Origin of the sequence: Bacillus sp. FSL R10-2780, from assembly GCF_038006125.1 — a bacterium.
GTDB classification, from domain to species: domain Bacteria; phylum Bacillota; class Bacilli; order Bacillales; family Bacillaceae_G; genus Bacillus_A; species Bacillus_A cereus_U.
Map to the genome: position 1 here is coordinate 3536535 of NZ_JBBOUQ010000001.1, position 115343 is coordinate 3651877.

Genomic DNA, 115343 nt, shown 5'->3' on the forward strand with positions numbered 1-115343 from the left:
GTAGATCATCCATCATTTCGAGCAAATGGAAATTATTTCGATGAGGAACTTATTGAAGATGACGTAGCTTATAGTACTCTCCTTACGGAATCACAGAAATACGCTTTACCGAGAACAAAAATTAGGCGCTGGACACTAGGAGAAGTTATTTCAGCAATGGCAGAAACAAATTTCAAGGTTGAAAAATTGATTGAAGAACACGGACCTCATCAAAGGTGGGTCTTCCCTTCTACTTCACCCGAAGGAATTGAAGAACGCATACCCGGTCTATATACATTAATTGCGACAACATGCAAAAAAGGATCCCTTCACGGATAGGATCCTTTTTTTGCATGCTTACGCATATAAGTTGAGGTTGGAGATTACCATAATTCTGTAGAATAGGACACAAGATATTTCAACATTCGTCTCTGACTTACGTCGTCAAAAAGGGGTATGACCAACATAACGAAGAGTAATGTTTTAGTTGATAGTGATAATCGTTATCAACTAATTAGAAGTATACAGGATGTTATTTCGAATTACAATAGCATTTCTTATTTTTATTTAAGAATTTTTGATATATAAATATATCCATTTTAATTCTACTTATCTGCCTCTTTCCATTATCTTCTATAATCTTTTTAAACAAAATTCATAATAAAGAGAGATTACTTTTCAGCCCTCTTTTTTCACTTTAAAATATATCTTTCTCTCTCTTCCTCTGTCTGCTATAATGCCTAAAGGAAAGAAGAAAGCTTTGTTCCTTTAGGAGTAAGGTTTTCGTTTAATTTTTATATGAATTAATTCTAATACTAAGATTTTTAAAAAAAGGAGGCTTTTTTATCATATGAATTTTATGAGCATTAGAAAAAAACTTCTGTTCATGATGGGAACGATTTGCGCTTTATTTGGCATCGCATTAGCTTTTATTTTATTCTTTGCTGTTGACCAATCTCATAAAGCTGAAACACTACAAAAAGATATTTCCCCTCTTGCAACAGAATTAAAAGAACGTGGAGACGCGTATCAAGTACAACTTTCAGCTTTAAGGGGTTATTTACTGCAACATGATCAAGTCGAATTAGACAAGTTTCATGAAATGAGTAAGCTTCTTGAAGATAATAAAGCACAACTTCTTTCTAACCCTAACGTATCACAATCTGTAAAAGATACTATGGAACTAGGCTCTACTTGGAGAATATTTATTGAAGAAAAAGTTTTCTCTCTTGCAAAAGAACAAAAATGGGAAGAAGCATTACAACTTGCTTCTTCAGAAAATGGTACTGTTTATAAAGTTATTGGTGATTTTACAAACTATAGTAACGAACAAGCTAAGTTACGTGAACAATCCATTGAAAAAATTGATCAATCTTCACTGCTAATTGAATATATTGTTTTCTTATCACTTGTTATATGTATTATTGTTGCACTCATTCTTGCATGGTGGTTCTCTGGCAAGCTTGTTAAACCAATTGAACAAATTGATACGAAATTAAAAGAATTAGCTTCTCAAGAAGGTGATTTAACAGCACGTCTACAAGTAAATAGCAATGATGAGATCGGTGCTATTGCCACATCATTTAATAACATGTTAGAAAACTTGCAGCATATCATTAATCGTGTTCAAAAAACTTCTGTGGAAGTACAAAATGCTTCCGAAAACATGCTAGAAAAGACCAATACATCACGTGATGCGACAATAAAAGTTCAAAGCTCGATGTCCAATTTAAATGCCAGCATCCAATCACAAACTTCTAGTATGGAAGAAAGCTCGACTGCAATGGATGATATGGCAATGAGTGTTCAGCGCATTGCAGAATCTGCTTCTTCTGTAGCCGAACTAGCTGTAGCCACGTCAGAACACGCTAACGACGGAAGTACTGTTATTCAAAAATCCATTTCACAAATGACGACGATTCACGAAGCAGTAAATGCTACATCAGAAGTGGTCGAACGTCTAATCACTCATACGAAATATATTGATGCAGCTGTACAATCTATTTCCAATATCGCTGAACAAACAAATCTACTTGCTTTAAATGCTTCTATTGAAGCGGCTCGTGCCGGTGAACAAGGAAAAGGATTTGCTGTCGTAGCTGATGAAGTTCGTAAACTTGCTGAACAATCAAAAACAGCGGCAACAGATATTAACCAGTTGCTACATCAAATTCAAAATGATACAAAAACTGCTAGCTCTATGATGTCTCAAGGTCGCTCTGAAGCATTTGAAGGTATTAACGTCATTCGTGAGGCAGGCTCTTCTTTCACAACAATCGTCGGTCAAGTGAATACAGTGTCTACTCAAATCCAAGACATATCAGCAACTGCTGAAGAAATGGCCGCAAGTGCTGAAGAAATGAATGCTTCACTTAATAACATCGCTTCAATTTCTAATGAAGTTTCAAGTGAGACTGTCGCAACAGCACAATTCGCTGCACAAAAAGTCGTTGTTATGAATGAAATGACCCTAACTGCAAAACAAATGAAACAAACAGTTGAAGAATTAGATCAGCTTGTATCTCATTTTAAAACTGAATAGCTTTCCAAAAAAATATTCCTCCTTTCAAGGGAGGAATATTTTTTTGAGCTCATTTCCTGCACTTTATACGCATATCCATTATAATGAGAATCGATATCATTAATATTTAGGGGGTGCTACACATGTCACAACAAGTATTTGAAGAAAAGTTATATGCGAACTTAGAAGCTGTTATTGACCCTGAATTAGGTGTTGATATTATCAATCTCGGATTAGTTTATGACGTTACAGCAGATGACAATAATAATGCTGTCATTACAATGACAATGACTTCTATCGGTTGTCCAATGGCTGGCCAAATCGTATCAGACGTTAAAAAAATATTATCAACGAACGTACCCGAAGTAAATGAAATAGAAGTAAAAGTTGTATGGAATCCGCCATGGACAAAAGAACGTATGTCACGTATGGCGAAAATCGCATTAGGTATTCGTGACTAAATAAGGAAAAGACCTGACAATCCAGTCAGGTCTTTTTCTCTTATTATTTTACTCCTACAGCATCATAAGCTTTCGTTACAGCTTGTACAGCTTTAGAGTTTTTACCGTATAGATCCTCTGCTGATTGAAGTGCAGCTTGACGCATCATTTTGAAATCAGAGTTTGCAGTTAAATATTTTGTAAGAGCACGATAGTAAATTTTTTCTGTCGCTTCACGGCCCACTCCAGTTACTTTCACACTGTAATGCGTACCGCCCTCAGACACTAAATATGCTGCCTTATTGTTAATACTACTGTTAATATGAACGCCGCCATTATCAGCTGTACCAGTATAGCGTTTATTGTAATGATCTGGGTAACCTTCACCTGGTTTTAATGGATTTGGAATAGATGCTGGATCCTTCAGTGAACGAAGTGCATCACCTGGTTTACCAGGTGTATAAATATCTGCACCTAAATCCCAGCTCTTCTTCTCAACCATGACACCCATAATGTCAGATAACGATTCATTTAACGCTCCTGACTCATCTTTATAAACAAGATTTGCTGTATGTTCAGTTACAGCATGCGTTAATTCGTGGCCAATAACATCTAGCCCTGCTGATAATGGAATAAATGTCTTACCATCTCCATCACCATACATCATTTGCACACCGTTCCACGCTGCGTTATTCCAAGATTCACCTACGTGAACAGTAGAAATAAGTCTCGCACCTTTATCATCGAAAGAGTTACGGTTAAATGTCTTTTTATAATAATCATATACTTTTCCTGCATTCACATGCGCATCAACTGCCGCTTTATCTTCGAAGAACTTAGATTTACTTACAACTTCTTCTCCTGTATATCCAAGAATTTGTGAGAAGAAATTAAACCAGTTTTCATCCATATTCTCTGCATCAAATGTATGGACACCTTGACCTCGTGTACCATCAAATAAGTTGAACGCTCCTGTTTTCGTATCTTGAGCAATTTCAAATGATTGTCTAGCCCCTAATACTCCGTAACCAAATCCAGTAACGTGATCTACAGCATTATATTTCTCAATAACATTTCCATTTGTTGCATCAACAAAATAATGCCAATATCCTGGAGCTGGTTTCGAAACCGACGCTTTTACAAGATATGCAAGATAGTATTGACCATCTTTTTCATACACATATAAATCTTTTTTCACACCATCATAATTCTTTACTTTACCAATTTCTTTCTCAATATTAGCTTTTGCAATCGTTTCTGCTTGTTCCGCACTAATACTTGCAGATGCAGGAATATTTTTATTATCTAAATTTGGAATAACTTGTCCGAAAAATGCTTTTACATTATTCTCTTTATCAAGCGTAACCGTTTGATCTGAACCATACACAGGAATGTTATTATGCTTCTCAACTAACTTCACATGTGTTGTACCTGATTCATCGTCTTTTTCTTCACCAACGATATTGAAATGTTTATCAATATTTCCTGCTAGTTTAAACATATCCTTTTTACTCTCTAAATATTGAAAGACCGTCTCTTTTTTATCTAGTCCTTCTGGCGCTTTCCATTCTTCACCTATGTAAGCTGGTGTTTTGAACTCTTGGTGATACTGGATTTTTTGCTCTTCTGCTTTCGTCGTAGTTGCTCCAAATGCCCCAAACCCACTTGCGATAACAGTTAACGCTAATGCTGATGAAATTACTTGCTTTTTCAATCTAACACTCCCCATTCCCCTAAGAATTTTTGACACACTTATTACAATTCTAAATACTTATTCGTATACCTGTTTTTAAACATTGAGAAAGTTTTTTCTGATAATTCAACTCACCAAAAAGAGGACATCTTTTTTCGATGTCCTCTTTCCTATAACTTTTCATTCCGCTATTTATATACTGAACAACCCACTGATTAAAACTTCACTTTATTGCATTTTCATTTCAATTGCTACATAGTGAGACTTCTCTTTCGCTTGAATGTGAATATCTTCTTCTACAGCCTCCGCTGCATCACGCATTACAAGTGTTTCACCATTTACAACGCTGCTACCTTCAATTTGTACAAGGTACAATTGACGTCCTTCTTTAACAGGAAAATGAATTTCTTTACCCGCTTCTAATGATAAAGAATATAAATTTGCATCTTGGTGAATATGAATTGGTGCATCTCCATCAGAAGGAGATACCATATGGAACCACTCATTTTCACGTTTGCTCCAATCAAATTTAAACTCACCATAGTTCGGTTTATGACCATCGCGGTCTGGTAAAATCCAAATTTGCAATAGACGTAATGTTTCATTTCCTAAGTTATGCTCACTGTGAAATACACCAGTACCTGCACTCATATATTGAACATGCCCACGCTCAATTGTCCCGCGGTTCCCCATACTATCTTCATGTGTTAATTCACCATCTATAACGTAAGAGATAATCTCCATATCACGATGCGGATGCATATCAAAACCTGTTTGTGCCGCTATTAAATCATCATTCATAACACGTACTGCTCCAAAATTCATGTTGTTTGGATTATAATAATTTGCAAAAGAAAAATGAAAATGTGTATTTAACCAACCGTGATTTGCTCTTCCCATATTTTTATGATCAACTTTTCTAAACATACCCTTCACCTCATATTATCTCGAAATCGAGATATTTATTTTTAATTTTATTACTGCAACTTCTTCAGTAATTCTAATAATTGTTTTTGTTCTTCTCTATTTAACTTATCAAATTGCTCTGCTTGAAATGTTTCTTGCGGCGGGACTATTTCTTCATATAGAACCTTTCCCTTTTCTGTTAATGAAATATATTTCGTCGTACCTTCTTGTTCACGCTGAATCCAATCTAGTTGCTCCATCTTATTTAAAAGCTGAGTAACATTTCCTTTCGTAACAAACAACTTATTTCCAAGTTCTTGCTGCGTTAAACGATCGTGTCCTCCAATTTGAACTAATACATCAAACTGAGCGGCAGATACATTCCACTTTTTCAAATGCTGATTTGTCTCACGAATACTTCTATTATAAAAGCGTGATAAACGAAACCATAATAGTAATCCAAGTCTTTCCTCTGCTTTCATTCCATCACCTCGCTCATTTGATACTATTAGTTTAGAACTAAACTTAATAAAGGTCAACTACTTATTTTAAATTAGCAACAAATAAAAGCACAGTGATTTTTCTCCACTATGCTTCAGATTAAATTTCTATTTTTGTATTCATCTAGCTTCCTCTCCGCGAAATACCTCGCATCTTTCTCGATCCATCTTTCTTCGTATAGTTCATGTCCAACATATAGTACATCGTCCTTATGCTGCATCGCATGCCTGAATTCATGCAATAGCGTTTTGAGCACTTGCTCATACTCTTCCCACATACAAACGAAAATTAATTGTTTTTCTTTATGATAAAAACCACCTACCGGGAATAAAAACTCCTCTTCTTCTTCTCCTAATGATAAAAGTACATGATTCGCATCACACGTATCACAAAAAATAACTGGCGTTGCACTTACTTCAATAAGAGAAAACAAATCATTTCTTAACTTTTTGACATCCCAAGGAAGCTCCGAATCCAACACATACCAATTCTCAACTTGTTGATATACATTTTGAAACTGGAGTTCCATTTCTCAATAATCCCCTTTCCAAACTCCCTTTTCCTATATGTATGCCACAATATGGTAAATATTAAACATATCCTTCTCTAACAAGCAACAACCAGTTATTAATTTCCCATAAAAAAAAGAATCTATTTAACTATAGATTCCTTCACGATAATGCTTTATCCCGCTATTTGCGGGCAGTAAAACTCCCACCTCAAAATTCGGCTGGAGCAAAGAAGTTAGGTGGGAGTCGGGCTGCCCGTAAACGCCCGATTGGTGAAGGCTAATAATCAGTGGGGGATGAACCCCCCACTGATTATAGTTTCACTTTATATAAAATCTGACTTTACACGTCAATTGTTTAAAATTTAGCTATTCTTCGTATCCCACTTAAAGATTTTATTTAAAAATTTATATACATTCTTTGACTCTTTCGTAAGAAGAGGTCCTAAAATGGATAGTATAAGCACGTATAGCGCTGAGAATGGTTTCAATACTGACATTAAACCACCGGCGATACCGATATTGGCCATAATGATGGAGAACTCTCCCCTTGAAACGATTGTTAATCCAATATTTGTTGAAGCTTTATGAGATAATCCAGCTTGTCGTCCTGCAATCATCCCTGCTACAAAGTTTCCGATGATTGTAAGAAGGACAGCACCTAACGTTAACCATATTGCTCCGCCCAATGAGAACGGGTCTATACTTAATCCGAAACTGAAGAAGAAGATAGCTCCGAAAAAGTCTCTAAATGGAACAACAAGATGTTCAATTCGATCACTATGCTCTGTCTCTGAGAAAACTAACCCTAAAAGAAGTGCCCCGATTGCTTCTGCAACGTGAATTGTTTCTGAAAAACCAGCAATAAAGAATAGCGAAGCAAATACTACAATAATAAAGATTTCATCTGAACTAATATTGAGCAATCTATTTAATAACGGCGTAGCCTTTCTAGCTACTACGAAGAATAGAAGCATATATCCTAAAGCAATTCCAATTGAAGTGAGGGCACCTAAGAACGAAGCGTGATCCCCAAGGACTAAGCCAGAAACTACTGATAAATATACAGCAAGGAATATATCTTCAAACATAATAATTCCTAAAATTAATTCGGTCTCATTATTACCAGTTCTTCTCAAATCAACTAACACTTTTGCAACGATAGCACTAGAAGAAATCGTAATAATACCCGCAATAATTAAGATTTCGAGTAACGGGAATCCCATTATAAATCCGTATAATAATCCTAGTGAAAAGTTAATTAAAATATAAATCGTTCCGCCAATAGCAATCGAACGTCCAGATTTAATTAGTTTTTTCATCGAAAATTCTAATCCTAGATAGAAAAGAAGGAACAGAACGCCAATCCTTCCAAGGAAGGATATCACACTTGCACTTTCAATAAATTTGAGATCGATAACACCTATTGTCGGCGCGTGCGGCCCTACTAACATGCCAAGAACGATTAGAAAAGGAATTACTGAGAATTTAAACTTTCCAGCGATTACCGCCGCAATTGCTACTAAAACTAAAGCTGTACCAACTTCAAAAATTAAAGTATCCATCTAGTCAGTCCCCCTATTCGAAAGTAATTCATTGATAATCTTTTTAATTTCTTCTCTCTCACCGGAAACTACAAGCATATCTCCTTCTTCAATTACCGTTTCTGGTCCTGGATTAAATAGCTTTTTCATGTTCTTTTTCATAACTGCAATTATCGTTACGCTATATGTTTTTCTTATTTCAAGATCACCAATTGTTTTTCCAATTGCTGGAGCTGCATTCTCCACTTTGAACCACTCAATCGCTAAACCTTCAAAGACCATCTCAACATTTTCTAATGCCCGAGGTTTATATACCATCCCGCCTAATATTGCTGCAATTTGTCTTGCCTCTGAGTCACGCAATGAAATACTTGAGATGCTTTCTTCATGGTCTGTATCAAAATGATACATTTCTCTACGCCCATCATCATGAATGACAATCACCATTTTTTCGTTACCTTTCGTAACGATTTGAAACTTATAACCAATACCTGGAAGTTCACTTTCTCTTATATTCATACTAGTTCCTCCTCAACAATAAATAATTTTTTATTTGAATTTTCTGTTTTTCTGTCTTTTCTTCAACCAACTAATTTTAGAAATTCTAACCAGTCAGGATATCTGTGATTTGGAAATCTTTTATTGTAATAATAAGTGGCTCCTAAAAAGATACTTAAAGATGTAATGATGAAAAATAAATTACTTCTCATTTTCAAACTCTTAAGACTTACTTTCAATAAAGATTCTTCTTTCAAATTATCCCCTCTTTTTCGTTTTAAATTTAGTTTTTTAAAATGTAAATAATTCTAAAAATATTACGATGTAACTTAATCATAACATAAAACGCATTTAAGTAACATATTTTTTAGAAAATTTGATTCTGGTATATTTTTTGCATATAATTTTCTTATTATGAAAAAAGGAAGTGTATTATATGGTTGATATCTTTAGCAGATTCCTTGAAGTAACGAATAATATTTTATGGTCATATATTCTTATTGCAATGCTAATCGGCTTCGGTCTTTATTTCTCTTTCAAATTAAAATTTGTCCAAATTACTCATTTCGGTGAAATGGTCAGTTTAATTAGTAAAGGGTTCAATCGAAAAGAAAAGAAAAAAGATAGCGTCTCTCCATTCCAAGCATTTTGCTTAAGTGCAGCTGCACGTATTGGTATCGGGAACTTAGCTGGTGTAGCACTCGCAATTTCTATGGGTGGACCTGGTGCAATATTTTGGATGTGGTTTATCGCTATTCTCGGTGCAGCTACTAGTTTTGTAGAATGTACACTCGCGCAAATTTATAAAGTAAAAGATGGAAGCAGGTTCCGTGGTGGCCCAGCATATTACATGGAAAAAGGATTAAACAAACGCTGGATGGGCATCTGGTTTTCACTTCTCATTACAGTTGCATACGGATTAATCTTCAATTCAGTACAAGCAAATACAGTAACAATAGCGTTTGAAAATGCTTTTGGACTAGAACGAACTATCGTAGGAGCTGTATTAGCTTTATTAGTTGCTGTTATTATTTTTGGTGGTATTAAAAGCATTTCACGTATTACAGAAATGATTGTTCCTCCAATGGCAATCGTTTATATTGGTGTGGCTATTTTTGTCGTTATTAAAAACTTCAATATGTTACCAAGCATTTTTCTAGAAATATTTAACGGTGCATTTGGTTTAGACCAAGCCATCGCTGGTGGTATTGGAGCAGCAATCAAGTTCGGAATTCAGCGCGGTTTATTCGCGACAGAAGCAGGTATGGGTAGCTCTCCTAACGCAGCAGCAACATCAGATGTATCTCACCCTGTAAAACAAGGGCTTGTTCAAGCATTAGGTGTTTTCGTAGATACATTCTTAGTATGTACATCAACGGCGTTTATCGTATTATGTTCTGGACTTTACAAAGGATCAAATTTAGAAGGTATTGAATTAACACAACAAGCATTAAGTTCACAAATTGGACCGTGGGCAAGCACTTTCTTAGCGATTATTATTTTCCTATTCGCTTTCAGTTCTTTACTAGGAAACTACTATTATGGTGAAACAAATATCGCATTCATTAAAGAAAGCAAAACATGGTTACTGATTTATCGTGTTGCAGTTGTCGGAATGGTGTTCTTCGGATCAATCGCTGCCCTTCAAACAGTTTGGAGCTTAGCTGATTTCTTTATGGGACTAATGGTATTTACAAACCTAATTGCCATCTCATTCCTTAGCAAATTTGCCTACGCAGCATTAGTAGACTATATAAAGCAAAAGAAACAAGGAAAAGACCCTGTTTTCCTTGCAAGTTCTATTCCTGGCTTAAAGAATACAGAGTGCTGGGATGGACAGGATGTAGAAGAAAAGAAACAGGCTGTATAACAAATAAAAGCGGAGGCGGCTCGTTCAGAATCGCAGGGCATTGGAGCTCTCGACCTTGAAGCGCTTTTTGCTTCGAGCGAGAGAGCGAAATGACCGGAGATTCTAGCCGCTGGAGCTATATATCAAATAAAAACCCCCTATTACTTCACAGTAATAGGGGGTTTTTATTTACAACAGTTCATAATTTGTTCAAATTAATTCCAACAAAAGGGTTGATTTATACAAATTACTAGATTATAATAATTATAAATTAGTAATTTGTATAACATAATAACTCAAGAGGAGATTGATCATAATGAATACACAAGTAATCGAAGCATTAAACAAACAAGTAGCAAACTGGAGCGTTTTATTTACAAAACTACACAACTTCCATTGGTACGTAAAAGGACCTCAATTCTTCACACTACATGAAAAATTTGAAGAGCTTTACACAGAATCAGCTACTCACATCGATGAAATTGCAGAACGCATTTTAGCAATTGGCGGCAAACCAGTAGCAACAATGAAAGAATACTTAGAACTATCTTCTATTCAAGAAGCAGCTTACGGAGAAACTGCAGAAGCGATGGTCGAAGCAATCATGAAAGACTACGAAATGATGCTAACTGAACTGAAAAAAGGCATGGAAATCGCTCAAAACTCTGACGACGAAATGACATCTGACCTACTACTAGGCATCTACACAGAACTAGAAAAACACGCTTGGATGCTACGTGCATTCTTGAATCAATAATAGATTTAAAAGCGGAAGCGGCTCGTTCAGAGTCGCTTTTTTCTATGGGGTAATCGCGCAGAAATTATATCGGCGATTCCATCAAATTTATCAGCGATTTTTCCAATATATCGACTTACCGACAAATCACGACAATAATAGCACTCCCCTCCACTACTTTTATCAATATATTACAATCTCTTTTATGTTAAAATATAGGAAACACCCTTTAGTAATTAGATCCAAAAAGCTTGTCCAAGTTCATCATTTACTACTTAAATGACGGGAGTGGTTCAGTTGAAAGACTACTTAATTAGAGCATTTTTCGCGTTAATAACAGTTGGGATTCTCTTACTCATAGCTAATATTTTCAATATACGTGTCGAGGTTAAAGACTATGCTTTCCTCGTTGTTGTAGCAATTGGTGGCGGCTGGGGTGGCTGGTACCTGTATAAAAAACAAAATAAAAATAACAATAAAGGCATTCCGAAATAATATGGAATGCCTTTATTCTATATTACATAATTAAGCTTAAACCACTAATAAAAGCAGTCCCAAAAAACATCATAAAAACCCATATTCTATGGTAAATAAAAAGAATTCATTTTGAATATAGAAATAGTCCAAAATCTTGCATAACAGAGGTATGCCCCATTTGCCGCAACATTGTGGCTATATTCCCACGGTGATATGCTCCGTGGGTGACGACGTGTAGTATTGTTTCAGAAACCGTCGTATCCAGGTGCCCAGCATATGGATTATCAACCTCAAACACTTTTTCATAATCTTGTTGACTACTTAAAAGTTCTTTATATCGTTTAGATAATTCATAAAAACTAGTTTCCATTTCCTCAATATTTTTTGTTTCCAGCTGCTCTTTCAATTGGTCTGTGTGTGCCATTGCATCACTCATGCTTTTACCAGAAATAATCTCAAGCCAGGCTAAATCTGTGAGGTATATGTGAGACATTACTTTTGCCACCGAAGAAAAACCACTCTTAACTTCCTTATGGAAAATGTCTTGCGGTAGTTCTTTTAAGCGATTTAAAATAACCTCATTTGCCCATAAGTGGTAGTCATACATTTTTAATACAGAATGCCCCATGATTATTTCTCCTCCAATTTTCATTTTAATGATTAGATTATGATACATAACTGATTAAAAATTCCCAAAGGATTACATCTATAAAATTCATTCTGATTTCGATTAAAAAAACCTCTATTACCTTCATAAAAAACATTCCCTATCTTCCACAATCTGACCCTTTAACGGAACAATTCTATGTCACTCAATAATTCCTTATTCACCTTTTATTCAGATGTTCTTTTTTTAAGTCAGCAAAACATACCTCCATCTACTTCCCCTCTTCCAACGATTTCACATCTCACTATCAATATATTTAACCAAATTAAAAACACATGTCTTTTTAGAATGAATTTACATGTGTTTCCAAAAATCTATATAAAAAACAAAGTAATCAAAATGATAAAGGCATTCCAAAGTAATATGGAATGCCTTCCTTGTTATTTCCGTTTATAGTAAATAATGAAATTTAGACCACTTATCAAAACAATCCCAATAAACATATTAGAAGACTGCAAATCTCCGCCTAAACTATACTCATCGGCAATAAATCCTAACATAACAAGTGCTATCGCAGAAACACCAATACACAATACCGAAATAAACCAAAGCGAAAACTCATTAATCAGCTCTTTCTTCTGTCTGAAAACAATTAGCATTACAAGAATAGACGCTGCTAAAATACTTTTAAAAACAGGACGTAAATATACAAACTCCTCCATCTATTTTTCCCTTTCTAAAAAACATTATATTTCAACATTAACATATTTAACCAAATTAAAAACACATACCTTTTTACAATAAAAAAGACATGTGTTTCTATAAATCCCTATAAAATTGTACTATGATAATTGCTTCCACTTAGTCCCCAAAACAGGACGCTCGTAATTTTGGATTTTATGAATTAATTCGTCAGCCGTCTCAGCTGAAACGATTAACTCTTTATTCGATGGGTTCATAAAGCCTTCTTCAGCTACGCGTTCAACCATTTGCAGAATTGGTCCGTAAAAGTCTTTAATGTTCAATAAACCAACTGGCTTATCATGTATACCAATTTGTGACCAACATACAACTTCAAATAATTCCTCAAACGTTCCATATCCGCCTGGTAATGCAATGAAAGCATCCGCAAGCTCTGCCATTTTCGCCTTACGCTCATGCATCGTTTCTACTTCAATTAATTCTGTTAGTCCTGTATGAACAATTTCACCACGGAATAAACCACGCGGCATAACACCTGTTACACGTCCACCTAGGCGAAGAACTTCATTTGCCACTTCTCCCATTAATCCAACGCATGAACCGCCATATACAAGCTCATAATCGTTCTCAACAAACATTTTCCCTAACTCTATTGCCTGCTCTTTAAATTCTGGTCTCTCCCCTAAATTTGAACCTGCAAACACACAAATCTTTCTCATCCCTACACCTCGAAACTATATATTGTTATGATACAATGGGTATTGTACAACATATTGAAGGGATGAGAAAGAAATGGATATCGTCGCATTTCAAAGATGGGTGGAGGAATTTTATGAAAAACGAAGCTGGTCACAGTATAATTCCTTTATTCGCTTAAATTTCTTAACTGAGGAAGTTGGGGAAGTTTCACGCGTTGTTCGCGCAATTGAAATCGGTCGTGATCGCCCTGATGAACAAACGAAAACACAAGAAGAGCTAAAACAAGAACTAAAAGAAGAACTTGGTGATGTACTTTCTAATCTTATTGTTCTTTCACAAAAATATGATTTGGATTTACAAGACATTATGGAAACACACGTCACAAAGCTTTCAAAAAGGTTCGAAACATCTAAATGAGAACATTATCAATTGTGATATAATGTTCTTGTCAAAATAATAAGGGGGATTTTATGTTATCTAAAAAATTGCACGACGCACTAAATGAACAAATGAATTTTGAATTTTACTCTGCCCACGCTTATATGGCAATGGCTGCTTACTGTACAGCGGAAAGCTACGATGGATTCGCTAACTTTTTCCTTGTACAAGCTGAAGAAGAACGTTTCCACGCAATGAAGCTTTACAACTATATTAATAACCGCGGGGAGCGCGCTATTATTACTGGATTTGATAATCCTAACAACGAATACGAATCTGTATTAAACGCTTTTGAAGTTGCACTTGAGCACGAGCGTGAAGTAACGAAACGCATTTATCACTTATCTGATATCGCTTGGGATGAGCGTGAACACGCAACAATTACCTTCTTAAAATGGTTCGTTGACGAGCAAGTAGAAGAAGAAGCTTCATTTGATAGCATCATTCAAAAATTAAAACGTATTACAAGCGATTCAAACGCATTATTTATGCTAGATGCTGAACTAGAAAAACGTACATTTACGCCTCCGGCTGAATAATATTTTAATCACCTTAATGAATGTATTAAGGTGATTTTTTTATTTTCCCTCTAGCTTAAAATCACCTTAAATTTCCTTGTATTTGACATAGTACCAGTAAGAAAATGGTATTATTTTCAATATAAAGTGAAACTTTAATCAGTGGGGTTTTGTTCATCCCCCACTGATTATTAGCCCTCACCAATCGGGCGTTTACGGGCAGTTGATCTCCCACCTAACTTCTTTGCTCCAGCCGAATTTTGAGGTGTGAGTCTTACTGCTCGTTAATGCGGGATAAAATAATATACGAGGAGAGAAAAAATGCATCAGCGTGTAGAAGCTGTTGATGCAATCCGTGGTTTCGCTTTGTTTGGTATTTTACTTGTCAATATGACCTTAATTCAATTTGGATTCTTCGCCAGTGAAAAACCAACTTACATATTTGGAAAACTTGATGAAGGTGCTAATTGGTTTATTCAATTTTTCGGCACCCACAATTTCATGTCCCTATTCTCTTTTTTATTTGGTCTTAGCATTATTTTGCTACAAAAAAGTATTATTGTGAAAGGAAAGAAATTCTTCCCCACATACATAAGACGTATTATCATTCTTTTACTGCTAGGCTACATTCACGGCACCTTTGTTTGGGAGGGAGATATTTTATTTGCCTACGGGGTTATCGGGATTTTCTTAATGATGTTCATCAATCGAAAACCGAAAACATTGCTCATTTGGGCATCTATTTTACTAGGACTCATTATGCTCGCATCTTACCAATCGGAATCAACATCGAACCCCTACGATGATCTCGCACCTTATACCGAAAAGGAACATAAGGTCCATGAGACTGGAAGCTATATGGATCATGTCAACTTTAGATTGACTGAAAATCCTTTTGATTATATGGGGATTAACGGTGTTTTCGGATTAGTTTTCATATCAGTTTTCGCAATAATTTTTATGTCTCCACTTTTCTTACTCGGAATGTATGTGGGGAAAAAGGGCTGGCTATTTGAGGTCAATCAACATATACCTGCTGTCAAAAAAATTTGGCTTATCACTGGGATTTTCTCTTTTACAATTAAAATCTTAGCTATATTCGTGAAACATCCGATTTTAATTATGTTACAAGATAGTCTTACACCAGTAACCATGACCTTCTTTTACGGAAGCACGATTATTTTATTATTCCATTACAAAAAGGTAGCGCATTTACTAACATACATGGCGAACATGGGAAAAATGTCGGTTAGTAATTACTTAGCGCAATCTATTATCACAACAACTATTTTTTACGCATATGGATTTGGCTTATACGGTAAAATTGGCTATTTCTTCGGTATTCTTTTAACCATTGGAATTTATACGATTCAATTATTCGTTAGTACCTATTGGCTACAGAAATACCGAATGGGTCCTGTGGAATATGTGTGGAGACTGGGAACTTATTTAGAGAGACCACGGTTTAAAAAAGACTTGGATAAAGCAAGTTAAACAAAAAGTCGTTTATCCTCCCGAAGTGAGAGATAAACGACTTCTTTGTTATTTATTAAAGCATAACCCCAACGATAACCGCTGATAATATACTTACTAATGTTGCACCGTATACAAGTTTTAATCCGAATGAAGATACAACGTTTGATTGTTTTCCATCGATACTCTTCGTTGCACCTGCGATAATTCCGATAGATGAGAAGTTCGCAAATGATACAAGGAAGATTGATAAAATACCTACTGTACGAGCTGATAACTCACCAGCTACTTTTCCTAGATCAAGCATCGCAACAAATTCGTTCGTTACTAATTTCGTTGCCATAATTTGTCCTGCTGTTAGCATTTCTGATGTTGGAATGCCCATTACGAATGCTAATGGCGAGAAGATATATCCTAAAATGCTTTGGAATGTGATTCCGAAAATTGAATCGAACACACCGTTAATTGCTGTAATTAATGCTACGAAACCGATTAACATCGCCGCTACTGTTACAGCGATAGAGAAACCTAGCATAATATATTCGCCTAACATTTCAAAGAATGTTTGTTTCTTATCTTCTTGTAATTCTAAAATGTCATCTTCTTCGCTCACATCATATGGATTAATAATATGAATGATAATGAATCCACTAAATAAGTTTAGTACAAGTGCTGTTACTACATATTTTGGATCAATCATCTTCATATAAGAACCAACGATTGACATCGATACTGTTGACATTGAAGATGCACAAAGTGTGTATAAACGATTTTTTGGTAATTTACTTAATTGATCTTTTACCGTAATAAATACTTCACCTTGGCCGACAATTGCCGCTGCTACTGCGTTATATGATTCAAGTTTTCCTAAACCGTTAATTTTACTTAATACGAAACCGACTGCACGAATGATAATCGGTAAAACTTTTATATGTTGTAAGATCCCAATTAGTACTGCTAAGAAAATAATTGGTAATAATACTGTTAAGAAGAATGGTGCTTGTCCATCATTTGCTAGACCACCAAATACGAAATTAACCCCAGCTTCCGCAAATTTTAAAATAGCGCCAAATCCATCTGCAATCCCTTTTACTAATACAAATCCGACCTTTGTATTTAGTAAGAAATACGCAAGTACCAATTGAATTACAAGCATAACTGCAATTGGTTTATATTTAATTTTCTTACGATCTGAACTTATAAGGAACCCTAGTACAAATACTACAAGTAAACCGACTAGAAACATTACTAACTTCATATGTGAATCCTCCACTTCCATGAGTTATCAGTCGTATAACGAATGACGTCTGACCATTAATGTTAAAAAAATATGAACCCTTAAAATATTTTGAACTGTCTTCTAAAATCAGTAAGCGTTTACATAAATTGCAATTTATAACAGGTAGTCTCTTCTTCTCTACCGTATTTAACGTCTGAAATGGATACCACCTACAAATCAAATTGTAAGCGTTATCTAATCGAAATGCAATATAAATTTTAAAAGATTTTTATATGTTAATATATTCCTAACCGATTGGTTTTTTTATGTAAATTTACTATAAAAAATAGCCCTAGCTATGAGCTAGGGCCATCCTTTTTATAACATAACACCAACGATAATCGCCGATAAAAGACTTACTAATGTCGCACCGTATACAAGTCGTAATCCGAATGATGAAACAACGTTTGACTGGTTTTCATCAATCCCTTTCGTTGCACCTGCAATAATTCCGATAGATGAGAAGTTTGCAAATGATACAAGGAATACAGAAAGAATACCGACTGTACGAGCTGATAAATCACTAGCTACTTTTCCTAGATCAAGCATCGCTACAAATTCGTTCGATACTAATTTCGTTGCCATAATTTGTCCCGCCGTTACCATTTCTGATTGCGGGATTCCCATTACGAATGCTAATGGTGAGAAAATATATCCTAAAATAGCTTGGAATGTAATACCGAACACTGAATCAAACAAGCTATTGATTGCTGTAATTAATGCTACGAAACCAAGTAACATTGCTGCTACCGTAATCGCAATCGTGAAACCAAGCATAATATATTCGCTTAACATTTCAAAGAACGACTGTTTTTTCTTATTTTCTAACTTTAGTGTATCTTCTTCTTCCGTAATATCGTACGGATTAATAATATGAATAATAATGAAACCACTAAATAAATTTAATACAAGTGCTGTTACTACATATTTTGGCTCAATCATTTTCATATAAGAACCAACGATCGACATCGATACTGTCGACATGGAAGACGCACATAGTGTATATAAACGATGTTTGGGGATTTTACTTAATTGATCTTTTACTGTAATAAATACTTCTGCTTGCCCAACAATTGCAGCCGCTACTGCATTATATGATTCTAATTTTCCTAAACCATTTACTTTACTTAGCATAGTACCAATAGCACGAATAAATATCGGTAAAATTTTAAAGTGTTGCAGAATTCCGATTAACACTGCAAAGAATACGATTGGTAATAAAGCTGTTAAGAAGAATGAAACCTCTCCTTTATTAACAAGACCACCAAATACGAAAACGATTCCAGATTCCGCATATCCAAGAAGCGCTCCAAATCCATCTGAAATTCCTTTTACTAAAATATAACCAATTGGCGTATTTAATAAGAAATACGTTAAAGCTAGCTGAATAACAAGCATAATCGCGATTGGTTTATACTTAATCTTCTTACGATCAGAGCTTATAAGAAAACCGAGTACGAATACAACGAGTAATCCTACAAGAAACATAACAAACTTCATTAATAAAATCCTCCATTTAACTCTTCATTAACGTTGAACGTCTGACCATTAGAAATACGAAATAAACCGAACTTTCCATTTACCCCTAAAACCATAGAAATGATTATAAAAAGTCGTCTAATCTCTTATTCTAAAGCCATTAACCATTCTAACACAAATTACAACTCACATCTGCATTTTTCTTTAAAAAAATTACATTTTATTATAAAATGCTCATTAATGTTCGTCTTTTACCTCTCTCCTTATTTTATCACCATAAAAAAACGAGCATCAAATTTCTTTGATGCTCGTTCCTCTTTTATTATACAGCTTTTTCTTTATCTGCTACTGCTGGCTTGTCCCAGCACTCTGTGTTCGTTAAACCAGGGATAGAATCTGCACTGAAGACTGGATCTTTTCCTTGTTTCTTTTGTTTCACATAGTCCGCTAATGCTGCATACGCAAATCGTCCAAGAAGTGTAATCGCAATTAAGTTTGTGATTACCATTAGACCCATAAATAAATCTGCCATATTCCATACAACTTGAAGCGTCGCAACAGAACCGAATAATACCATTCCCACTACCGCAATACGGTAAATCGTTAACCAAGTTTTACTTTGTTTAATAAATTCAATATTCGTTTCACCATAATAATAGTTTCCTAGTAATGAACTGAAAGCAAATAAGAAAATGATAATCGCTAAGAAGCCGCTTGCCCACGAACCGATTTGTGAACTTAACGCCACTTGCGTTAATTCAATACCTTCTAAATTTGTTGCCTTATATGCACCAGAACATAGTACGATAAACGCTGTTGATGTACATACTAAGAATGTATCTACTAATACTCCAATTGTTTGAATAAATCCTTGTTTAGCTGGATGTGTTACATCCGCTGTTGCAGCCGCATTTGGCGCACTACCCATACCTGCTTCGTTCGCAAACAATCCGCGCTGAATACCAAACTTCATTGCAGCACCGATACCGCCACCTACAGCTGAATCCAAACCGAATGCACCTTTAAAGATTTCTGTAAACATATCCGGTATTAAATAATAGTTTTTAATAACAACGAAAATAGCTACTGCAATATAAATAAGTGCCATTGGCGGAACGATCAGCTCAGACATACGCGCGATACTTTTCACACCACCAAAAATAATAACCGCAACTAATACTGCTAATACGATTCCAACAACATAACGCTCAATACCAAATGCATTTTCAAATGCTAATGTCACTGTATTTGCTTGTACTGAGTTAAAAATTAAACCGTAACTAATTGTAATAAGGATAGAGAACCAAATTCCCATCCAACGTTTATTTAAACCTTTTTCCATATAATAAGCAGGACCACCACGGAAGCCACTGCCATCTTTTATTTTATAAATTTGCGCAAGCGTACTTTCTACGAAACTTGAAGACGCCCCAATAATCGCAATAACCCACATCCAAAATACAGCTCCAGGTCCTCCCATAGAAATAGCTAGCGCTACCCCCGCTAAGTTCCCGATACCAATACGAGCTGCTGAGCTCATACAGAAAGCTTGGAAAGAAGATACGCTACCCTTTTTACGTGTCTTTCCAGTTAAACCATCACCCATTAATCGAACCATTTCCCCTAAATGAGTAATTTGTACGAATTTCAATTTTATAGAAAAATAAAGCCCTAAACCGATTAACATTGCGATAAGAATATATGACCAAAGAATCGTATTCGTTGATGAAACGAATTGTTCTAAAATATTCATACTGTCAGTCCCCTCCCTTTTTTCTTCATAAATTGAATTATATTTAAAAAATATGTAAAAATCAACATTTTTCGACAAAATCTCACTTCCATATGTTAGGTTTTATAACATGATCATGTTATTTGTTATGTTTTATGACTTTATATTTATAAAATGTACATACTAAAACAATACATAATCCCATTGACAAAAACACCAACCTGTAACTATAATGATTACATCAAGTTGTAACAAACCTAATTACACTAAATTCATTCATTTTCACATATACACTTTAACAAAACACTTTGGAGGGATTCATTATGAAAATCGGAATTATAGGAGCAAGCGGAAAAGCTGGAAGTCGCATTTTAAAAGAAGCATTAGATCGCGGTCATGAAGTAACTGCATTCGTAAGAAACGCTTCAAAAATAACAGAAGACAACGTAAAAGTTTTAGAAAACGATGTATTCAACCTTACATCTAATGACCTACAAGCATTCGATGTTGTAGTAAACGCATTCGGTGCTCCAGCAGGTGAGGAACACCTTCACGTAGATGCAGGAAACGTACTGATCGAAGCTATGAAAGGTGCACCTAACACAAAATTACTTGTAGTTGGTGGTGCTGGTAGCTTATTTGTAGACGAAGAAAAAACGACTCGTGTATTTGATACACCAGGTTTCCCAAATGAATACCTTGCAACTGCTCAAAACCAAGGTAAAAACTTAGAAATCTTACAACAAACAAATGATATTACTTGGACATTCATCAGCCCTTCTGCACTATTCGCATTAGGAAAACGCACTGGCTCTTACAAAGCTGGTAAGGACAACCTTCTTGTTAACTCAAAAGGCGATAGCTACGTAAGTTATGAAGACTTCGCGGTAGCAGCACTTGATGAAATCGAAAATCCAAAACATGTAAACGAACGCTTCACAGTCGTTTCTGAAGCTGAGTAATAAAAAAGCTCGTAAACATAGTGTTTACGAGCTTTTTTCATCATCTGTTATATTGATTCGGTTTATGTGGTTCATTTGGTGTATAGGGTTTATTTGGTTTATTATCATGACCATTTGCTTTTTTCCAACTTACCGCTAACTCTGGACTTGTTTTTTCTTCACTACGCTCAAGTAACACAACCGCATTTTGAATAGTCGGTGTTCCTTTATGTGCAATTCCTTGTAATTTCGTTAAATTGCCTGATACTTTAAAGCTAAATCCACCCGCTGGCGTTTGTTTCGGAATTAAAATGCGGAATTTCTCTCCTACATTAAATTCTGTTTTTGCCTCGCCTTTTTCATTTACGAACTTCGCGCCTTCTGGTGCACCTGTTGCCTGTACTTTATATGTTCCGCTTTTCGCGTTTGTTTGCACTGTATATAAACCAGTTTCAAAAAACTCATCTTTTAATACTGCTTCTTGTTCTTCTGTTGGAGTTACACTCATCGTAATTTCTTGTAGTTCTTCACTAGCACTTGCTTTTGCAACTATATCTTTCGTTACTTTTTCTACATTTTTATTACGGAAATCTAAATCATTAATATCAATTTGTTTTAACGCATTCCACACCGCAAGCTGCGTTGCGTAATGTGCATCTCTCCAATCAGAAACACCTAATTCTTGCGGACTCTTTTGTGGGTATCCGTTTAATAGTACGCGGTACACGTTAATATCCACTTTACCCATTTCAGGTAAATCTTGACCACTTGGCGATTTTAAATCTACATTTAAACAAAAAGCAATTTTTCCATCTGCTGTTTTAATAAGCTCTGTTCGAATTGGTTTCTTCTTTGACCTACTGTAACTCCAATCCATTTGATACTTCGTATGGTCCATAACTTCTGCGAATGCTTTTTGAAGTGGGAATAATAAGTTCGCAAATACAAATAAAACACTCAAAAAAGTGGCCATTATCTTGAACGATCGTTTTATATTCATGTCTACAACCCCTTATAAAATAACAAATTTACTACTGTTTATTATTTAGTTAGAAATTTTTTTTATGCATAGACAAAATAAAAAAGAGCGCAAACTTTTTGCACTCTTTGAACTTACCTCTATTAGAAATCAAAGTTATCCGGATCTGGACCGACGCGGTGGTTTTCATTTAAAGCATCAATCTTTTCCATATCTTCTTTTGTTAGCTCAAAATTGAAAATATCTGCGTTTGCAATAATACGGTGTTCTTTCGTTGATTTCGGAATCGTTACAACTTCATTTTGAAGATCCCAACGTAAAATAACTTGAGCTGTTGTCTTACCGTATTTATTAGCAATTTCTTGTAATGTTTCGTTATCTAATAGTTGCCCTTGCATAAGTGGTGACCATGCTTCCATTTGAATACCTTGTTCTTTACAGAAAGCTTGTAGTTCTTTCTGCGTTAAACGCGGGTGATATTCGACTTGATTAATCATCGGCTTAATTTCCGCACCTTCCATTACATCCTTCAGGTGATGGATTTGGAAGTTACTTACGCCAATTGCACGCGCGCGCCCTTCTTTATAAAGTGTTTCTAACGCTCTCCACGAATCTTTATATTTTCCTTCAACAGGCCAATGAACAAGATATAAGTCTAAATAATCTAGTTCTAATTTTTTTAAGCTCTCTTCATATGCAGCAAGTGTCGTTTCATATCCTTGATCTGCATTCCACACTTTTGAAGTAATGAATAAATCTTCTCGAGAAATTCCTGCTTCTTTTATACCAGCGCGAATTCCTTCACCTACTGCTTTTTCATTTCCATAAATCGCCGCTGTATCAATACTGCGGTATCCAGCTTTAATCGCCGACTTTACAGCCTTTACAAGTTCTGGTCCATCTTCTACTTTAAATACACCTAAACCGAACCAAGGCATTTCTACACCGTTATGCAATGTTGTTTTACTTTGTAAATTTTTCATTATATTTTTCTCTCCTTTATTTTGCTTGATCTCTTTTTTCTAATGCCATACTCCAAGCTGTTAAAATAACAGCACCTACTACCATAATGCCGCCTACCCAAGCTGTATGAATTAATCCTAACGAGTTCGTTACAATACCGCCTAAATAAGCCCCAAGAGCGATTCCTGCGTTAAATGCTGCAATATTCATTGCTGATGCGATATCAACGGCACTCGGCACGAAACGCTCAGCCAATATAACGACATACACTTGTAGCCCTGGAACATTCATAAACGCGAATAGCCCCATAAAAATAATTGTGATAAGCCCCGCTACTTGAAATGGCGCCGTAAATGTTAGTACGAATAATACAATTGCTTGAATAAAGAACATATAAAATAATGCACGAATTGGATTATGATTCGATAACTTCCCGCCAATCATATTTCCAATCGCAATTGCAACTCCGTACACTAACAAAATGATTGTAACGGTACTCGATTTAAATCCTGTTACTTCTTGTAATAGCGGTGATAAATACGTAAACGTTACAAACGTTCCACCATACCCTAATGCAGTAATGATGAAAACAAGTAATAATCTCCCATTCGTGATGAGTTTGAATTGATCGCGAAATGATACAGACGTACCTCTTTTTAAGTTAGACGGAATTAGCATGCTGTTTGCGACTAAGGCAACGATTCCAATGACCACAATCACCATAAATGACGCTCTCCAGCCAAATTGTTGACCAATAAATGTTCCAATTGGGACACCTGTAATAGTCGCAACGGTTAAACCAGTAAACATAAAAGCAATTGCGCTAGCACGTTTATTTTCTGGGACGAGTGCAGCTGCAATTGTCGAACCAATCGACATAAAAACACCATGTGCAAATGCAGAAACGACCCTCGCGATAAGTAAAACAGTAAAACTCGTTGCTACCGCCGCAATTCCATTACCAATAATGAAAACAATCATAATCCACATTAATAACGTCTTTCGCGACATACTAGCTGTTAACGACGTTAAAACTGGAGCGCCAAATGCTACCCCTAACGCATATAAAGAAACCGTTAAACCAGCTGTTGTAACAGCAACATGTAAATCCTCCGAAATAGATGGTAATAAACCGACGCTAATAAACTCGGTTGTACCAATTCCAAACGCACTAATTGCTAGCGCTAATAAAGCAAACATACTTCTTCGATTCGTCTGAACAGCCGAAGAAGATACTGTATATGAATTCAATTGAACTCCTCCTTAATACGAGAAATCCAATCATAATAGTGTGATAAAAAGGCCTTTTTATCTTCTACAAAAATAACTTTACTGCTCATAAATGCTATTATGAATGGCTTCACTCTTTTTTTGAAGAACGCACTTTAAAGTACGATAGGTACCAAAAAGTAACATAGGCACTTTTTAGTACCGTACTACTCATTTCCCTCTTACGTATGCTATTATGAAACATATTCAACACGATAAAAAGTACGTACTTTAAAGTGCTATAGGCACTAAAAAGTAACATTTAACTTATTTAGCTTCTTTTGTTGAAGAACTGAAATTCACATTCATCAAAGGAGATTTTCATATGAAGAAATATAATATTCCTGTTGAGGCGACTTTAGAGGTTATCGGTGGCAAATGGAAAGTCGTTATTCTTTGCCACTTAACGAAAGGTACAAGGAGAACGAGTGAACTAAAACGTTTAATGCCTGGTATTACACAAAAGATGTTAACACAGCAACTACGTGAATTAGAAGAAGATGGAGTTATTCAAAGAAAGGTGTACAATCAAGTACCACCAAAAGTAGAATATTCCCTTACTGATTACGGGTGGTCTTTAGAATCGATTCTTGATTCTCTTTGTACTTGGGGCGAATGTCATCTTGAAAAAAGCGGTAACACATCGATGCTAATCGCAGAGAGTGAACAATAAGAAAAAAGGAAAAAACGAACGTAAATTTGTTTGTTTTTCCCTTTTTTTATTATTATATAGGTATACTTCTTATCGAAGTAAAATAATTTATGCGCTTTCATACCTTGTCATTACTAGGTTATGGGCTCAATATCAAATAATTAGGAATCATTTTTATGTTAACATACGTGTATATAGTATATAATATAGGATATATATTATATACACTTTCCGATAAGGGAACTTTCCATTATGCGGACAAGCCATGTATCGGACAGTTCATAAATAATAGGTAAGACGTTATGGTTTTAAATTTATGTTTTCAGCCTACTTGCTGTCATAAATTTAAAGGCATTTTATTGTGTTTTGTGAAACTTTGTATAAAGTTTCATAACCGTTTACTATCTTGCCTATCAAAAATAAGAGTATTGCTATCGTAAAGGAGAATTGGAGATGCCAGAAACTATGACTCAAACAAAGCCAGAACAAGAAACTGTACAAATTTCTGCTAGCCAAGGACAACTAGATGTACTTGATCAGTTGTTAAAACCTGAGGTACAAGAATCATTAACTACACTAGTAGAACAGCTTCCAAAATTAACTGAGCTTGTTAACATTTTAACTAAGTCTTATGACTTCGCTCAAACTGTTGCTACTGATGAAGTATTAAAAAGCGACACTGTTAGCGCAATCCAAGAGATTGTAGAACCTGTAAAAGATACAGTGAAAAGCATGGCTGCAACTGCTATCGAAGCGAAAGATCGTGCTGACGAAAGCAACGAAGTTATCGGCCTGTTCGGTCTATTAAAATTACTAAAAGACCCACAAGCACAAAAAATGTTCCGCTTTGTGAACGCATACCTTCAAGTTAGTGCAGAACGTAATAATAAATAATTTAACTTATAACAACAATTAGTAAAGACGGGGGATAACATACTATGTCAAAACAAATTGTCATCTTAGGCGCTGGTTATGGCGGTCTTCTTGCCGCTTTAAACGTACGTAAATACTACAGCAAATCAGAAGCACAAGTTACAGTGATCAACCAATATCCAACACACCAAATCATCACTGAACTACACCGCCTTGCAGCTGGTAACGTTGCTGAGCAAGCAATTGCAATGCCACTTACAAAGCTTTTCAAAGGTAAAGACATCGATCTTAAAATTGCAACAGTTGAGTCATTCTCAGTTGATAGCAAAGAAATCAAACTAGCTGGTGGCACTACGCTATCTTACGATGCACTTGTAGTTGCTTTAGGAAGTAAAACTGCTTACTTCGGTATTCCAGGACTAGAAGAAAACAGCATGGTATTAAAATCTGCTGCTGATGCAAACAAAATCTACAAACACGTTGAAGACCGTATTCGTGAATACGCGAAAACGAAAAACGAAGCTGATGCTACAATCGTAATCGGTGGTGGCGGATTAACTGGCGTTGAGCTAGTTGGTGAGCTTGCTGACATTATGCCTAAACTTGCAAAAAGCCACGGCGTAAATCCAAAAGAAGTTAAACTTCTTCTTGTTGAAGCAGGTCCGAAAATCCTTCCAGTATTACCAGACCACTTAATCGAACGTGCAACTGCTAGCTTAGAAGCACGCGGTGTTACATTCTTAACAGGTCTTCCTGTAACAAACGTTGCTGGTAATGAAATCGACTTAAAAGACGGTCAAAAAATCGTTGCTAACACATTCGTTTGGACAGGCGGCGTACAAGGTAACCCATTAATTGGTGAATCAGGTCTTGAAGTAAACCGCGGTCGTGCAACAGTTGATGCGCACCTACAATCTACTTCTCACAAAGACGTATTCGTTGCTGGAGATAGCGCTGTTGTCTTCGCTGCAGACGGTCGTCCATACCCACCAACTGCACAAATCGCTTGGCAAATGGGTGAGTTAATTGGATACAACTTATACGCAGCACTAGAAGGCAAAGCATTCGAAGAGTTCGCACCTATCAACTCTGGAACACTTGCTAGTCTAGGACGTAAAGATGCTGTTGCTACAATCGGAGCAAGCAATACTCCACTTAAAGGTTTACCAGCATCATTAATGAAAGAAGCAAGTAACGTTCGTTACTTATCACACATTAAAGGTCTATTCAGCTTAGCTTACTAATCTGAATATAAGCCCGAATCATGCCTTGCATGGTTCGGGCTATTTTTATCCGTAATTTTCTCTAACTTATTTATTCGGCAAAAGAATAATATAACCCTCTTTAATTATCAAAATATACTGACTTTTTTATGTCGAAATTGTGTATATGAAAAGAGCGGAAGTAGATATCTTCCCTACTTCCACTCTTTCACAAGAACTATTCTCCTAATTCCACTAAGCTGTAGTTCTTCTTCCCTTTGCGAATAATAATAAATCTTCCATCAAATGAATTTTCTACAGTAACATCAGTGCCTACATCCGTTACTTTTTCACCATTCATAGATATAGCCCCATTATTAATATCTTCACGCGCTTGACGTCTAGAAGGTTCAATTCCTAAATCAACTAACCACTCTACAATGTTTTTCGTCTCTTTTGAAGACTCAAATGTCGGCATCTCTTTAAATCCTTGTTCAATTTCATCAGCTGTTAACGATTTAATATCTCCGCTAAATAACGCAGCTGTAATTTTCACAGCCTGCAAAAATGCCTCTTCTCCATGAACGAATTTCGTCATTTCTTCTGCTAATACTTTTTGCGCTTCACGTTTATGAGGCTCTGTTTCTACCTTCGCTGCTAATTCATCAATTCTCTCTTTCGTTAAGAACGTAAAGTATTTCAAGTATTTAATTACATCACGGTCATCTGTATTCACCCAGAACTGGTAAAATTCAAACGCTGTTGTCTTTTCCGGATCAAGCCAAATAGCACCACCTGCTGATTTACCAAACTTCGTACCATCTGATTTTAATAATAATGGAATCGTTAATCCGAATACTTTCGCCTCATGACCTTCTAATTTACGAATTAAATCTAAACCGCTCGTAATATTTCCCCATTGATCACTACCACCGATTTGTAATTGAACATCTTCTTCTTTGTATAAATGATGGAAGTCCATTGCTTGCAAAATTTGGTACGTGAACTCTGTAAATGAAATTCCTGTATCTAAACGACTTGCGACAATATCTTTTGCTAACATGCTATTTATGCTAAAGTTTTTTCCGTAATCACGTAAAAACTCGATAATGTTTATTTTATGTGTCCAGTCATAGTTATTTACCATCTTCACTTCGCTATTCCCGCCGAAATCAAATAGCTTTTTCATTTGCGCTGTTAACGCATCTACATTATGCTGGACTACTTCTAACGTTTGCAATTGGCGCTCTGATTGACGACCACTCGGATCACCAATTGTTCCTGTTGCCCCGCCGATTAAAATAACAGGATGATGGCCAGCTAATTGGAATCTCTTCATCATCATAAAAGGAATCAAATGTCCGATATGCATACTATCGCCAGTCGGATCCACTCCGCAGTATAGTGAAATCTTTTTCTCTTCTACTAACTTACGTAAACCTTCTTCATCTGTCTGTTGATTCACAGCACCGCGCCATTCTAATTCATCAATAATATTCATCTTTTGTCATCCCCTTTATTTTTTAAAAACAAAAAGTCCCTATGTCTACGATAGACATAGGGACGATTATTCACCGTGTTACCACCCAGTTTGCATAAATAGCATAGCTATTCATACCACTCTTAGCAATAATATCGATTGCTATTCCGCTTAGCATTACCTAAGATACTCCAGAGTGTAATTCACAAGTTTGTTTGTGCTAGGTTCCAGCAACCCCTAGCTCTCTTTGATAACAGTGACAAACTGCTACTGGGCTCTTTCAACGTATATTTTATTTGTTAAATTATTAGCCATTATATTGAATCGAAAACAAATTGTCAACAATATCCAAATGTTATTTCGAAATAATTCATACTTTTATACGTTTTTTTCTTCAAAGGTTACTGTAGATTTTCTCCAATAATCCTTACTTCTCGCTCTAATTTCACACCGAATTTTTCTTCAACTGTCTTTTGTACGAAATGAATTAAATCAATGTAATCTTGCGCAGTTCCGTTATCAACATTCACCATAAATCCAGCGTGTTTTAAAGAAACTTCCACTCCGCCAATTCGCTTACCTTGCAGTCCTGATTCTTGAATAAGCTTACCCGCAAAATTATTTGGTGGACGCTTAAATACACTACCACATGAAGGATACTCTAACGGTTGTTTTGATTCACGCTTAAAAGTTAAATCATCCATTTTTTCTTTGATTTCTTCACGCACACCTTCTTCAAGTTCAAACTTCGCTTCAAGAATAATGTAATGATTGTTCGCAAATACACTCTTACGATATCCAAATTCAAATGCATCTTTCGTTAAAGTGCATAGCTCTCCATCACCTGTCATTACAACTGCTTCTGTTAATACATAAGCTACTTCACCGCCATATGCACCAGCATTCATATATAACGCTCCACCAACTGAACCTGGAATACCACAAGCAAACTCAAGTCCTGTTAAATTGTGATCCAATGCAATTCGTGACACATCAATAATCGCTGCACCACACCTCGCAACAATCGTTGTCCCCGTTACAGTAACACCTGTAATATGAATTAAACTTACTGTAATCCCGCGAAGACCACCGTCTTTAATAATGACATTCGAACCGTTTCCTAAAAACGTAACTGGAATATTGTGTTGATTCGCATACTTGATAACTTCTTGAATTTCAACATAATTTGTAGGCGCAACGAACACATCTGCTTTTCCGCCAACTTTAATATGCGTATGATTCTTCAGCATTTCATCTTGCTTCACATGACCTTCAGGCAATACTGTACTTAAATATTTATAAACCTCTTGCATATTCATTTTACGATTCCTCTATTTCTATAATCTTTTTATCCCGCTATCCACGGGCCCATAATATCCCCACATACATGAAATAAACCTAAAGTGGTGGATACAGTGTACCTAAAATCAATTCGAGACACCTATAAACCTCTTACATTATAAGAGGTGCCACTCATATTAAAATATATATCGCGTAATAAAGCAACCCAAATAGGCTACTAAACTTGACATGTAACTATATAGACAACAAATTGTAAAATATATAACTTTTACAAAACACTATCCCTCATTATCTTACTATACCATACGAAAGAAAAATGGTATTATTTTGTAATCTTTACTTTACTCACATCCATAAAAAAAGAGCACATCCCACAGAATGTGCCCTTTCTATACTCATTAAATTATTTTTCGTTCTCTTCTTTTTCCTTATCAAACCATAATAGCTCATCGTCATCAACTTCACCATTATAATTGATTAGAATCTCTTCTCCCGCTTTTATATCTTTGTAAGCAAAGAAGTTAAACGTATGATTCTCAAAGACAATATCATACGTTGCATTCGGATTATATGCATGATTAAATAACATGCCGTATCCTAAAAGGAATGCCGTATGATTTACCCCATACTCAAATGCGTAGTCAGCAAGTAACGTTTTCTCAATGTGTTCATGCTGTTCATTCGGATAAGAGATAACTGGTGCTGAGTGTATCAACTCACCCTTTTTAATATCACGAGTTGCAAATACACCTCTATTAAATTCTCCATCACTAAGTTCAGAAGTCTTAACTTCAATCATATGTGTCACCTATATATTTCTTTCTTCGAAGTATTTTTCTCCTTAAGCTTGGCAGAAAACGCGGAGAAAAGCAATTAAATTCCTACCAAGTATAAAAAGGGCACATTATTGTGCTCTTTTTAGGTGATATTCTATGAAGCCCCGCGCATCAATTATTTCAATTTAAATACCGCACTAACTGGGTTATGATCACTATTTTCAAACTTTAAGTCTTTCCCTTGTACATTTACAATTTCAACATTCGGTGAAACCATAAATCCATCAATAATAGTGACAAAGTTTTCACCTTCCACATATTTCTTCACATCATCCCTTACCGTCATAACAGATGGATCTACAGCCCATTGAAATCCTCCATCCGCAAAGTCCTTTGGTAACTCTACTAGCCATTCAGGACGCTCTTTCACAAACTTAGGATCACTTAATTGAACATTAGAAAGTAACTGGTTCCAATCCCCACCTAATATTACGTAATCACCATTTTGATAACACTTGTTCATATATTCTTTTAAATACTCTGCTTGTTGCTTTCTAATTTTTCCGCCCTCATCATAAGCAGATAAATGTACATTTACGAGCCTAACATACTTCCCATTATTAACAGGGATTTTATGTTCAACAATCGCTCGATCTAAATCGAATAAACGCTTCGGCCAAGGCTCCATTCCGGGTAGTTGGAACCGCGTTGCTGTTTGAACTGTATATTTAGAAAATGTACTTAATCCGCCCTCAGCATATCCCAGCGGTTTTGTGACTGGGACAGGAACCCACTTAGTATCGTAGTTCTTCCCAAATGACGAAGCATAATCAGATAATCCTTTTTTCAAAAACTCATGCTCATTTACATCAAATGATCGGTGGGATTTTATATCAACTTCTTGTAACAATGTAAAATCGCTATTCTCATTTTGTAAAAATGAAAGCATATTTTTCAAGTTCACTTCAGTCTGTTCTTTACTACTCGAACCAGAACCCTTTCCTCCGTCCATAAAGAAGTCTTGATCCTTATCTAATCCAGCATACCCAATATTAAATGTTGTAACTTTAAATTCATTTCCTTGCTGCAGTACACGCTCTTTGTTATTTTCAACCTTTACGTCTAAAACATTTGCTGGCTGCTCTTTTGTAAGTGTCATATAAGCTAAAAATCCACCTAGAATACCAGCTACTATTAAAATAAATATTAATACTATTTTTAAAAATTTCTTCAAAACACATGACCCCTTTTTTTGTAAAATAACATTTTATTTTTCTGTATTTTCAGTTAAATGAAGATAGATTAAAGACACAAGAAATATTTTACCATAAAGAAAAATTCATATCATTATATTTAGCTAACAAATAATCGTTGTTTCTCTCACTGCAATTATCTTGAAATTCAATCATAACATTTAAGAAGACAAGACTGTAAAGCAATTACAATCCACAACAGAGAAATTGCAACTTCAAAGAATATACAGATCCTACTTTTCGTTAACATATTTATTGGTAATCCAAAATAATATTTAGTACACTATAAATAGAACTTATAGGCGATGGAGTTCGCCGTAAATGCGAATTAGCTAATGACTCCTACCAGTATGACTACTGGTAGGAGTCTATTTTTTTTGAGTACACTATTAGAGAGGTGAAGAAGTTGAAATATATTATTGTTGGCATAGCTGGTATATTAGGAGCTCTTTCCCGTTATTATTTAGGTTTTACTATCGATACGCTTTGGCATCATTCATTACCACTCGCTACATTAACGATTAACTTAATTGGTTGTTTCTTACTTGCTTTGCTAGCCACCTATATCGCTCGGTTAAACATCTTACCCTCCGAAGTTATTACCGGGATCGGAACCGGATTTATCGGTTCATTTACGACGTTTTCAACATTCAGTGTAGAAACTGTACAGTTAATCAATCATTCACATTTTAGTATCGCATTTTTATATGTATCATGCAGTATGCTAGGTGGTCTAATTATGTCTGGGCTTGGCTATAAACTTGGAGATTTTTTACTACAAAAACACCTTGAGGAAGGTGAAATATCATGATTAACGCTTTATTAGTAGCAACAGGAGGATTCTTCGGTGCCATTACACGATTTGCAATTAGTAATTGGTTTAAAGAAAGAAACAAAACTTCATTTCCGATTGCTACATTCCTCATTAATATAACGGGAGCATTTTTACTCGGATATATAATTGGCAAAGGGATAACTACAAGTTGGCAATTATTATTAGGCACAGGGTTTATGGGCGCCTTCACTACATTTTCAACGTTTAAATTAGAATCCGTTCAGCTTTTCAACCGCAAAAAATTTGGCATACTATTTTTATATTTAAGCGCGACTTATATGATTGGTATCATCTTCGCATTCCTCGGGATGAAGTTAGGTGGCATATAAAAAAGCGACTCTTTTACCGGTCGCTTTCTTTCATAAAAAGTATGTCCCGCCATACGGAATTGAAAATAAACCAGCTGGATACACATCATAATGTACAATTTGCACAGGAAGCTGTGAATACGGCATATACTGACTCTGCATCATTTGCGCTACCTGTGCTTGTTGTTGCATTTGAATAGCCTGATGCACTGCCTGAACTGTCATCTGTGCCCCGGCCAATGTAATAGCTGGCCCTACTTGTCTTCCAAGTTGAAAATAATGGTTCATCATTATTCAGCTCACTTTTTATTTTTCTTCCATATCATATGTCTCTATTTCATAGTAAGTGTTTTATCCCGCTATTTGCGGGCAGTAAACGCCCGATTGGTGAAGGCTAATAATCAGTGGGGGATGAACAAAATCCCCACTGATTATAGTTTCACTTTATCGCGCTTGCTTTTTTCGAAACATCGAGAAAACAGCCACGAATAAAATCACAATAATTCCAGTAAAAACAAATAAATAGGCTAATGGAATTAAGAAAAATGGTTCGACTAAAGTTCCATCTGGCTTCACTTCGGAACCAATTATATTAAACATAAGTATACATAACACGCCTAAAAATATCGGACTAGAAGCTAATAAATATTTTTTCTTCATCATAATTCCTCCTTTTTATACTCTAAAATGTCACCTGGCTGACACTCTAAAGCTTCACATACCTTCTCTAAAGTTGAGAATTTAATTGCTTTTGCTTTTCCATTTTTTAATATCGAGACATTCGCCATTGTAATTCCTAATTTCTCGGATAACTCTGTCACACTCATTTTTCTTTTCGCTAACATTACATCGAGATTTACTACAATCGTCATAACAGAGCACCTCAAATCGTTAAGTCGTTATCATCTTTTATTTCACTTGCTTTTCTAATTAAATGAGAAAGTAAGGAAGTAAAAATAGATATAACGACTGAGAAGAATAAAATAAGTAATAGAATAACTAAAATGCTCGTATGATAACTTCCAGCTGTGAAAATATATAGTAATGCTCCGATATATAAAACACCTTCAGTCATAGATAAAATACTAATCCTCTTTAATCGATTCGCATTTTTTACAGTAAAGGCTTTGTGTGAGGCAATATCTGAACATATTTTCCATCCTAAAAATAAAGCGCTAAAAAATGGAATTCCTGTGATCCAAATGAACAGTACGAATGGCTTATATAGTCCCTTCAAATTTTCTGAAACTAACAATACCGCTCTTCCCGTTTCTGGCCCAATATATATGCAGAACAATAAACCAAAACATCCGCAAAGAATGATAATTAACTTTAACCATAATGACAATTCTTTTTGTTTCACAAAAATCCCCTCCTGAACTAACAGCATTTATCTATTGCTGTTTTTTCAACTTTGAAGTGATAAATCCAAATAGCAACACACCAATACCACTAAAGAACAATAGGTAGCTTACTGGTACTAGGAAAAAGAAAGGTTCTACAAGAAGCCCATTATCCGCCACTTTACTAGTTGTACCGTGCATTAATAAACAGGTAACTCCTAACGATATTAGTACGATAGCTAATAAAAATTTATTTTTCATAATATATTCTCCTTTAATTTCACAATTAATTTTTCCGCATTCCTTTTGCTATCCTCATAATAAGCCCCACTGCATTATAGGTCAACAACTATTTATTGTTTTACGATAAATAGTTGTTGTTTTAAATGATAAAAAAGACTATAGACAATCATTGTCTATAGTCTTTTTACTCTAAAATATTCTTTTTGGAACATACACATTCTTATCGCATTATGGTAGTTGCCATCAACGAAGAACTCATCTTGCAACTCACCTTCTACTATAAATCCGACCTTTTTATAAACGTGTACAGCTTTTTCATTCTCTTTATCGACAACTAAATATATTTTATGCATATTTAATACGGAAAAAGCGTAATCCATTGCTAAACGCGTTGCATCAGCTGCATAACCGTAACCTTGGTAACTCGGATCAATAATAATTTGGAATTCAGTTCTACGGTGAATATAATCGATTTCTACTAATTCGACCAATCCAACCATCTCATTATCTTTCTCAACGATAAATCGGCGCTCACTTTGATCATGTATATGTTTATCATATAAATCCTGCAGCTCCACAAATGCCTCATACGGTTCTTCAAACCAATACGACATAATATGTGCATTATTATTAAGTTCGTGTACAAACTTTAAATCTTCCCGTTCTAAAGGACGTAATTTTAATTCCTTACTCATTTCTATAACCTCCAAGTAAAATAACCTCTTCACTTAATTTCTCATTTTTTTTAGATTTCAAACGTCCTACTTACATTGTAAACTTTCAAGTAACTTGAAGGTCAAGATGTAAAAATAGTGCAAACAAAAGTCTGCACTACTACTCTTTCTTCAAATCCCTCATATTGGATATGTATAAAGCAATGACTAAAACAAGAATAGACCCTGCATATAACAACGTCTCCATCGGTTCATCGTGAGACACGATAATTAATCGAATTAAAGCCGTAATCCCGATATAAATAAAATACCGTAATGGAAAATGATAATTCGATTTAAAATACTTAATAATTAATGCGATAAACTCGAAGTATAAGAAGTAGACAATGATGCTTTCAACTAATTTATACGGTGTGTATTTCTTCGCTGAAAATATGTATTGAATAAAAGTAATCGTCTCGTTAATTAAAAAGATAGATAAGACAATTGATAATATGATTAACGCTATATTTAATATCCACTGCAAAACACTAGCTATATAATGATCAATATTAAATGATTTCATTTTCACTTTAGACTCCCTTTCGTGTAAGTACTTGTTCATTATAACAAACTTACAATTATAGGAGTGTTAAATCAAATATGATCGTCCTCTTTCACTAGCACTTCACCATTAGGATATCTTTGCTTAATATAGTCGCTTCCCCAATCGCAAAGTACTTTTAAAACTTCTTTTAATGATTGTCCCTGTTTCGTAAGAGAATACCCAACTTTCGGTGGTACTTGATTGTATACTTTTCTAGACACAAGCCCATCTTTTTCAAGCTCTTTCAATTGCTCAGTAAGCATTTTTTGCGTAATACCAGTGACCAATCGTTTTAACTCGCCCGTTAATGCGGGATAAAAATCAAACGACTTTATTATCTCTATACAAATAGGGATTAGCAAATAATGTTACTATAACCTCAAAAAAAGAAATCTTATTTTAACTTTCCTATCGATAGGTTAACACGATAATTCCCGTACTTTAATAGTCGCCCCAGAAAGTTATCCAATTCTTCATTAGAAGCAAAATGTGTTTTTAATAAATAACATCCCTCACCACTTATACGATGCACTTCAGAAATTCCTTCTTCTCCTTGAAAGAAATTCATAAACTCTTGATGATTAACTGTTGTTACAAACAAAGTAACAAATGCAGTCACTATTTGTCCTAATTTGATTCGGTTTATTGCAATTGTATATTGTTCAATAATCCCTAAATCCTCTAATCTCCGAATTCGATTTCCTACAGCCTGCCCCGTCATATGTATTTTTTGACCAAGTTCTTTCCATTGTATTCTTGAGTTTTCTCCTAATAATTTCAGTATCTCAAAATCTGTTTGATCAATGATATAAACCAATCCTTTCATCGTGAAAGTAGAAAGCCAGAAAGTGTTTCGCCAACTTATTCTGCTTGTCGATACAATTCACTATACTTAGTTTATCCTCTTACATCACATTGTTTATCAGTTATATTTACTTATAACACAGAGGACGCAACAAAAAAATACATCTAGATTTAAAGGAGGTTACAAATATGTTATTACAAGAGATTTTATCGTTCAATGAACAATTTGTAGAAAATAAAGAATACGCTCCTCGTGAAGCGACAAAAATGCCTAAAAAACGTATGGTTGTTGTTTCTTGCATGGACGCTCGTTTAATTGAGCTACTTCCAAAAGCTTTAGATATACACGATGGTGATGCAAAAGTTATCAGAAATGCAGGTGGTAAAATTGCTTCTGCTTTCGATAGTGTTATGCAAAGTGTTGTCGCATCAGTATATGATCTAAATGCAGATGAAATCTTCCTTATCGGACACCAAAGATGTGGTGCGAGCCAAACTAATCCAAAAGGAACACTTCAAAAAATATTAGATCGTGGAGTAGCTTCACCAGAAATTTTATCAGCGATTGAATATGCTGGTGTTGACCTTGAAAAATGGTTATTTGGATTCGATGATGTCAACGGTTCAACTCAAGCTAATGTTGATTTAGTAAGAAATCATCCACTTATTCCAAAAGATGTTCCTGTACATGGTTTAGTTATTGATCCTCACACAGGTAAATTAGATTTAATAGTTGATGGATATAAAGCATTAAATGGTATGAAAAATTAATTATTACTTAAATGAAGGGAAGTTATTAGATATGAATAGACAAGAAGCTACGCAAAAAATTATGGAAGCAAAAATTGCAAAAGGTTTAACATGGGAAGAAATTTCAAAAGTAAGTGAAAACTCTGAGACTTGGGTTGTAACAGCGTTATTAGGACAAGCTACAATGACACGTCCAGAAGCAGAAAAAATCGGTAAACTATTAGAATTAGATGAAGAAGTAGTTCAAGCATTAACAGTAGTTCCACTTAGAGGTCAAGTAATGCAAATGCCTCCTACTGACCCAATCTTATATCGATTATATGAAATGATGTTACAATACGCACCAACTCTTAGAGAATTAATCCTAGAAAAAGCTGGCGAAGGTGTAATGAGTGCAATTAACTTCAATCTAGGTGTGGACACACAAGAAGATCCAAAAGGTGGCGACCCTCGTATCGTGATTACACTTAACGGGAAATTCTTACCGTTCCGTACATGGTAATTAATTAAAAATCTATCTATATAATTAAAGTAATTTTATAGATTTACAAAATCCATCCTTTTTAATCTAGCTGTGTAGAAAGGATGGATTTTTACTATGAGATTCTTTTTATACAAGGGAGAATAATATGAATAAAAAATACGTCGATACGAGCTTTAGTATTCTACAGTGGTTTGTGTTTTTATTAGCAAATGCAATTGCATTGCCTATCATTATTGGTGGCATATTCCATTTATCAATAGAAGATATCTCAACATTAATGCAACGAACTTTTTTAGTTGTAGGAGTAAGTTCATTTATACAAGCATGGTTTGGGCATCGCTATCCCATAGCGGATGGGCCAGCCGGTTCATGGGTAAGTATATTTGTCATATTGGGACAAGTCGCTATGCATCAGGGACAAAGTGCAAAGGATGTATTACAACTTTTAGAAGGCGGATTAATTATTGCAGGTATATTACTCTTCGTCCTTGGTATAACAGGGCTTGTTCATCGAATTCTACGTTTATTTACACCCTTGGTTACAGGAACTTTTCTTTTAATATTATCTCTTCAGCTTAGTGGTGTGTTACTAAAAGGAATGATGGGATTACAAGGAGCTGTAACTCATCCTGATTATACAACGGCTGCTATTGCGCTCTTTGTTTTTGCCCTTATTACTTTCTTATCAATTAAAGGGAACGGATGGATGAAAAGTTACGCTGTGTTACTTGGAATTTCATGTGGTTGGCTTTTGTATGCTGTATTAGGAAAATCATCTCATATGCCTTCACACACACCGTTAGTTAAGTTACCAGAGCTATTTTCTTGGGGCACACCTAGATTAGATATTGGAATGGCTCTAACTGCAACTTTATTTACATTTCTTTTAGTTGCAAATACAATCGCTGCTATTTCGGCTGTAAAACAAGTGGCTCCGTTATCTAAAGAAAATGAAAAGCAAATACTGAACCGCGGCGTGTGGGCAGGAGGTATATCGCATATTATCTCGTCGTTGTTTTCTACAATTGGAATTGTACCATTACCTGCATCAGCAGGATTCATTCAACTAACAGGACAAAGAAAAGTGAAGTCGTTCCTTATAGCAAGTCTTATATTAGCAGGAATTTCTTTTATTCCTTCAATTGTAAACTTTATATCCTTGCTACCAGGTCCTATTGCTAATGCCGCACTTTTAGCAACATTTGTCCAAGTAATAGGCATTTCATTTCAATCCATTTTACGTGAAGAATTAAATCAACGCCGATTAACTATATTAGGAATTTCATTATTAATCAGTTTGGGAATAATGTTTCTTCCAGAAAGTGCGTTTAGCGGAATTCCTTCTTCCTTACAATATGTTTTAAGTAATGGATTACTTGTGGGTACCATGCTTGTCATTCTATTGGAACAGTTTTGGAAAGAGTAAAATTTGTGACTAAGTAAAAAAGCGCCCTGCTTACAGGGCGCCTTTTTATACCTAATGACTAATACTAGCAGTTGGGTATAATGTTGTTCCTCCAATTGAAACTTTTATTTCATTTGTTAATGGAACATTTTGTTCATTAATAATTGTTCTCCACCATTCCCATGCAAGACCAGTACATTCTCTTGCTACGATTTTTATATTTTTTGAATTTGGTGGAAGAGGGATAACTGTAGAGTAATGAGCCGTTTTGTCTTTGCCGCTACCATCCCATGTTTTATGTGTTAGTACTTCTTTACCATTTTGATCAAATGTGAATTCATCCCAAGATACATCAAATTGCGCAACGTAAGCACCGTAATGATCCAGTGTCATTTTAGCACTTGAATATTCTGTAGTTGTCGTCTCGATATAATCTGTATTGTTATGAACAGCAGCAGTTGCATTATCTTTTAAAAAAGTACTTGTATATGAAATTGGGTATGCTGGATTTTTAAGACTTAATTCAGCATTATCTTTAATGATATTTCGGATTTCATTGAAATCTTTAGTAACAACCTTGTTATGCTCTTTCGCATCTCCGCCTAATACTACAGCAGTAAAGGTACTTTCTTCAAAAATATCTTTGTACTGTCCATTCGTTTCGACGCTGTTATTCTTAAGTAAGGCTTTAAAAGCAGCTTGTACATCTTTGCTCTTAGATGTTGTTTCTAATTTTACATAAACAGTTCTACCATAAGCTACATTTGAGACCATAACAGGTGGAGCCGAATTACTTACACCTTTACGAGTTAACTCACCAAAAGTAACACTATTATCAAAAAGATCGGATGGATTGTTAGGTAGTTCAGCACTTACGGTATAAAATATTTGCTTATATGCCGCTACCATCACTTTTTTCTCTCCATTTGCAACCGCATTAAAATCAATGTTTAGACTGTTATCAAGATATTTGGCGTTAACGTTAAGGGCACTTGCGATTTGTGATTTACTATAAACCATAGATTCTGTATACTGCATTCTTGCGGGTAACGTATGTGTTTTAGAATACTTTTCATTCCAAGTAGATACTAAATCATCTACTGCTCCAGCCACATTACCATATGTCGGATTCTGGACAGTAATTGTATTTTCTTTTCTCATGCCAGGTAAGTCTATACTAATATTTAAAGGCTTTCTCTTAGCCACTAATAAACTAGGTTGATTGTCTGCAAAAGCTTTATTTGCAAGTTGTACCGCTCCTGGATACGTACGATTCGCCACAGAATCAATAATCGAAATATCGACTGGTGAAGTTGTAAGTGATTTTTTCTCGCGTTCCACTACTACAAATTTACCATTTGAATTGATACTTTCTTTCGGAACAAAACTCTCTACTTTATCACCATTTACAGCTAAAACCCCTTGATTATTATATTTAAGATTTGCTATACCAGTATCAATGCCACTAGCATTTTTGGTTACATCAGTTGTATTACCTGCTTGTGTTTCTGCGAAGGAAATAGATGAATAATTAATAGTGCATAGACTAACTAATAAACACGCAAGGAACTTTCTTCTTTTAGTGTTTTTCTTAATATTCAGAAAAATCACCCCGTTCTTTTTTTAGTAAGATATGATAATGATTGATAAATGATAGCTAACTAATAAACCTACATAAATGCTTTCAAAAGTTCTTGAATTAACGGGATTACGCCACCTACAAATTTCAAAACTGCCATTGCGATTTCCATATTATTTCCTCCTTTTTTATTGCTACGAAAATGTGATTTATCTTTATGCCCTCATTATAGTGACCCCTTACACTTTTATCAATACACTCTTATATGCAATATTACATACAAAAAAACAAGCTGAATTCTTATAAAAAGTTATACAGAGATAAATTTTTCGTTTGGTAAATACTTGAAAATGCGAAGCGTTCCTTTGCATTTCATGAGTAATTTACAAGTTTATTGTTGGAAGCATCGCAGGACCGGAAGTAATGAAATACATGTAGGACTGTTACGAGCAGCCAGAAATATTAAGAGTTATCATGGGCAACCGCATTAAAAAAAGCTGCTGCCTATAAAATACAGACAGCAACTTCAACTAGAGTAGCAGGCATGATTTACACAAGCTACAGTATTTTTTGACATACTCATTTTTTACATTTTGTAACTAATAAACAGCGATCGGACCATAAGGACCATTGATAATTTCTATTTTTGTTTCAAAAATATCTGTCAAAATTTTTGGGTCCATAACCTCTTCTACTGTTCCAAAAGCAGCAATTTGTCCATCTTTCATAGCACAAATTTTATCAGAGTATTTAGCAGCAAAATTTATGTCATGCATAACAGTCAAAATTGTTCTTCCGAATTCATTAGCTGCACGTCTCAAATGCTCCATCATTTGAACAGAACGAGCAACATCAAGGTTGTTCAGAGGCTCGTCCAAAAGTACATATTCAGTCTCTTGGCACAATACCATCGCTACATATGCTCTTTGCCTTTGACCACCAGAAAGCTCATCTAAATATCTATTCTCTAAATTAGTTAAATCCAAGAAATCGATATATTTAGAAATAATAGATTCATCCTCTTTAGTTAACCTTCCCTTTGAATAAGGAAAGCGCCCAAATCCAACTAGTTGTCTAACAGTAAGCCTCGTTACAAAATGATTTTCTTGTCGCAATATAGTCAAAACTTTTGCTAAGTCTTTTGATTTGGATTCAGAAACATCCATATTCGCTACCTGAATTTGACCTTCATCCATATCTAAGAGTCTTCCAATCATCAAAAGTGTCGTTGACTTTCCAGCTCCATTTGGTCCAATTAAAGAAGTAAAGCCCGCTTTTGGTATTTCAATATCTAAAGGTCCTATTTTCACCTTATCAGTATAGAACTTTTTAACGTTATCAATTTTTATCATAAAGCCCTCTTCCTTAAAACTATAGTTAAGAATATTATTCCACCAAATAATTCGATAATAACTGAAACTACACCTTGAGCATGGAATACATGATACATTAAAAAGTATGCACTCGTCATTATCAAAAATCCTATAGCAAAAGCCATTGGAAAAATATATCTATGATCATAAGTTGACGCCGCCTGATAACTCAAAGTTGCTACTAAAAAGCCGTAGAAAGTAAGTGGCCCAATTAGAGCTGTTGAGATGGACATTAAAATAGCTACTAATACAAGCGTATAAATTACACTAGGTTGATATTTAACCCCAAAAGAAGTAGCAACATCCTTTCCTAGTGACAAAACATTCAAATTCTTAGAATGAGCCAAAATTAATACTGCTACAATTATGACCATAGGAATTACAATAGGAAAATATGCAGGATCTGCATGATTAACAGAACCAAATAACCTTGCTTGTAAAATATCAAACTCTGAAGGCGCAAGTAGTTTTCTCATGAAAGTTGACACAGAATTTAGCCCGGTACCAATAATAATTCCAACTAAAAGCATAAGTTGTAAATTCCCGTATTTACCGGAAAGTAACCATCCATAAAGTATCAAACTCATGAAGACCATAACAACAACTTGAAATAAAAATGATCCAATTCCACTAAAATTTATCAATGCACTAGCACCAAAGAAGAATATTGTACTCGTTTGAATTGCTGAATAAAGTGATTCGAAACCTAAAAGCGAAGGAGTAATAATTTTATTATTCGTAATAGATTGGAAAGCAACTGTCGACAAACTATGACAAACTGCAGCAATAATCATAGCAACAATAGCTACTATCCTTCTCTTAACAACTGGGATAAAAGAAGGTGAATCTATCGGAACTGGATTGTTATAAACTAAAAGTCCATATGAAGAAAGAAGGCCTAAAGCAATCAATGTTATCAGTAAAATCCAATAACGTCTTGCTTCCTTCTTAGAACGAAAAGCACTAGCTGATCTATTTTCATTATGAAGGCTAGAATCGATTTCGACATTTTCTTTATTTTTATATTCTAATGTGATCATCGTAGCCTCCTTGGTTTTCTTTGCCTCAATAAAATAGTAATAAACACGACTGCTCCCACTGTTGCAAGTATTAAAGAAACAGGTACTTCAAAAGGCTTTATAATTGTTCGAGAAATGATGTCACAGGCAGTTATTGTCCCCATTCCGATCACGCACACCCAAGGTAAATTACTCCTAAGATCATCACCTCTAAACATTGAAACAATATTTGGAACAATTAATCCCAAGAAAGGTAAGTGTCCAATAACAGCTGCAACAATTCCAACTGCAACAGAGATAAGGCCAGTCCCAAAAAGAACAATTCTATTGTAATTAACTCCAAGGCTTGTTGCGACATCTTCTCCTAGTCCAGCTAAAGTCAATCTATTAGCATACATAAAAATAAGCAAAGTAATGATAACAATCAGCCATAAATATTCATATCTTCCCACCTGAACGTTAGCAAATGAACCTACAAACCAAGTTTCAATACTTTGCGTCATTTGAAAAAGGAGTCCCAAAAAAGTAGACACTGCAGAAATAACTGCTCCAAGCATCAATCCAATAATCGGGACAATTAAAGACGAACGAAGTTTAACTCTTCTTAAAAATAAAAAGAAAATCATAGTTCCTATAAAAGAAAAAATGATTGCACCAGTCATTCTTTGAACTAAAGTCGGGGCAGGGAATAATAAATATACAAAAAGCAGGCCTAAGCCTGACCATTCAATAGTCCCCGTTGTAGTAGGTTCAACAAAACGATTCTGTGTAATGAGTTGCATTACGAGTCCTGCCATCGCCATTGCAGCACCAGTAAGCATTAATGCAACTGTTCTCGGAACACGAGTTATGAAAAACATCTCCATTCCGTCCTCTTGTCCGCGTATATCATAAACTCCAGTAAACAGTGATATAATCCCTAAAATTATAACAACTATAATCGCTATTATAAAAGGTTTTGTCCATAATTTATTGTGATTATAAAACTGGGGTTGAGAAGTATTCTCAACCCTAGAAATTATATTTTTTGACACTGTTTCGTACTCCTTTACACTACTTAGCTAAAGTTTTTGCAATATTACCAAATAACTCTATGTAAGTCTGAATTGATTCATTTGTGTAAGTATCTTCTGGTGCATAAACAACCTGTTTTTTAGAAACAGCAGTTGTGTTTTGAAGAGCAGGTGATTTAGAAATAACATCTTTAGCAGGAGCTGAAGTAGCAGCATCAGATGTTGCAGCATCACGATCTAATACGAAAAGCCAATCAGGATTTGTTTGTGCAATAGCTTCAACAGAAACGTCATCACCTTTATGACCTGCAGTAGAATTAGACACTTCTAGTGCTGGAGTCCAACCGAAAATCTCATACATTGGTCCCCAAACGCGACCAGAGTGAGGAGCAGCAAAAGCAATATTCCCACCAGTAACAATAACACTCATAACTTTATCTTTTCCATTATAAGCAGATTTTGCAGTTTCAATAGATTTATCAAAATCAGCTACTAATTGTTTAGCTTCTTTATCTTTATCAAAGATTTTTCCTAAAGTAATTGTAGAACTTTTAAGTCCATCTACTAAATTTTTCCCAGGCGTAGTAGATTTCTCAGAAACATCAACATTAAGATCAATAACAGCTGCATTTGGCACTAATTTTTTGATTTCTTCGTAATGGCCAGCAAATCTTTGACCAACGATTACAAGTTCAGGGTTTGCAGCTGCTATAATTTCAAGATTTGGTTCGCGGTGATTTCCAATATTTTGAACTTTGCTATCCTTTACATATGCTGAATCTGCAGGCATTACATCCTTTGGAGCAGCCGCTAATTTAATTCCCCAATCAGCTAAAGTTTCAAAAGTTCTATTATCCAAAGCAACTACATTTTTTGGATTTACAGGGACTTTAACAGTTCCATGTGCATCAGTGATTTCAACCGTTTTTGGCTTATCACTACTATCACCTTTATTAGCTTTCGAAGTTTCCTTACTTGAATCTGAGCAAGCTACTAACATTAAAGTGAAAATTGCTAGAATACTTACTAATTTTAAAAGCATAGTTTTTTTCATACGTATACTCCTTATAATGTAATTTAGTTCGAAAATGATAACGTCCATAGATTAAATTAGATAGTAACCTTTATGCATCTAAATCGCTATTGATAATCATTTTCATTTGAATATCCTGTTAATAAGTATAGTCATTAATTATGTGAAAATCTTGTGAATGGTGTGAGTTAATAAAATTAAACATAAATTAGATACAGTCTCATCTAATGCGCACCAGAGTCATCCCCCACACGTACTAATCAATAGATTGGGCACCTTATAAACCATGATTCCTACTGCAAAAAAAATGACCATTAATAGCTAATTATTTCATAATCCATTGCCTGGTAGCAATATTCTTTTTATAGTTTCCGTCTTTTAATATTTCTCAGAAACTATTTGATTATCAGATTTAATAGAAAAAACGAGTAAAACTGAATGAAGCAGTTTTACTCGTTTTTTCTATTATGCTAGATATTGTTTATTATGACAAACTGTACTTTACCTATTATCTTATTTTTATCATTCAACCATTGAATAGCCCCTGCCATGTATCGTTTGAATATACCTGTCTTTCTTCTCGCACTTTAACTTTTTTCTTACATACCCAATATATAAGTCTACTACATTTGGATTTACTACTACGTTAAATCCCCAAACCTGATTCAAAAGCATTTCACGGCTCAATATTGTATTTTTATTCTTGATTAAAAATACAAGTAAATCATACTCGCGCTTAGTAAGCGAGAGATTTTTACCACCTTTTTTCACAATATTGCTAGATGCATCAACAAAGAGATCTTTAAACTGAAAAAAGTTTGTCTCATTTTGCTGGATACAGTCACTTCTCCTTAAAATAGCTTGAACCCTTGCTACTAATTCTTCTTTCACAAATGGTTTTCTTATATAATCATCTGCTCCTGCTTGTAGCCCTGCTATGCAATCCTTGCTAGAAATATTGTCGGTCACAATAATGATCGGTGTCGTTTTAACAAGTCGTATTTGTCTGCAAATTTCTGGTCCCGATATACTTAATGAATCCCAATCCAATATGATAATATCCCAATCTTGTTCATATATTATATTTAAACCTTGGTTTTCATTGTGAAGTTTTAAAATGAAATAGCCTTCTTGCGTTAGACCGCTTACGATTTTCTTTGCAAAAGACCGTTCATTCTTAATTACCAACACCTGCTTCACCGATGGTTCACCTCTACTTCAATATAACTTAGTTAGATAAAAAATTATCCCAAAAAAATAATTTAAGATTTATAAATATTAAATTCCTAAAATAAGCCATTATAACAGCTTATTAGGATAACTCTATACAATCTTACAATAGATATGGATAAAAACACAAAATATATGAAGATTTAAATAAATGTTATTTAATCATTAAGGGGCAGCTATAGTATCTACCTGCTTATCATCAATAACTATTTCTTCACTTTCTGTTTCAGGGGTACCGCCCCATCCCCATCAACTTAAGCATTTTATAAAACCACAAAACAAAAAGAACCATAACCCCGCCAATCTGGCAAAGTTATGGTTCATATCATACAAAATAAAAAACCACCAAATATGTATTGGTGGAGACGGTGGGAGTCGAACCCACGTCCAAAAATATCGGCACTTAAGCTTCTACGAGTGTAGTCGATATATTAGCATTTCGCGAACTCTTCGGCCTATCGACAGGCTTCCAAGTTGCTAGTCTGATTGTTCTCTTCCTTCGCCCTCAGACGGCGAACTCCGGCGTAGTCCACTTAGTTTGAGTCCCTTACCCTACCACATGGACGATGGAGGGAGGAACCTTTAGTGCAATTAAGCAGCTAAAGAAAGATTGTTTTGTTTGCCAATTATAGGCTTTGACGTTTTAACGAGGCCGATCCCCTCGACTCGCAACCTAAGCTCGAACTATCCCTGTCGAATCCGTAACGTCCCCATGATAAAAATGGAGCATACGAAGAAATATCGTGATAGCTACTAAGAGCTGTTTTTCAATGTGCAACAATCTTACATAAGTTATTATATCATACGCGCGCCGTTTTACAAATGTAAATATCTGTATTACATCTTTTGACGATCACGGAACACGCGTGCAATTTCACGTTTAGCTTCTTTCTCTTTTAAATCGTGACGCTTATCATATTGCTTCTTACCTTTTGCTAAACCAAGTGCCATTTTCGCAAATCCATTTTTCAAATAGATTCTAACTGGAACTAATGCATATCCTGTTTCTTTTGCGTAACCTGCTAGCTTATCAATTTCTTTTTTATGAAGAAGTAACTTCCTTGTACGTAGCGGATCGTGATTGAAACGATTCCCTTGTTCATATGTATTAATATGCATATTATGAACCCATACTTCACCGTTATGTATACGTGCAAACGCATCTTTCAAGTTCACGCGTCCAGCGCGAATCGACTTAATTTCCGTTCCTTGAAGGACAAGCCCTACTTCGTATGTTTCTTCGATGAAATAATCATGAAATGCCTTTTTATTTTGCGCAATAACCTTACCTGTACCTTTTGGCATATAACGTCCCTCCTCTATTTTTACCATTGTAACAAATGTAAACAAAAAGCGAAAGTGGCTCGCTCATAATGCGAGGCGAAGCCACTCTTTTCTTACTTGCGCTTTTTCTTTTTCTTCTTGAATCCTGGTACATTTTCAAAGAATCCTTTTTTCTTCTTGCCATTACTATTACTATTACCATTACTATTACTATCTTTTTTCCCTGGCTGACTAGCGGATGTGGATGCTGATGCTTTTCCTTTTCCTTGGCCACCACGATCAAACTTTCTTCCTGTGCCGCGTTCGCCACCGCGCTCATTACTACGCTCGCTACGTCCACCGCGTTTCTTTCTACCTGTTCTTGGCTGTTCAATCACAACTGGACGATCTTTGAACTTGCGACGAGGTGTGCCTTTCATGCCAACGATTTCAAAGTCGATTGCTCGCTCGTCTTTATTTACGTTAATAACACGAATTGTAATTTCGTCACCGATGCGGAATACGTTACCTGTACGTTCTCCAATCATCGCAAAATGTTTTTCGTCATAACGGTAGTAATCATCTGTTAAATAGCTAACGTGTACAAGGCCTTCAATTGTATTTGGAAGCTCTACGAATAAACCGAAGTTTGTTACAGAGCTAATCATACCGTCATACTCTTCACCGATCTTATCAACCATATACTCTGCTTTTTTCATTTCGTCTGTTTCACGTTCTGCTTCAACAGCGCGGCGTTCCATATTAGAAGAGTGCTCTGCAATCTCAGGTAAGTTTTCACGCCATTTCGCTTGCGTTTCGTTGTCTACTTTACCATTAATGATGTATTCACGAATCAATCTATGAACAATCGTATCTGGGTAACGACGAATTGGCGATGTGAAATGCGTGTAGAACTCAGTTGATAAACCGAAATGTCCTAAGCTGTCCGAATCGTAACGTGCTTGCTTCATAGAACGAAGCATAACTGTTGAAATGACTACTTCTTCTGGCTGACCTTGAACCATTTCAAGAATTTGTTGCAGCGCACGAGGATGTATTTCGTTCGCACGTCCTTTTACTGCATATCCGAAGTTTGTTACAAACTCGAAGAAACGCTCAAGCTTATCTTCTTTCGGATCTTCATGGACACGGTACATAAACGGTACGTTCATCCAGTGGAAGTGCTCTGCTACTGTTTCGTTCGCAACAAGCATAAACTCTTCAATTAACTTCTCTGATACAGAACGATCACGCATTACAACATCAGTCGGTTTTCCTTCTTCATCTACTAGTACTTTCGCTTCTTTAAAGTCAAAGTCAATCGCACCGCGGCGCATACGTTTTTCACGTAAAATTTGTGCTAACTGCCCCATTTCTTTAAACATTGGTACTAGCGGCTCGTAACGTTCAATTAGCGCTTCGTCTTCATCTTCTAAAATGCTTCTTACGTCAGCATACGTCATACGCTCTGTCGTTTTAATTACACTTTGGAAAATCTCATGCTTTACAACATCACCTAGATTGTTGATTTCCATTTCACAAGATAGTGTCAGACGGTCTACTTTCGGATTTAATGAACAAATACCGTTAGATAAACGATGCGGAATCATCGGAATTACACGGTCTACAAGATATACACTCGTTGCTCTCTCCGCTGCTTCAACATCAATTGGAGAACCTTCTTGAACGTAATGACTTACATCCGCAATATGAACGCCAAGCTTATGGTTACCGTTCTCAAGCTTCGTTACTGTAACAGCGTCATCTAAGTCTTTCGCATCCGCACCATCAATTGTAACAATCATTTGATCACGTAAATCACGGCGATCTTTTATATCTTCTTCTGAAATCGTTTCTGGTACACTGTTTGCATGTTCCATCACTTCTTCAGGAAATGCTAAAGGTAAATGATGTTTATGAATGACAGATAAAATATCTACTCCTGGGTCATTTTTATGACCTAGAATTTGAATAACTTCACCTTCTGCGCTTAAACGGTTCTCTGGGTAGCCCGTAATTTTCACAACTACTTTATGGCCTTCTACAGCGCCCATAGATGCACTTTTCAAGATAAAAATGTCACTTGTCCAGCGTTTATTATCAGGTATAACAAATCCAAAGTTCTTTGACTCTGTATATGTACCAACTAGTTCCTTCGTTCCACGCTCTAAAATACGAACAATCGCGCCTTCTTGGCGTGATCCACTTGATTGCGCGCTAACACGTGCTAATACTGTATCACCATGAAGTGCGCCATTTAATTCTGTAGGCGGGATGAAAAGATCATCATCTCCTGTTTTCTTCTCTTCTGGAACGACGAACGCAAAACCACGTGCGTGCCCAATTAATTTACCGCGTACTAAATTCATTTTTTCTGGAAGACCGTAGCGGTTACTACGTGTGCGGATAACAAGCCCCTTCTCTTCCATCATTACAAGTGCCTTTACGAAATCTTTAAAGCCCTCAGAGCCTTCGATTCCAAATGCAGCTTCTAATTCTTGTATCGTTAACGGTTTATACGCTTCTTCCCTCATAAATAATAACAACTTATCAATATGTTCTTGCATGATTTCTTCCAAGCAGAAATACCTCCTTTAAACCCTTATATTATTTAGTGTATCCGAAAGATGGGGGATGTATAAAGTGAAACTTTAATCATCTCCCAATGATTTTTTACAGCTTTCATAAAGTGTAACTTTAATCAGTGGGGTTTTGTCCCTTCCCACTGATTATTAGCCCACACCAATTGGGATAATAAATTCCCTTATGAAAAAAAGAGGCAACTAGATCTTACCAATCTAGTTGCTCCAAGAAGTTATATACATCCTCATGTAGCACATCACGTTCTTTATCAAGTGTAATGACATGCGTAGAGTCTTCATACCATTTAATGTCTTTTAACGTAGATTCTACACCGTTATAAATAATGTTAGCACTATCTGTATTAATCATCTCATCATGACGTGCTTGTACAACGAATGTTGGAGCATAAATCATATCAACATTATTGCGTACGTCACGAATCAACTCCTGTAATGCTTTTAATGTATTCATTGGTGTCTGTTTAAATTCAAACATTTCCTGCTCAATTCGTTCTGGTGATTTTTGCTCACGCTTTTTATATTCGCGGGCATATGCCAATATACCTTGGTACATAATTTCTTCACTTTTAATGTACATCGGTGCACACATTGGTACAACACCTAAAATCGGTAATGTATAAGCAAGTTTTAATGAGAATACTCCGCCTAATGATAATCCAACCGCAGCTATTTTCTCGTAACCTTGATCTTTTAAATGCTGGTAGGCATTCATTACATCTTTCCACCAGTCTTCAGGGCCTGTATGAACAAGCTCTTGTGGTGGTACGCCGTGTCCTTTATAAATTGGCGCATGACAAGTATAGCCTTTCTTCTCTAAGAAACGCCCTAGCATGCGTACGTCAGCTGAGTTCCCTGTGAATCCATGTAATAATAAAACAGCGCGGTCTCCACCTTCAAATGTAAATGGTTTCGGAGATGCTAATTTCATCATGTACTTCTCCTCTTTCTCTTCTGTAATCTAGTCGTATTCTTTCTATTCTTAGTGTACCATATTTATAATTCTATAATCTAATTAGAAACTTTTTTTGAATAACAAATCAAAAAAAGAAGAACCATTAGCATAATCCGCTAACGCTTCTTCTTTTAATTTTATAAGTTTAAGTACGTAACAGCAATTGTTAGTACAAAGAACAACACAGCTAAAACAACTGTAACACGGTTTAATACCGCTTCAATTCCACGTGCTTTTTGCTTACCAAATAATTGCTCTGCACCGCCTGAAATTGCACCTGAAAGGCCTGAGCTATTACTAGACTGCATAAGTACCATAACAATCATTAAAATCGATACAATAATAAGTAAAACAGATAATAACGTATGCACTTGGCGTACCTCCTACAAAGATTCAGTTATTTTAAATGTAGCATAAATCCTATAGAAAAGCGAGAGCTATAGAATCGCTCTCGCTTTTCTTCTATTACATAAACACCATTGCGAATAACGGTCCAAGCAAACATGTCAAAATTGCTGTTAATGTCATTGTTACCGATCCAATAACACCTTCATGCTCATTATTTTTCATCGCTCTCATAACACCCATAATATGAGATGCACATCCAAAGCCAATCCCTTTACCAACTGAGTTTGTAACGCGGCTCCATTTTAATAAAATTGGTCCTGAAATCGTTCCAGTAATCCCTGCGATAACGACGAAGGCCGCTGTTAAGGACGGGACACCACCAACTTGTTCAGATACACTCATCGCAACTGGCATTGTCACTGATTTTGGTAAAGAAGATAAAATTAAGCTTTTATCTGTTCCCATAAGTGTGGCGATAGCCAAATCACTTGCAATAGCAACTGTTGTACCTACTAATACCCCACCAGCAATTGGTACAACATATTTTTGCAGAACATGACGTTGTTTATAAAGCGGGATTGCAAATGCTACAACACCTGGTCCGAGTAACTTCGCAATCCAGCCACCACCACTTTCCATATAATTTTGATATGGTATATCAAGCATTATAAATAAGAAAGCCATTAATCCTGTTGCAACAAGCATTGGAATGGTAAATGGTGTTGGAAATAATTTGTAGATTTTTTTAGATAATTGATATAATAGCACCGTAAAAAGAACCCAACCGATTCCGATTAATATTTGGCTCATTGTGTCTCTTTTTCCTTTCTATTCGCAAGATATTGTCCTGTATGTCCTGCGACAATAATAATTAAAAACGTACTCGCTACAACTGTAATGAAAAGAGAAATTCCTTTACTCATAAAAAAAGCACCGTAATTCATTAAGCCAAGCGTTGGCGGAATTAATAAAAACGGCATAATAGCAACGAGTGTTTCTGCTCCTAAATCAAACCATTTCACTGGAAGTACTTTTAGGCTAAGAAAAACAAGCAGGAGGAACATCCCAATCAAACTTCCTGGAATCGGAATATTCAACATTTCTTGCACCCAATTTCCAACCATATAAAATACATAAAGAGCAGAAATTTGGACAAGAATCTTTGTAAGTTTCATGTTCATCATCCCTCATGTTTATACGATCTTCTGTTAATATCCTTATCATAGTATAAATTGTAAAAACCTGCAATTTATCAAATCGACAACGAAAACCCACTATATTATACGCTTACACCCTTGATATGACTGCGTTTCCGCATATAATTTATGTCAAAAACCTTGACCTAATATACAAAGTTTATATATTCTGAATTTTGATGGGTATTATTTCAATAAAATAAAATCCTTCACTCCATTTTTCTTCTGCCTTCTCTCTAGCACACATATATATAGATAGGTGGTGAACATATGTCTAAAAAAGTTCTTATTTTTTGTGATCCTGGAATCGACGATACGATAGCCCTCCTCCTCGCATTCTTTATCGATGAAATTGAAATTGTTGGGATAGTCACCGATTACGGCAATGTTCCAAAAGAAATGGCCGTACAAAATGCTCATTTCCTTAAACAAAAATCAAGAAATAGAGATATGAAAATATTTGGTGGTTCAGACCGTCCTCTCAATGGAGGTCCTCCCGCTTTTTTACCGATGTTCACGGTAAAGAAGGGTTAGGGCCAATCATCCCAAATGAAAAGTTACAAAACGGGGAAATGGAGAATTTTTTTGAAGTTATCCCTCTTATCGAGCAGTATAAAGACGAACTAGTCATTGTAAGTTTAGGACGACTCACTTCCCTAGCTGTTTTATTTATTTTATGTAAAAACTTAATGCAGCAAATTGCTATCGATTTTGATTATAATCTCTTCTTCAAATACTTCATGTCACTTATGACGGACGAACAATTTTAGCATAAAAAAACAGACCGTGATTTCTCACGGTCTGTCGTTATTTTCTACAATTATCGTTTGATATTGTAGAAAGATTGTAAACCAGCGTAAACAGCGATTTCGCCTAGCTCGTCTTCGATACGTAATAATTGGTTGTACTTAGCAATACGGTCAGTACGGCTCATAGAACCAGTTTTGATTTGGCCAGCGTTAGTTGCAACTGCGATGTCAGCGATTGTAGCATCTTCAGTTTCACCAGAACGGTGAGATACAACTGCTGTGTAACCAGCACGTTTAGCCATTTCGATTGCTTCGAAAGTCTCAGTTAAAGTACCGATTTGGTTAACTTTAATTAAGATTGAGTTAGAGATACCTTTTTCGATACCTTCAGCAAGTTTTTGAGTGTTAGTTACGAATAAATCGTCACCAACTAATTGTACTTTATCACCGATACGCTCAGTTAATAATTTGTGACCATCCCAGTCGTTTTCGTCTAGACCATCTTCAATAGAGATGATTGGGAAGTCTTTGCAAAGCTCTTCGTAGAAATCAACCATTTCTGCAGAAGTTAAGCCAGTACGGCCTTCGCCTGCAAGGTCATATTTACCAGTTTCTTTGTTGTAGAACTCAGAAGAAGCAACGTCCATTCCTAAGAATACGTTCTCTCCAGCTTTGTAACCAGCTTTTTCGATAGCTTCGATGATTACTTCTAATGCTTCACGGTTAGAACCAAGGTTTGGAGCGAATCCACCTTCGTCACCTACTGCAGTGTTAAGACCTTTGTCATGTAATACAGCTTTAAGTGCATGGAATACTTCAGCACCCATACGGATTGATTCTTTGAATGTTGGAGCACCAACTGGTAAGATCATGAACTCTTGGAAATCAACGTTGTTATCAGCGTGAGAACCACCGTTGATGATGTTCATCATTGGAGTTGGTAATTGTTTTGCATTGAATCCACCAAGGTAACGGTATAATGGAAGACCTACGAAGTCAGCTGCTGCGTGAGCTACTGCCATAGATACACCAAGGATAGCGTTAGCGCCTAGTTTACCTTTGTTTGGAGTGCCATCTAATTCGATCATAGCACGGTCGATACCAGCTTGGTCAGTTACGTCGAAACCAACGATTTCTGGAGCGATTGCTTCGTTAACGTTGTTTACTGCGTTCATAACACCTTTACCAAGGTAACGAGATTTGTCACCGTCACGTAATTCTACTGCTTCGTGCTCACCAGTAGATGCACCACTTGGTACGATAGCGCGTCCGAATGCGCCGCTTTCTGTGTAAACTTCTACTTCTACAGTTGGGTTACCACGAGAGTCAAGGACTTCGCGAGCATAAACATCAATAATTGTTGACATAATAAATTCTCTCCTTTTTATATAAGCAAATTATTTAATAATTGTTTTACCTGTCATTTCTTTCGGTTGTTCCACATTTAAAAGTGTAAGCATTGTTGGGGCGATATCTCCTAAAATACCACCTTCACGAAGCTCTACATCATTTTTTGTAACGATGAAAGGAACCGGGTTAGTTGTATGAGCTGTCATTGGTCCACCCTCAGCAGTTAACTCCTGATCGGCATTACCATGGTCAGCAGTAATAAGTGCTACACCATCTTTTGCAAGAATCGCTTCTACAACTTTTCCTAAACATTCGTCAGTTGCTTCTACTGCTTTAATTGTTGGTTCCATCATCCCAGAATGGCCAACCATATCACAGTTTGCAAAGTTAAGAATGATAACATCATGTTTATCATTTTCGATGTCATTTACTAAAGCGTCCGTTACTTCATAAATGCTCATTTCAGGTTTCAAGTCATACGTTGCAACCTTCGGTGAGTTAATTAAAATACGCTCTTCTCCTGGGAATTCAGCCTCACGACCACCGCTAAAGAAGAATGTAACGTGCGGATACTTTTCAGTTTCCGCGATGCGAAGTTGCTTTAATCCCGCTTGCGCAACAACTTCACCTAATGTGTTATCAAGGTTCATTGGCTTGAATGCCACGTAACCATCTACAGTTTCACTGAAATGTGTCATACAAACGAATTCAGGAATGTGAGGTACTTTTTCACCACGATCGAACTCACGGAAGTCTTCGTTTGTAAATACACGAGCAATTTGAATTGCACGGTCTGGACGGAAGTTATAGAAGATAACTGCATCATCATTATTGATTGTTGCAACTGGCGTGTCATCTTCGTTAACAATTACAGACGGCAATACGAATTCATCATGAATACCATTTGCATAAGAGTCTTCTACACACTCTTCTGCTGATTTATAAGTAGGGCCTTCACCATTCACCATAGCACGGTAACATTTTTCTACGCGATCCCAACGCTTGTCACGGTCCATGGAGTAATAACGACCAGAGATAGTCGCGAATTGTCCTACTCCTGTTTCTTTAATTACTTCATTTGTTGCATCGATATAACCTTTTGCTGTTTGTGGTCCAACATCGCGGCCATCTAAGAATGCATGGATATATACTTTCTCCACGCCTTCTTTTGCTGCTAAGCGAAGAAGAGCAAACATATGGTTCATGTGACTATGCACACCACCATCAGAAAGTAAACCGAATAAATGAAGAGCAGTACCTTTTTCTTTCACGCTTTTAATTGCATTTTGGAAAGTTTCGTTCTGATCGAACTCACCCTCACGAATTGCAACGTTTACGCGTGTTAAGCTTTGATATACGATGCGGCCAGCACCGATATTTAAGTGACCAACCTCTGAGTTACCCATTTGACCTGCTGGAAGACCTACTTCCTCACCACAAGCTGTAAGCGTTGTGTGAGGGAATTTGTTCCAGTAACCATCAAAATTAGGTTTCTTAGCTTGTGCTACAGCATTCCCGTAAGTTTCTTCACGTAGTCCGAAACCATCAAGAATGATTAAAGCTGTTGGCTTTCTCATTTTACCGCCCCCAGAAGACCTAAGAACGAAGCAGGCTCTAAGCTAGCACCGCCAACTAAAGCGCCGTCGATGTCAGATTGTGCCATATACTCTTTAATGTTTTCTGGTTTTACGCTACCGCCGTATTGAATACGAACAGCTTCTGCAGCTTCTGGAGAAACAGCTTCTGCAACAACTTTACGGATGTGCGCACATACTTCATTTGCATCTGCAGAAGAAGAAGATTTACCTGTACCGATAGCCCAGATTGGCTCATAAGCGATAACAGTTACTTTAACTTGCTCTTCTGTTAAACCTGCAAGTGCTTTTGTCACTTGACCTGCTACTAGATCAAATGTTTTTCCGCTTTCGCGCTCTTCTAAAGTCTCACCACAACAAACGATTGGTGTTAAACCATGTTCAAATGCTGCAAGAGTCTTTTTGTTTACTGACTCGTCTGTTTCAGCAAACATTTCACGACGCTCAGAGTGGCCAAGTACTACGTAGCCTACTTTTAAGTCGCTAAGTGCTACTGGGCTAATTTCGCCAGTGAATGCACCATTTTTTTCGAAGTGCATGTTTTGTGCACCTACTTGTAAGTCAGTTCCTTCAGCCTTTGCTACTAAGCGCTCTAAGAATAGAGCTGGCGAACAAACTACTGCATCAACAGCTGAAGCTGCTGGGATTTGACCTTTAACTTCCTCTACGAAGCTAACTGCTTCAGCTAGAGTTTTATTCATTTTCCAGTTACCTGCGATAATTGGTTTACGCATGCTTTGCACCGTCCTTTTTCTTTGGCTGCTACTTATTTGTCGTTAAGACAAACTACACCTGGAAGTTCTTTACCTTCCATGAATTCTAATGACGCACCGCCGCCAGTAGAAATGTGGCTCATTTTATCAGCCATACCGAATTTTTCAACAGCTGCTGCAGAGTCACCACCGCCGATAACAGAGTATGTACCTTCTGCATCTGCTAATGCTTGTCCTACTGCTTTTGTACCTTCTGCGAATGGAGTCATTTCGAATACACCCATTGGTCCATTCCATACAACAAGCTTAGAGTTTTTAATTACATCTGCATAAATTTCACGTGTTTTAGGACCGATGTCCACGCCTTCCCAAGTAGAAGGAATAGAGTCGATACTAACGATTTGAGTTGTTGCAGTTTCAGAGAATTCCTCAGTGATTACAACATCAACTGGCATGTAGAAGTTTACGCCTTTTTCTTTTGCAAGTTGCATAAATTCTTTAGCTAGTTCAATTTTGTCGTTTTCACATAGAGATAGACCAATTTCATGACCTAAAGCTTTAACGAATGTATAAGCAAGTCCGCCACCGATGATTAAGTTATCTACTTTGTCTAATAGATGACGAATTACACCGATTTTATCTTTTACTTTCGCACCACCAATGATAGCTGTGAATGGACGTTCTGGGTTAGAAAGTGCTTTACCTAATACATCTAACTCTTTTTCCATTAATAATCCAGATACTGCTGGTAGGTAGTCTGCGATTCCTGCTGTAGAAGCGTGAGCACGGTGAGCTGCACCGAATGCATCGTTTACGAAAATATCAGCAAGAGCTGCAAATTCTTTCGCAAGTTCTGCATCGTTCTTTTCTTCGCCCGCATAGAAACGTACGTTTTCAAGAACTACTACGTCGCCTTCGTTCATTGCTGCAACCATTTCTTGTGCAACTGGTCCGAATGCTTCGTCCGCTTTTTTAACATCTTTACCAAGAAGCTCGCCTAAACGTGCTGCTACTGGAGTAAGACGTAATTCTTCTACTGCTTGACCTTTTGGACGGCCTAAATGACTTGCTAAAATTACTTTCGCACCTTGCTCTACTAAATATTGAATTGTAGGAAGAGCTGCACGGATACGAGTTTCATCTGTAATTTTGCCTTCTTTCATAGGTACGTTGAAATCAACGCGGCAAAATACACGCTTACCTTTTAAATCTACGTCACGAATTGATTTTTTGTTCATTGGATTTCCCTCCGACTACTAGTTAGGATTGACAAAACCCATTCAAAAGCTTATCACATTTGCTTCTAAAACGAAAGAAGAGAGAGAGGGAACAACCCCTCTCCCTCGTTTTGTCATTGATTGCTTATATACTTAAGAATTAAAGACCTTTAGAAGTCATGTATGCAGCTAGGTCTACTACGCGGTTAGAGTAACCAGTTTCGTTATCGTACCAAGAAAGTACTTTAACCATGTTACCTTCCATTACCATTGTAGATAATGCATCGATTGTAGAAGAATCTGTGCAACCGTTATAGTCGATAGATACTAATGGCTCTTCGCTGTATCCAAGGATACCTTTTAATTCGCCTTCAGAAGCTGCTTTGAATGCTGCATTTACTTCTTCAACTGTTACTTCTTTGTCAAGTTCAACAACTAAGTCAACTAGAGAAACATTAGCAGTTGGAACACGTACAGCGCCACCGTTTAATTTACCTTTAAGTTCTGGTAATACTAATGCTACAGCTTTAGCAGCACCAGTAGATGTTGGGATCATGTTTTCAGCTGCTGCACGAGCACGACGTAAATCTTTGTGTGGTAAGTCTAAGATTTGTTGGTCGTTAGTGTAAGAGTGAATTGTTGTCATCATTCCGCGTTTTACGCCGAATTTTTCGTTTAATACTTTAGCGAATGGAGCTAGACAGTTTGTAGTACAAGAAGCATTAGATACTACGTTGTGGTTAGCTGCATCGTATTCTTCGTGGTTAACACCCATAACTACAGTGATATCTTCGTCAGAAGCTGGAGCTGAGATGATAACTTTCTTAACTGATCCACCTAAGTGTTTCTCAGCGTCTGATTTTTTAGTGAAACGGCCAGTAGATTCTACTACTACTTCTACTCCGTAGTCGTTCCATGGTAATTGAGCTGGGTCACGCTCAGCGATAACTTTAATTTCTTTACCGTTAACAATGATGCTGTTTTCGTTAGCAGATACTTCTGCATTTAAAGTTCCGTGAACTGTATCATATTTTAAAAGGTGAGCTAATGTTTTAGCATCTGTTAAGTCGTTGATTGCTACTACTTCTACCTCAGAGTTGTTAAGAGCTGCGCGGAATACGTTACGTCCGATACGTCCAAATCCATTAATACCAATTTTAGTCATTTAAATTTCCTCCTTGGGGGATTATATTAAAGGGTAATACCCTTTGTTAATTGTTTTGCTGCACCTTCATCTGTAATTAGAATTGAAGTGTGCCCTTGCTTTATTACAGCCTGTATTGCTTTTGCTTTTGAAGAACCTCCAGCGACTGCGACAACGTGAGATACATGTTGTAAATCTTCAAGTTGCATACCAACTGTTCTTACTTTATGAACAACATTTCCTTGTTCATTAAAGTAGTAACCGAAAGCTTCGCCAACTGCTTCGCTTGCCTGAATCTTTAACCAATCTGCTTCTGAAGTATTTCTACGACGTGCCATTGTTAACGCATCACCAATTCCATGAATGACGATATTGGAAGATCGAATCAACTCAAGAACTTCTTTCACGGAGGGCTCTGTTACAATAGACGCATATGCTTCGCTACTAACGTGATCTGGAACATACAATAAGCGATAATTACTCATCGTATTTTGTGCCATTTTGGCGCAAATGGTATTGGCTTCTAACTCGACACCTTCTCCAATTCCACCACGTGCTGGGACAAATAGCATATGTAAATCTTTGCAATCAAGTTGCATCATGTCCGCAGCAGCAGCTAGCGTACTTCCTCCAGCCACAGCAACGATATTATTCACTGTCAGACGGTCTTTTATACAAGTCACACAAGCACGGCCCATCTCCAGTTTGACCCAAGGTGATTCATCACTATCACCAGGGACAACGAAAACTTCATCCAAGTCTAATGTTTCCTTAAGTTGTTTTTCTAAAACCTTTAACCCGGAAATTTCTTTCATAAAGTCTTCCAAAGCAAGAACTAAAGCTGTTCCTTCTTCTGTCAAAGTCATTCCAGAAGAAGCGACGTGAACTAAGTTTTGTTCTTTCAAAACTTGAACTTCACTTCGCAATACTCGTTCTGTCATACCGAGACTTGCAGATAAGTTTCTTCTTCCAATCGGCTGCATAAGCCTAATGTACTGAAGCACTTGCATTCTCGTTTGCATAACAGGTAGCAGATCAGGTAATAATTTTTTTGTGTTCTGAATCCATGAGCGCATATCTTTTCTCCTCACTACATCGGTTCATTTCCCTTCGTGGTCACTTTATGTCCCGTAGTGACATTTTGTGTCCCACTTAGGTTAAAAAAATAATCCCTGCTACGTGTATTATTGTAACAGGAGACAGAAACTTATTCAACTCTTAACTGCATTGTTTATATAGTTTATTATGACACCTTTGTGAATGTTACCATATTCTACTTGTCTTCCGCCTATTTCTACAACAGGAATCATTAGATGGTATTTCTCTAAAAGGTCATTATCTTCATATATATCTATTTCCTCAATTTGAAAAGAATATTCACATTGTACTTCCTTTAAAATTTGTTTCGCCTTCACGCAAAGACCACAATCTTTTTTTGTATATAGTACAACCTTCATCTTCTTCACCTATCCAATTGTTTTTCTTAGAGACGAAGCAGGAATATGCATTTGTTCTCTATATTTCGCAACCGTTCTGCGAGAAATAACGATCTCATGCTCTTCTTCTAATAATTTTGAAATCTTTTGATCCGAAAGTGGCTTTTTCTTATTTTCTGCTCCAACAAGCGTTTGAATGAATTGTTTCACACGCTTTGTAGAAACCGCCTCATCTTCCGTCGTAGAAATAGAATTACTAAAGAACGATTTCATCTCAAATAAACCATGCGGCGTTTGCACATATTTATTACGCGTTGCACGACTAATTGTAGACTCATGCACACCTAACTCTTCCGCCACCTCTTTTAAAGCAAGTGGTTTTAAATACGCTGGACCTTTCCAGAAGAAATCATGCTGTTTTTCCATAATAATATTCATCACTTGTAAGAGTGTTTGTTTTCTCTGTTTCAAACTGCGCATAATCCATTGCACATGTTGATACTTTTCAGATACATATGAAGCAACTTCACTTTCACTATTATTTAGTAACGCACTATACTCAGAGTGAATCTCAATTCTCGGCATATTCCGTTCGTTCATTTGTAAAACGAGATGATCGCCATCTTTTTTTACCGCCATATCAGGCACGATATAAAGTGGTTTATCAGAAGAAAATGCAAGACCTGGTTTCGGCTGTAATGATGTAATACAGTTCACCGCATCCTGTAATTCCTCGTTGGTACACTTCAACACTTGAACGAGCTTTCGCCAATCTTTCTTAACGAAATAATTAAAATGATCATCTATAATCTCTTCCGCTAAACCATTTCTTCTTTGTAAGCGCTTCAATTGGATTGATAGACATTCCTGAATATTACGCGCACCTACCCCTGCTGGCTCTAACGATTGAACAAGCTCTACAGAACGGTCCACTACATCGATCGGCGCAGAAAGAAGCTCTGATAGCTCTTCATTTGGTTCTTGTAAATAGCCATTTCCATCCATGTTCATAATAATGAAAGAAGCTGCTTTTCGCTCTTCTTCATCTATTTTATAATACTGTAGTTGATTTAATAAATGTTGCTGAATCGTTGTAGAATCCACACTGTAGATTTCCATTTGATTCTCGACTTGTTTGCCGGTACTTTTACTTGTGTTAGAGCTCTTTTTCTTCTCCCTCTCGAAACCACCTAACTCAATAAGGGGATTCTCTAACGATTGCTCATATAAAAACTCCGATAATTCTTGTACATTATACTGGAGCATTGTAATCGCTTGCCTTAACTCTTGTGTCATTGCCAAACGTAAGCTTTGTTCTTGTAAAAGACTTGCCTTCAAACTAATCTCCCCCTTGTTTCTATTGTACAATAAGTTTGGTAAAAGGAGAATCCTATCGCAGATACCCATTCCAAAATATTATTAATTTATATGTATTAATGAGATTTACATCTTACAACCGAAAAATGAATAATATTGAAAGAAAATAATAACGCGTAAAAATTATTACCACATACTAATAGTAATTCTTATAACCAGATATAACAAGAGAGAAATAAAAAAAGTCCTAACCTACAAAACGTAAGTTAGGACTTTTTGACGCGCCCAGAGGGATTCGAACCCCCGACAGACGTGGTACCGGAAACCACCGCTCTATCCGACTGAGCTATGGGCGCATGATAAAGTTTTATAAACGGTTTATTATCAAGGTTTTAAGCCTTCTTCTATTCCGCTTTTCCACATTTAATTGCTTGCGAAAAACCTCTAATAGAAGTGAAATATAACAAGTAAAGACCTGCTTATTTTCTTCTCATAATAATAGCAATAAAATCCATCTAAATCAATAAAAATATCCCCTTAATCCTTTATATACCTTAGCTAGGAGCCTATAAAACATGTCCTTCCCCTAAATTTTCCAATCATAAATTCACCCCAATTCACAAATTATAATCTTTGAATTGATATTCCAAAGGGGGCTTCATTCAATGACTGTAATTACAAAACTAAAGCAAACTGTTTCTGGATTAAAAAGTGCACAAGCTAGCTTAGAGGGATTCGCTCTTGATACGGATAACCAACAAGCAAAGCAACTTTTCCAAACAGCTGCGCAGCAAACACAAACAATTATTGATTCTTTAAATCCACGTGTTGAAGAAGTCCAGCAAGAAGAACCACAATACACACAGCAATAACCAAAAGTGCCATTTCATCTAATGGTACACAATTTGAGAAAAAGGATGATATGCAGTCATCCTTTTTCTCTCAAATTACATACTGCAATAGAAATGGAATGATTATAATGCGAAAACTCGGCCTCATAACCGCGTTATTTGTTCTTCTATTCGGTTCACTTACCGGATGCGATAATAGCCCGTTAGATAAAAAAGTAAAGAAAGAAGAAGCTAAGCGAACAGATGAAAAAAAGGGCCCTAAGTTAACAAAAATGAGTACAGAATCCTTTAATCAATCTATATCGCAAGACGCTAAGAAAAAAGCCCTCGCTATAGATGGCATTATAAAAGCTACCGCAGTTAATACCAATTTAGATCTTTACATAGCCATCAAACCTGAACATCATGAAAGATTTGGTTTAAAGCCTTTACGAAGTAAATTAAAAAAGAAATTAAGTGATGAAAATCCTACTTTCGATATTCGTGTAAGTACAGACAAAAAGATTTTTATGCTCCTAGAAGAACTTGAAAACAAAATTAAGAACAAGAAAGTAAGTAAGGATGGCATTAAAGAACAATTGAAACTCATTCAATCAGAAATGGGATCTAATATTTAAGCTTTCTAAAAGAAAAGGAAGGATTGCCATGTCTAGTAAAGATAAAAACTTAACTCCTGTACAACAGGAATATAAAAAATTCGCGCAAGAACGAGAACCGAAGCGTCCTGTCTTAAAAAATTGTATAAAAGCTTTTTTCGTTGGTGGTTTCATTTGCTTCATCGGGCAACTTATTTCTACTTTTTACATCACGTATTTTGATTTCACTGAGCGCTCAGCAGGGAATCCGACAGTAGCAACTCTAATTTTCATTTCCATGTTACTAACTGGATTCGGTATATACGATCGTTTTGGACAATTTGCTGGGGCTGGCACAGCGGTACCAGTTACCGGTTTTGGTAATTCTGTTATCGCAGCATGCATTGAACACCGAACGGAAGGGTTCGTCCTAGGTGTTGGCGGTAACATGTTTAAATTGGCTGGCTCTGTTATTTTGTTTGGTGTATTTTCTGCTTTCGTCATCGCACTTATTAAAACGATTCTCGTTCAATGGGGAGGGCTATAAATGTTACAAGGACACCGAACATGGGTATTTGAAAACAAACCAGTCATTATCTCAACCGGGGTAGTCGGTGGACCATTTGAAGCGAAAGGTAATATCCCTGAAGACTTCGACACCCTCCATGAAGATTTATGGCTTGGACAAGATTCTTACGAAAAGGCTCACAAAATTTTATTTGAAGAAGCTTGTAGCCGTGCTACAGAGAAAGCAAAACTTCGAAAAGACGATATTCAATTCGTACTCGCAGGAGATTTAATTAATCAAATAACCCCAACGAGCTTTGCATGTCGTACACTCGGAACACCTTATCTTGGATTATTTGGAGCTTGCTCTACTTCTATGGAAGGATTAGCGCTCGGCGCAAGTATTGTAAATGCAAAAGGCGCAAAATATTTATTAACTGGAGCATCAAGTCATAACGCTGCCGTGGAAAAACAATTCCGTTATCCAACTGAATATGGTGGACAAAAGCCCCCTACAGCGCAGTGGACAGTGACCGGTGCAGGCGCAGCGATTTTAAGTGATACAGGAAATGGTCCAAGAGTTACTTCCGCCACAATTGGGCGAGTTATTGATATGGGTTTAACAGATCCGTTTAATATGGGAGGCGCGATGGCCCCAGCTGCTGTCGATACGATTGAAGCCCATTTACGCGAACGACAAATCGACGCCTCTTATTACGACTTAATCGTAACAGGTGACCTTGGACATGTAGGACGCGAAATCGCTTACGACCTACTACATAAACACGGTACAAAAGTAAAGAGCGAACAATTCCAAGATTGCGGAATCATCATTTATAGAGAAGGTCAACCTGTCATAGCTGGCGGAAGTGGTCCTGGATGTTCGGCAACAGTCGTGTACGGACATTTATTAAATAGAATGAAAAAGGGAGAATTCAAAAAGATGCTAGTTGTTGCAACAGGTGCTTTACTATCTCCACTTACATTCCAACAAGAAGAAACAATTCCATGTATCGCTCATGCTGTATCGATCGAATTTGGAGGTGCAACATAATGATTTTTTTCTGGGCTTTTGTTATTGGTGGACTTATATGTGTAATTGGTCAACTTATGTTTGATGTGGGTAAACTTACTCCTGCCCATACAATGGCAACACTCGTTGTTGTTGGGGCTATATTAGATGGATTCAATCTATATGAACCATTAATTGATTTTGCGGGTGCAGGAGCAACTGTACCAATTACAAGTTTCGGTAACGCCCTCGTTCACGGCGCTATGGAAGAAGCTGCAAAACATGGAATTGTCGGCGTTATTACCGGTATGTTTAAAGTAACAAGCGCTGGTATTTCTGCTGCTATCATTTTTGGATTCATCGGAGCATTGCTATTTAAACCGAAAGGATAAGAGGTGCTTTCATGACTGTTATCGCTAGTGTAAAAACATGCCTCGCTAGTTTAAGGGGTGCTCAAGCAAGCTTAAGTTCCCTTTCGTTAAATTCAGCAGACGAAGAAACAAAACGCGTCTTTCACGAATGTATGTTAGAAATGGACAGCGTCATCGCTGATCTAAAGGATAGAGTTTCATTATTAGAACGTGAAGAACCTCAATATAAAGGTTTTTAAGCAGACTGGAGGAAATTGCTATGTCTCACCTACCTGAATGGACACTCGTCATTCTACGCTCTGTATTTATATTAATCATGTTATTCGCTATCACAAAATGGTTAGGAAAAAGACAAATTTCTCAACTTTCCTTTTTTGAATATATAGCGGGGATGACAATTGGTGATATTGCCGCTCAAGTATCTACAGGGCTAGATCAAAAATTTTTCCATGGTGTCTTTGCGATACTCATTTTCGCTGCAGTACCTTTTTTCACAGGTATTCTTTCCTTAAAGAACAAAACAGCTAGAGATTTTTTTGAAGGGAAGTCTACCGTTTTAATAAAGGATGGTAAAGTACTTGAGGATAATTTAAAGAAAGAAAAGTATACAAGCGACGAGTTACTCGAGCTTCTCAGAGGAAAAAGTGCATTCAACATAGCTGATGTAGAATTTGCTGTGCTAGAACCGAGCGGGGAATTAAATGTATTATTGAAAAAAGATCGTCAACCACTTACAGCAAAAGATATCAGCTTAAAAGTGCCAAACGAAAAAGAATCACAAACTGTAATTATGGATGGAAATGTATTAGATGAACCTCTTTCAGCAAGTGGACATAACCGCGCTTGGTTACATTCTGAATTAGAAAAACTCGGCGTTGTCATTGAAAATGTATTTCTCGGTCAAGTTGACTCATACGGACAACTTACTATCGACATTTATAATGACAAACTTCAAATGCCTTCTCCTCAAAACAAACCTTTACTATTGGCATCTTTAAAAAAATGCCATGCTGACCTTGAACTATTTTCTTTAGAAACAAAATCGAAATCAGCAAGTGAAATGTATAGTAAAAACGCGAAACAAGTCGAAACAATTTTAAATAAAGTAACCTATCTTTTAAAAGAATAACTACCGAAAGAACGCTTCAGTAAAAAGGCGTTCTTTTGCCCTTTCTACACCTTTAATCACGTTTAAATTTATGTAATTCGGTTATGATGTTGAAGATACATAAGCAGGGAATTTTAAAAACATAGCGAATAAATCATGATACAACTACATATTTTTTTGATTTAAAGTGGTTTCGTTTGACCTTTATTGACCATAATTGTATTATAAACTAATAAAGCTTTCAAAGGAGGAAATAACAGATGAATTTAATTCCTACAGTAATTGAACAAACAAATCGTGGAGAACGCGCTTACGATATTTACTCTCGACTATTAAAGGACCGCATCATTATGCTTGGTAGCGCAATTGATGACAACGTAGCAAACTCAATCGTTTCCCAGCTTTTATTCTTGGAATCTCAAGATCCAGAAAAAGATATTCACATCTATATCAACAGCCCTGGTGGTTCTATCACAGCTGGTATGGCAATTTACGATACAATGCAGTTTATTAAACCACAAGTATCAACAATCTGTATCGGTATGGCTGCATCTATGGGTGCATTCTTACTTGCAGCAGGTGAAAAAGGAAAACGTTTCGCTCTTCCTAACAGTGAAGTAATGATTCACCAACCACTTGGCGGTGCACAAGGTCAAGCGACTGAAATCGAAATCGCTGCAAAACGCATCCTATTCTTACGCGAAAAATTAAACCAAATTCTTGCTGACCGCACAGGTCAACCACTTGAAGTTCTACAACGCGACACAGACCGCGACAACTTCATGACAGCAGAAAGAGCTCTAGAATACGGCTTAATCGATAAGATCTTTACAAGTCGTTAATAAATTAAAAGCGGAAGCGGCTCGTTTAGAATCGCAGGGCGTTGGAGCCCCTGATTCCGAGGCGCTTTTTGCCTCGAATGAAGGGGCGAAACGACCGGAGATTCTAGCCGCTGGAGCTGGATATAACTAAAAGCGGAAGCGGCTCGTTTAGAATCGCAGGGCGTTGGAGCCCCTGATTCCGAGGCGCTTTTTGCCTCGAATGAAGGGGCGAAACGACCGGAGATTCTAGCCGCTGGAGCTGGATATAACTAAAAGCGGAAGCGGCTCGTTTAGAATCGCAGGGCGTTGGAGCCCCTGATTCCGAGGCGCTTTTTGCCTCGAATGAAGGGGCGAAACGACCGGAGATTCTAGCCGCTGGAGCTGGATATAACTAAAAGCGGAAGCGCCCTGTCAACAGGGCGCTTTTTTTATTATGTACAAGGGCAGCGCATACCCCACCGATCATTCGTTACCACACCAGCCAAGCTGCTCACAAATAGCAGAATAAAAAAAGCTATCGCACATTCGCGATAGCCTTTTATTGTACATATGCAGCTAATGCTTCCAAAGCCTCTTCTGCATCTGAACCTTCTGTTGTGATTGTAATCATGCTACCAGTTCCGATTGCTAAGCTCATAATCCCCATTATGCTCTTTGCATTAACTGTCTTTCCATCTTTCTCAATGAAAATATCAGAATGAAAGCGATTTGCCTCTTGTACAAACAACGCAGCCGGACGTGCTTGTAAGCCGTTTTTTAATGCAACTTTAACCACTTTTTGAACCACAGCTCCATTTCCCCTTTAACCTCTTATTTTTTTGCTACCGTTTCCCCCGCGCGTAATTTCTCTGCAATTCCATCGATTTTACGCAAACGATGATTAATACCCGATTTACTAATTTTCCCCCCGGATACCATCTCACCTAACTCTTTCAATGTTACATCTTGATAATCTCTTCGTAACTGTGCAATTTCTCTTAATTTATCTGGCAAAATATCAAGCCCAACGGTCTCATCAATATAGCGGATATTCTCAATTTGCCTTAGCGCTGCACCAATTGTTTTATTTAAATTAGCTGTTTCGCAGTTAACTAAACGATTTACCGAATTACGCATATCGCGAACAATTCGAATATCTTCAAATCTTAAAAGTGCATTATGAGCACCTATAATATTTAAAAATTCTGTAATTTTCTCAGCTTCTTTCAAATACGTAATGTACCCTTTTCTTCTTTCCAACGTCTTACTATTTAAATCAAATCCGTTCATCAGTTCACATATAGAATCATTATGTTCCTTATATAACGAAAAGATCTCTAAATGATAAGATGATGTTTCTGGGTTATTTACCGAACCACCTGCTAAAAATGCACCGCGTAAATACGATCGTTTACAACATTTCTTCTCGATTAATTCCTGCGATATATTTCGAATAAACGAAAAGTCATCTCGAACAATGTGAAGATCTGCTAATATTTCGCGAGACTTCTCAACAAGCCGCACGATATATACATTATTTTTCTTCAATCGCATTTTTTTACGAACAAGTAATTCTACCGTCACATCATATCCTTTTTTCAAGAGCGTATAAATCCTTCTTGCAATTGCTGCATTTTCCGTTTGAATATCGATAGATAGGCGACGGTTTGAAAAAGAAAGCGATCCGTTCATTCGAAGCAACGCCGATAATTCTGATTTCTCACAGCATTCCTTCATTTCAAGGTTGGTCAACTCTTTCTTTGTTTCTGATGCAAATGACACAGTCAACACCTCCTTATACTATTACTTGGGAACAAAAATCTTGTCCTATATGAATGAGGAGCGTTACCTCAAACGAGGCAACGCACATTTATAACAATGAATATAAAATAGAAGCTAACTTTAATGTATCATGTCTTACAACACGCTCATCATATTTCGCTAATCGCTCTTGAATGATTTCGATATTATGTTCAGCAAAACGATCTGTATCCAGTGCAACTGGTTCCGACATTTCTTCCTCATATAACTTACGTAATTCACGAGGAATATCACGATTATTTACAATCGCAGTGTCGATAAATGGTTTACCTAAATGATCATGTAACGCCTGCACATGATCAAACGCAGTATAACCCTTCGTTTCGCCCGCTTGCGTCATAACATTACATACATATACCTTCTTCGCTTTTGCAGCAAGAACAGCATCTCCAATTTTGTTAACAACTAAATTCGGTAATATACTTGTGTACAGACTTCCTGGACCGAAAACAAGCAAATCAGCTCGTTTAATTTCCGTCAACGTTTCACATAACGGTTCTACATCTTCTGGAGTTAAAAAGACACGATTAATCTTCTTCCCGAAATAAGGAATCTTTGATTCACCTGTTACAATTTCTCCATCTTCTAATTCTGCATGAAGTACCGCACTTTGATTCGCTGCTGGTAATACACGTCCTCTGACATTTAATACTTTACTCGTTTCCGTAATCGCGTGGTAAAAGTCTCCTGTAATCGAAGTCATACCTGCCAATAGTAAATTTCCTAAAGCATGCCCTTTCAGTCCGTCCCCAGTTGTAAAACGGTGCTGAAATAAAGCTTCCACTAATGGTTCTACATCCGATAACGCAACAAGTACGTTACGAATATCACCTGGAGGTGGAATTGCTAGCTCATCACGTAGTCTACCTGAACTGCCTCCATCGTCGGCTACTGTTACAACCGCTGTAATATCAACAGGGTATTGTTTTAAACCTCTTAATAAAACAGAAAGTCCAGTTCCACCTCCCATGATAACAATTTTAGGTTTTCTCTCTTTTTTCATCCCTTAATGGCCCTTTCTCTTCTCCACATCACGATGAGATACATGAACGCTATACTCTGGTTTCAAATGTTTCCCAAGGTACTCTGTAAGCGTAACAGAACGATGTTGCCCACCTGTACATCCAATCGCAATTACAAGTTGACTCTTACCTTCTCTTTTATAATGAGGCAGCATGAAAGTGATAAGATCCGTCAATTTCTCTAAAAACTTATGTGTTTCATTAAATTTCAACACATACGACGAAACTTCTTCATCCAGTCCTGTTAATGGCTTCATATGTGGAATATAATATGGATTTGGTAAAAAACGAACATCAAATACTAAATCAGCATCAATTGGAATTCCGTACTTAAATCCAAATGACATAACATTTACACGAAATGCTTGCTCAGTTTCTGTTGAGAATAAGTGAACAATTTTCTCTCGTAATTCTTTCGGTTTCAAATCAGATGTATCAAGCACAATATTCGCTCGCGCCTTCATATCAGTTAATAGACCACGCTCAGCTTCAATTCCCTTTAACGGCAAGCCAGTTGGCGCAAGTGGATGTGAACGTCTCGTTTCTTTATAACGAGTTACAAGTGTGCTATCTTTCGCATCTAAAAATAAAATATGAGGAATAATCCATGTACGTTCTGATAAATCGTCAAGTGCTCCCCATAAATATTCAAAAAACTCTCGGCCACGTAAATCAATACCGAGTGCTACTTTATTCATTTTACCTTTTGAATCTGCCATAAGTTCAATAAACTTCGGCAATAACATCGGTGGTAAATTATCTACACAAAAATATCCTAAATCTTCAAAACTTTGTAACGCTACCGTTTTTCCAGCTCCAGACATCCCTGTAATAATTACCATTTTTATATCATTATTCTCTGTCATCGTATCCTCTCCTTGCAGGTTTAACTCGGATCTAATCGATATGAAAGCAACTCAAAATCTGGGGTATATACAAATGTACCGTAGATTATACCATTCCCTTTAATTAAATAATCAATAATATGATAATCTCCTGGTGCCATTGCTAAATCATCAATTTTATCAAATGTATGCCAACCAATGATGCCTTCTTCGCTCTCTAATTTGTTTTCTCCTGCAAAATCTGTTGCTAAAAAGGAGAACATCATCCATTCAGAAACAACTTTATCACCTTCTTGGATGACAAAAGTGAAGACCCCTTTTAATGCTGGATTCTTTAAATAAATACCTGTTTCTTCACGATACTCGCGAACAACGGTATCTCTTACTGTCTCACCACGCTCCATTTTCCCGCCCGGTGCAACCCACCAATTTCGGCGAGGTTTTTGGAGTAAGAGTACTTCATTATCTCTAATTAACACACAGTTTGTCACTCTTTGCATGTTTCTTCACCTCAGCTACTTGCAGCAAAATTTCTCACTGCATACTCATTTCATTATACTATCAAAAACAGTTTGCTACAACGAAGGTGCCAGTCCCCTTTCGCTAAGCAATTGTAAAAATTTTTTCTATAACAAGCAATCAAAATGCCTTACTTCCCATGAAAAATACATAAAAATCCCCTTAACGATAAAAATCGTTAAGGGGATTAAAACACTTATTTCTTACCGAAATAAGTAACAACCGCAAATCCTAAAATAAAAGTAATAATTGAACTTACAATTGAAATGCCACCAGTCGGAATGCCAGGGAACACAATGACAATCGACCCGATAACGAGCCCAATAATTGCCGCAAATGTCATACTTTTATAACGATCTAACAAATAACTAATTCCTTTACTACTTACAACAAATCCGGCCATCACACCGGCACCGATAACCACGATTAACGGTAAATTGAGTGTAGTTAAAGCGTTAATTGCTGTTGGATACACACCAATAATTAATAAAATAAACGATCCACTAATTCCAGGAAGAAGCATAGCCATACTAGCCATCCATCCTGCGAAAAATAAACCAATTGCATTTAAAATTGTTAACGTCGTAATTGGATCCGCTGCCTTATCTGGTTTAAAGAATGCTGTTATTGCAACAAGAATTGCTGCAATTATTAATAAGGCAATATGACTACCTTTAAACGTTGCCTTTGCATCAGCTTCTCTCATTAACATCGGTAATATACTAATAATTAAACCGAGGAAGAAAAATTGAGTCGGTTCATAATGATTTGCTAATAAATATTTAATAACGTGACTTAACGTTAGAAAAGCTGCCGCTACACCAGCTGCAAGTGGGATTAAAAACGCTAAATGTTTTTTCCATTCACGGCTAAAGAATCCGCTAATTGCTGCGAGCAATTGTTCATAAATCCCTAACACAACAGCGATTGTTCCGCCGCTCACACCAGGAATTAAATCACTAACGCCCATACAAAATCCACGATATATATTACGCCATTCCATACTGAATAAATTCCTCATTTCTTATAGTGATTTTTTCCGTAAAGTCCAGTATATCAATAAGAAATCTTATAATCCTAATTGTTTTTGACAAAACTTTGACATTTCCACAAAAAAAGAAAGCTCCTATCGGTAGCTTTCTTCTCAAAAGGTATATTACCCCTTATTTTTCTGTTACAGTTTTTAATTCTTCTACTAACTCTTCTATATAATGCTGTGCACTTTGTGCTGCAATACTACCATCACCTGTTGCAGTTACAATTTGACGAAGCATTTTTTCACGAACATCACCAGCTGCGAAAATACCAGGAACTTTCGTTTCCATACGCTCGTTCGTTTCAACATAACCATTTTCGTTTGTAATACCTAACTCAACAAACGGTTTTGATAGTGGTAACATACCGATGTATATGAAAACGCCGTCAGTTTTAACTTCTTGTTCTTCTCCGCTGTTTACATCTACAAGTGTTACGCTTCCTACTTTACCATTTGCATCGTTAATTTCTTTTATAGTGTGATTCCAAATGAAATCTACTTTCTCATTTTGGAAAGCACGATCTTGTAAAATTTTCTGTGCACGAAGAGTGTCACGACGGTGAACGATTGTTACTTTTGATGCGAAGCGTGTTAAGAACACACCCTCTTCAACAGCAGAATCTCCGCCGCCAATAACAACAAGTTCTTTCCCTTTAAAGAATGCACCATCACATACTGCACAATACGATACACCGCGGCCGCCAAGTTCTGTTTCACCTGGCACACCAATTTTTTTATACTCTGCACCGCTTGCAACGATAATTGCACGTGCTTTATATTCTTTTTTACCAGCAATAATTGTTTTGTACTCTTTACCATCGATGATTGCTTTCACATCACCGTATGCATATTCAGCACCAAATTTCTTCGCATGCTCAAACATTTTATTTGATAAGTCTGGTCCTAAAATAGACTCATAACCTGGATAGTTCTCTACATCTTCTGTATTTGCCATTTGTCCACCTGGAATACCACGTTCAAGCATCAGTGTGCTTAAATTCGCACGAGATGTATATACCGCAGCTGTCATACCAGCTGGTCCTGCACCAATAATAATGACATCATAAATTTTTTCTTCTGACACACTATTCACTCCCATTCATTCATACACATTAAGTTACCCTCATTATACTGTTAGCATCATTTTTTTCCCAATGATTTGCCTACCCTACGTGTGCGTGCGCTTAACAGCTTGCACATACTTTCGTACAGTCGCTACAGATACATTATATACATCACCAAGCTCTGCCTGTGTCATCTTATTTCTTTGTTCGCCGCGCACAATATATTCAATTGCCGCTGACCAACCGTACACATTTGTAAAAGTCGCTCCAGATGTATATAAACGTATGAACGTACAAAACCAAAAATTTAAACACTCTTCGATTAATTCATCGTCTTTTTTCGTATAATTGTATAATGCATCCGCGATTCGTACGCACTGTTCAAATTGCTGTAAATCAGCTGGGATGCTTTTATGACTATTAAGTAAAAAGAAATATTTTGCAAGTTGCGATACGATTGGAACACCATTTTTCGCTTGCGTTACATCAAAGAAGAACCCAACCTTCTCTGGTGTTGACAATTCATTCATTAAATATAAAGCTAGCATTTTCTCTTCTAGCGTCGTACTTTTCTGAAATGATTTTCGTAACTCTTCAAATAAAAGATTTTGTCCTTCATCTGCTAAATTCAGTGCATTCCACGGTTCTTTTCCTTTTTTATCAGGATGCAATTCTACAACATGTTGCCACATTTTTTCAGCTACTTGCTGTTCCTTCACCATATACGCAGAGTATGCAAACCAGTAATAAAAACTAACGTCTCCTTCGTATCCTTGACGCTTTAATACTTTGAACCATTTATATGCAGGTTCAAAATGACCAATTGTTGCAAGCGTTGTTCCAAGTTTCAAACGATGCTCAAATGAAATTGGATATACCGAAACTAACTGCCCTGCTAATGACTCTACTTGCTTATGCTCTCCAATTGAATATAGAAAAATAAGCGTATTACAAAGCGCATGCATATTACCAGGACTTTTCTCTAAAATCATTTCTGTTAACTTAAGCGCTTGATCTACATTACCTGATTGAAAATGTGCAATCGCTAAATTATTATGGCCCGACCAAAATTCTGGATATTCTTTCGTAACAACTTCTAGTGTAGCAATCGCCTCTTCTAATTGTCCGTTACGAATGTAGCGGTTCGCTTCTTCTTGCATAACAATTAGCTCATCTTCATCCTCAATCTCTTCCGCACCCATTGCTTCTTCTTCCATAATCTCAAGCAATTCTAATGTATCTTCTACGAATTCCTTCTCTTCCGCAACTTCTAAATATCGCTCTGCATACTTCTTCGCCTGTTGAAACAAGCCCATATATGCATAATTATTTGAAATAAAATAATAGCATTGCTCAAGTTCAGGATTGGATCTAACAAGCTTTAGAAATATCTGATTCGACTCTTGATATTCACCAGATTCAGATAATGCTATTGCTAGTTGGCATAAAATAAATGGCTCCTTCTCGCTTTGTGACGCTCTTCGAAAATATTTAATTGCATCTTGCAATTTTTGCCCTTTATAAGCCCTCATCCCTTTTTTATAAAAGAAGTCCGCTAATTGATTAAAAGAGATAACTTGTCCGCTCTCCTTATATATTCTTTGATTTTTCCCCATATATCCTCCAGTTTTTTGTTTTCTTCGCTCACACATTCTTCTATCTATAAGTATAAACGATTCCGTAAAAAACAAAACAGTATATTATAATCAAATATTTCCTTTTTATTCATAAAAAGAGAAGAGAAATGTTACATTTTTAACATCAACCTTCTCTAGTAGGCATTTCCTCTTTCGTATAAATAATACGCATCGGATTTCCGCCTACGAAAGCGCCGCCTGGTACATCTTTATGGACAAGTGTGCCTGCAGAAACGATAGCACCATCTCCAATCGTCACACCTGGTAAAACTGTCGTATTCGCTCCGATCATAACTTCATTCCCTATGACGATTTCTCCGAGTCGATACTCACGAATTAAATATTCATGCGCTAAAAGCGTTGTATTATAGCCGATAATTGAATTGTCTCCCACAGTAATCTTTTCTGGAAACATAATATCTGGCATTACCATAAGTGCAAACGACGTTTTCTTTCCTACTTCCATCCGTAAAAACGTGCGATATAACCAATTCTTCACGGATAAAAATGGCGTGTAACGTGCGATTTGGATGATAATAAAGTTTTTCATTACCTTCCAAAAAGAAACTGTTTTATACACATTCCACAATGAATTTTCTCCTGAAACAGGATAGCGCGTTGTCCGTCGCACTGAACTCTCTCCTCTACTTATATAAAGTGACACTTTAACCGGTAGGAACCCTTTTCCCCACTGATTACTAACTCTCATCAATCAAGCATTTACAGGCAGGAATCTTACTACCCATTAATACGGGACAAAATCGGTAGTAAATCACTCATTTTATCTAGCACATAATCTGGTTTATACGCTTCTAAATATGCTCTACCTTTCAATGTCCATGAAACCGCTACTGTTTTCGTACCTGCATTTTGTCCACCGACGATATCATGATGATTATCACCAACCATCAATGTTTCTTCTGGCTTTGCATCTAATAATTTCAATGCTTTTTGAAGTGGTTCTGGATGTGGTTTCACATGTTCCACATCATCAATCGTCACGACAACATCAAAAAACTGATCAAGTTTCGAAAGCTTTAATCCCATTTCAACCGTCTGTCTCGCTTTCGTTGTAACGATGCCGATCTTATAACCTTGCTTCTTCAATTCTTGAACCGTTTCATATACAGTTTCATATTCTTCCACTAATTCATCATGATGCTCATGATTAAATTGACGATAACATGTAATCATCTCTTCAACCTTGCTTGCATCAATCTTACTAAAAGTGTCGTGCAAAGATGGACCGATAAATCCTAATACATCTTCACGCTTATACTGATTAGAATAATAGTGATTTAACGTATGTAAAAAAGAAGAGATAATAAGTTCATTTGTATTAATTAACGTTCCATCTAAATCAAATAACACTGTATTTATTTTCATCGTCCTTAATCCTTTCATTACCTGAATATGAAAGAAGCAGCATCTTATATAAGATGCTACTTTTCTCTAATTTTCTAAATATCTTTTATCAGCTTGCCCCATTTTTCGTCTCACAATAATGAAAATGATAGAAATAACAACAATTCCAATAGACATTACTTGTGCAATACGAAGTGGTCCTAGCATTAAACTATCTGTACGCAAACCTTCTACGAAGAAGCGTCCCACTGAATACCAAATTAAATATGTGAAGAATAATTCACCACGGCGTAAATTCACTTTTCGTAACGCGAGTAGTAAAATAACACCTGCAAAGTTCCATAATGATTCATATAAAAACGTTGGGTGATAATACACACCATCAATGTACATTTGATTAATAATGAAATCCGGTAAATGAAGACCTTCTAAAAACTGTCTCGTCACTTCATCACCATGCGCCTCTTGGTTCATAAAGTTTCCCCATCGGCCAATTGCTTGTCCTAGTAAAATACTCGGCGCAGCAATATCCGCTAACTTCCAGAATGAAAGCCCGCGTCGTTTCGCAAAAAGGATCCCTGTAATAACAGCCCCGATTAAACCACCATGAATCGCCAAACCACCTTGACGAATATTAATAATTTGACTCGGATTTTGCGAATAATATTCCCATTCAAAAATGACATAATACATTCTCGCAAAAAGAATCGCAATTGGTACTGCAATTAATACAAGATCGATAAATGTATCTTTGTGAATACCAAGCCTTTCTCCCTCGCGAGTTGCTAGCCAAAGACCTAATAGCACACCTGTACCGATAATAACCCCATACCAATAAACAGGGAACGGTCCGAGTTGGACTGCTATACGGTCAAGCTGTGGTACAGAACCTAACAGCATATATATGACCTCCCTCTCCAGAGTCTACTCTTGATTTCCTAACTCAATCGCACTCATTAATCGTTCAGAAAACTGCTGTGCCGCATTGACTCCCATACGTTTTAATCTGAAGTTCATCGCTGCTACTTCAATAATAACAGCCAAGTTTCGACCAGGACGAACTGGAAGTGTAATCTTCGTAAGTTCTGTATCAATAATCTTCATCTTCTCTTCATCAAGACCTAAGCGATCATAATTTTTCTTTTGATCCCAAATTTCAAGATTAATAACAAGCGTAATACGTTTATAATTTCGTACTGCCCCTGCACCGAATAACGTCATTACGTTAATGATACCTAGACCACGAATTTCTAATAAATGCTCAATTAAATCAGGTGAGCTTCCTACTAATGTGTCTTCATCTTCTTGACGAATTTCTACGCTATCATCCGCAACAAGGCGGTGACCACGCTTTACAAGTTCAAGCGCTGTCTCACTTTTCCCGACACCACTTTGACCTGTAATTAAAACACCAACGCCATAAATATCTACTAACACACCATGAACAGCTGTTGTTGGCGCTAACTTACCTTCTAAATAGTTTGTTAAACGACTTGATAATCTCGTCGTCGTTTGAGCAGAACGTAATAAAGGCACGCCTGATTCACGTGATGCTTGTAATAACTCATCCGGTACATCTTGATTACGAGTTACAATAATACAAGGCGTCTCTTCAGTACAAAGCGCTTTCATTCTCTCTTGCTTTTGCTCTGTCGTTAACGTATCAAAGAACGTAAGCTCCGTTTTTCCAAGAAGCTGCACACGATCAGCTGGATAATATGTAAAAAATCCTGCCATTTCAATTCCAGGTCGTGATAAATCACTCGTATCAATCGGACGATGAATCCCTTCTTCACCACTTACTAACTCCAATTGAAATTGTTCAATTAAATCTTTTGTCCTTACTTTCGGCATATGTATAAACCTCCACTCCGCTGCGGGTTCAGTCTCATTTGATGTAAAATTCCATTCTATCGGATATTGTACCATTTTTTTCTGGAAACAAGAAACATGGTTTCTAATAAATAGAAAAAAACATTTCATATGAATCATGAAATGTTTTTCTTTTTGTCATTTTCTCTTTTTTTCATGTAATGGTTCAACAATTACTTTTTCAATTATCATATTAAAAATCGAAATACAAATCGCCGCAACAATCGCTACACCAAATCCAGATATATTAAAGGCGTCCCCTAATAATGAATCCGTCATCTTTAACGTAATCGCATTAATAACGATTAAGAAGAAACCGAAAGTTACAAGAGTAATTGGTAGCGTAATTAAAATTAAAAGTGGCTTTACAAATACGTTTAAAATCGCCAATATAATACTCGCAATAATTGCAGTTTGTATATTTGCTATGTAAAATGCGTCTGGTGCAAGCCCCTTTAAAAGTCCGGATACAGCGATTAACACAACGCTATTTACAAGAAGTGATACAATCCATCTCATTTCCTTACACATCCTTTTAACATATATATTTAATCATACGCTAATAGATAATAAACGCAAGTAACATGCAAACTCTTATACCAATTTATTCTATTCTTTATACTTGTATACCTACTAACAATCTTACCAGTTTTCCCTTGTAAAATAAGGGCCATACCATCTATGTTCGTGCGTTTTCACAAAGGTCCAAGTAAAGTCTTTGTCTACAATATAGATATCACCTTTAAACGCATCGTCTGTTTCCCGTAATATATCCTCCATATGTAATAAACGTGCATCCTTTATTAGCAGTACATCATCACAATGTTGATAGAATATGTAACAATCCTTTTTCACTTCATTATGAAATATACTCTCTGCTCCTTCACCTTCTAAACATTTCTTCTTTTCATAACTAAATATGTGCCATAGGTAACCACAAGCATACTTATCTCCATGAAGAAAAATGTCTTCTTTTTCTTCATCACTTAAATGGTTTGCAAAGTGGTCCTCCCAGCGTTTTCTAAAGTATATGCCCCACTTTTGAAACTCTCTCACCTTCATATTTTTCTTTCTCAAAACATCTAAAAACTCCATTTTATCCCCCTATGAAATAAAAACCGAGTGTCATTTCCACTCGGTTTTTATTAATAAGCTTATTGTGATAACTCTACTTCTTTTATTTTCTCTTTCATTCTTGCTTTATCACGATCTAAAATCTCTTTTAAATACTTAGCTGTATACGAGCGTTCTTCTTTCACTACTTGTTCTGGCGTTCCAGAAGCAACGATTTGTCCGCCTTTGTCTCCGCCTTCCGGTCCAAGGTCAACGATATAGTCAGCTGTTTTAATAACATCTAAATTATGTTCAATAACAAGAACTGTCTCGCCGCTTTCAACAAGACGCTGCAACACTTCTAGAAGACGTGCAATATCATGTGCATGTAAGCCAGTCGTTGGCTCATCTAAAATGTATAACGTACGCCCTGTAGAACGACGGTGCAATTCAGAAGCTAATTTCACACGTTGCGCCTCACCACCTGATAACGTCGTAGCTGGTTGCCCTAATTTCATATAGCCAAGCCCTACATCTACAAGCGTTTGAAGTTTACGCTTAATTTTCGGGATATTAGCAAAGAACTCTACCCCATCTTCAATTGTCATCCCTAACACTTCAGAAATATTCTTATCTTTATATTTCACTTCTAACGTTTCACGGTTGTAACGTTTACCGTGACAAACTTCACACGGAACATACACGTCTGGTAAGAAATGCATTTCGATTTTAATAATTCCATCACCACGACACGCTTCACAACGGCCACCTTTTACGTTAAAGCTGAAACGTCCTTTTTGATATCCACGCACTTTCGCTTCATTCGTTTGCGCAAATACATCACGAATATCATCAAATACACCCGTATATGTCGCTGGGTTGGAACGTGGTGTACGCCCGATTGGTGATTGATCAATATCAATAACTTTATCTAACTGCTCAAGACCTTTAATTTCTTTATGAGACCCTGGCTTCGCTTTCGCCTTATATAACTTTTGAGCTAACGATTTATATAGCACTTCATTAATCATCGTACTTTTTCCAGAGCCAGATACGCCTGTTACCGCTACGAATGTTCCTAGAGGGAATGACATCTTCGCATTCTTTAAGTTATTTTCTTTCGCACCGATAATCTCCACTTTACGTCCGTCACCTTTACGTCTTTCAAGTGGTACCGGAATAAACTCTTTACCGCTTAAATATTTCCCTGTTAATGAATTCTCGTCTTGCATAACTTCAGCTGGTGTACCTGCTGATACAACTTGACCACCATGAATACCTGCACCAGGTCCGATATCAAGTAAATAATCAGCAGCCATCATCGTATCTTCATCATGCTCAACAACGATTAGCGTATTTCCTAAATCACGCATTTCCTGCAAAGTGCGAATAAGACGATCATTATCACGCTGATGCAAACCGATAGAAGGCTCATCGAGAATGTAAAGTACGCCAGTAAGGCGAGAACCAATTTGTGTCGCTAAACGAATACGCTGCGCCTCACCACCTGATAGAGTTCCTGCGGCACGACTTAACGTTAAATAATCTAAACCGACATTCACTAAGAACCCAACGCGCTCCTGAATTTCTCTTAAAATTAAATGAGCAATTTTCTGTTGTTTCTCAGTTAGCTCAACAGTTGAGAAGAATTCCTGTACTTCTTGAACAGAATACTTCGTTACATCGGCAATCGTTTTATCACCAACGAAAACAGCTAAACTCTCAGGCTTTAAACGTCCACCTTTACACTTCGGACAAGCTTGCTCTGCCATATACTTCTCCATTTGCTCACGAACATAATCCGAACTCGTCTCACGATAACGACGCTCGATATTCGGAATAACACCTTCAAATAAAATCTCATTTTCTTTCACTTGACCAAATTCATTCACATAGCGGAAATAAACCTTCTCTTCCCCGCTTCCGTACAACACTTTATCAAATAAATCCTTCGGTATATCTTTCACTGGCATATCCATATCGATGCCGTAATGATTACACACAGATTTTAATAATTGCGGGTAATATTGTGAACTTGTCGGTTCCCAAGGAGCAATCGCATGTTCATTTAATGATACATCCCAGTTCGGAATAACAAGTTCTAAATCTACCTCGAGCTTTGAGCCAAGTCCATCACAAGAAGGACACGCGCCGAACGGACTATTAAACGAGAACATACGCGGCTCTAATTCTCCGATTGAAAAACCACAATGTGGACAAGCATGATGTTCACTAAATAGAAGTTCTTCCTCTCCCATTACATCGATTAAAACTCGGCCCCCGCCAAGCTTTAAAGCACTTTCTAGTGAATCTGCAAGTCGGCTTGCAATTCCTTCTTTTACAACAATACGGTCAATAACAACTTCAATTGAATGCTTCTTATTTTTATCTAACGTAATCTCTTCAGATACATCCAGCATCTCTCCATCAACGCGCACACGAACATAACCTTGCTTCTTAATATCTTCTAATACTTTCGCATGCGCACCTTTACGCCCTGACACGATAGGCGCTAGCACTTGCAACTTCGTACGTTCAGGATATTCAAGAACACGGTCTACCATCTGTTCCACTGTTTGTGATGTAATTTCAATTCCATGATTCGGACAAATCGGCGTACCAATTCGTGCGAATAATAAACGTAAATAATCATAAATCTCTGTTACCGTTCCAACTGTTGAACGTGGATTACGACTCGTCGTTTTTTGATCAATTGAAATCGCTGGAGATAAACCTTCAATCGTATCAACATCCGGCTTATCCATTTGTCCTAAAAACTGGCGCGCATACGCGGATAAAGATTCCACGTATCTGCGCTGCCCTTCTGCATAAATCGTATCGAATGCTAACGATGATTTTCCTGAACCAGACAATCCCGTCACAACAACAAGCTGATTTCTCGGAATGGTTACGTCAATATTTTTTAAATTATGCGCTCTAGCACCTTTTACAACAATAAAATCTTTACTCACTCTTTTCACCCTTCCGCTTTTAATTCTAATAGTAAATCTCTTAATTCAGCTGCACGCTCGAAATCTAACGCCTTTGCTGCTTCTTTCATCTCTGCTTCCATCTTCGCAATTGTATTTTCACGTTCTTTTTTCGTCATCTTCTTAGCTGGTGTTACTTCATATGTTTCCGTATCCTCAGCTGCTGTTGTCGCACGAATAACGTCACGTACTCCTTTTTGAATCGTCTTCGGCGTAATACCATGCTCCTTATTGTAAGCTTCTTGTATACTACGACGACGCTGCGTTTCTTCAATCGCAATTCCCATTGATCTCGTTATGCGATCTGCGTACATAATAACGCGGCCGTGTTCATTACGTGCCGCACGACCAATTGTTTGTATTAATGAACGCTCTGAACGTAGGAATCCTTCCTTATCAGCATCTAAAATAGCTACAAGTGATACTTCCGGAATATCTAATCCTTCTCGTAATAAGTTAATACCGACAAGTACATCAAACTTACCAAGGCGAAGGTCACGAATAATTTCAATACGTTCTAACGTTTTAATTTCAGAGTGAAGATAGTTCACTTTAATTCCTACATCTTTTAAGTAATCTGTTAAATCCTCTGACATTTTTTTCGTTAAAGTCGTAATTAATACACGTTCATTTTTCGCAATCTGGTCATGGATTTCTCCTAATAAATCATCTATTTGTCCTTCAATTGGTCGTATATCAATTGGTGGATCTAAAAGCCCTGTTGGACGAATAATTTGTTCTATTGCTTTCGGTGACTGCTCTAACTCGTACGGTCCTGGCGTTGCCGAAACGTAAATAACTTGATTCGTTTTCTCTTCAAACTCATCAAACGTGAGCGGTCTATTATCTAAAGCTGATGGCAGACGGAATCCATGATCAACAAGCACTTGCTTACGTGCTTGGTCCCCGTTATACATCGCTCTTACTTGCGGAACCGACACATGCGACTCATCCATAACAATTAAGAAATCCTCTGGAAAATAATCTAAAAGCGTATACGGTGTTGAACCTGCTGGACGAAGTGTTAAATGACGGGAATAGTTTTCGATTCCTGAACAAAAGCCCATCTCGCGCATCATTTCTAAATCATAACGCGTTCGCTGTTCTATGCGCTGCGCCTCTAACAACTTACCGTTATCATTTAATTCTTTTAAACGCTCTTCTAATTCCTTTTCGATATTTTCAATAGCAACCTTCAGCTTTTCTTCACGTGTAACGAAGTGAGATGCCGGGAAGATTGCCACATGATCACGTTCTGCTAATACTTCACCTGTTAATGCATTTACTTCTCGAATACGATCGATTTCATCACCGAAAAATTCAATTCGAATACAGTGTTCGTCAAGTGATGCCGGAAAGATCTCAACTACATCTCCGCGCACACGGAATGTACCACGCTTGAAATCAATATCATTACGTCCATACTGTACATCAACAAGTTCACGAAGTAATTGATTACGGTCCTTTTCCATACCAACTCGAAGTGAAACAACTAACTCGCGGTATTCTTCCGGAGAACCTAAACCGTATATGCATGACACACTCGCAACGATAATAACATCATCTCGTTCAAATAAGGAAGACGTTGCCGAGTGGCGTAATTTATCAATTTCATCGTTAATTTGCGCATCTTTTTCAATAAACGTATCCGTATGTGGCACGTACGCTTCCGGCTGATAATAATCGTAATAACTAACAAAATACTCAACAGAATTGTTAGGAAAGAAATCTTTCAGCTCACTATATAACTGCCCTGCTAACGTTTTATTATGAGCCATCACAAGTGTTGGCTTCTGCACTTCTTTAATGACATTTGAAATCGTAAATGTCTTACCCGTCCCTGTCGCTCCAAGCAACACTTGCTTTTTCTTTCCACTATTAATTCCCTCTACAAGCTTCTCTATCGCTCCCGGCTGATCACCTTGCGGGGAATATTCTGAGATAATTTCAAATGGATGTTCCAACTAAAAACCGACCTCCTCATAAAAATCTGTATTATTATTTTACCACGAATGCCCATAAAAAACCTAAAAAAACGAACAGATATTCGGTAAAACTTTCGACAAGTTATACATAGAAAAAGGAAGGAGAACACATTTCTTTCCTCATCAAACTTTCTCCAACATTAACGAGCAGTCGACCCCACACTAATTAAAGTTTTACTTCATTTTAAAGAGACATATAAAACTAGCTCTTTTTCCTACTGTCATCCTCTCCTATACAAACTATTGGTATACTAGAAAAAGCTACTTTCCTCTATGAAAGTAGCTTCTTATTTCCTTTCTCCTTCTTCGGAAAAATAACATATGAAAATGAAATCGCAGTATCCGCTAAAAGAATAATAGCCCATACTTGGCTTACACGGCTTGCTGTTTTATTTAAAACGATTCCTGACTCTAACCAATTTCCCCACTGTTCTACTGGAATAAGCCCATACATGAAGAAAAGGAATATATGAACCGCAACAAACAAAATAAGATGTAAAACCCAATTTTTTATTTCCTGCTTCGCATGCGCCATCCCTGTTACTTCAAGTGATTCTTCGATAATAGGCGCCGGTTCATTCCGCCACTTCGCAACTAATTTTTGTACATATATATCTAATTTCTTCAAATCCTTTTTCCCATAAAAAACTGCATATAATAAAATGATTACCGTAATGATTTGAAAATTAGAGAACTTCCCAGTTTGATAGTAGTCCACTACTCCTAAAGTTAAAATAAACACTTCATTTACGAGTAGCACAATCCCCATAATAAAACTTGCCTTTTTCAAGCGAAATCCATACCTTAGTAAAAAGAATCCGATAGCTGATAACCAAAATACAATCTCTGCCCCAATTAAAAAATACCAACGATATTCTGCGAGTATACTCATTTATCCCTCTCCCTTTCGTCATATATACGAAAAGCCTCATCCATATATAATAGAAGCTCTTCTTCAATTGGATACATACTCATTTTCTGTGAATCTTCTTTTGACTTTCTTACTTCCCACAATTTATCTAAAAATGCTTCATCACCATTAGCCATCTCTAAACACTTCTGCATTAATTTCTTCGTTGCCTCTTGTACTTCATCACACGATGCTTCCTTACCGTCTTTCATAAAATTACGTAATTGCTTTAATAAATCTACCCACTCTAACACATTCGGATCTTCCTCACTCATATTTGGCAAATTATGAAGTAAATCTTGCTCTTCTTTCGAAAAGACTTCATTTTGAAATATTTCACGTATACGAGGAGACTGTTTCGAAAGCTGAATAAGCTCAAACATAACTTTCCAATCCAGTTCTCCCTCCACATCTACCGAATAAACAACCGCTTGTAAAACACGCTCCATTCGATTAAACTTCTTTTGTTCTTCCTGTACAAATTGAAGTTGTTTTTCAAGCGAACCTTTTAAATTGAGCTCACCTGTTACTAACATATTCGCAACCTCTTTTAATGAAAAACCCATTTCTTTTAAAAATAAAATTTGCTGCAAACGAACAACATCTCTCTCGCTATATAACCGATGTCCTCCATCAGTTTTCCCACTCGGCTTTAATAAATCGATTTGATCATAATAACGTAACGTCCTTACTGTAACCCCTGTTTCCCTCGTTAGTTCTTGAATTGAAATCAACTCCATCACCTCTTCTCCTTCATTATAAAAGGTGACGTAACGTAACTTTCAAGTAGTTTGTAAAAAAAATACAAAAAGCTGTTTATACCTTTTGTATAAACAGCTTTTATGGAAGAAGACCCTTTTGTATAGCACGTCCACAAGATAAAATAATTGCCCCAACAACAACACTTGTTGCTGTTTTATGATAATGCGCTAAAATTAATAAATAGTACGATAAACCTACAGCACCAATCATAATACATACACTTGGCACTGGATTGCGAGAGAAGTTTTGCATCCCCCACAAAAGTGCAAATATAGCCGTCGCAACACATAATACCGCTAATCCCATCCTGTTTCCCCTTTATATATTTATTTAATTCCCCTTGCTGCTAATACACTCGTCGATGCCATGCTAATTAACAGTCCAAAAATAACTATATATAATAATTCATTCACATCCACGATTTGTCTATCTAAATACTTATTTACAGAAAGATACGCGATAAAAAACAAAAAGAAACCTACCATACAAGCCGTAAAATATTGCTGCATTTTTTTCATGATTCTCTCATCTAATGCAGGTACACCTTCTTCTTTCCATCGCTTTCGCTCCTTATACTCAGACACAGCGTATAAACTAATAAGGGCTACATTTGAAATCAATATCGCTCCCCACGAAATATTTAAAATGACTAAACTTGTATTTAAAATAAGCCCCGCTAAAGATAAGCTTCCTATAAACCTCATAACTTCTTGCTTATTCATGTATTATCAGCCTCTTTCTTATTTCTAAACTTCCACTTCGGCCAATAATTCACAACGAAATAAACAAACTGCCCTAGTACAAATAAAACGAATGGCATACCAGCATTTCCATAAACAATTAAATTGTACAAACTCCATATTGCTAAACTTATCACGAAAAATAACCCTACATATTTAAACGCTTTATCCGATTGAAATCTCTCAAACTCATCTTGCATTTTCATTCCTCCTATCGCTATGCTCGTTTTCCCGCCATTGCTCCTATGAGGAGACTACCAGCAAATAAGAAACTACATACAATGAATATTTCTGGCGTAGGTATGACATCTCTGCCTACGATTTTACTAGCACCAATGTAAACAATGAGAAGGACAAATGCGAATATAAGCGAGACATTTACATGCCTTTTTATATTTTCATTTACTCGCTCATCTATATCTGGAAATCCCTCTTTTTTGTACTTACGTTTTTTATAATACGTATACACTGTTAAAAATAGAATTGCTAAAATGTTACTAACTATTAGCGATAACATCGGTATGGATGGATCCATAATACGAACTAAAACGTCCCCTCCACATAATCCTAAGACAGTAGCGATATACAACTTTTTAGTATCGTTCATTTTCTCTCCCCTTACTCCAGCGTAAATATTTCCTCTACCTTCATTCCAAAATATTTGGCGATTTTTAGGGATAACTCTAGACTCGGGTTATAGTGGTAGTTCTCAATCGCCACGATTGTCTGCCGCGTCACTTGCATCGCCTTTGCCATTTCAATTTGCGTTATGTGATTTTGCTTTCGTAATTCTTTAATTTTATTTTTCACACCCATAGACTCCACCTTCGAAAGTAAAGATATCTTTACAAATTTTAGAAAAACATTTCACTGAACACCTTCTCTAACACAGTAAGACAGGAATTAAATTTATATCAGCGATTTTTTAAATATATCAGCGCAACTTAAATTATATCGGCGATTTTCCAAATATATCAGCGCAACTCCATTTATATCGGCGATTTTTTAAATATATCGACTTACCGACAAATATCGACACCCGTAGCACTATAGGCATAAGAAAGAAGCTGTCCCAAAATATCTTTTGGGACAGCTTCTTCGTCTTACTACATAAATCCTAATGCATATACAAGAACGTACCCAAGTACCGAAAGGCAAACCGAGCCAATTAGCCCTGCCACAAATGCCCTACTTCCTAATTTGCGGAACGTTTTAAACTCTACATTTAAACCTAGCCCTGCCATCGCCATTGCAATAAGCATGTACGCAATTACTACAATATATCCGGCAACAACTTCTGGGATAATCCCAAGCGAATGCACCGCACTCATTGCTAAAAATCCGAAGATGAACCAAGGAATCGGAAGGTCGCGCCACGATCTTTTTTCTTCGCTTCCCTCGCTCTTGCCAAACCATAATCCAATTAAAATCGCTACTGGTACAAGCATCGCTACGCGCGTTAATTTCACAATAACCGCGATGTCTACAGCCGTGCTACCGCCTGGCGCCGCAGCAGCGATAACATGAGCGATTTCGTGCAATGTCGCACCTGAGAACACACCGTAACCGTACGGAGAAAAGCCAAGCACTGGGTATAATAGCGTATAAATAAGTGTAAATATTGTACCTAAAATTGCAATAATCGCTGCCCCAACCGCTGTTTCTTCATCTTTCGCTTTCACTTGCGGTGCAATCGCGACGACCGCTGCTGCACCACAAATCGCCGTTCCGCACGCCGTTAAAATTCCAAGTTTCTTTTCTACTTTAAATACTTTCGTTAGTCCATATACAACGAAAATTGTAAATGTAATAACAACCGCTGCGATGACCAATACTTTCGGCCCCGCCTTCGCAATATCAACAAGATTTAATCGCATTCCAAGTAAGATAATCCCAAAGCGAAGCAACTTCTTACTCGCAAAGTTCGTTCCCGCTATCGCTTCTTGAGGAATCCCGATTGCCGCGCGCCAAACCATCCCAATTAGAATAGCAATTACTAATTGTCCCATAATATTTAAAAATGGAAGCTCCGCTAAATATTTCGCGGCAATGGCGATTAATAATGTAATCCCAATACCTTGCGAAAATCCAAAGCCCTTCTTCTTTTGTATAACAAGTGTTTGTTCCACCTTGTACCACCCCGATAATCGTATTGGAACATGCATGTTCTTTCTAGTTACATTATAAGAGAGTTTTTATAATAAGTTTAATATCAATATTCAATCTCTATCATCAGAAATACTTATGATAAAATAAAAGCAAAAATAAAGGGGCCTAACAAATGAACGTCGACATTTTAAAAATCTTTGTGACTGTCGTTGAACAAAAACATTTCTCTCGTGCAGCAGAACTTTTAAACCTTTCACAACCCGGTGTAAGCATGCACATTCGCAACCTGGAAAATGAATTTGGAACTACACTCATTCAGCGCTCCCCAAAGCACGTCCAAGTTACAGAAGCAGGAAACATATTATACATACACGCAAAGCAAATGCTCTCTCTTTACGAAGATGCCAAACAAGAAATTAATGACCTACATAACGTTGTAACAGGGACGCTCCGCATTGGCGCTAGCTTTACAATTGGCGAATACTTACTTCCGAAAATACTTGCGCGCTTTGCCAATGAAAATACACACGTCGAAGTTCATACATTTATATCAAATACAGAAGAAGTTTTGCAAAGCCTCCGCTCTAATCAAATTGATATCGGCTTAGTGGAAGGCCAAGTCGTATACGCTGACGTAGATGTTGAAACGTTTATGCAAGATGAAATGAAGCTCGTCGTCCCTCCAAATCATCCATTGCTTCACATCAAGGATATAAACGAAGCTACTCTCCAAGACCAAGTATGGGTATTAAGAGAAAGTGGCTCTGGGACACGTGCCTATAGCGATCGTTTTATTCATCAACATCATTTAAAAATGAAACGATTCTTTACATTTAGTAGCATTCAAAGTGTAAAGGAAGCCGTCGCTGCCGGGCTTGGCATCGCTATACTTTCTGATTGGACCGTGCGGAAAGAACTACTAGCTCAAGAACTATTCCACTTCGAAGTTCTAACTGAAAAACTAATTCGTCCATTCTCCATCGTGCGCGGCAAATATTTCATTCCGTCTAAAGCCATTCAAGTGTTTTTAAATCATGTAGATTCTTTTGCGAAAAAACAGAGTTGACCTTCACATTAGTGTGAAGGTTTACAATACCTTTAAAAGGAGTGAAACACATTGCGAATTGGGGAGTTATCTAAAAAAACAGGGGTCAGTGAGCGCTCACTGAGACATTACGAAGAAAAGGGATTACTCCCTTCAAACCGCCTCACAAACGGCTATCGTGATTTCGATAAAAGTGCCATTGAAAAAGTAGAGCTTATTCAAATGTACTTACAAATTGGCTTAAATTTAGAAGAGACAGCACGAATGTTGCGCTGCCTCGAAATAGAACCACAGCTATACGAAAATCCGTGCAGCAGTATCCTTGCACTTTACGAAGACAAACTCAGTGAGGTAACGAAACAAATCACATTACTTTCCAACATTCAAACGAATTTACAAAAACACGTTTCACTCCTAAAACAAGCAAAAGAAAAGGGATGATTACATGTTCGTCATACATGGCAGTTCAAGACAAAGCGGAAATACAGAATCTTTAACACATATGATGATTGATGGAATTGAAGCAGAACAAATTTACTTACGTAATCATATTGTCCACCCCATTACGGACCAGCGCCATGATACGGAAGGATTTCAACCTGTAAATGACGATTACCAAACTTTAATAGAGCAAATGCTAGAACACGATACAATCATTTTTGCGACACCCCTCTATTGGTACGGTATGAGTGGTCATATGAAAAACTTCGTCGATCGCTGGTCACAAAGCTTGCGCGATACATCTCTTCATTTTAAAGAGAAAATGAAAGGCAAAAAAATGTACGTCGTCATCGTTGGCGGAGACAATCCGAAACTGAAAGCATTACCACTTATCGCCCAGTTTCAATATATCTTTGATTTTGTTGGTTCATCATTTGAAGGGTATATTATCGGGGATGCGAACGGATTAGATGAAATCAAAAATGATGCTGAAGCACTCACAAAGGCACAACTGTATAATAGCGAATTCAAAAATCACAAACAGAAATAAGTTTGACAAACCCATTTGTATGCGCATACAATAAAAATAATATTATGAAAGGAAGGTACTTTGACCAATGAAGTTCTAATTCTCTTATTTATTTCATCCATCACAAATAGTGAACAAAAATGATGAAAACTAGCAGGGGATTAGTCTGTCCATTTGTCGATACTTTCTTTCGAGACGATCATGTAAAAATCGTTTATTAATGTACGATTTTTACATTGAAGGGCGACGTTTATCCTCTCTAGTGAAACTAGGGAGGTTTTTTTATGACTATTTTATTCGCACGTAATATTGAAAAGAGCTTTGGTGATCGTACCATATTTACGTTACCATCACTAGAAATTCACGCACACGATCGCATAGGAATTGTTGGAGTCAACGGAGCTGGAAAATCTACGTTATTACAAATATTAAGTAAAGAAATAGAAGCTGACCAAGGTATAGTAACTCACCATAGTTCTATCGCTATCATTCCTCAGCTTAGCGAGGAACTGCCGGAAACCGCTTCTTCTCTTACAAAAGGAAAATGGAATATTTCAAACGTTGCAGATTCAATGAGCGGCGGCGAACGAATGCGCCTAAAGATTGCTCATGCTCTCGAACAAGATGCAGGCATTCTATTTGCTGATGAGCCAACAAGTCACTTAGATATGTTCGGTACAGAGCAATTAGAAAAGGCACTTTTATCTTATAACGGTGCACTTGTTTTAATATCGCATGATCGTGATTTTCTAGATACCATATGTACCAAAATCATCGAAATTGAAGACGGTACTATTCAAGAATATAAAGGGAATTATTCAAACTATCGAAAACAAAAAGAACGTGAGCGAATACAAAAGCAAGCGGAATATGAGCAATATGTACAAGAAAAAAATCGTTTAGAGCAATCAATTTTACAAAGAAAGCAACGTGCTTCTAGCATGACAAAAGTCCCAACGCGGTTCAGTTCATCTGAATCTAAACTTTATAAATTAAGTGGGGCACATGGCCAAGAAAATGTTAGCAAAGCAGCGAAAGCATTAGAGACACGTCGCGAAAAATTAGAAAAGAAAGAAAAGCCAAAGGATCTTTCTCAAGCTCATTTTGACGTGCAATACCATACACCTATTCATAGTAAAGTGGTGGTACAGCTTAATAAAGCAACAAAGAAAATAGGTGACCGCACACTATTTAAAAATATGAATGGAACTATTTCCCCTGGTGCAAAGCTTGCTATTTTAGGCGCAAACGGAAATGGAAAAACAACTTTGTTCAATATGCTTCTCACAAACGAGCGCGGCATTCAGCTTTCGAAAAGCTGTAAAATTGGATACTTTGAACAAACACTATCAATTTTAAAAACAGATAAAACAATTTTAGAAAATGTTCTAGAAGAAACAAACTATACGGAGTCGTTCGTGCGAACAATACTTGCACGGCTCCTATTCCGCCGTGAAGATGTTCATAAACCTGTGCACGTCTTAAGTGGCGGTGAACGAATGAAGGTTGCACTTGCAAAAGTATTTTTAGGAAACTATAATATGCTTCTGCTCGATGAACCGACAAACTATTTAGACTTAGCAACTCAAGAAGAATTAGAAAGCATGTTACAAGAGTATCCTGGCACCATACTTTTCATTAGCCATGACCGCGCCTTTATTCGTTCTGTTGCAGACCATATTCTAAAAGTAGATGAGAGAGAGCCTAGAATATTCCACGGCAATTACGAGCAATACACAAAAAGAACAACTCAAGCTTCTGTAAATATTACTGAACAAGAATTATTACGGTTACAAACAAAATTAACAGAAATCATCAGCCGGATTTCTATACCAAATCCTCACGATGACATCACATTTCTCGAACAAGAATACGAAAAATTATTAGTTCAAATTCAAAAATGTAAAGAAGCGCTCTAATGTCTTCCCTATATATCGACGGGATCTTCCGCATTTCCCAAGAAATATCGAGGCTTCGACATAGAATATCGACTTAAACACGATAACAGCATCAATAACAACAAAAAAGCCGTGCACCAGCACGGCTTTTCACTTTATCCCGCTATTTGTGGGCAGTAAGACTCCCACCTCAAAATTCTGCTTGAGCAAAGAAGTTAGGTGGGAGATCAACTGCCCGTAAACGCCCGATTGGTTCAACTAATAATCAGTGGGGGATGAACAAAACCCCCACTAATTAAAGTTTCACTTTATATACGAACAGCAGTCCCACTCACCGCAACCATTAGCATCCCTTCGCGAACTACTTCGTAGTCCACGTCGATACCAACAATCGCGTTCGCATTTTTTTGTCTTGCGAGAGTTTTCATCTCTTCCATTGCAATGTCGCGTGCTTCTTTCAATTTACTTTCGTAAGCGCCTGCACGGCCACCGACCACGTCGCGGACAGAAGCGAAAAGGTCACGCACGATATTCGCCCCCATAATTGCTTCGCCATTGACGATATCAATATAGTCAGTAATCTCTTTTCCTTGAATTGTAGAAGTTGTTGTTACAATCATGCTTTATAGCCTCCCATATAAGATTTCCACTTACTTATGGTGCACTAATTCAGCAGAAATTATATTTACGAACTAAACTGTGCTTCGTATAACCTACTATACCCTCCGCCACGCTCAATTAATTCAGCATGTGAACCTTGTTCTGCAATACCATCTTTATTTACAACGACGATGCGATCCGCATTTTTAATAGTTGCTAGCCTGTGAGCGATAACTAACGTTGTACGACCGACAGATAGTTCAGCAAGTGATTTTTGGATAGCAAGTTCCGTCTCTGTGTCTAGCGCAGAAGTTGCTTCATCTAAAATTAAAATTGGTGGGTTTTTCAAGAACATACGGGCAATTGCTAAGCGCTGCTTTTGTCCTCCTGAAAGTTTCACACCACGCTCACCAATAACTGTATCTAAACCGTCTGGTTGCGAGTAAATTAAGTCCTCCAACTGGGCACGTTTTACCGCCTGCCAAATTTCAGATTCTGAAGCTTTTAAGTTTCCGTAAGCGATATTTTCACGAATTGTTCCTGAGAATAAGAAAACATCTTGCTGCACAATTCCGATTTGCTTACGAAGTGACGATAACGTCATCTCTTTCGTGTCAATGCCATCAATTTGAATCGATCCAGATGAGTGTTCATAAAAACGCGGTAATAAACTACATAGTGTTGTTTTCCCTGCCCCTGATGGTCCAACGAAAGCAACTGTTTCACCTGCATGTATTTTCAAACTAATACCGTTTAAAATCGGCTCTTTATTTTCATATCCGAACGTGATGTTATTGTATTGAATATCGCCGTGTACATGTTTAACTTCTATTGCATCTTTAGAATCTACAATATCCGGCTCTGTTTCCAGAAGTTCTACATATCTTTTAAAACCAGCGATTCCTTTCGGATAACTTTCAATAACCGCATTAATTTTTTCAATTGGGCGGAAGAAAATGTTCGTTAACAAAACGAATCCAATAAATCCACCGTACGTTAATTCACCTTGCAGTACGAACCATGTACCACATATTAATACAAAGAGTGTTACAAGACGCATCAGCATATAACTAATAGATGAATTTAACGCCATAATTTTATACGCCATTAATTTTGTTGTACGGAAACGAGCATTGTTTACAGCAAATTGCTCTTTCTCAAACTTTTCATTTCCGAATGCTTGTACAACGCGGATACCACCAACATTGTTCTCAATACATGCATTGAAATCAGCAACGTCTGAGAATAAACGTCTAAACGTACCTGTCATTTTTTTGTTGAAGTAAAGTGCCAACCATAATAAGAACGGGATTACGAAGAATGTTAGAAGTGCTAACTTCCAGTTAATCATCATCATAAATGAAAATGCTCCGACTAAAGTCATAATGGCAATGAATAAATCTTCTGGTCCGTGGTGAGCAATTTCCCCAATTTCCATTAAATCGTTTGTAAGACGTGAAATTAAATGACCTGTTTTATTATTATCAAAAAATCTGAATGATAGCTTTTGAATGTGATCAAATAATTTCTGTCTCATATCTGTTTCAATGTTAATACCAAGCATATGCCCCCAATATGTAACGACATATTGCAAACCTGCATTTAACACATAAACTGCGAATAAACCGAAACAAGCCCATAAAATAAGCGTCCAGTTTTGTCCTGGTAATAACTTATCAATAAATTGATTTACGATAAGCGGGAAACCAAGTTCGAGTAAGCCTGCGATAACTGCACAGGAAAAATCAAGTATGAATAAACCTTTATACGGTTTATAGTAAGAAAAAAATTTACGTAACATATCTTTCCTCCCTTTTCCAAATTAAAAGACTCCCTAAATGATAACCATTATCAAATAATTGTTCAAGTTATCCGTCTATGAAACTAAAAAAACCTTCATCTGTGTTTGATGAAGGTTTCCATTTTATTTTACATCGCTTCCGAATCCCACTCATGCTCTTGCTGGACAAACACAACACCTAATTCATGATGTCCCCCAGCATATAACGCCGTTTGAGCAAGACGAAGCTCACCATTTGTATCTACTACTTCTAATTTACAAAACGCCCCTGTCGTCTTCGTTTGAAGCGCGTCATAAAACTCTTCGGTACTTCTTGGAATGACTCCATTTACTTTCGTAATAACTTCTCCAGGCTTTAAATTCATCTCTGCCCCAATTGTATTAGGAATTGTATCTAACACAACAAGTCCATCATTACGTGCGGCAAAGTATGCTGGTCTTTTCTCGTCTGCAATTTTCTCTTGCATCGAGATTGTAAAGCGTCCAAGCATTGCGACTCCCATCGCGATAATTGCGAGTACGTGCCACCAGTAACTTGCGATACCTAAAACGAGTACGAGCCCCGCTAATCCATAGACACGTCTTCCTGTAAATAATAAAGCTTCCGTCGGCTCATAACTTCTAACTTTTCTCATAAATCCAATTAGAAATGGTACGAGGAATAAAGAGTATGTAGTCGAACCTATTGAAACGACAGGCCACCAAGAAATAAATCCTGTCACCGCATCTCCTGGTATAAGAATAAATACTGGTACAAGCCATAGACGATTTGATTCATGTAGTCCAATTCGTAGCCCACGCTTACCTTTGTTAATTTTTGGCGTAGAATAGCGAACCGCATTTTTAGAGATTAATAACCCCTCTACAACGAGCATAACGCCTAGTAAAATAGCAAGGGATACAATCGTACCCTCTTCACCTTCTCCAAGCTGTAAGAAGGAAACTGGCATCTTAGACGATAACAACAAGAGTGCAATAGCGATTCCGAAAGTATAAGCTACAGATAAATATCGATACATAGCAGTTAATCCAAATAATAACGTCCAAAGTAAAATTGCCCATAAACTCGCTTTTGAAACAACTAGCCCGAGTCCAATCGTAATAATAGATACGATTAATCCGTACCCAATACCTGCAAATAGAGTTGTTCGTAGTTCAAACCAAATATCATATACTTTAAAAGAAAAATCTTTTCGTTCTCGTAATATACGTAAGTATCCAACGAAGATACTACTAATTAAAAATACATAGACAGCAGGGTGTAAGAAAAAACGTCCAACTGCTCGTAGTATTTCAAAAAGCCATGCCTCCACGAATTCATTCACCACCATTTATATCATTTTTTCTTTTTATCTTATCATAACTAAAGAAATGTTTGTTTAACACATAAAAAATACAGGCATCAAAGTGCCTGTATTCTTTCTTATTTCGCTATTAATTTCAATGCCGTCTGTAATTGTAAATCATTTTCTCCAGAACGGATTTTTTCAATAATTTTAGTTTGAAGCGCTTCAGCTGTCTTTTTATCGAGTTGTCCTGTTGCTTCCATCTCATTCGCATTTTGGAATGCTTTTAGTGCTGATTCTGTCTCTTTGCTAAAGTACCCATCTTCACGTCCTGGTACATAGCCTAAGCTCTTAAGCATTTCTTGCGCATGTTTTACTTGTACATCATTTGAATTGTATGAAAGTGTCTTTTCAATTTGAATTGGTGTCGCATGATAATAATCAGGTTGCTTCACTTCTACAGTTGGCGCGATTCCTTTTTTATGAATCCAATTGCCATCTGGTGTTAACCATTTAAACATTGTTAATTTAATATTGCTACCATCTTTAAATGGAACAGCTTGTTGGACAGTACCTTTACCAAACGTTTTTTCACCAATTAAATCGTATCCTTCTCCCTCTTTCAGCGCACCCGCTAAAATCTCTGAAGCAGAAGCACTTCCATTATCAATTAATACTGAAATTGGATATGGCTTTCTTTCTTTCAGTTCCGTAGAGAATTTCTTCTTCTCACCATTTCGCTGTTCTACTTGTAGCATTGGCTTTTTATCTGTCATGATGTCTCCTAGTATGTCTTCTACACTATTTAAATAGCCACCAGGATTGCCACGTACGTCAATAACTAAGCCTGTTATATGTTTCTTCTCTAACTCTTTTAACTGATCCTTAAATTCTTTCGCAGTATTTTCAGCAAAAGAAGTAATTTGCATATAACCGATGTCTTTTCCGCTCTCTTGCTTTACGGAACTAAATACAGTGAAAATCGGAATCTTTTCTCGCTTAATTTTAAATTCTATCGGATCAGCCACTCCTGCGCGCTTAATTTCAATTGCAACAGTCGTTCCTTTTTTACCACGAATTTTTAATACTGCTTCTTCACGTGATAAATCTTTCACACTATTTCCATCTACAGATAAAATTTGGTCATTCGGTTTAATTCCTATCTTTTCTGCTGGTGAACCTTTAATTGGCGATACGATAATAAGCTTACCGTCCGTCTTGTTTACTTCAGCTCCAATCCCTTCAAGTTCAGGATCTAGCGACTGACTAAACTGTTTTGCCGTTTCTTTATCCATATACGTGGAATAAGGGTCCTTCAGCGTAGACAACATTCCCTGTATCGCACCTTCGACTAATTTGTCGTCTTTCACGTCTTCCACATAACGTGAATCAATTAGTGCATACGCCTCATTAATCTTTGCCAAATTCCCTTGCGCTGTGCCAGCATTACCATTCGATACTGTTTGCGTTACATATGCTGGGTTTATCCCAAGCCAGTACATACCACCAAACATCCCGCCAGCACCAATTAAAAATGCAACAACCATTCCAATAATTGCAACTCTACGTTTCAATGCGGAATTCCCCTTTCCAGAACACACAGGTGGTGTAGCAAAAGGCATCACACGATGTGTGATGCCTTTACCTATTTCTACTATATGATAAGCTTGTACGAATTATGTTTGCAACTTTTTATACTTTTAAGAAGCGACGAATTGACATTACACTTCCCCACATACCGATTAATGCACCGATTAACACTAATAAACCAGCTAATTGGAATACGAATGGGTTGTATGGTAGAAGCTCGAAAATTGTTCCGCCAAGTTTTTCATTAAACACACCTTGCAATGAATTATATATAACTAAAATTAGGCCAATTGGAATAATTGATCCTAATACTCCTAGGAATAATCCCTCTAACAAGAACGGCCAACGAATAAACCAGTTTGTTGCACCAACAAGTTTCATAATTTCAATCTCAGTACTACGAGCATAAATTGTAATTTTAATTGTGTTAGAGATTAAGAACATCGCTGTGAATAGAAGACCAGCAATTAACGCAATCCCGATGTTACGACCAGTTTTTACAGTATCAAATAATTTTTCAACTTGACCTTTACCGTATTGAACAATACTTACAAACTGCATTTTCTCAATCTTTTTCGCAATAGCCGCTGTATCTGTTGGTTCTTTCGCCTTTACAACAAATACATCTTTCAGTGGATTATCTTGCTCAAATAACTCGAACGTTTTTCCACTATCGCCTAAGCTTTTAATTAAACGTTTCAACTCTTCTTCTTTAGAAGAATATTTAATAGAATCTACTTTCGCAATTTTACTCATATCTTCTTCTAATTTCTTTTGATCAGCTTCTTTTGCTGCCGGATCAATATGCACACGAATTTCTACATCTTGCTCTACTTTCGTCGCAAAATGGTTCATATTCATAATCGCTGCCAAAAAGACACCTACAAGTAATAACGTAACTGTTACTGCACTTACAGAAGCAAATGTCATCCATCCGTTACGGGATAGATTTTTCACACCTTCTCGCAAATGTCGACTAAGGGTTTTAGCCTTCATATCCGTATCCTCCCTCAATCTCATCTCGAACAATTTTTCCGCCTTCAATTGCAATTACACGATGACGAATTGTATTTACGATATCTGCGTTATGTGTCGCCATAACAATCGTTGTACCACGCTCATTAATACGTTTAAAAATACTCATAATATCAAGCGCTGTTTCAATATCTAAGTTACCTGTTGGCTCATCAGCAATTACAACCTTTGGTCTATTTACAATCGCTCTTGCAATCGCCACACGTTGTTGCTCTCCGCCTGAAAGTTCGCCTGGAAGTGCATCTGCACGATCATCTAGACCTACAAGACCTAACACTTCTGTAACACGTTCACGAATCGCATCTCGTTCTTCTTCAATTACTTCTAAAGCAAACGCAACATTCTCATATACCGTTAATTTAGGTAGCAATTTAAAATCTTGGAAAATTACGCCTAATTGACGACGGAAATATGGAACATCTCTTTCTGCTAATGTTTCAATTACAAGTCCATTTACATTAATTGATCCTGTAGATGGCTTCTCTTCACGATACATCATTTTAATAAATGTAGATTTTCCGGCTCCACTCGGTCCAACTACGTATACAAATTCACCTTGTTTAATGTTAACTGTGAGACCAGCAATGGCTTTCATACCATTTGGGTACTCCTTATAAACATTCGTCATTTTTATCATTATTTATCACCCAATACTTAATGATTTTTTTCGAAATACTTTTCTGTACATTTGAAAATAAAAGAAAAACCTTTATTTTCGCTCGACCATTCTTGTTGAAGGTAGCTTCCATACATGCTTTTTATTAGCAACGCTACTCTATGTAATATATTTCATCAAAATTCTACAAACCCCATTGTAACATCAATCGGTTTCCAGTTCGGATACAATTTTGTTACAGTTATGTTACATCCCAACAAAAGGTAAACGAGCTCATGTAATTACTTAACTCGAAGCACTTTTCGGTCAAGTTATACAATCAGCTCGTTTATTAGTTACGTTTCTTATTTATGCTCCGCTAACCATTCAGCTACTTTTTTCGCATCTTCACCTTGAATAATTCCTGGTGACATTGAACCGCGACCTTTTTCAATAACCTTTTCAATCTCTGCTGCGTCGTATTTCTGTCCTACTTTTCGTAAATCTGGTCCAGTTGCTCCTGATAAATCTTTAGCATGACAACCTATACAACTTTTTTGGTAAATTTGTTCTGCGCTATCTGTGCTTGCAGATTGTTTTGATGGTTTACTCTCTTCTTTATTTCCACATGCTCCTAAAGCAAAAACGACTGATGTCCCTAACGCAATAGCCAACAATTTCTTTTTCACTTCCATCGCTCCCCATTGTTGATATTCTTTTCATTCATAACTAGGCAATAGTTTTCATAACACATTCAGTATTCATTATAAGCATTATCTTTATATAGAAAAACTAAGGTATATTTCATATTTTTCACAAATATAGTGAGAAGCCTAATAAAATAAGCTTTCATAAATTGTTTCAATTCTGTGAACACCTTAAAAAGTTCTATAAAGAGCCTTTTTCTCCAAACCAAAAATGAGAATCCCTATATAAAGCCCTACCCTATTATCGCTCTGTTTTACTATTCTCTACTTTTTACAAAACAATATACGGCATTGTATTCTACATGTAATCTCATCAAAAAGAGAAGTTGTCGCCTCCAACTTCTCTTCCTCTTTATTTCATCAATATAAATAAGATAAGCCTCTTTATATCCTCTTGGACCTCAACATGTGCCAACAATTCTGTTGGCTTTTTCTCTTATTAAATACGAGAACGTAAATACGCATCAATAAACGGATTAATTTCCCCATCCATAACTGCTTGTACGTTACCAACTTCTGTATTTGTACGATGGTCTTTCACAAGAGAATACGGATGGAATACGTAAGAACGGATTTGGCTGCCCCATCCAATTTCTTTTTGCTCTCCGCGAATCTCATCTAATTGTGCTTGTTGTTCTTCTAATTTCTTTTGATATAATTTCGCTTTCAGCATTTTCATCGCATGTTCACGGTTTTTAATTTGAGAACGCTCTGACTGACATGTCACAACCGTATTTGTTGGTAGATGCGTTATACGAACTGCTGAATCTGTCGTATTAACATGCTGTCCGCCTGCCCCACTTGCACGATACGTATCTATTTTCAAATCTTCTGTACGCACTTCAATTTCAACTTCATCATTGAATTCAGGTACAACTTCACAAGATACGAACGATGTATGACGACGACCTGAAGAATCGAACGGTGAAATACGTACAAGACGATGTACACCTTTCTCCGCTTTCAAGTAACCGTAAGCGTTATGACCTTTAATTAATAATGTAACACTCTTAATACCAGCTTCATCGCCCGGTAAGTAGTCAACCGTTTCTACTTTAAACCCACGTTTCTCAGCCCAGCGTGTGTACATACGTAATAACATAGAACCCCAGTCTTGTGACTCTGTTCCACCTGCACCTGGGTGTAATTCTAAAATAGCGTTATTTTTATCATAAGGATCGCTTAATAGTAACTGAAGCTCGTACTCATTCATTTCTTGAATTAAAGTTTTCACTTCAGATTCTAATTCCTCATGTAAATCTTCATCATACTCTTCTTTAAGTAGGTCATGCGTCATTTCTAAGTTTTCGAACGTCTCATCTAACTGACGGAACCTTCCAACCATATCTTTCAGCGCATTCGCTTCATTAATTACAGCTTGTGCGCCTTGTTGGTCATCCCAAAATCCAGCGCCCATCATCGTTTCTTCTAATTCTGCAATTTGTTTTTCCTTAGTAGGGAGGTCAAAGAGACCCCCTAAAAGCCGCTAATCTCTTAGCCATTTTCTCTAATTCTTGCCTAATTTCTACTAATTCCATTTCCTTCACCTCTATGTAATTGCTGTTACTTTCATATGAAAACAAGGGAAACTCTCTCCGCTTATTACGGAGAGAGTTTAAACCTTTTCATTATACATTTTTGATGTAAAAGTTTGCAAAGCAGACTGAACTACAGTTCCCTATTACTGCCCAATGCCACAACAGTTTTTATATTTCTTGCCACTACCGCATTTACATAAATCGTTGCGTCCCATTTGGTCACCTTTTACAACCGGTTTTTTCTTCGCGTCTTCACCATCACTTGATGGATGAACAGCTTCACCTTGAACAACTTCTTGACGCTCTAAGTTTTGCTCAATTTCAGCTTTCATAATGTAACGAGAGATTTCCTCTTCAATAGAAGCGATCATCGACTCGAACATTGCGAATCCTTCCATTTGGTATTCACGAAGTGGATCAATTTGTCCGTAAGCACGTAAATGAATACCTTCACGAAGGTGATCCATTGCATCGATATGATCTGTCCATTTCGTATCTACAACACGGAATACAACAACCTTTTCGAATTCACGCGTCTGCTCTTCAGGTAGAAGCTTCTCTCTTTCATTATAACGCTCTAACAATTTCGCGATAATTGATTCGCTCATTTCTTCTGGAGCAAGGCGACGTAACTCTTCTTCTTTTACATCTCCTTCTTCAAGAAGGTTTGTATTTAAGTAATCGACAAGACCTTTAATGCTCCAATCTTCTTCGATTTCTTCTTGCGTATGAAGTGCAACAGCACGTTCTATCGTAGATTTCATCATACCTTCAATAATGCTGCGTAAGTTCTCTGAATCCATTACTTCTTGACGCTGTTTATAAATTACTTCACGTTGTTGACGGAGTACATCGTCGTATTGCAATAGCTGTTTACGTGCATCATAGTTATTTCCTTCTACACGTTTTTGTGCAGATTCTACCGCACGAGAAACCATTTTACTTTCGATTGGCTGTGAATCATCCATACCAAGGCGATCCATCATCGCTTTCATATTGTCAGAACCGAAGCGGCGCATTAGTTCATCTTCCATTGATAAGTAGAACTGTGTTACACCAGGGTCTCCTTGACGACCAGAACGACCACGTAACTGATTATCAATACGACGACTTTCGTGACGCTCTGTACCGATAACTGCTAGGCCAACATTTCTAATATCGTCGCCTAACTTAATATCCGTACCACGACCAGCCATATTCGTCGCAATTGTTACAGCGCCTTTCATACCAGCTTCTGCAATGATATCTGCTTCACGCGCATGGTTTTTTGCGTTTAAGATATTATGACGTACACCTTTACGTGTTAACATTTTTGAAATAAGCTCTGATGTTTCAATTGCAACTGTACCAACAAGAATAGGTTGCCCTTGCTTATGACGATTTACAATATCCTCAACAACTGCATTGAATTTACCTTCCATTGATTTGAAGATTAAATCAGCACGGTCATCACGAATAATATCTTTATTCGTTGGAATTACGATAACATTCATATTGTAAATACTACGGAATTCTTCTTCTTCCGTTTTCGCTGTACCAGTCATACCCGATAATTTTTCGTACATACGGAAGTAGTTCTGGAACGTAATTGTTGCAAGCGTCATACTTTCATTTTGAATTTCTACGCCTTCTTTTGCTTCAATAGCTTGGTGTAAACCTTCGCTATAACGACGACCTTTCATAAGACGACCAGTGAATTGGTCTACGATTACGATTTCGCCTTCTTGTACAACATAATCTGTATCAAGGTGCATAACAACATGTGCACGAAGCCCCTGATTAATATGGTGAAGAAGTGCTACATGTTTTAAATCAAATAAGTTTTCAATATGGAAAGCTTTCTCTGCTTTCGTAATACCATCTTCAGTTAACATTACATTTTTCGTTTTCACATCAAATGAATATTCTTTTTCATTTTCTAATGTACGAACGAATGCATTTGCAAACATGTATAGCTCTGTTGATTTTTGAGCTTGCCCAGAAATAATAAGCGGCGTACGTGCTTCATCGACTAAAATGGAATCGACTTCATCGATGATAGCAAAATTAAGTGGACGCTGAACGCACTGCTCTCTATATAACACCATGTTGTCACGTAAGTAATCGAATCCAAGCTCGTTATTTGTGCTATACGTAATATCAGCAGCATAAGCAGCTTTTTTCTCTTCACGTGACATACTATTTAAGTTAATCCCTACAGTTAGGCCAAGGAACTCATGAAGTTGTCCCATTTCATTTGCATCACGTTGTGCTAAGTATTCATTGACTGTAACAACGTGAACACCTTTTCCTGTTAATGCGTTTAAATATACAGGTAAAGTAGATGTTAACGTTTTACCTTCACCTGTTTTCATCTCAGAGATATTTCCTTCATGTAAGGCGATACCACCCATTAGCTGTACGCCATATGGACGCATTCCAAGAACACGATTTGCTGCTTCACGAACAACCGCAAAAGCTTCAGGGAGTAGATCATCTACTGTCTCACCTTTTGTTAGACGTTCTTTAAATTCAATCGTCTTTCCTTTTAATTGTTCATCAGTTAGTGGCTTAATAGATGATTCTAATGCATCAATTTGCTCCACTGTCTTCTGCATACGTTTAATTTGGCGTTGGTTGACATCAAATACCTTTTTTAAAATACCGATCATAGGAAATACGCTCCTCTTTTATTAAAATAAAACTTCCGATTGCTTTCTTTTTCTCTTTACAATCAGTCGTTATAAAAATCAAATTTATGTTATGCCAATTTTTCTCCTAATTAAAAAACCTAAAATGTATAAACCTAATGATAATTGTAACACTTGTCTTGTAACTATGACAACAATCGTCCAAATGTCGAGCCTTAGATTCAGAAAAATTTTTCATTTAATTTGTTCCAACAAACTAATATTTCAAATTCATATTACAAATTTTGTATTAAATCTAAGTAGTATTCTTTCAAGTTCTCTTTTAAAGAAGATGGCTCAATTATTTTTATAGTTTTACCAAAACTAGCTAGATACGAGATGATAAAGTTGATTTCAGCAGGCTCATATGTTCCTATTAAGTATGTATCTTCGTGTTCTTCCCATAATTTCATCGAAGGATATTGTTGTTGCTTGAATATCTCTATCCCCCTCGCAGTAATTGAGCATTTAAATTGAATAGCTTGTTCAGTTGCCTTCCAAAGACTATGTGCGTTATGTATATTTATGTTTTCCAAATCCAGACTATCCTGAGCACCTACCATTTCTAACGACCGAATACGATCACAGCGAAACACTCGATAAGCCGATTTATCTACATCGTAAGCCTGGCAATACCAATAACCTTTCATTGCATAAATCGAAATCGGCTGAATACGGCGCATTGTTGTTTGTTTCGGCGTTACATAGTTTATAGTTAAAGCCCTATTTTGAACAGCAGCTAACAAAATCTCTTCTAGATAACCACATTCATGTGCTTGTTCCAAATGAAAAAAGGACACTCTTTTTTGCAAGTTTTCAATTTGCTCACGCTGTTTTGACGAAACACTATCTAAAAATTTCTTATTAATGGAACGAAACGAGATTTGAAAAGGAATACTTACAAAACTACTTAGTGCTTGCATTGCAAAATAAAGTGCAAAAACTTCATGATTTGTAAATGAAATCGGTGGTAATGTCATCGTTTTTATTAAACGATACCCTCCATACCGACCATACTCTGCAAAAAGAGGTACACCCATTTCCTCTAATGATGCAATATCACGTAAAGCTGTCCTTTTTGAAATTTGAAATTCATCCATTAAATCTTTCAATGTGAATATTTGTTTTTGATTAATAAAACGTAGCATCTGATTTAAACGTTCAACTTTTTTCATAAATTCTCCCTATAGGTGTCGTATGTTGGCACCTTATATTTGTATAGTAATAAGTGTAAACATATATGAAGGAGGCAATACAATGAACTTTGAAGTAATCCCTTTTTTATCATTAAATGGGCAAGGTGCTAAAGCAATTGCATTTTACGAACAGTATTTAGACGCAAAAGTTTTATTTAAAAAGAATTATAAAGAAATGAAAGAAATAGATCCGAATTTCACGTATAAAGAAAGCCAAGAACATTATATTACCCATTCTGTTTTACAAATTGGCACTAATAAAATTATGATTGCAGAACAGGCAGTGGATTCCACACGCCCTTGGCAATTAAGTAATAGCTCATCATTATGCATTCAATCTAAAGATTTCCAGGCCATTGAAGCACTCTATCATAATCTAATTAAACATGAAGAAGTTCATATTTTAACACCTTTTGAACAAAACTCCTTCAGCCCTGGTTATGCCATTGTTCGAGATCCTTTTGGAATTGTAATACAATTTACAGTAACAAGACATGACTTCTAAATCCCATTACGAAATACAAAAATAAAAATATATAAAAAAGAAATATATATAAAAGAAATATATATAAAAGCGCAGCCTCTTCTGGCTGCGCTTTCGAATTATTATTTAGTTTCGATTAAACCATATTTCCCGTCTTTACGGCCATATACAACATTAGTTTCATTTGTATCAGCATTTGTGAAGACGAAGAAACTATGTCCTAGCATATCCATTTGTAAGATCGCTTCTTCAACGTCCATCGGTTTTAAATCGAATCGTTTTGTACGTACAAGTTCTAATTCATCCTCTTCTACCGCATCCAGAACAGCTACTGCTTCTGGAAGGATAAAGTTAGTTTTCACAGAACCCTTTTCACGTAATTTACGGTTTACTTTTGTTTTATGTTTACGAATTTGTCGCTCAATTTTATCAACTACTAAATCAATCGCAGCGTACATATCGCTATTTGTTTCTTCTGCACGAAGTAATAAATCTGTAAATGGAATTGTCACCTCGATACGTTGCTTGTCAGAGTATACCTTTAAATTAACTTTAATCTCTGGGAATGTATCAAAATAACGCTCTAATTTACTTAGTTTTTTTTCTACATATTCCCCTAATGCTGGAGTTACTTCAATATTTTCACCACGAATGTTGAATTTCATAGATGAATTCCTCCTTTCAAGCCTATGTACTATAATTTCGACATTGGCTTAAAAACTCCTTCTAACTTTTTTAAAAAAATTAGTGGAATTGCGATTTTTTTATCGTTTTTTGTTGAAATGAAAAGATGCATCGTTTCTATCTTTATTTTATCCTATTAACATCGTGAATAACGAATGTAACTGTGGACAATTGGTTACAGAAAAGAAACAACTTTTTGACAACTTCCTCACAACAAAAAAGCCCTTGGTACGAGCAAGAGCTTTCACCATCTATATAATGCTGCTAAAAATACAGCTCTATCTTTTCCAAAAACTTAATTTTTACAGTTTCACAACATTAGCCGCTTGTGGTCCACGTGCTCCATCAACAATATCAAACTCCACTTGTTGACCTTCTTCTAACGACTTATACCCCTCTTGTTGAATAGCAGAAAAATGAACAAACACATCATCACCATCTTCACGCTCAATAAACCCAAATCCCTTTTCTGCATTGAACCACTTTACTCGTCCTTGCATGTTCATTCCATTCCCTTCACTCTTAAAATCAGGGCATCCGCCCCATATTTTGACTATAACGAATGACAAGACTGTAAGTCAAAGAAGATCTGTCGTCTTTTTATTATTCCTTTCGACATTCACATATTAACCTCTACAAAGCGTCAAACAAGAAACTTCTCTCGCTCCTCGATCATACAAAAGGCTTCCAATTTGCCTAACAGTAATTCCTGTCGTATACACATCATCCACGATTAAAACATGTTGCTCATGAAACATCTCTTCTCCCTGAAAATAAAAAGGATTAACCCCCGATATCCTTTCTTTACGTTTCTTCTTACTTTGTTTTTCTGTTTCTATTCTTCTTAATGATGTACAAAACATTTTGATAGGCAAACAAGAAGCTAGTAACTCCGCTTGATTAAAACCACGCTCGTATTCCCGCTCTTCACTAAGAGGGACCGGAATGGCAACTGAAACATTCGCAAAATATTTTTGAAAAAGACTTCGAAAAGGCTGATGAAAAATATGCACTAATTCAGCATCTCCTCGAAATTTAAACTGTGCTAATATTTCTTTCATCCCTTCATCATACACATACAACGAACGATTTATGAGCGGCGGAAACCTCTGCTCGTTCGTCCACCTTATGCAGTCCATGCAAATATCCCCGTTTTTATATTCAGCTGGTACAAGTTCTAGCGGTCGGCCACACTCCTTGCAAATATCCCCTATAATATAGGAAAGTTTTTGTTCACATCTATCACATATATACTTTTTATGAAGCTTAACAAAAAAAGTGTACCAACTAATCGCATACGAAATATACTCATCACAAAGTAGACAATGCATCAATCTATCAATCCTTGTTCTTTAGCATTCTTATTCATACTTTGAATATGTTTTTTCGCACGCACCATCGCCTCTGTCTTTCCATAATGAAAATAGATGACATCTCCATGCGGTTCATCAGAGCTTCTGCCAGCACGCCCTGCAATTTGAACGAGAGCACTTTCTGAAAATATTTCTTCCTCAGCTCCTAAAACTGCCACTTGTAATTTTTTCACAGTTACTCCTCGTTCCAAAATTGTCGTTGTAACTAATAAAGGGATTTCTCCCTTTCTGAAAGCTGCTACCTTCTCTTTTCTCGCCGGATCTTCTGCATGCACACCGTCAATTTGATTGTTTAATGATTTTAATAACTGACTAATTTCTTCTACATATCGCACATGAGGAACAAATAGAAAAATGGGGTATCGTTTAGATAAGTACATATTTAACCATTGTAATAAAGCACGAGGAATTTTTTTACGCATAAGACCCTTTTTCCAATTTCCGCACCACCGAAATATCGGGACTGGCAATGGATGACGATGATAACGTCCTGAAATAATAACCCCTTTTTGCTTACCATTCCGCAATTTACGCTTCCACTTTTCATCTGGAGTTGCAGTTAAATAAATACGTGCTGCCTCCTCTTTCATCGCTTCGTTTACTGCATAATGCAACATCTTATCCGCATGATACGGAAAAGCATCTATCTCATCTACAATCATGACATGGAACGCCCTATAATAACGTAACAATTGATGTGTAGTTGCAACGATTAACGCCGCATCTTTTTCTCGGTCTAAACTCCCTCCGTATAAAGCAGCTACATTTATATTTGGAAACACTTCTTGTAATCTTGGTGCTAATTCAAGTACAACGTCCGTTCTCGGCGTTGCAATACAAACTCTCTCTCCCTTTTGTAGTGCCTCTGCAATTCCGCGAAACAACATTTCTGTTTTTCCAGCCCCGCACACCGCCCAAATAAAAAATGATTCTTTCTGCTTAACAGCGTCAACGACACTTTGCGCCGCTAACTCCTGACCAGCAGACAAAACGCCTTCCCACTGTAACGGATTCAAATAATTTTCTCCGCTTATTTCAGCAATCCCGCGAACAAGTACAGCACATTCACTTATCCTGCCCATCGTTATGCACTTCCGGCAATACGTGCATACTTTACTGCACCTTTTGCATAGAAACGATGCAAATAGTCTCTGCTCTATATTTCCGCAGCGCTGGCACATATATTTTGAAGATTTCTTACTTACCCCTTGTACACAAACGACGTCTCGATTCTCTTTCAAATGATCCAATTTATCCTGTAACTCTGAAGAAAGTTCTTCTAACAATAACTGTCTACCAGCTAACATCATCAATATCCACCTCCAGCACTACTATAAATCCTTCTCTTTATCTCGTAAAAACACAAAAAAGCCGATAACCTACTTATAAAATAGTAAGCTATCGACTTTATACACGTTTTTTATTCAATTATAAATCCTATAATCTACCGTAACCTAAGAAATGTTTTTGGTTGTAAGAGCTATTTACACTACCGTAAGTAACACCTGTTGACTCATCAGCAGCATGAATCATTTGACCGCCACCAATGTAAATACCAACGTGAGATACGCCTTCTCTGTAAGTACCTTGTAAGAAGATAAGATCTCCTGGTTTCGCTTCAGATGCGCTAATCTGTTGTACAGAACTCCATAGGCTTCTAGTATCTTGACGACCTAAACCGTAAACGTAAGAAATTAACCCACTGCAGTCAAATCCACCGTTTGAAATTGACGCACTACCCCATACGTATTTTAGACCTACTAAACCTCTAGCTTTTTCAACAACATCCTGTCTGCCACCACTTTCATTACCTGGCACTGGAGTTGGAGCTGGAGCTGGTTTTTTCTCTTCTTTTTTCTTAGGCTCTTCTTTGTTAGCTTGTCCATCATTGTTTGCTGGAGCTGCTGGTTGAGCTTGTGTTTGCGCTGGTTGAGCAGCTGCCGGTTGTGCCTGTGCTTGTGCTTGCTCTGCTTGTTTTTGAGCAGCTGCTTCTTGTGCAGCTTTTTCTTGCGCTTCTTTTTCAGCGATTTGTTGTAATTTTAATGCCTGTTGTTCAAGCTCTTTCAATTGACCTTCCGTACTTGTCATTGAAGTTACAACTGTTTCCATTTTGCCACTCATATCATTTACTGCTGTTTCTTTTTTCGCTTTTTCAGCGTCAAGTTCTTTCTTAGCAGTTTCAATTTGAGCTTGTGCTTCTTTTAATTCTTTTTGTTTTTCTTTTACTGTCTCAACATCTTTTTTCACGTTCGTTTGATCTTCTTGTTGAGTTTTCATGATATCTTCGTCAGACTCAAGAATTTTAGACACAGAATTTAAACGATCAACTAAATCTGCAATGTTTTTAGAGTTTACAAGAACTTCTGTTACAACGTTCGTGTTCGGTTGTTCTTGTAGTGCAACTAAACGTTTTCTTAATAACTCTTCACGTTTTGCAATCTTTGTTTGTAGTTCTGCAATATCTTTATTTTTATTTTCGATTAATTGCTCAGTATCAGAAACTTTTTTTGTTGTTTCATCAAGTTTTGAAGCGTTCTCTTGAACAGACTTATCCAAACCTTGGATTGTTTTGTTTAAGTCATTCATTTGTTTTTGTAATTCATCACGTTCTTGTTGTTGTTTATGTAAAGTATCATTTTGTGTGTTAATTTGTGATTTCACGTCAGAAATTTTATCTTCTGCAAATACATTTGGTGTTAGCCCTGAAAACATTAACCCTGCAACTAGTGCGCAAGATGCCATTTTTAGCTTTTTCATTTTATTTTTTACACCGCTTTCTTTTTTCATTTTCCGTATATAACCTATTAAAATTTATACCATAATTCGGGAGTTTTTTTGCTAATGTTACGGTTTTGTAAAATAAATGTAACATTACATTTATCTCTATAGCGAAGTATATCTAAATTTGTATATATATGTAGAATTTCAAGAGCCTTATGCCGTTTTTTATAGAATTGAAAAAAACGTAAGGGAATCCCTTACGTTTTGAAAATACTCCAATATGAATGAGATAGAAACGTTACTTCATCCATTTCTCAGCCCAATTTTGGACCTCATCCATAACACTTTCCAACGCTTTCCCTTTATCAGTTAAACCGTACTCGATTCTAACTGGTACTTCTGGGTAAACACTACGAACTACAATACCTTCACCTTCTAATTCCTTTAAACGTTCTGACAACATACGATCGCTCATATTCGGTATAATATCTGCGATTTCTCTGAAACGTTTCGGCTCTTCAAGCAAAGATTTAATAATTAAGCCAGTCCATTTCTTACTAAGCATTGTAAAAGCTGACTCAAACTTTGGACATAAACAAGAATTATGCTCCATATGTTTCACCTCTCTTCTATTATAAGATAGTTTCTTGTAAAAAGTAAGTAATAAAACTTTCCTCATTATTTAATTTTACGTACATTTTACCATTTCCAGATATTAACTTGTCAAATCCCCGTAAAATATCCGTAAAAAAACCCTCTTCAAGTAAGAGAGCTTTTATATCTTTATCATTTCGTATACCAACCTAAACCAAGCGCACCTTCACCTAAATGCGTCCCAATTACAGCTCCGAAATAACTCGTGCGAATTGTAACATGAGGATATATCTCTTCTAATTCTTGTTTCCATTCATTAGCTTCCTCTTCACGATTCGCATGAATAATAACAGCTTCCATAGGTACACCTTTATTTGCCTGCTCATCAAAGATTTCAACGATACGCTTTAACGCTTTTTTACGCGTACGAATTTTTTCGAATGGAATAATTACTTTATCTCTAAAGTATAATACTGGTTTTACTTGTAACAAACTACCGATGAAAGCTTGTGCGCTATTTAATCTTCCACCACGTTGTAAATGATGTAAATCATCCACTACAAAATAAGCATCCATCGTTTGCTTCATTTCATCAAAGCGAGCGATAATCTCTTCTGGGGCTTTCCCTTCACTTACTAATTTCGCCCCTTCACGCACGTAAAATCCTTGTACTTCACAACTAATTTCAGAGTCGTACGTATATACATCAATACCATCTACCATCTGTCCAGCTGTCGTTGCTGTTTGGTATGTACCACTAATTCCACTGGAAAGGTGAATGCTAATAACTGCATCATATTCTTTAGATAACTCTTCATATAGCTCTAAAAACTTTCCAATTGCTGGTTGCGAAGTTTTCGGAAGATCTTCTTGTTCACGTACTTTTACATAAAAATCATTCGCTGAAACTTCAGCCTCTTCTTGATAAGATTCCGTTCCAAACACAACGTTTAATGGAATCATATATATATTGAGTTCATCACGAATATGCTTCGGTATATATGCTGTACTATCGGTAACAATAGCTGTTTTCATTTTCGTACCTGCCTTATAAAAAATTTTTATCCCCTAATTTTACACGAAAACTAGAAAAGGTGCATCCATACATAAAAATGCCGGTTAGAAACTACAATCACCCGCGCGACAAATTACAACAAAAAAATAAAATACTCACCAAAAATTTCAACATATTTATAAAAAATGTTTGAATATAAAAACAACCGCTTTTAAAATGTAAAGTACTAGTTATTTTGAAAGATAGGGGCGTATATCATTGTTATTACAATATTTAACAATCAAAGGCTACGGTGAGCACGAAATCGTCATTCAAAAATCAAGATTCATTTGCTATGTGAGTCGCGCCACAACGGAAGAGGAAGCTCAAGCATTCATACAAAAAATAAAAAAACAGCATTGGAATGCAACACATAATTGTTCCGCATATTTAATCGGCGAACAAGATCAAATTCAAAAAGCGAACGATGACGGTGAACCGAGCGGCACAGCTGGTGTACCTATGTTAGAGGTATTAAAAAAACGAGGTCTAAAAGATACTGTTGTCGTTGTTACGCGCTATTTTGGCGGCATTAAACTTGGTGCTGGCGGATTAATTCGCGCATATGGAAAATGTACAAGTGAAGGTCTTAACCACGTAGGCGTTGTTGAACGAAAACTAATGCGCGTTATGCAAACAGAAATTGATTACACTTTGCTTGGCAAAGCTGAAAATGAATTACGTAATTCAGAATATGCCATTAAAGATATACATTATCTAGAAAATGTCACATTTGATGCGTATGTAGAAGAGGACAAAAAACAACCATTCACAGATTGGATGATTGAATTAACAAACGGGAAGTGTACAATTAAAGAAGGAGATATGTTGTACTTAGAACAAGACTTTATCTAAGAATAGCTAACTTATCGCCTTTAAAGATTAATGTAGTGAATTAATTCCCTACAAATGAATAAGGAGATTATATATGGAAGAACGTTATTATCATCTCCAAAATAGCAGAATAAAAAAGAAACGTAGAAGAAAGTTTTTCTTCTTTCTTATTTTCGCATTTTTATTTGGTAGCGTAGGACTTTATGTGTTAAATTCCTACACTTCTCTCATGGGGATGTACAGTGGATTTAACCGTGAAAAATCGGATTTAAGAGCCGAAGATGTAGAAATTACAAAGGAACCTTTTACAATCCTCATTATGGGGATTGAGGATTATGCAACAGACGGTCAAAATGGTCGTACAGATTCACTAATGTTTGCGACAGTCAATCCGAAAACTCAAAAGGTTTCGCTTATGAGTATTCCTCGTGATACTCGCGTTCCAATCGTTGGAAAGGACAAAGAAGACAAAATTAACGCTGCGCATGCTTACGGTGGAGAAAAAATGGCAATCAAAACTGTCGAAGGTTTTCTAAAAGTTCCTGTAGACCATTATATTAAAATCGATTTCCAAGGCTTTAAAGGTATCGTTGATGCTGTTGGCGGTGTTACCGTTGATGTCCCTTTCGATTTTTGGGAACGTTCTGACGTGGATTACTACAAAAAAATCCAATTTAAGCAGGGACAGCAAAACTTAAACGGTGAAGAAGCACTCGCTTACGTCCGTATGCGAAAGCAGGATCCAAACGGCGATTATGGTCGGGCCGCTAGACAAAGACAATTACTAGCCGCTGTTGCTCAAAAATTAAATTCCGCCTCTACTGTATTTAAAATTAAGGATTTAACGAATGTCGTTGGAAAATATATAAAAACCGACATTCCTA

The 115343-nt window shown here is 36.7% G+C and carries 121 protein-coding genes, 1 tRNA gene, 1 other RNA gene, 2 pseudogenes, 1 riboswitch and 1 other annotated feature (2 of these 127 cut by a window edge); of the genes and pseudogenes, 34 read left to right on the forward strand and 91 right to left on the reverse strand.

The genetic code is table 11. From position 1 onward, the window contains the following. The 3 genes from NSQ47_RS18585 to NSQ47_RS18595 all read left to right on the forward strand — a co-directional run. On the forward strand, nt 1-318 hold the end of the coding sequence (locus NSQ47_RS18585) for a class I SAM-dependent methyltransferase (protein WP_341037629.1). It extends 501 nt beyond the left edge of the window; the window shows 318 of its 819 coding nt (coding positions 502-819); its start codon lies off the left edge, out of view; the stop codon is at nt 316-318. Nucleotides 319-829: 511 nt separating this feature from the next. Beyond that, entirely contained in the window at nt 830-2521 is a 1692-nt protein-coding gene (locus NSQ47_RS18590; protein WP_002159959.1) for a methyl-accepting chemotaxis protein, read from the forward strand. A 122-nt stretch (nt 2522-2643) separates the two neighbouring features. After that, nucleotides 2644-2961 carry a metal-sulfur cluster assembly factor gene (locus tag NSQ47_RS18595; RefSeq protein WP_341037631.1) on the forward strand — a complete coding sequence of 106 codons (318 nt, stop codon included), beginning with the start codon at nt 2644-2646 and terminating at the stop codon, nt 2959-2961. 43 nt (nt 2962-3004) lie between these two features. On the opposite strand, the gene NSQ47_RS18600 is transcribed toward NSQ47_RS18595, so the two are convergent. The 6 genes from NSQ47_RS18600 to NSQ47_RS18625 all read right to left on the reverse strand — a co-directional run bounded on the left by NSQ47_RS18600 (nt 3005) and on the right by NSQ47_RS18625 (nt 8611). Next, entirely contained in the window at nt 3005-4654 is a 1650-nt protein-coding gene (locus NSQ47_RS18600; protein ID WP_002112730.1) for a M4 family metallopeptidase, read from the reverse strand. A gap of 207 nt (nt 4655-4861) precedes the next feature. Then, entirely contained in the window at nt 4862-5560 is a 699-nt protein-coding gene (locus tag NSQ47_RS18605) for a pirin family protein (RefSeq protein ID WP_341037632.1), read from the reverse strand. Between the two features lie 50 nt (nt 5561-5610). Beyond that, nucleotides 5611-6021, reverse strand: a complete 411-nt coding sequence (locus tag NSQ47_RS18610; RefSeq protein WP_070129146.1) for a MarR family winged helix-turn-helix transcriptional regulator — start codon at nt 6019-6021, stop codon at nt 5611-5613. Nucleotides 6022-6134: 113 nt separating this feature from the next. Next, the gene (locus tag NSQ47_RS18615; protein ID WP_341037634.1) at nt 6135-6569 is read right to left on the reverse strand and encodes a DUF3920 family protein; all 435 of its coding nucleotides are present in this window, start codon (nt 6567-6569) and stop codon (nt 6135-6137) included. Between the two features lie 344 nt (nt 6570-6913). Further along, nucleotides 6914-8113 (reverse strand): cation:proton antiporter domain-containing protein, encoded by a 1200-nt coding sequence (locus NSQ47_RS18620; RefSeq protein ID WP_199661764.1) that lies wholly within the window; start codon nt 8111-8113, stop codon nt 6914-6916. Continuing rightward, a complete protein-coding gene (locus NSQ47_RS18625) occupies nt 8114-8611 on the reverse strand; it encodes a cation:proton antiporter regulatory subunit (protein WP_002159951.1) in 498 nt (165 codons plus the stop codon). 415 nt (nt 8612-9026) lie between these two features. Between NSQ47_RS18625 and NSQ47_RS18630 the strand changes: the two genes are divergently transcribed. From NSQ47_RS18630 to NSQ47_RS18640, 3 genes are all read left to right on the forward strand, one after another. After that, nucleotides 9027-10460 carry an alanine/glycine:cation symporter family protein gene (locus tag NSQ47_RS18630; protein ID WP_016106569.1) on the forward strand — a complete coding sequence of 478 codons (1434 nt, stop codon included), beginning with the start codon at nt 9027-9029 and terminating at the stop codon, nt 10458-10460. 295 nt (nt 10461-10755) lie between these two features. After that, the gene (locus NSQ47_RS18635) at nt 10756-11196 is read left to right on the forward strand and encodes a Dps family protein (protein WP_341037636.1); all 441 of its coding nucleotides are present in this window, start codon (nt 10756-10758) and stop codon (nt 11194-11196) included. A 276-nt stretch (nt 11197-11472) separates the two neighbouring features. Beyond that, nucleotides 11473-11670, forward strand: a complete 198-nt coding sequence (locus tag NSQ47_RS18640; protein WP_000656311.1) for a hypothetical protein — start codon at nt 11473-11475, stop codon at nt 11668-11670. A gap of 106 nt (nt 11671-11776) precedes the next feature. Here NSQ47_RS18640 and NSQ47_RS18645 read toward each other — a convergent pair whose 3' ends face one another. From NSQ47_RS18645 to NSQ47_RS18655, 3 genes are all read right to left on the reverse strand, one after another. Continuing rightward, complete coding sequence (locus tag NSQ47_RS18645; protein WP_215580059.1) at nt 11777-12280, reverse strand: DinB family protein; 504 nt, start codon at nt 12278-12280, stop codon at nt 11777-11779. A 419-nt stretch (nt 12281-12699) separates the two neighbouring features. Further along, a complete protein-coding gene (locus NSQ47_RS18650; protein ID WP_341037637.1) occupies nt 12700-12981 on the reverse strand; it encodes a hypothetical protein in 282 nt (93 codons plus the stop codon). A 120-nt stretch (nt 12982-13101) separates the two neighbouring features. Next, complete coding sequence (locus tag NSQ47_RS18655; protein WP_445662096.1) at nt 13102-13680, reverse strand: LOG family protein; 579 nt, start codon at nt 13678-13680, stop codon at nt 13102-13104. Between the two features lie 73 nt (nt 13681-13753). Here NSQ47_RS18655 and NSQ47_RS18660 point away from each other — a divergent pair, with 73 nt between their 5' ends. The 3 genes from NSQ47_RS18660 to NSQ47_RS18670 all read left to right on the forward strand — a co-directional run bounded on the left by NSQ47_RS18660 (nt 13754) and on the right by NSQ47_RS18670 (nt 16110). Further along, complete coding sequence (locus NSQ47_RS18660) at nt 13754-14077, forward strand: MazG nucleotide pyrophosphohydrolase domain-containing protein (RefSeq protein WP_002089472.1); 324 nt, start codon at nt 13754-13756, stop codon at nt 14075-14077. A gap of 53 nt (nt 14078-14130) precedes the next feature. After that, a complete protein-coding gene (locus tag NSQ47_RS18665) occupies nt 14131-14637 on the forward strand; it encodes a ferritin (protein WP_341037638.1) in 507 nt (168 codons plus the stop codon). 300 nt (nt 14638-14937) lie between these two features. Next, a complete protein-coding gene (locus NSQ47_RS18670; protein ID WP_341037639.1) occupies nt 14938-16110 on the forward strand; it encodes a DUF418 domain-containing protein in 1173 nt (390 codons plus the stop codon). A 55-nt stretch (nt 16111-16165) separates the two neighbouring features. On the opposite strand, the gene NSQ47_RS18675 is transcribed toward NSQ47_RS18670, so the two are convergent. From NSQ47_RS18675 to NSQ47_RS18685, 3 genes are all read right to left on the reverse strand, one after another. Next, nucleotides 16166-17347 carry a NupC/NupG family nucleoside CNT transporter gene (locus tag NSQ47_RS18675; RefSeq protein ID WP_002112757.1) on the reverse strand — a complete coding sequence of 394 codons (1182 nt, stop codon included), beginning with the start codon at nt 17345-17347 and terminating at the stop codon, nt 16166-16168. A 339-nt stretch (nt 17348-17686) separates the two neighbouring features. Further along, nucleotides 17687-18868, reverse strand: coding sequence for a NupC/NupG family nucleoside CNT transporter (locus NSQ47_RS18680; RefSeq protein WP_002112759.1), 1182 nt, complete (start codon nt 18866-18868; stop codon nt 17687-17689). Between the two features lie 301 nt (nt 18869-19169). Then, nucleotides 19170-20600 carry an alanine/glycine:cation symporter family protein gene (locus tag NSQ47_RS18685; RefSeq protein WP_002112761.1) on the reverse strand — a complete coding sequence of 477 codons (1431 nt, stop codon included), beginning with the start codon at nt 20598-20600 and terminating at the stop codon, nt 19170-19172. Between the two features lie 302 nt (nt 20601-20902). Between NSQ47_RS18685 and NSQ47_RS18690 the strand changes: the two genes are divergently transcribed. Next, nucleotides 20903-21541 carry an NAD(P)-dependent oxidoreductase gene (locus tag NSQ47_RS18690; RefSeq protein ID WP_341037640.1) on the forward strand — a complete coding sequence of 213 codons (639 nt, stop codon included), beginning with the start codon at nt 20903-20905 and terminating at the stop codon, nt 21539-21541. Between the two features lie 40 nt (nt 21542-21581). Here the strand turns inward: NSQ47_RS18690 and NSQ47_RS18695 are convergent, their stop codons facing one another. From NSQ47_RS18695 to NSQ47_RS18705, 3 genes are all read right to left on the reverse strand, one after another. Next, nucleotides 21582-22520: a thioester domain-containing protein gene (locus tag NSQ47_RS18695; protein ID WP_002198906.1), complete on the reverse strand. Its 939-nt coding sequence runs from the start codon at nt 22518-22520 to the stop codon at nt 21582-21584. A gap of 122 nt (nt 22521-22642) precedes the next feature. Next, a complete protein-coding gene (locus NSQ47_RS18700) occupies nt 22643-23482 on the reverse strand; it encodes an aldo/keto reductase (RefSeq protein WP_445662097.1) in 840 nt (279 codons plus the stop codon). Nucleotides 23483-23498: 16 nt separating this feature from the next. Next, nucleotides 23499-24662, reverse strand: coding sequence for an MFS transporter (locus NSQ47_RS18705; RefSeq protein ID WP_199661035.1), 1164 nt, complete (start codon nt 24660-24662; stop codon nt 23499-23501). 394 nt (nt 24663-25056) lie between these two features. Between NSQ47_RS18705 and NSQ47_RS18710 the strand changes: the two genes are divergently transcribed. From NSQ47_RS18710 to NSQ47_RS18720, 3 genes are all read left to right on the forward strand, one after another. After that, nucleotides 25057-25404, forward strand: a complete 348-nt coding sequence (locus tag NSQ47_RS18710; protein ID WP_002159942.1) for a winged helix-turn-helix transcriptional regulator — start codon at nt 25057-25059, stop codon at nt 25402-25404. Nucleotides 25405-25836: 432 nt separating this feature from the next. Next, nucleotides 25837-26277, forward strand: coding sequence for a DUF1641 domain-containing protein (locus tag NSQ47_RS18715; RefSeq protein ID WP_341037643.1), 441 nt, complete (start codon nt 25837-25839; stop codon nt 26275-26277). A 44-nt stretch (nt 26278-26321) separates the two neighbouring features. Continuing rightward, nucleotides 26322-27500: an NAD(P)/FAD-dependent oxidoreductase gene (locus tag NSQ47_RS18720; protein ID WP_002112768.1), complete on the forward strand. Its 1179-nt coding sequence runs from the start codon at nt 26322-26324 to the stop codon at nt 27498-27500. A 196-nt stretch (nt 27501-27696) separates the two neighbouring features. On the opposite strand, the gene tyrS is transcribed toward NSQ47_RS18720, so the two are convergent. The 4 genes from tyrS to NSQ47_RS18740 form a co-directional block, all read right to left on the reverse strand. Further along, on the reverse strand, nt 27697-28959 hold the full coding sequence (tyrS, locus tag NSQ47_RS18725; RefSeq protein WP_002159940.1) for a tyrosine--tRNA ligase: 1263 nt from the start codon (nt 28957-28959) through the stop codon (nt 27697-27699). 55 nt (nt 28960-29014) lie between these two features. After that, nucleotides 29015-29231 (reverse strand) — a binding site (T-box leader). A 108-nt stretch (nt 29232-29339) separates the two neighbouring features. After that, nucleotides 29340-30257 (reverse strand): UDP-N-acetylmuramate dehydrogenase, encoded by a 918-nt coding sequence (gene murB / locus NSQ47_RS18730; protein ID WP_341037644.1) that lies wholly within the window; start codon nt 30255-30257, stop codon nt 29340-29342. A 386-nt stretch (nt 30258-30643) separates the two neighbouring features. Further along, nucleotides 30644-31039: an SET domain-containing protein gene (locus NSQ47_RS18735; RefSeq protein WP_000573650.1), complete on the reverse strand. Its 396-nt coding sequence runs from the start codon at nt 31037-31039 to the stop codon at nt 30644-30646. A gap of 152 nt (nt 31040-31191) precedes the next feature. Further along, nucleotides 31192-32250 (reverse strand): endonuclease/exonuclease/phosphatase family protein, encoded by a 1059-nt coding sequence (locus NSQ47_RS18740; RefSeq protein ID WP_341037646.1) that lies wholly within the window; start codon nt 32248-32250, stop codon nt 31192-31194. A 311-nt stretch (nt 32251-32561) separates the two neighbouring features. Further along, nucleotides 32562-32621: riboswitch (Fluoride riboswitch) on the forward strand. A 54-nt stretch (nt 32622-32675) separates the two neighbouring features. On the opposite strand from NSQ47_RS18740, the gene crcB (NSQ47_RS18745) reads away from it, so the two are divergent. Both crcB (NSQ47_RS18745) and crcB (NSQ47_RS18750) read left to right on the forward strand, forming a co-directional pair. Next, complete coding sequence (crcB, locus tag NSQ47_RS18745) at nt 32676-33080, forward strand: fluoride efflux transporter CrcB (RefSeq protein ID WP_341037648.1); 405 nt, start codon at nt 32676-32678, stop codon at nt 33078-33080. Beyond that, entirely contained in the window at nt 33077-33433 is a 357-nt protein-coding gene (crcB, locus tag NSQ47_RS18750; protein ID WP_016106584.1) for a fluoride efflux transporter CrcB, read from the forward strand. The genes crcB (NSQ47_RS18745) and crcB (NSQ47_RS18750) overlap by 4 nt, the downstream gene beginning before the upstream one ends. A 30-nt stretch (nt 33434-33463) precedes the next feature. On the opposite strand, the gene NSQ47_RS18755 is transcribed toward crcB (NSQ47_RS18750), so the two are convergent. From NSQ47_RS18755 to NSQ47_RS18795, 9 genes are all read right to left on the reverse strand, one after another. After that, nucleotides 33464-33703 (reverse strand): DUF3947 family protein, encoded by a 240-nt coding sequence (locus tag NSQ47_RS18755; protein ID WP_341037649.1) that lies wholly within the window; start codon nt 33701-33703, stop codon nt 33464-33466. 153 nt (nt 33704-33856) lie between these two features. Beyond that, on the reverse strand, nt 33857-34072 hold the full coding sequence (locus NSQ47_RS18760) for a DUF3955 domain-containing protein (RefSeq protein ID WP_002159933.1): 216 nt from the start codon (nt 34070-34072) through the stop codon (nt 33857-33859). Then, complete coding sequence (locus tag NSQ47_RS18765; protein ID WP_445662098.1) at nt 34072-34284, reverse strand: helix-turn-helix domain-containing protein; 213 nt, start codon at nt 34282-34284, stop codon at nt 34072-34074. The genes NSQ47_RS18760 and NSQ47_RS18765 overlap by 1 nt, the downstream gene beginning before the upstream one ends. A gap of 11 nt (nt 34285-34295) precedes the next feature. Further along, a complete protein-coding gene (locus NSQ47_RS18770; protein WP_002159932.1) occupies nt 34296-34775 on the reverse strand; it encodes a DUF2975 domain-containing protein in 480 nt (159 codons plus the stop codon). 31 nt (nt 34776-34806) lie between these two features. Next, complete coding sequence (locus tag NSQ47_RS18775) at nt 34807-35016, reverse strand: DUF3955 domain-containing protein (RefSeq protein WP_002159931.1); 210 nt, start codon at nt 35014-35016, stop codon at nt 34807-34809. A gap of 155 nt (nt 35017-35171) precedes the next feature. Then, a complete protein-coding gene (gene speG, locus NSQ47_RS18780) occupies nt 35172-35693 on the reverse strand; it encodes a spermidine N1-acetyltransferase (protein ID WP_002159930.1) in 522 nt (173 codons plus the stop codon). Between the two features lie 139 nt (nt 35694-35832). Further along, on the reverse strand, nt 35833-36237 hold the full coding sequence (psiE, locus tag NSQ47_RS18785; RefSeq protein ID WP_002159929.1) for a phosphate-starvation-inducible protein PsiE: 405 nt from the start codon (nt 36235-36237) through the stop codon (nt 35833-35835). Nucleotides 36238-36308: 71 nt separating this feature from the next. Next, entirely contained in the window at nt 36309-36620 is a 312-nt protein-coding gene (locus NSQ47_RS18790) for a winged helix-turn-helix transcriptional regulator (RefSeq protein WP_033714903.1), read from the reverse strand. Nucleotides 36621-36652: 32 nt separating this feature from the next. Next, nucleotides 36653-37084 (reverse strand): Lrp/AsnC family transcriptional regulator, encoded by a 432-nt coding sequence (locus tag NSQ47_RS18795; RefSeq protein ID WP_002159927.1) that lies wholly within the window; start codon nt 37082-37084, stop codon nt 36653-36655. Nucleotides 37085-37251: 167 nt separating this feature from the next. Between NSQ47_RS18795 and NSQ47_RS18800 the strand changes: the two genes are divergently transcribed. From NSQ47_RS18800 to NSQ47_RS18810, 3 genes are all read left to right on the forward strand, one after another. Continuing rightward, entirely contained in the window at nt 37252-37833 is a 582-nt protein-coding gene (locus NSQ47_RS18800; protein ID WP_000926491.1) for a beta-class carbonic anhydrase, read from the forward strand. A gap of 31 nt (nt 37834-37864) precedes the next feature. Further along, nucleotides 37865-38314, forward strand: a complete 450-nt coding sequence (gene cynS, locus NSQ47_RS18805) for a cyanase (protein WP_001081567.1) — start codon at nt 37865-37867, stop codon at nt 38312-38314. 127 nt (nt 38315-38441) lie between these two features. Then, nucleotides 38442-39722: a purine/pyrimidine permease gene (locus NSQ47_RS18810; RefSeq protein WP_078173409.1), complete on the forward strand. Its 1281-nt coding sequence runs from the start codon at nt 38442-38444 to the stop codon at nt 39720-39722. A 51-nt stretch (nt 39723-39773) separates the two neighbouring features. Here NSQ47_RS18810 and alo read toward each other — a convergent pair whose 3' ends face one another. The 13 genes from alo to NSQ47_RS18875 all read right to left on the reverse strand — a co-directional run bounded on the left by alo (nt 39774) and on the right by NSQ47_RS18875 (nt 53298). Then, the gene (alo, locus tag NSQ47_RS18815; RefSeq protein ID WP_016106590.1) at nt 39774-41312 is read right to left on the reverse strand and encodes an anthrolysin O/cereolysin O family cholesterol-dependent cytolysin Alo; all 1539 of its coding nucleotides are present in this window, start codon (nt 41310-41312) and stop codon (nt 39774-39776) included. 567 nt (nt 41313-41879) lie between these two features. Further along, the gene (locus NSQ47_RS18820; protein ID WP_002144935.1) at nt 41880-42632 is read right to left on the reverse strand and encodes an iron ABC transporter ATP-binding protein; all 753 of its coding nucleotides are present in this window, start codon (nt 42630-42632) and stop codon (nt 41880-41882) included. Next, on the reverse strand, nt 42629-43693 hold the full coding sequence (locus tag NSQ47_RS18825; RefSeq protein WP_078173407.1) for an iron chelate uptake ABC transporter family permease subunit: 1065 nt from the start codon (nt 43691-43693) through the stop codon (nt 42629-42631). Before NSQ47_RS18825 ends, NSQ47_RS18820 begins: the two co-directional genes overlap by 4 nt. Beyond that, nucleotides 43690-44706 (reverse strand): ABC transporter permease, encoded by a 1017-nt coding sequence (locus NSQ47_RS18830; protein ID WP_002129872.1) that lies wholly within the window; start codon nt 44704-44706, stop codon nt 43690-43692. The genes NSQ47_RS18825 and NSQ47_RS18830 overlap by 4 nt, the downstream gene beginning before the upstream one ends. Before the next feature lie 19 nt (nt 44707-44725). Further along, a complete protein-coding gene (locus NSQ47_RS18835; protein WP_341037651.1) occupies nt 44726-45739 on the reverse strand; it encodes a siderophore ABC transporter substrate-binding protein in 1014 nt (337 codons plus the stop codon). A 501-nt stretch (nt 45740-46240) separates the two neighbouring features. Beyond that, complete coding sequence (locus NSQ47_RS18840) at nt 46241-46918, reverse strand: response regulator transcription factor (protein ID WP_078173405.1); 678 nt, start codon at nt 46916-46918, stop codon at nt 46241-46243. Nucleotides 46919-47305: 387 nt separating this feature from the next. Continuing rightward, nucleotides 47306-47660: a transfer-messenger RNA gene (gene ssrA / locus NSQ47_RS18845) on the reverse strand. A 125-nt stretch (nt 47661-47785) separates the two neighbouring features. Then, nucleotides 47786-48253, reverse strand: a complete 468-nt coding sequence (smpB, locus tag NSQ47_RS18850) for an SsrA-binding protein (protein WP_002034685.1) — start codon at nt 48251-48253, stop codon at nt 47786-47788. Nucleotides 48254-48345: 92 nt separating this feature from the next. Further along, nucleotides 48346-50778: a ribonuclease R gene (gene rnr, locus NSQ47_RS18855; protein ID WP_439823122.1), complete on the reverse strand. Its 2433-nt coding sequence runs from the start codon at nt 50776-50778 to the stop codon at nt 48346-48348. 223 nt (nt 50779-51001) lie between these two features. Continuing rightward, complete coding sequence (locus NSQ47_RS18860; RefSeq protein ID WP_165497462.1) at nt 51002-51742, reverse strand: alpha/beta hydrolase; 741 nt, start codon at nt 51740-51742, stop codon at nt 51002-51004. A gap of 161 nt (nt 51743-51903) precedes the next feature. Beyond that, a complete protein-coding gene (gene secG, locus NSQ47_RS18865) occupies nt 51904-52137 on the reverse strand; it encodes a preprotein translocase subunit SecG (RefSeq protein ID WP_002112793.1) in 234 nt (77 codons plus the stop codon). Between the two features lie 94 nt (nt 52138-52231). Further along, on the reverse strand, nt 52232-52924 hold the full coding sequence (locus NSQ47_RS18870) for an LrgB family protein (protein ID WP_002159917.1): 693 nt from the start codon (nt 52922-52924) through the stop codon (nt 52232-52234). Continuing rightward, the gene (locus NSQ47_RS18875; protein WP_171902574.1) at nt 52921-53298 is read right to left on the reverse strand and encodes a CidA/LrgA family holin-like protein; all 378 of its coding nucleotides are present in this window, start codon (nt 53296-53298) and stop codon (nt 52921-52923) included. Before NSQ47_RS18875 ends, NSQ47_RS18870 begins: the two co-directional genes overlap by 4 nt. Before the next feature lie 282 nt (nt 53299-53580). Here NSQ47_RS18875 and NSQ47_RS18880 point away from each other — a divergent pair. Then, nucleotides 53581-54011 (forward strand): annotated as a pseudogene (locus tag NSQ47_RS18880) (nucleoside hydrolase); the annotation flags it as partial. Nucleotides 54012-54130: 119 nt separating this feature from the next. On the opposite strand, the gene eno reads toward NSQ47_RS18880, so the two are convergent. The 9 genes from eno to NSQ47_RS18925 all read right to left on the reverse strand — a co-directional run bounded on the left by eno (nt 54131) and on the right by NSQ47_RS18925 (nt 63187). Next, a complete protein-coding gene (gene eno / locus NSQ47_RS18885; protein ID WP_002112796.1) occupies nt 54131-55426 on the reverse strand; it encodes a phosphopyruvate hydratase in 1296 nt (431 codons plus the stop codon). Nucleotides 55427-55456: 30 nt separating this feature from the next. Next, entirely contained in the window at nt 55457-56986 is a 1530-nt protein-coding gene (gene gpmI, locus NSQ47_RS18890) for a 2,3-bisphosphoglycerate-independent phosphoglycerate mutase (protein WP_002089542.1), read from the reverse strand. After that, nucleotides 56983-57738, reverse strand: a complete 756-nt coding sequence (gene tpiA, locus NSQ47_RS18895; RefSeq protein WP_002159914.1) for a triose-phosphate isomerase — start codon at nt 57736-57738, stop codon at nt 56983-56985. The genes gpmI and tpiA overlap by 4 nt, the downstream gene beginning before the upstream one ends. A 32-nt stretch (nt 57739-57770) precedes the next feature. Next, nucleotides 57771-58955, reverse strand: coding sequence for a phosphoglycerate kinase (locus NSQ47_RS18900; RefSeq protein WP_341037654.1), 1185 nt, complete (start codon nt 58953-58955; stop codon nt 57771-57773). A 139-nt stretch (nt 58956-59094) separates the two neighbouring features. Further along, the gene (gap, locus tag NSQ47_RS18905) at nt 59095-60099 is read right to left on the reverse strand and encodes a type I glyceraldehyde-3-phosphate dehydrogenase (RefSeq protein ID WP_002112805.1); all 1005 of its coding nucleotides are present in this window, start codon (nt 60097-60099) and stop codon (nt 59095-59097) included. A 26-nt stretch (nt 60100-60125) separates the two neighbouring features. After that, nucleotides 60126-61154, reverse strand: a complete 1029-nt coding sequence (cggR, locus tag NSQ47_RS18910; protein ID WP_061673724.1) for a gapA transcriptional regulator CggR — start codon at nt 61152-61154, stop codon at nt 60126-60128. Nucleotides 61155-61289: 135 nt separating this feature from the next. After that, nucleotides 61290-61535, reverse strand: a complete 246-nt coding sequence (locus tag NSQ47_RS18915; RefSeq protein WP_002144911.1) for a glutaredoxin family protein — start codon at nt 61533-61535, stop codon at nt 61290-61292. Between the two features lie 9 nt (nt 61536-61544). Continuing rightward, complete coding sequence (gene rpoN / locus NSQ47_RS18920; protein WP_002159910.1) at nt 61545-62852, reverse strand: RNA polymerase factor sigma-54; 1308 nt, start codon at nt 62850-62852, stop codon at nt 61545-61547. A gap of 259 nt (nt 62853-63111) precedes the next feature. Further along, a tRNA-Arg gene (locus tag NSQ47_RS18925) sits at nt 63112-63187 on the reverse strand. Between the two features lie 309 nt (nt 63188-63496). On the opposite strand from NSQ47_RS18925, the gene NSQ47_RS18930 reads away from it, so the two are divergent. The 8 genes from NSQ47_RS18930 to clpP all read left to right on the forward strand — a co-directional run bounded on the left by NSQ47_RS18930 (nt 63497) and on the right by clpP (nt 68097). Next, complete coding sequence (locus NSQ47_RS18930) at nt 63497-63703, forward strand: DUF1657 domain-containing protein (protein ID WP_000216167.1); 207 nt, start codon at nt 63497-63499, stop codon at nt 63701-63703. 107 nt (nt 63704-63810) lie between these two features. Further along, entirely contained in the window at nt 63811-64299 is a 489-nt protein-coding gene (locus tag NSQ47_RS18935) for a YhcN/YlaJ family sporulation lipoprotein (RefSeq protein WP_341037661.1), read from the forward strand. A 28-nt stretch (nt 64300-64327) separates the two neighbouring features. Then, nucleotides 64328-64804, forward strand: a complete 477-nt coding sequence (gene spoVAC / locus NSQ47_RS18940; RefSeq protein WP_002112810.1) for a stage V sporulation protein AC — start codon at nt 64328-64330, stop codon at nt 64802-64804. Further along, nucleotides 64805-65818 (forward strand): stage V sporulation protein AD, encoded by a 1014-nt coding sequence (gene spoVAD / locus NSQ47_RS18945; RefSeq protein ID WP_341037662.1) that lies wholly within the window; start codon nt 64805-64807, stop codon nt 65816-65818. Then, nucleotides 65818-66168, forward strand: coding sequence for a stage V sporulation protein AE (gene spoVAE, locus NSQ47_RS18950; RefSeq protein ID WP_002112813.1), 351 nt, complete (start codon nt 65818-65820; stop codon nt 66166-66168). Before spoVAD ends, spoVAE begins: the two co-directional genes overlap by 1 nt. 11 nt (nt 66169-66179) lie before the next feature. Continuing rightward, a complete protein-coding gene (locus tag NSQ47_RS18955; RefSeq protein WP_002112814.1) occupies nt 66180-66386 on the forward strand; it encodes a DUF1657 domain-containing protein in 207 nt (68 codons plus the stop codon). A 20-nt stretch (nt 66387-66406) separates the two neighbouring features. Continuing rightward, a complete protein-coding gene (locus tag NSQ47_RS18960; protein ID WP_002159907.1) occupies nt 66407-67276 on the forward strand; it encodes a DUF421 domain-containing protein in 870 nt (289 codons plus the stop codon). A gap of 239 nt (nt 67277-67515) precedes the next feature. Further along, nucleotides 67516-68097 (forward strand): ATP-dependent Clp endopeptidase proteolytic subunit ClpP, encoded by a 582-nt coding sequence (clpP, locus tag NSQ47_RS18965; protein WP_002159906.1) that lies wholly within the window; start codon nt 67516-67518, stop codon nt 68095-68097. Between the two features lie 517 nt (nt 68098-68614). On the opposite strand, the gene NSQ47_RS18970 is transcribed toward clpP, so the two are convergent. The 24 genes from NSQ47_RS18970 to NSQ47_RS19085 form a co-directional block, all read right to left on the reverse strand. Continuing rightward, on the reverse strand, nt 68615-68863 hold the full coding sequence (locus tag NSQ47_RS18970; RefSeq protein WP_002144903.1) for an HPr family phosphocarrier protein: 249 nt from the start codon (nt 68861-68863) through the stop codon (nt 68615-68617). 23 nt (nt 68864-68886) lie between these two features. Continuing rightward, a complete protein-coding gene (gene whiA, locus NSQ47_RS18975; RefSeq protein ID WP_002159905.1) occupies nt 68887-69837 on the reverse strand; it encodes a DNA-binding protein WhiA in 951 nt (316 codons plus the stop codon). A gap of 88 nt (nt 69838-69925) precedes the next feature. Then, nucleotides 69926-70879, reverse strand: coding sequence for a gluconeogenesis factor YvcK family protein (locus NSQ47_RS18980; protein ID WP_002159904.1), 954 nt, complete (start codon nt 70877-70879; stop codon nt 69926-69928). 3 nt (nt 70880-70882) lie between these two features. Continuing rightward, entirely contained in the window at nt 70883-71764 is an 882-nt protein-coding gene (gene rapZ, locus NSQ47_RS18985) for an RNase adapter RapZ (protein WP_002016084.1), read from the reverse strand. Between the two features lie 20 nt (nt 71765-71784). After that, on the reverse strand, nt 71785-72243 hold the full coding sequence (locus NSQ47_RS18990; RefSeq protein WP_002124062.1) for an NUDIX hydrolase: 459 nt from the start codon (nt 72241-72243) through the stop codon (nt 71785-71787). Nucleotides 72244-72458: 215 nt separating this feature from the next. Continuing rightward, nucleotides 72459-73265, reverse strand: coding sequence for a DUF368 domain-containing protein (locus NSQ47_RS18995; RefSeq protein WP_002016085.1), 807 nt, complete (start codon nt 73263-73265; stop codon nt 72459-72461). A 160-nt stretch (nt 73266-73425) separates the two neighbouring features. Then, on the reverse strand, nt 73426-74382 hold the full coding sequence (gene trxB, locus NSQ47_RS19000) for a thioredoxin-disulfide reductase (RefSeq protein ID WP_002089563.1): 957 nt from the start codon (nt 74380-74382) through the stop codon (nt 73426-73428). A gap of 84 nt (nt 74383-74466) precedes the next feature. Further along, entirely contained in the window at nt 74467-75978 is a 1512-nt protein-coding gene (locus NSQ47_RS19005) for a tetratricopeptide repeat protein (protein ID WP_002159901.1), read from the reverse strand. 145 nt (nt 75979-76123) lie between these two features. Further along, a complete protein-coding gene (locus NSQ47_RS19010) occupies nt 76124-76630 on the reverse strand; it encodes an acyltransferase (RefSeq protein ID WP_002159900.1) in 507 nt (168 codons plus the stop codon). Nucleotides 76631-76737: 107 nt separating this feature from the next. Next, on the reverse strand, nt 76738-77385 hold the full coding sequence (ppaX, locus tag NSQ47_RS19015) for a pyrophosphatase PpaX (protein ID WP_016106605.1): 648 nt from the start codon (nt 77383-77385) through the stop codon (nt 76738-76740). Between the two features lie 66 nt (nt 77386-77451). Further along, nucleotides 77452-78264 (reverse strand): prolipoprotein diacylglyceryl transferase, encoded by an 813-nt coding sequence (lgt, locus tag NSQ47_RS19020; RefSeq protein WP_002034719.1) that lies wholly within the window; start codon nt 78262-78264, stop codon nt 77452-77454. A 24-nt stretch (nt 78265-78288) separates the two neighbouring features. Beyond that, entirely contained in the window at nt 78289-79218 is a 930-nt protein-coding gene (gene hprK / locus NSQ47_RS19025; RefSeq protein WP_002016091.1) for an HPr(Ser) kinase/phosphatase, read from the reverse strand. Nucleotides 79219-79374: 156 nt separating this feature from the next. Continuing rightward, on the reverse strand, nt 79375-79755 hold the full coding sequence (locus NSQ47_RS19030; protein WP_002112828.1) for a phage holin family protein: 381 nt from the start codon (nt 79753-79755) through the stop codon (nt 79375-79377). A 123-nt stretch (nt 79756-79878) separates the two neighbouring features. After that, entirely contained in the window at nt 79879-80331 is a 453-nt protein-coding gene (locus tag NSQ47_RS19035; protein ID WP_341037663.1) for a DUF4275 family protein, read from the reverse strand. Nucleotides 80332-80390: 59 nt separating this feature from the next. Further along, complete coding sequence (gene uvrA / locus NSQ47_RS19040; protein WP_341037665.1) at nt 80391-83261, reverse strand: excinuclease ABC subunit UvrA; 2871 nt, start codon at nt 83259-83261, stop codon at nt 80391-80393. A 5-nt stretch (nt 83262-83266) separates the two neighbouring features. After that, nucleotides 83267-85243 carry an excinuclease ABC subunit B gene (gene uvrB, locus NSQ47_RS19045; RefSeq protein WP_078173395.1) on the reverse strand — a complete coding sequence of 659 codons (1977 nt, stop codon included), beginning with the start codon at nt 85241-85243 and terminating at the stop codon, nt 83267-83269. 292 nt (nt 85244-85535) lie between these two features. Further along, entirely contained in the window at nt 85536-86156 is a 621-nt protein-coding gene (locus NSQ47_RS19050; protein WP_078179443.1) for a hypothetical protein, read from the reverse strand. Continuing rightward, nucleotides 86153-86914, reverse strand: coding sequence for a MerR family transcriptional regulator (locus NSQ47_RS19055; RefSeq protein WP_133059696.1), 762 nt, complete (start codon nt 86912-86914; stop codon nt 86153-86155). Before NSQ47_RS19055 ends, NSQ47_RS19050 begins: the two co-directional genes overlap by 4 nt. A gap of 100 nt (nt 86915-87014) precedes the next feature. Further along, entirely contained in the window at nt 87015-87242 is a 228-nt protein-coding gene (locus NSQ47_RS19060) for a hypothetical protein (RefSeq protein ID WP_088079705.1), read from the reverse strand. A 20-nt stretch (nt 87243-87262) separates the two neighbouring features. Further along, entirely contained in the window at nt 87263-87658 is a 396-nt protein-coding gene (locus tag NSQ47_RS19065) for an ATPase (protein WP_078179446.1), read from the reverse strand. Then, a complete protein-coding gene (locus NSQ47_RS19070) occupies nt 87655-87876 on the reverse strand; it encodes a hypothetical protein (protein WP_341037671.1) in 222 nt (73 codons plus the stop codon). Before NSQ47_RS19070 ends, NSQ47_RS19065 begins: the two co-directional genes overlap by 4 nt. Nucleotides 87877-87893: 17 nt before the next feature. Then, nucleotides 87894-88283: a hypothetical protein gene (locus NSQ47_RS19075; RefSeq protein ID WP_341037673.1), complete on the reverse strand. Its 390-nt coding sequence runs from the start codon at nt 88281-88283 to the stop codon at nt 87894-87896. An 11-nt stretch (nt 88284-88294) separates the two neighbouring features. Then, complete coding sequence (locus NSQ47_RS19080) at nt 88295-88492, reverse strand: helix-turn-helix transcriptional regulator (protein ID WP_016106613.1); 198 nt, start codon at nt 88490-88492, stop codon at nt 88295-88297. A gap of 290 nt (nt 88493-88782) precedes the next feature. After that, nucleotides 88783-89805: a YeiH family protein gene (locus tag NSQ47_RS19085; protein ID WP_016106614.1), complete on the reverse strand. Its 1023-nt coding sequence runs from the start codon at nt 89803-89805 to the stop codon at nt 88783-88785. Nucleotides 89806-89957: 152 nt separating this feature from the next. Here NSQ47_RS19085 and NSQ47_RS19090 point away from each other — a divergent pair, with 152 nt between their 5' ends. The 4 genes from NSQ47_RS19090 (at nt 89958) to abc-f (ending at nt 93719) form a co-directional block, all read left to right on the forward strand. Then, the gene (locus NSQ47_RS19090; protein ID WP_341037675.1) at nt 89958-90851 is read left to right on the forward strand and encodes a LysR family transcriptional regulator; all 894 of its coding nucleotides are present in this window, start codon (nt 89958-89960) and stop codon (nt 90849-90851) included. A 51-nt stretch (nt 90852-90902) separates the two neighbouring features. Beyond that, a complete protein-coding gene (locus NSQ47_RS19095) occupies nt 90903-91271 on the forward strand; it encodes a MerR family transcriptional regulator (RefSeq protein WP_341037677.1) in 369 nt (122 codons plus the stop codon). A gap of 4 nt (nt 91272-91275) precedes the next feature. Further along, on the forward strand, nt 91276-91821 hold the full coding sequence (locus NSQ47_RS19100; RefSeq protein ID WP_341037679.1) for a flavodoxin family protein: 546 nt from the start codon (nt 91276-91278) through the stop codon (nt 91819-91821). Nucleotides 91822-92084: 263 nt separating this feature from the next. Then, a complete protein-coding gene (gene abc-f, locus NSQ47_RS19105; protein ID WP_341037681.1) occupies nt 92085-93719 on the forward strand; it encodes a ribosomal protection-like ABC-F family protein in 1635 nt (544 codons plus the stop codon). 287 nt (nt 93720-94006) lie between these two features. Here abc-f and NSQ47_RS19110 read toward each other — a convergent pair whose 3' ends face one another. The 10 genes from NSQ47_RS19110 to NSQ47_RS19155 form a co-directional block, all read right to left on the reverse strand. Then, the gene (locus NSQ47_RS19110) at nt 94007-94318 is read right to left on the reverse strand and encodes a YbjQ family protein (protein ID WP_002159883.1); all 312 of its coding nucleotides are present in this window, start codon (nt 94316-94318) and stop codon (nt 94007-94009) included. 65 nt (nt 94319-94383) lie between these two features. Then, entirely contained in the window at nt 94384-96099 is a 1716-nt protein-coding gene (locus NSQ47_RS19115; RefSeq protein WP_341037683.1) for an ABC transporter ATP-binding protein, read from the reverse strand. Between the two features lie 128 nt (nt 96100-96227). Beyond that, the gene (locus NSQ47_RS19120; protein ID WP_341037686.1) at nt 96228-97412 is read right to left on the reverse strand and encodes a PDZ domain-containing protein; all 1185 of its coding nucleotides are present in this window, start codon (nt 97410-97412) and stop codon (nt 96228-96230) included. A 110-nt stretch (nt 97413-97522) separates the two neighbouring features. Continuing rightward, nucleotides 97523-98959: a S41 family peptidase gene (locus NSQ47_RS19125; RefSeq protein WP_087947307.1), complete on the reverse strand. Its 1437-nt coding sequence runs from the start codon at nt 98957-98959 to the stop codon at nt 97523-97525. 118 nt (nt 98960-99077) lie between these two features. After that, on the reverse strand, nt 99078-99971 hold the full coding sequence (gene ftsX / locus NSQ47_RS19130) for a permease-like cell division protein FtsX (protein ID WP_341037688.1): 894 nt from the start codon (nt 99969-99971) through the stop codon (nt 99078-99080). Continuing rightward, a complete protein-coding gene (gene ftsE, locus NSQ47_RS19135; protein WP_078173386.1) occupies nt 99961-100647 on the reverse strand; it encodes a cell division ATP-binding protein FtsE in 687 nt (228 codons plus the stop codon). The genes ftsX and ftsE overlap by 11 nt, the downstream gene beginning before the upstream one ends. A gap of 323 nt (nt 100648-100970) precedes the next feature. Next, on the reverse strand, nt 100971-101294 hold the full coding sequence (cccB, locus tag NSQ47_RS19140; protein WP_002159877.1) for a cytochrome c551: 324 nt from the start codon (nt 101292-101294) through the stop codon (nt 100971-100973). Between the two features lie 457 nt (nt 101295-101751). Continuing rightward, nucleotides 101752-102850 (reverse strand): peptide chain release factor 2 gene (gene prfB, locus NSQ47_RS19145; protein ID WP_098988193.1). Its coding sequence is split into 2 segments (ribosomal slippage): nt 101752-102777 and nt 102779-102850, totalling 1098 coding nucleotides; the frame shifts between segments, so codons are not numbered across the junction. Nucleotides 102851-102993: 143 nt separating this feature from the next. Beyond that, nucleotides 102994-105501 carry a preprotein translocase subunit SecA gene (gene secA / locus NSQ47_RS19150; protein ID WP_078173384.1) on the reverse strand — a complete coding sequence of 836 codons (2508 nt, stop codon included), beginning with the start codon at nt 105499-105501 and terminating at the stop codon, nt 102994-102996. A 254-nt stretch (nt 105502-105755) separates the two neighbouring features. Further along, nucleotides 105756-106694, reverse strand: coding sequence for a helix-turn-helix transcriptional regulator (locus tag NSQ47_RS19155; RefSeq protein WP_341037692.1), 939 nt, complete (start codon nt 106692-106694; stop codon nt 105756-105758). Nucleotides 106695-106776: 82 nt separating this feature from the next. Between NSQ47_RS19155 and NSQ47_RS19160 the strand changes: the two genes are divergently transcribed. Further along, nucleotides 106777-107220 carry a VOC family protein gene (locus tag NSQ47_RS19160; protein WP_078179455.1) on the forward strand — a complete coding sequence of 148 codons (444 nt, stop codon included), beginning with the start codon at nt 106777-106779 and terminating at the stop codon, nt 107218-107220. A gap of 101 nt (nt 107221-107321) precedes the next feature. Here NSQ47_RS19160 and hpf read toward each other — a convergent pair whose 3' ends face one another. The 7 genes and pseudogenes from hpf to NSQ47_RS19195 all read right to left on the reverse strand — a co-directional run bounded on the left by hpf (nt 107322) and on the right by NSQ47_RS19195 (nt 113606). After that, complete coding sequence (gene hpf / locus NSQ47_RS19165) at nt 107322-107864, reverse strand: ribosome hibernation-promoting factor, HPF/YfiA family (RefSeq protein ID WP_002159874.1); 543 nt, start codon at nt 107862-107864, stop codon at nt 107322-107324. A 321-nt stretch (nt 107865-108185) separates the two neighbouring features. Beyond that, on the reverse strand, nt 108186-108383 hold the full coding sequence (cspC, locus tag NSQ47_RS19170) for a cold shock protein CspC (RefSeq protein ID WP_033710669.1): 198 nt from the start codon (nt 108381-108383) through the stop codon (nt 108186-108188). Between the two features lie 126 nt (nt 108384-108509). Beyond that, complete coding sequence (locus NSQ47_RS19175; protein ID WP_002112877.1) at nt 108510-109214, reverse strand: ComF family protein; 705 nt, start codon at nt 109212-109214, stop codon at nt 108510-108512. Further along, nucleotides 109214-110563, reverse strand: coding sequence for an ATP-dependent helicase ComFA (gene comFA, locus NSQ47_RS19180; RefSeq protein ID WP_341038251.1), 1350 nt, complete (start codon nt 110561-110563; stop codon nt 109214-109216). The genes NSQ47_RS19175 and comFA overlap by 1 nt, the downstream gene beginning before the upstream one ends. A gap of 130 nt (nt 110564-110693) precedes the next feature. Further along, nucleotides 110694-112128 (reverse strand): annotated as a pseudogene (locus tag NSQ47_RS19185) (C40 family peptidase). Nucleotides 112129-112275: 147 nt separating this feature from the next. Continuing rightward, nucleotides 112276-112590: a winged helix-turn-helix transcriptional regulator gene (locus NSQ47_RS19190; RefSeq protein WP_002159869.1), complete on the reverse strand. Its 315-nt coding sequence runs from the start codon at nt 112588-112590 to the stop codon at nt 112276-112278. A gap of 173 nt (nt 112591-112763) precedes the next feature. Beyond that, entirely contained in the window at nt 112764-113606 is an 843-nt protein-coding gene (locus tag NSQ47_RS19195; protein ID WP_002112883.1) for a DegV family protein, read from the reverse strand. A gap of 238 nt (nt 113607-113844) precedes the next feature. On the opposite strand from NSQ47_RS19195, the gene NSQ47_RS19200 reads away from it, so the two are divergent. Together NSQ47_RS19200 and NSQ47_RS19205 are read left to right on the forward strand one after the other, a co-directional pair. Further along, nucleotides 113845-114480: a YigZ family protein gene (locus tag NSQ47_RS19200; RefSeq protein ID WP_002159868.1), complete on the forward strand. Its 636-nt coding sequence runs from the start codon at nt 113845-113847 to the stop codon at nt 114478-114480. A 73-nt stretch (nt 114481-114553) separates the two neighbouring features. Then, nucleotides 114554-115343: the 5' portion of an LCP family protein gene (locus tag NSQ47_RS19205; protein WP_341037697.1), read on the forward strand. 338 nt of this gene lie beyond the right edge of the window; 790 of the gene's 1128 nt are visible here — the first part of the coding sequence; the start codon lies at nt 114554-114556; its stop codon lies beyond the right edge, outside the window.

Bases quoted from the DNA above. Each gene is read 5' to 3' on its own strand.
- NSQ47_RS18590 (WP_002159959.1), top strand. From the start codon at position 830: ATGAATTTTATGAGCATTAGAAAAAAACTTCTGTTCATGATGGGAACG.
- NSQ47_RS18595 (WP_341037631.1), top strand. From the start codon at position 2,644: ATGTCACAACAAGTATTTGAAGAAAAGTTATATGCGAACTTAGAAGCT.
- NSQ47_RS18605 (WP_341037632.1), bottom strand. From the start codon at position 5,560: ATGTTTAGAAAAGTTGATCATAAAAATATGGGAAGAGCAAATCACGGT.
- NSQ47_RS18610 (WP_070129146.1), bottom strand. From the start codon at position 6,021: ATGAAAGCAGAGGAAAGACTTGGATTACTATTATGGTTTCGTTTATCA.
- NSQ47_RS18615 (WP_341037634.1), bottom strand. From the start codon at position 6,569: ATGGAACTCCAGTTTCAAAATGTATATCAACAAGTTGAGAATTGGTAT.
- NSQ47_RS18620 (WP_199661764.1), bottom strand. From the start codon at position 8,113: ATGGATACTTTAATTTTTGAAGTTGGTACAGCTTTAGTTTTAGTAGCA.
- NSQ47_RS18625 (WP_002159951.1), bottom strand. From the start codon at position 8,611: ATGAATATAAGAGAAAGTGAACTTCCAGGTATTGGTTATAAGTTTCAA.
- NSQ47_RS18630 (WP_016106569.1), top strand. From the start codon at position 9,027: ATGGTTGATATCTTTAGCAGATTCCTTGAAGTAACGAATAATATTTTA.
- NSQ47_RS18635 (WP_341037636.1), top strand. From the start codon at position 10,756: ATGAATACACAAGTAATCGAAGCATTAAACAAACAAGTAGCAAACTGG.
- NSQ47_RS18645 (WP_215580059.1), bottom strand. From the start codon at position 12,280: ATGGGGCATTCTGTATTAAAAATGTATGACTACCACTTATGGGCAAAT.
- NSQ47_RS18650 (WP_341037637.1), bottom strand. From the start codon at position 12,981: ATGGAGGAGTTTGTATATTTACGTCCTGTTTTTAAAAGTATTTTAGCA.
- NSQ47_RS18655 (WP_445662096.1), bottom strand. From the start codon at position 13,680: ATGAGAAAGATTTGTGTGTTTGCAGGTTCAAATTTAGGGGAGAGACCA.
- NSQ47_RS18660 (WP_002089472.1), top strand. From the start codon at position 13,754: ATGGATATCGTCGCATTTCAAAGATGGGTGGAGGAATTTTATGAAAAA.
- NSQ47_RS18665 (WP_341037638.1), top strand. From the start codon at position 14,131: ATGTTATCTAAAAAATTGCACGACGCACTAAATGAACAAATGAATTTT.
- NSQ47_RS18670 (WP_341037639.1), top strand. From the start codon at position 14,938: ATGCATCAGCGTGTAGAAGCTGTTGATGCAATCCGTGGTTTCGCTTTG.
- NSQ47_RS18675 (WP_002112757.1), bottom strand. From the start codon at position 17,347: ATGAAGTTAGTAATGTTTCTAGTCGGTTTACTTGTAGTATTTGTACTA.
- NSQ47_RS18680 (WP_002112759.1), bottom strand. From the start codon at position 18,868: ATGAAGTTTGTTATGTTTCTTGTAGGATTACTCGTTGTATTCGTACTC.
- NSQ47_RS18685 (WP_002112761.1), bottom strand. From the start codon at position 20,600: ATGAATATTTTAGAACAATTCGTTTCATCAACGAATACGATTCTTTGG.
- NSQ47_RS18690 (WP_341037640.1), top strand. From the start codon at position 20,903: ATGAAAATCGGAATTATAGGAGCAAGCGGAAAAGCTGGAAGTCGCATT.
- NSQ47_RS18695 (WP_002198906.1), bottom strand. From the start codon at position 22,520: ATGAATATAAAACGATCGTTCAAGATAATGGCCACTTTTTTGAGTGTT.
- NSQ47_RS18700 (WP_445662097.1), bottom strand. From the start codon at position 23,482: ATGAAAAATTTACAAAGTAAAACAACATTGCATAACGGTGTAGAAATG.
- NSQ47_RS18705 (WP_199661035.1), bottom strand. From the start codon at position 24,662: ATGTTTGCTTTATTAGCGCTAGCAATTAGTGCGTTTGGAATTGGTACA.
- NSQ47_RS18710 (WP_002159942.1), top strand. From the start codon at position 25,057: ATGAAGAAATATAATATTCCTGTTGAGGCGACTTTAGAGGTTATCGGT.
- NSQ47_RS18715 (WP_341037643.1), top strand. From the start codon at position 25,837: ATGCCAGAAACTATGACTCAAACAAAGCCAGAACAAGAAACTGTACAA.
- NSQ47_RS18720 (WP_002112768.1), top strand. From the start codon at position 26,322: ATGTCAAAACAAATTGTCATCTTAGGCGCTGGTTATGGCGGTCTTCTT.
- tyrS (WP_002159940.1), bottom strand. From the start codon at position 28,959: ATGAATATTATTGATGAATTAGAATGGCGCGGTGCTGTGAATCAACAG.
- murB (WP_341037644.1), bottom strand. From the start codon at position 30,257: ATGAATATGCAAGAGGTTTATAAATATTTAAGTACAGTATTGCCTGAA.
- NSQ47_RS18735 (WP_000573650.1), bottom strand. From the start codon at position 31,039: ATGATTGAAGTTAAGACTTCTGAACTTAGTGATGGAGAATTTAATAGA.
- crcB (WP_016106584.1), top strand. From the start codon at position 33,077: ATGATTAACGCTTTATTAGTAGCAACAGGAGGATTCTTCGGTGCCATT.
- NSQ47_RS18755 (WP_341037649.1), bottom strand. From the start codon at position 33,703: ATGATGAACCATTATTTTCAACTTGGAAGACAAGTAGGGCCAGCTATT.
- NSQ47_RS18760 (WP_002159933.1), bottom strand. From the start codon at position 34,072: ATGAAGAAAAAATATTTATTAGCTTCTAGTCCGATATTTTTAGGCGTG.
- NSQ47_RS18765 (WP_445662098.1), bottom strand. From the start codon at position 34,284: ATGACGATTGTAGTAAATCTCGATGTAATGTTAGCGAAAAGAAAAATG.
- NSQ47_RS18775 (WP_002159931.1), bottom strand. From the start codon at position 35,016: ATGAAAAATAAATTTTTATTAGCTATCGTACTAATATCGTTAGGAGTT.
- speG (WP_002159930.1), bottom strand. From the start codon at position 35,693: ATGAGTAAGGAATTAAAATTACGTCCTTTAGAACGGGAAGATTTAAAG.
- psiE (WP_002159929.1), bottom strand. From the start codon at position 36,237: ATGAAATCATTTAATATTGATCATTATATAGCTAGTGTTTTGCAGTGG.
- NSQ47_RS18795 (WP_002159927.1), bottom strand. From the start codon at position 37,084: ATGAAAGGATTGGTTTATATCATTGATCAAACAGATTTTGAGATACTG.
- NSQ47_RS18800 (WP_000926491.1), top strand. From the start codon at position 37,252: ATGTTATTACAAGAGATTTTATCGTTCAATGAACAATTTGTAGAAAAT.
- cynS (WP_001081567.1), top strand. From the start codon at position 37,865: ATGAATAGACAAGAAGCTACGCAAAAAATTATGGAAGCAAAAATTGCA.
- NSQ47_RS18810 (WP_078173409.1), top strand. From the start codon at position 38,442: ATGAATAAAAAATACGTCGATACGAGCTTTAGTATTCTACAGTGGTTT.
- NSQ47_RS18820 (WP_002144935.1), bottom strand. From the start codon at position 42,632: ATGATAAAAATTGATAACGTTAAAAAGTTCTATACTGATAAGGTGAAA.
- NSQ47_RS18825 (WP_078173407.1), bottom strand. From the start codon at position 43,693: ATGATCACATTAGAATATAAAAATAAAGAAAATGTCGAAATCGATTCT.
- NSQ47_RS18835 (WP_341037651.1), bottom strand. From the start codon at position 45,739: ATGAAAAAAACTATGCTTTTAAAATTAGTAAGTATTCTAGCAATTTTC.
- smpB (WP_002034685.1), bottom strand. From the start codon at position 48,253: ATGCCAAAAGGTACAGGTAAGGTTATTGCGCAAAATAAAAAGGCATTT.
- rnr (WP_439823122.1), bottom strand. From the start codon at position 50,778: ATGCAAGAACATATTGATAAGTTGTTATTATTTATGAGGGAAGAAGCG.
- NSQ47_RS18860 (WP_165497462.1), bottom strand. From the start codon at position 51,742: ATGAAATTAGCATCTCCGAAACCATTTACATTTGAAGGTGGAGACCGC.
- NSQ47_RS18870 (WP_002159917.1), bottom strand. From the start codon at position 52,924: ATGAGCCAAATATTAATCGGAATCGGTTGGGTTCTTTTTACGGTGCTA.
- NSQ47_RS18875 (WP_171902574.1), bottom strand. From the start codon at position 53,298: ATGATGAACATGAAACTTACAAAGATTCTTGTCCAAATTTCTGCTCTT.
- eno (WP_002112796.1), bottom strand. From the start codon at position 55,426: ATGTCAACAATTATTGATGTTTATGCTCGCGAAGTCCTTGACTCTCGT.
- gpmI (WP_002089542.1), bottom strand. From the start codon at position 56,986: ATGAGAAAGCCAACAGCTTTAATCATTCTTGATGGTTTCGGACTACGT.
- tpiA (WP_002159914.1), bottom strand. From the start codon at position 57,738: ATGCGTAAACCAATTATCGCAGGTAACTGGAAAATGAATAAAACTCTA.
- NSQ47_RS18900 (WP_341037654.1), bottom strand. From the start codon at position 58,955: ATGAACAAAAAATCAATTCGTGACGTAGATTTAAAAGGTAAGCGTGTA.
- gap (WP_002112805.1), bottom strand. From the start codon at position 60,099: ATGACTAAAATTGGTATTAATGGATTTGGACGTATCGGACGTAACGTA.
- cggR (WP_061673724.1), bottom strand. From the start codon at position 61,154: ATGCGCTCATGGATTCAGAACACAAAAAAATTATTACCTGATCTGCTA.
- NSQ47_RS18915 (WP_002144911.1), bottom strand. From the start codon at position 61,535: ATGAAGGTTGTACTATATACAAAAAAAGATTGTGGTCTTTGCGTGAAG.
- NSQ47_RS18930 (WP_000216167.1), top strand. From the start codon at position 63,497: ATGACTGTAATTACAAAACTAAAGCAAACTGTTTCTGGATTAAAAAGT.
- NSQ47_RS18935 (WP_341037661.1), top strand. From the start codon at position 63,811: ATGCGAAAACTCGGCCTCATAACCGCGTTATTTGTTCTTCTATTCGGT.
- spoVAC (WP_002112810.1), top strand. From the start codon at position 64,328: ATGTCTAGTAAAGATAAAAACTTAACTCCTGTACAACAGGAATATAAA.
- spoVAD (WP_341037662.1), top strand. From the start codon at position 64,805: ATGTTACAAGGACACCGAACATGGGTATTTGAAAACAAACCAGTCATT.
- spoVAE (WP_002112813.1), top strand. From the start codon at position 65,818: ATGATTTTTTTCTGGGCTTTTGTTATTGGTGGACTTATATGTGTAATT.
- NSQ47_RS18955 (WP_002112814.1), top strand. From the start codon at position 66,180: ATGACTGTTATCGCTAGTGTAAAAACATGCCTCGCTAGTTTAAGGGGT.
- NSQ47_RS18960 (WP_002159907.1), top strand. From the start codon at position 66,407: ATGTCTCACCTACCTGAATGGACACTCGTCATTCTACGCTCTGTATTT.
- clpP (WP_002159906.1), top strand. From the start codon at position 67,516: ATGAATTTAATTCCTACAGTAATTGAACAAACAAATCGTGGAGAACGC.
- NSQ47_RS18980 (WP_002159904.1), bottom strand. From the start codon at position 70,879: ATGAAAAAAGAGAGAAAACCTAAAATTGTTATCATGGGAGGTGGAACT.
- rapZ (WP_002016084.1), bottom strand. From the start codon at position 71,764: ATGACAGAGAATAATGATATAAAAATGGTAATTATTACAGGGATGTCT.
- NSQ47_RS18990 (WP_002124062.1), bottom strand. From the start codon at position 72,243: ATGCAAAGAGTGACAAACTGTGTGTTAATTAGAGATAATGAAGTACTC.
- NSQ47_RS18995 (WP_002016085.1), bottom strand. From the start codon at position 73,265: ATGGAATGGCGTAATATATATCGTGGATTTTGTATGGGCGTTAGTGAT.
- NSQ47_RS19005 (WP_002159901.1), bottom strand. From the start codon at position 75,978: ATGGGGAAAAATCAAAGAATATATAAGGAGAGCGGACAAGTTATCTCT.
- ppaX (WP_016106605.1), bottom strand. From the start codon at position 77,385: ATGAAAATAAATACAGTGTTATTTGATTTAGATGGAACGTTAATTAAT.
- lgt (WP_002034719.1), bottom strand. From the start codon at position 78,264: ATGCTGTTAGGTTCTGTACCACAGCTTGACCGTATAGCAGTCCAACTC.
- hprK (WP_002016091.1), bottom strand. From the start codon at position 79,218: ATGCCGAAAGTAAGGACAAAAGATTTAATTGAACAATTTCAATTGGAG.
- NSQ47_RS19030 (WP_002112828.1), bottom strand. From the start codon at position 79,755: ATGAGATGGATTGTATCACTTCTTGTAAATAGCGTTGTGTTAATCGCT.
- NSQ47_RS19035 (WP_341037663.1), bottom strand. From the start codon at position 80,331: ATGGAGTTTTTAGATGTTTTGAGAAAGAAAAATATGAAGGTGAGAGAG.
- NSQ47_RS19050 (WP_078179443.1), bottom strand. From the start codon at position 86,156: ATGAGTATACTCGCAGAATATCGTTGGTATTTTTTAATTGGGGCAGAG.
- NSQ47_RS19055 (WP_133059696.1), bottom strand. From the start codon at position 86,914: ATGGAGTTGATTTCAATTCAAGAACTAACGAGGGAAACAGGGGTTACA.
- NSQ47_RS19060 (WP_088079705.1), bottom strand. From the start codon at position 87,242: ATGGGATTAGCGGTATTATGTGTTGCGACGGCTATATTTGCACTTTTG.
- NSQ47_RS19065 (WP_078179446.1), bottom strand. From the start codon at position 87,658: ATGAATAAGCAAGAAGTTATGAGGTTTATAGGAAGCTTATCTTTAGCG.
- NSQ47_RS19070 (WP_341037671.1), bottom strand. From the start codon at position 87,876: ATGCAAGATGAGTTTGAGAGATTTCAATCGGATAAAGCGTTTAAATAT.
- NSQ47_RS19075 (WP_341037673.1), bottom strand. From the start codon at position 88,283: ATGAACGATACTAAAAAGTTGTATATCGCTACTGTCTTAGGATTATGT.
- NSQ47_RS19080 (WP_016106613.1), bottom strand. From the start codon at position 88,492: ATGGGTGTGAAAAATAAAATTAAAGAATTACGAAAGCAAAATCACATA.
- NSQ47_RS19090 (WP_341037675.1), top strand. From the start codon at position 89,958: ATGAACGTCGACATTTTAAAAATCTTTGTGACTGTCGTTGAACAAAAA.
- NSQ47_RS19100 (WP_341037679.1), top strand. From the start codon at position 91,276: ATGTTCGTCATACATGGCAGTTCAAGACAAAGCGGAAATACAGAATCT.
- abc-f (WP_341037681.1), top strand. From the start codon at position 92,085: ATGACTATTTTATTCGCACGTAATATTGAAAAGAGCTTTGGTGATCGT.
- NSQ47_RS19110 (WP_002159883.1), bottom strand. From the start codon at position 94,318: ATGATTGTAACAACAACTTCTACAATTCAAGGAAAAGAGATTACTGAC.
- NSQ47_RS19115 (WP_341037683.1), bottom strand. From the start codon at position 96,099: ATGTTACGTAAATTTTTTTCTTACTATAAACCGTATAAAGGTTTATTC.
- ftsX (WP_341037688.1), bottom strand. From the start codon at position 99,971: ATGAAGGCTAAAACCCTTAGTCGACATTTGCGAGAAGGTGTGAAAAAT.
- ftsE (WP_078173386.1), bottom strand. From the start codon at position 100,647: ATGATAAAAATGACGAATGTTTATAAGGAGTACCCAAATGGTATGAAA.
- secA (WP_078173384.1), bottom strand. From the start codon at position 105,501: ATGATCGGTATTTTAAAAAAGGTATTTGATGTCAACCAACGCCAAATT.
- NSQ47_RS19155 (WP_341037692.1), bottom strand. From the start codon at position 106,694: ATGAAAAAAGTTGAACGTTTAAATCAGATGCTACGTTTTATTAATCAA.
- NSQ47_RS19160 (WP_078179455.1), top strand. From the start codon at position 106,777: ATGAACTTTGAAGTAATCCCTTTTTTATCATTAAATGGGCAAGGTGCT.
- hpf (WP_002159874.1), bottom strand. From the start codon at position 107,864: ATGAAATTCAACATTCGTGGTGAAAATATTGAAGTAACTCCAGCATTA.
- cspC (WP_033710669.1), bottom strand. From the start codon at position 108,383: ATGCAAGGACGAGTAAAGTGGTTCAATGCAGAAAAGGGATTTGGGTTT.
- NSQ47_RS19175 (WP_002112877.1), bottom strand. From the start codon at position 109,214: ATGCATTGTCTACTTTGTGATGAGTATATTTCGTATGCGATTAGTTGG.
- comFA (WP_341038251.1), bottom strand. From the start codon at position 110,563: ATGTTAGCTGGTAGACAGTTATTGTTAGAAGAACTTTCTTCAGAGTTA.
- NSQ47_RS19190 (WP_002159869.1), bottom strand. From the start codon at position 112,590: ATGGAGCATAATTCTTGTTTATGTCCAAAGTTTGAGTCAGCTTTTACA.
- NSQ47_RS19195 (WP_002112883.1), bottom strand. From the start codon at position 113,606: ATGAAAACAGCTATTGTTACCGATAGTACAGCATATATACCGAAGCAT.